This window comes from Marinobacter lutaoensis, assembly GCF_001981305.1.
Lineage (GTDB): Bacteria > Pseudomonadota > Gammaproteobacteria > Pseudomonadales > Oleiphilaceae > Marinobacter > Marinobacter lutaoensis.
In genome coordinates, this window is sequence record NZ_MSCW01000006.1 from 115,344 (window position 1) to 228,752 (window position 113,409).

The following is a 113,409-nucleotide window of genomic DNA, read 5'->3' on the forward strand; positions in this document are numbered from 1 at the left end:
GCCACAAAGGTGTTTTGTGGCTGGCTGTAGAGCGTTTCCGGGGGACCGTACTGGGCCACTCTGCCCTGGTTCATCAGAATGATACGATCGGCCATGCTCATCGCTTCCACCTGGTCGTGGGTGACATAGAGCACGGTCATTCCCAGCTGCTGCTGCAGGGCTCTGAGTTCGACCCGCATCTCGTTGCGCAGCCGGGCATCCAGGTTGGAGAGGGGTTCGTCCATCAGGCACAGGGGGGCTTCAGCCACTATCGCCCGGGCCAGGGCCACGCGCTGACACTGACCGCCGGAGAGCTGGCCAGGCTTCTTGTGCAGCTGGGGGCCCAGATCAACCAGTTCCGTCACCCGGCGCAGGCGGCGCTGGCGTTCGGCGGGGGGCACCCGACGGGCCTTGAGGCCGAACAGAATGTTCTCCTCCACACTCAGGTGGGGGAAGAGGGCGTAGGACTGAAACACCATCGCCAGCTGGCGCTGGCCCGGCGGCAGCCGGGTGATGTCGCGGCCGTTGAGTTGCAGCCTCCCGCTGTCGGGCTGCTCCAGCCCGGCGATCATTTTCAGGGTGGTGGACTTGCCACAGCCGGAGGGGCCGAGCAGGGCGACAAACTCCCCCTGTTCAATGCGGAAGGTGAGATCGTCGACCGCCTGAACCCCGGCCCAGCCCTTGTTCAGGGATTGCACCTCAAGTTGGCTCATCCGTGTGTTCCTCTGTTGGCATGCTGGTACAGACCAGTTCGGTTTCGGTATGGGCCAGCAGGGCGTGCACTTCCGGCGGCAGGCGGTCGGTGACAAAGATGTTGACCTCCTCCAGCAGCCCGGTGCGCACTGGAGCGTTGCGCAGGTACTTACTGCTGTCCGCCACCAGAATGCTCTGATCGGCGCAGTCGATAATGGCCCTGGACAGATGTGATTCCTCCGGTGAGAAATCCATCAGTTCACCCCGAGCGCTCAGGCCTCCGATACCGAAGATGCCGTAGTTGACCTGGAAGCGGCGCAGAAAACGGGTGGTGTCCTCCCCCATCAGATCCTGGTCCGCAGGGCGGATACGGCCGCCGGCCACCAAGGTTTCGATCCGGGGGTTATGGCATAGGGTGATGGCGGCGTTCAGATTGTTGGTGATCACCTGCAACCCGGGATGATCCAGCAGCGCCTGGGCCACCTGCTGGGGCGTGGTCCCTATGCCCAGAAAAATGGAGGCACCTTCCGGCAGCCGTTTCGCCACCGCCTGGGCGATGGCACGCTTGGCCTCCAGATTGATCACCTGTCGATTGGAAAACGACAGGTTCCGGTTCTGACGTGGCCAGGTGATGCCGCCGTGTACCCGCTGCACCAGTCCCCGGTTGCTGAGTTCATTGAGATCCTTGCGGATGGTCTGTACCGAGACCTGAAAGGCTTCAGTCAGTTCGCTGCTGTCCAGGCGGCCATCCGTCTGGGCGAGCATGGCAAGGATCTGCTGTTGTCGTGTTGACAGGTTCATGAGGTTTCGCATCTTTCCCGTTCTGCAGGCCTCCGGTTTTCGTATGCCTGATCAGAGGTTTCGAGCGAAAATTCTGGTTCCGGCGGATGACAATCCGGAAACAGCCAGGTGACAGGATGTTTAAGATTTTGTGACGTTTCGGCGAGTAGAAAGCAGGAAGGGGAGGCAGGTATGAAGCAGTGTATCATCTGTCCGGGCAGGAAAACGGGGGCAACGCCCCCGTTCCCTCAATTCACACCCGCCTCTGCAGCTCCCGCAGCAGGCTGCGCAGGCCTTCCTCAAGGACCGGATGGTAATAGGGCATGGCCAGCAGGTCTTTTACCGTCAGTCGTTGCTGCATGGACCAGGCCAGCAGGTGGGCCAGATGTTCGGCGTCCGGGCCGAAGATTTCCGCGCCCAGGAGTTTTCCGCTACCGGTTTCCGCCCATATTTTCATCAGGCCGCGGTCCCGGCCCAGTACTTTGGCGCGGGCCTGCTGGGCAAAGTCGAAGGCGGCAACGGCGTAGCGGCCAGCATACTGCTGTTCCACCTGTGCCGGCTGCAGCCCGACGGTCGCAATCTGCGGGTCGGAAAAGACAATGGCCAGGGGCACGGTTCTGGGGCCCGGCGTGACGTCCGGCAGCCGGGCGGCGTTGCGGCCGGCAATTCTGCCTTCATCCGCGGCTTCATGCAGCAGGGGCAGGTAGTTGTTGGCATCCCCGGCAATGAAAATATGGCTGACGGAACACTGCAGGGTGTCGCGATCAAATACGGGGATGCCATGCTCGTCCAGCTCCAGGCTGGTGTTTTCCAGACCCAGCCTGTCCACGTTGGGGCGCCGGCCCGTGGCCGCCAGCAGGTAATCGAACTGCTCGGTGACTTCCCGGCCGTCCTTGTCGGTAAAGGATACCCGGACCCCGGAGGCCGTTTCCCCGATATGGCTGACATGGGCGTCCGGATCCAGCGGGAACTCGTCATTGAAGCAGTGGTAGGCGGCCTTGCGGATGTCCTCGTCACCAATGGGGCCGATCAGGCCGCCCAGTCCGAACAGGCGTACCCTGACTCCCAGCCGGTGCAGGGCCTGTCCCAGTTCCAGCCCGATCACACCGGCCCCGAACACCACCACGGATTCAGGCAGGGTAGTCAGTTCAAACAGGTCATCATTGACCAGCAGCCGGTCGCCGGCAGCCTTCATCATGCCCGGAATATTGGGCCGTGAGCCGGTGGCAATCACAATGCTGTCTGCTTCTATCTGCTCGCCATCCTCCGTTTCCAGCCGGTGATCCGAGACAAAATGCACGGCCTTGTCCAGCCGGTCCGATTCCGGTATGGAGGCCATTCCCCGGAGCACCTTGTTGACAAAACCATCGCGCATCCTGCGTACCCGTTGCATGACCCGCTTGCCATCCACCTGAATCTCTCCGGCGCTGACTCCGAACATGTCGGCCTTGCGCATATGCCAGGCGGTGTCGGCAGCGGCGATCAGAAGCTTGCTGGGCATACAGCCGACCCTGGCGCAGGTCGTGCCCAGCGGGCCCGGATCAATCAGCAGAACACTGTCGGTATGTTCCCGGGCAGAACGGTAGGCAGTAAGGCCGGCACTACCGGCGCCTATAACAGCAACGTTGACCTTGCGCATATGACCTCCTTACGGAAAACTGTTCGGGGCGGGTATTCGGGGACCCGTGTCCGGATGATCACGCAGAGCAGCCCGCCGGCGGCTCCCGTATCCTCCTGATTGTATCTGTGCCCGTGGGGATGTCAGGCACCATGGGCCATTCCCGGACTGCAGTCGTGACGGATACCGGACATCCGGGCAGGATCCCGGAACCATGCTCTATCAATAGCCCCAGTCGGTGTATTTCCACAATGACACAGCTCAGTTTCATACAGACTGCGACAAAACGTCCCGGTTCTGCTGCCGGGGGAGAGTGCCGGTGACATTCCCCTCCCGCGATCACTACACGGCCTGCCTTCTCGGCGGAGCTATCGGGGATGCCCTGGGGGCGCCGGTGGAATTCCTGTCCCGGGCGGAGATTCTGCAAAGGTTCGGGCCGCAGGGGATTACCGACCATGCCGAAGCTTACGGTGGCCGCGGCCGGATCACCGATGATACCCAGATGACGCTGTTTACTGCCGAGGGCCTGTTGCGGGGCCGGTTGCAGCAGTTGCAGCAGGGGCGTGCGGATTACGGGCAGGCAGTTGCAGATGCCTGTCTGCGCTGGCTGGTGACCCAGGGAGGTGAATATCAGGAAATGGAAGCCCGTACCGATGGCTGGCTGTTCCGGCAGAAGAGCCTGCACAGCCGCCGCTCTCCCGGTATGACCTGCCTGACGGCGCTGCAGGATTACCCGGGCGAAACCGGAATTGCCGGTAACGACAGCAAGGGCTGCGGCGGCGTCATGCGGGTGGCACCGGTGGGCCTGTTCCGGTGGGCCCTGCAGGAGGCAGGAGCGGATCAGGCCTTTGCCGATGGCTGCATGTGTGCGGGCCTTACGCACGGGCATCCCACCGGTTATCTGAGCGGCGGCGTCTTTGCAGCGGTGATTTTCAATCTGCTTGATGGTCAGCCCCTGCCGGACGCCATGGCTTCAGCCCGGCAGCGGTTGCTTGCGGAGCCCGGGCATGAGGAAACTGCAGCCGCCCTGGATCTGGCCCTGACCCTGAGCACATCCGGCATGCCCCATGCGGACGCCATTGCGGCCCTAGGAGAAGGCTGGGTTGCGGAAGAGGCTCTGGCCATAGCCCTGTATTGCGCACTGGTGGCGGAAAGTTTTGAACAGGGCATCCTGCTGGCCGTCAATCATGATGGCGACTCGGACTCCACCGGTGCCATGGCCGGCCAGCTGCTGGGGCTGATGTCCGGCACCGCGGCCATCCCCTCATGCTGGCTGGAGCCCCTGGAACTGCGGCCGGTGATTGAAACCGTGGCTGCCGACCTGTGGGAGTGCGGGCGGTGGCAGGCGGGGAAGGTGGAGTTGTCTGTACTTGGCCGGTATCCGGGAGAGTGATCTGCCAATCCCGGGTGTTGTCCGGGATTGGCTGTCTGCGACTCTGCTGAGCTCTCCTAGAACCCCTTGTCAATCTTGTCCGGAACCACATCCCATGTGCACTTGGTAACGAAAGGCTGACAATCGACTTCTATGGCTCTGAGTTCATTTTCAATGTCACAGGTGACGATCAGCGGCTTCCCTCTTGCTTCCGAATTTTCATCCCTTATACGTTTGACGCCATCCCATATTACATAATCGACATCATTTACGGTAACGGTCACAAGCTGGCCAACCGCAAACTCCTGAGGGAGCAGGCTTGAAATGCTTCTTTCAAATCGTGCCGGCATTTCAAAATAGCCGTGCTCGTCAGTTCTGGTCCGGTCGGTTTCCTTTTTCTGGTAAGAAGTGGTTCTTGTAACGGTTGCATTTGAAACCGGAGTTCTGCCTTTGAGGATGACTCCGGAAAAAGCCAAAAATGTGCACACCTTTCCTGTATCAAATATAGACAAGGAATAAGCCTCTGTAGCCAGCAAAAAGAGAAGCAACACCAAAGTTGTTGCGGGGAACATGAAGAAGGGTTCGGACTTTTCCCGTTGGCGGAGCTTCCGGGCAGACATCTGTATTTTCCATGCAGTATTTTCCATGCAGTGAGGTGGCGGTTCCGGCAGCATCCTGTCCGGATGCCCTGGTAATCAGAGTGGCACGCCCGTCAGAACTGCATGGCAGGCCGATCATAGCCATGTCCATTCCTTCCATTTTCTTCATGTAACTGCAGCACCCTTGTGACGGCGCCACTGTTACGAGGAAATACACGCAACCATGTGTGTGCCTACGGGCTGGGGCTGCCTGTACATCACTACCGCCCAGGTATTTGGGTTATTTTATTGCCCGGGAGGTGTCAGGCAAGACCGCGATAGCGTTACCCGGCCCGGGCAGTTTCCGATCCTTGTCCTGGAAATGCTCCACTGGCATACGCCGGGACTGGCTGCATTCGGAAACTGACCGGTGATATTCCGTTTCAGACCCCTGCCGGTCTTATAATGCAGAGCATATCTGTTCGGCCGCTGATGTCGGGCCTGTCAGCGGGTGGAGGCTGAATGATGAGGGCAGAAGCGGGTCAATGAATGTCCGGAGCCTCTGTCAGCTTCGCAAGCTGGCTTTTGTGTACGGATATGGTGAAATGAGCGAGTGGTTCACCCCGGCGGCGAACCCGTAGGGGTGAGCGCAACCAGTCGTCAGCGGATACATGGGAGCGGATGATGAGTGACTTTGTTCAGGTCAGTGATGAGGCCCTGAATCAGGCGGCGGACCATCTGGGGGATCTGTTACAGGAGCAGGGCTGGGTTATGGCGACGGCGGAGAGCTGCACCGGCGGCTGGGTGGCGAAGGTGCTGACGGACCGGCCGGGCTCGTCGGATTATGTCACGGCCGGTTTGGTGACCTACAGCAACGCCGCCAAGCAGGCGGTGCTGGGGGTGTCGGCCCAAACCCTGGCCGAGCATGGCGCGGTCAGCGAGCCGGTGGTGCGGCAGATGGTGGCGGGGGCGCTGGCCGCCACCGGCGCGGATGTGGCGGTGGCGATCAGCGGCATCGCCGGGCCCGGCGGTGGCAGCCCGGACAAGCCGGTGGGTACGGTCTGGTTTGCCTGGGGCTCGGGGCCGGAGCACACCGAAACGGCGGTCCGGCGGTTTCAGGGCGATCGTGACCAGGTACGGCGCCAGTCGGTGCTGTTCGCTCTGGAGTCGGTGAGCCGGTATCTGGCGCCGGCGCTCATGGATTCGTGACCGGTGTCGCGGGGAGGGGTTGGTCTGCTCCCCGGCTTGTGTTTTAATACTGTTCAAATATACAGGATTTGCCCGGATGGGGATCCTGTCCACGATCCGCTGCCGGCCCGCGCGGCATGCCGGCAGCTCAGGCGACGAGGGGATTCGACCGATGGAAGATAACCGCAAGAAAGCACTGAGTGCAGCACTGAGTCAGATTGAGCGCCAGTTCGGCAAGGGCGCGGTCATGAAGATGGGGGATCAGCCCCGGGAGGCCATCCCGGCCGTATCCACCGGCTCACTGGGCCTGGACGTCGCGCTCGGGATCGGCGGCCTGCCGTACGGTCGGATTGTGGAGATTTATGGTCCGGAGAGCTCCGGTAAGACCACGCTGACCCTGCAGGTGATCGCCGAGGCCCAGAAGCAGGGCAAGACTTGCGCCTTCGTGGATGCCGAGCACGCGCTGGACCCGATCTACGCCGAGAAGCTGGGCGTGAACGTGGACGAGCTGCTGGTGTCCCAGCCGGATACTGGCGAGCAGGCTCTGGAAATCGCTGACATGCTGGTGCGCTCCAACGCGGTGGATGTGATCATCGTGGATTCGGTGGCGGCCCTGACTCCGAAGGCGGAAATCGAGGGCGAGATGGGCGACAGCCATGTGGGCCTGCAGGCCCGCCTGATGTCCCAGGCCCTGCGTAAGCTGACCGCCAGCGTCAAGAATGCCAACTGCCTGATGGTGTTCATCAACCAGATCCGGATGAAGATCGGCGTCATGTTCGGCTCGCCGGAAACCACCACGGGCGGTAACGCCCTGAAGTTCTACGCCTCCGTGCGCCTGGACATCCGCCGCATCGGTTCCGTCAAGGACGGCGACGAGGTCATTGGTAACGAGACCCGGGTGAAGGTGGTCAAGAACAAAGTGTCGCCTCCGTTCAAACAGGCCGAGTTCCAGATCCTGTACGGCAAAGGCATCTACCATATGGCCGAGGTGCTGGACATGGGTGTGAAGGAAGGCTTCGTCGAGAAATCCGGGGCTTGGTACTCCTATAACGGCGATAAGATCGGTCAAGGCAAGGCGAATGCCTGCAAGTTCCTGGAGGAGAACCTGGAGATCGCGCACGAGATCGAAGCCCGGATCCGGGAAAAACTCATGCCCAAGCCCGTGAAGAAGGAGGCCGTACCCGAGGCGGCACCGGCCGAGGCGAATGGCGAGCTGCTCTGATCCGTACCGGGCGGGGAGCACTCCGGGGCGGGCCGCATGAAGCGATTGCTGATCGTGGCCCATGCGCCGTCCCCGAATACCCGCCGCCTGCGGGCGGCGGTGGCGTCCGGGGCCCGCAGCGGCGAGGTCGAAGGGGTGGAGGTGGTGGTCAAGGCACCGCTGGACGCCGGCCCCGATGATGTGCTCGCCTGTGACGCTCTTGTGCTCGGGACGCCGGAAAACCTGGGGTATATGAGCGGCGCCCTGAAGGACTTTTTCGACCGCAGCTATTACCCCTGCCTGGATCGGACCCAGGGGCTGCCCTTCGCGTTCTACATCCGCGCCGGCCATGACGGCACCGGCACTCGGCGCGCTATTGAGTCCATCACCACCGGTCTGCGCTGGCGACAGGTTCAGCCGCCCCTGATCTGCCGGGGCGAGTATCGTGATGAGTTCGAGGAACAGTGCCGGGAGCTGGGATTGTACGTGGCGGCCAGCCTGGAGGCAGGGCTGATCTGAGCGGCGTCTAGCCGGCGCAGCCCGTGTTATAGAGCCCTTCCAGCCGAGACAGGGCGTTGTCCGCAGCCCGTGAGTAGCCTTTCTTGTCCCGGCAATAGCTGAACTGTACGCTGACCCGATAGCCAGCCTGGAACGGCTGGCATTCGATCACCCGTGCGCCCACCCGGGACTCGCGAATGTACTTACCTTCAAAATCCATCAGCAGCCGCGCCCCCGGGGCATATGGCCGTGGGCTCAGAACCGCCATGCCGTAGCGGTTCAGGTCCAGGCAGGTGACCGGTATTCCGGATGTGCTCCGGCCGAACAGACCGTGCTCGCGCAACCGGACCCCCAGGCAGGAGGCTCGGTAACGGTCCTTGATCCGGCGATCGGTGAGCGCGTGCGTCATGTGGACATCTCCCTGGCTGTTCTTGTTGTTTTGCCGTGTCTGTCGCATGGGCGCGACAGGGCAGCGTTCAGACTCTACAATGGGCGCCGATGTTTTATCTTTAAGTTGTTGTCCGCCCGGGTGATTGCTCACCGGGCCACGGGATTGCTACAGGAACTGACCTTGAAGCCACTGCCTTTGCACAAGCTGTATAAAGCCTGCGTTCTCAAAGATCTGCCATTTAAGACCACCCGGCAGCTGGAGCCCCTTGAAGAAATTGTAGGCCAGAATCGGGCCCAGGAGGCGGTTCGTTTTGCCCTGGCCATGCCCCATGGTGGTTACAACGTTTACGCCGTGGGTCGCAACGGCCTGGGCAAGCGGACGATGATGCTGCGGTATCTGGAGCATCATGTGGACACCGAGCAGCAGGCCCATGACTGGTGCTACGTCGCCAACTTCGAGGATCCGAGGGAACCCAGGCTGCTGAAGCTGCCCGCCGGCAAGGGCATTCAGCTCAAGCAGGACATGGAAAAGCTGATGGCGCGCCTGGTGAAGGTGATTCCTCAGACCTTTGACAGCGACAGTTTCCTTGAACGCTCGGAACAGCTGAAGGGCGAGTATGCCAAGAAGCAGGAAGAAGAGCTGGAAAAGGTGGCGGCCCAGGCCCGGCGCAAGAAGGTCAGCCTGACCATCTCCACCCCCGGGGGCTACCGTTTGGTGGCCATGAACGGTGACGAACCGCACACCGCCGAGTCGTTCCAGGCCCTGACCGACGAACAGCGCCAGAAGTTCGAGGACGCCATCAACCGTCTGGAAAAGAAACTGCGCCAGGCCCTGCGCCGGATTGCCGACTGGGAGCAGGAATACACCGAGAAGCAGCAGGCGCTGAATCAGGAGACGCTGGAAAGCATCTCCGGGCACCAGATCGACGATCTGGAGGAAAAGTACCGGGATTTGCCGGACGTGGTGGCGTATCTGGAGGCGGTGCGCGCCGATCTGGTGGAGAACCTGGACATCTTCCTGGATGACAGCGAGGAGCAGGCCGCCATTGCCTATGCCTCCCTGGACAAGAAGATGCCCCGGCGCTACCTCGTCAACCTGCTGGTGCAGCAGAAAACCAACGAAGTGCCGGTGGTGGTCGAGGACAATCCCACTTACCACAACCTGTTTGGCTACGTGGAAAACGTTACCTACAAGGGCACGGTGTTCACCGACTTCTCGCTGATCCGCGCCGGCAGCCTGCACCGGGCCAACGGTGGTTACCTGCTGATGGACGCCATCAAGGTGCTGGAACAACCGTTCGTATGGGATGGGCTGAAGCGGGCACTGCGCTCGCGCATGCTCCAGATCAATTCCCTTGAGCGCGAGCTGACTCTGTCCGGCACCATCTCTATCGAGCCTGAACCGGTGCCGCTGGATGTCAAGATCGTGCTGTTCGGTGACCGCGAGACCTGGTTGTTGCTGCAGGAGTACGACCCGGAGTTCTCCGAGCTGTTCCGGGTGACGGCGGACTTCGAGAACGAAATGTACCGCACCGAGCACAGCCAGCTGCTGTACGCCAAGTTTATCGCCAGCCTGGTCAACGAGAAAAAGCTGCTGCACTGCACCAACAAGGCGGTGGCCCGGATTATTGAACACAGCGCCCGCATGGCGGAGCATCAGGAACGGTTGTCGCTGCACGCCGCGGACATCGCCAACCTGCTGCGGGAGTCCGATTTCTGGGCGCGCCAGGCCAACGCCCGGCTGATCACCGAGGTGCATGTGGAACGGGCGCTGGAGAGCGCGCGATACCGCAGCAGTCGCATCCGGGATCAGTTGTATGATTCGATTCGTGATGGCTCGACGCTGGTGTCCACCACCGGCGTGCGGGTGGGGCAGGTCAACGCCCTGTCCGTATTGTCCACCGGCGGTTTCGAGTTTGGCCTGCCCAACAGGGTGACCGCCACCTGCTATTATGGCGATGGAGGGGTGATGGACATCGAGCGCGATGTGAAGCTCGGCGGCAACATCCACTCCAAGGGCGTGCTGATTCTGACCTCCTGGCTGTCGTCCCATTTTTCCGTCGAGGACCCGATGCACCTGTCGGCCAGTCTGACCTTCGAACAGAACTATGGCGAGGTCGACGGCGACAGTGCCTCGCTGGCGGAACTGTGTGCGCTGGTTTCGGCCCTGTCCGAGGTGCCGGTACGTCAGGACTTGGCGATCACCGGTTCGGTCAACCAGTTCGGAGAGGTGCAGCCGATTGGCGGTGTCAACGAGAAGGTCGAGGGCTTCTTCGCCACCTGCCAGCTCAAGGGCGGCCTGACCGGAACCCAGGGCGTGATCGTTCCGGCCACCAACGTGCAGAACCTGATGCTGGACAGCGAGGTGCTGGCGGCGGTTCGGGAAGGGAAATTCTCCATTTACGCGGTTTCGACCGTGGAAGAAGCTGTGACCCTGCTGCTTGGGCGCCCGGCGGGCGAGGCCAACGACAAAGGCAGGTACCCGAAACAGAGCGTTTTTGGCATTATCCAGCAACGGCTTGAAAAACTTCGGGAACACGATCGGCAGGAGCACGCCAGGAGCGAGCAGAAGGACCCGTCGATTCACTGACCGGCGCAGACAAGAAAACGGACAGGAGAGAAAAGACCCATGACCGATATCCAGCAAACCGTATACGTAGTTGAGGATGATGAGGCGGTACGCGACTCCCTGGAGCTGCTGCTGAAGTCCGATGGCAAGCAGGTCAAGACTTATGAGAGCGCCAACGCGTTCCTCCGGGACTACTCCGACAAGATGGCGGGGTGCATTGTGCTGGATATTCGCATGCCGGGCATGGATGGCATGGAGCTGCAGAAAAAACTGAACGAAAAACACTCCATCTTGCCGATCATCTTCGTGACCGGTCACGGCGATGTGCCCATGGCGGTGGATGCCATGAAGGAAGGGGCGGTGGATTTCATCCAGAAGCCCTACCGGGAAGAGGCTCTGCTGGAGAAAATCGAGGCGGCGTTGAAGCAGGACCTGGAACAGCGCAAGTCCCTGGAGGAAAAGCAGGAGATCATTCGCCGGGTCAAGAGCCTGACGCCGAGGGAGCGGGAAATCATGGACCGGATGATCGCAGGCCAGGCCAACAAGGTGATTGCCATCGAGCTGGAGATCAGCCAGCGCACGGTGGAGATCCACCGCTCCCGGGTGATGCACAAAATGGGCACCCACTCTCTGGCACACCTGGTCCGCATGGTACTGTCCGTAAAGGACCTTATCGACTAAGTTCCGGGGCTCCGGCACGATACCCTGACGTTTCTAACCGGTCACGTGTCTATGACTGAAGTAGTTAGCGAGAGTCCGGAGGTCACCGTTCTGCTGGTGGATGACAATCCGCAGAACCTGGAGGTCCTCTACGAAACGCTCAAGGACAAGGGCTACCGCCTGCTGATCGCCAACGAGGGGGAGAAGGCCCTGGACTTGGCGCACCGGCATCAGCCGGAAGTGATTCTCCTGGACATCATGATGCCGGAGATGGACGGCTACGAGGTGTGCCGGCGACTGAAGGCCGACCCGGAAACCGCGGACTGCGCCATCGTCTTCCTGTCCGCCCTCGACGATCTCCAGGCCAAGGTAAAGGGCTTTGATCTGGGCGGGGCGGATTACATCGCCAAGCCCTTCCAGTCCCAAGAAGTCATCGCACGGGTCCGGACCCATGCCCGGGTGATCCGTCTGGAGCGGGAGCTTCAAGCCCGCAACCGCGAGCTCCAGGGGGACCAGACCCGCATTCTCAATTCCATCAGCGAAGGCATCTACGGGCTCGACGAACAGGGCGTGATCGAGTTTGCCAATCCGGCGGCGGCGATGATCGTCGGCGCGCCGGTGGAGGAACTGGTGGGCCGGAATTTCTTCGAACTGCACTTCGCCACCGGCGCCGAGAACCCGGACAGCCTGCCGGTGCAGGCCACCTGTCGCCAGGGCATTCCCGAGAACCAGCGCAACATCCGCCTGCTGCGGGCCGATGGCCAGGGATTCCCCGCGGAGTATCGGTCAACCCCGAAACAGGAAGACGGCGAGCTGCGTGGAGCTGTGGTGTTGTTCCGTGACATCACCGCCGAGCTGGCAAAGGAGCAGGCCCTGCAGGAGGCCCAGGCCCTGGTGCAGGAACAGCGTGACCAGCTGGCTCACACCTCGCGCCTGACCACCATGGGAGAGATGGCCGCGGGCTTCGCCCACGAGGTGAACCAGCCACTGACAGCCATCACCAACTATGCCCGTGTGGCCAAGCGCATGATGGCGCGGGACGAGCCGGATCTGGACCTGCTGCGCCAGACCCTCGACAAGATGGAGGCGCAGTCCCACCGGGCCAGCGAAATCATTCGCCGCATTCGCCGGTTCATGAAAAAACCGGCGGCCGGCAAGGAAATCCTGGCAGTGCCGGTCCTGCTGGAAGACACCCGGCAGTTCGCCGAGGTGGACATGCGCAACAACGACGGGGGCATCGAAGTGGTCATCGAGGACGGGCTTCCCGATGTCCTGGCGGACCCGATTCAGGTCCAGCAGGTGGCCCTGAACCTGATCCGGAACGCACTGGAAGCGACCCGCTCCGCGGGCTCCTCGGTGCCGGTCCGGGTCAGCGCCGGGCGTGCCGGGGAAGGGTTTGTGAAGATCGAGGTGCGGGACCACGGTGTCGGGCTCCCCGAGGACGCCGAGGAAAAGCTGTTCCATCCCTTCTACACCACCAAGGACGAAGGCATGGGGATTGGCCTGGCCACCTGCCGCTCCCTGATCCAGGCCCAGGGGGGGGAGATCGGTTTCGAGCGCCCCGAGGATGGCGGCGCCTGTTTCTACTTCACGCTGCCGGTGGCTGGCCGCGAAGTCGAGTCTCCGGCGTCACCGGAAGCCTAGAGCCAGTCGATGCGCCCGCTCAGGTGGGGCGCATCGCCTTGCCGGTTCAACAGCTGAAACGCCCACCCGGACGTGTCCGTTTTCCAGTTCAGTTGCGCCGTTCCCGGCAGCAGCAGTGGTTTCTTGAACTGGCACGCCACCGCGAAAGGGCTGCCTCGCCACTCCGGCTGCTGCTGCAACAGCGCCAGGCAATGCGCCTGACTCCACATACCATGGGCAATGGCCCGGGGAAATCCAAACAGCCGGGCCGTGACCGGATGCAGGTGGATGGGGTTTCGATCCCCGGACACGGCACCGTAGCGGCGTCCCAGGGCCGCGTCCGCCCGTACTTCCAGGCTGTTGGGATAGCGGGGTAAGTCACCCGGTTGAGTCTGCCCCCGAGATTCCGTGGCCTCGGGTTTGGCCTGCCGGTACAGGTTGGTGCTCGTTTCTTGCCAGACGGTCCGGCCGGCGACCATCACGTCGGTGACCAGATCAAACTCGATGCCCCGGTGGCTGCGAACCCAGTTGCCGAGGTATACCCGGATATCCAGGGCCTCCCCCTCGGCAATGGCCCGGTGCTGAACGATGCGGTTGCGCAGATGCACCAGCCCCAGTAGCGGAAGCGGGAAAGTGGTATCGGTGAGCAGCCGCAGGTGTAGGGGAAACGCGAGGATGTGGGGCCAGGTCGCTGGCAGTTGACTCCCGCCTGGAAAGCCGCACAGGGACCGGTAGTTCGCCAGTGCCGGCGTGACGGAGGCCGTGCCCAGCAAACGGGCCTCCAGGGCCGGCAGGGTCAGGGTGTCGGGATCGACCTTGGGGCGGCGCCGGAACGCGCGGGCAAACAACGGCAGCAAGGGTGGCGGAGCGTGACGAAAAATCAATGAAGCGGGCATGGTGCTGGTGTCCTTGTGGCCTGATATGCTCTACTGTTTAATATGAGACGATAGTCTAAGAGTTTGGCGGAACGGGCCAGCTCGGGCATTGACTTGGCGTGCCTTGCCGTTTGTCCGGCGGGTCAAAGATCGTACCAATAAAAATTAAAAGCGGGATCATATGCAGGAATTACGTGACGCGGGCGTGATGTTGCGCCTGATCTACGAGGCCATGAAGAAAAAGGGAATTGACACCGACGCCATCTTCAACCGCCTCGGAGTGGACGAGAGCTACGTTTTCGCGGACCAGTTGCGCACGCCTCACAGTGCCCAGCTGTATTTCTGGCAGGTGGTGGAAGACGTGTCGGGAGATCCGGACATCGGGCTGCACCTCGGCCAGCTGTTGCCCGCCTACAAGGGCCAGGTGCTCGAATACCTGTTCCTGAGCAGCCCCACCTTCGGTGAGGGGCTGCGCCGGGCCCAGAACTACCAGCGGCTGCTCAGCGATGCTGCCAACACCGACTTCTTCATCGATGGCGACGAGGCCTGCATGGTACTCGACACCGCCTCGGACGAGGTCCGCCGTCTCAAGCACTTCAACGAATGCTTTGTGCAGGGCCTGATCACCTTCTTCCGCTCCATTACCGACGGCACCTTCCATGCCTCCCGCATCGAGTTTGAGCATACCCGGGAGGAGGGGCAGGCGCATGTCCGTGACATTCTCGGCTGCGAGGTGGTGTTCGGTGCCGACGAGAACCGACTGTATTTCCCCGCCCACCTGTTGGATCACCCCTCGCCCCACGCCGAACCCGAACTGCTGGCGCTGCATGAACGGTTTGCCAGCGAGCAGGTGGCACGCCTGGAGAAGAAGGATATCGTCGGCCAGGTGGAGCGGATCGTCGCGGAGTTGCTGGACAGTGGCGAGGTGACCCTGGATGCCGTGGCCGAGCGGTTGGGCATCAAGCCCCGGACCCTGCGAACCCGACTGGCCGAAGCGGAAACCAGCTTCAATCAAGTATTGGCGGATTTCCGCTACCGCCTGGCCCGGCAGCTGCTGGCAACCACCGACGAATCCATCGACGAAATCGTCTACCTGACCGGTTTTTCGGAGCCCAGCACCTTTTACCGGGCGTTCAAACGCTGGTCCGGCATGACGCCGATCGAGTACCGCAAGACCGCCCAGGGCAAGGACGCCCTGGTGGATGTCATGTGAGATCCTCCGGGAAAATTTTTTCATGAAAAACGTTGACATGGGCGGGGGCCGCTATATAATGCGCCCTCGTTGTCACCGAGCAGTCACACCCCTGACTGCAGCCGTATGACCGGCATCGGTGAGCCCCATGCGGAGCGGTAGTTCAGCTGGTTAGAATACCGGCCTGTCACGCCGGGGGTCGCGGGTTCGAGTCCCGTCCGCTCCGCCATTTTTCCCTCCTGTTGTTCTGTCTGTTTCCCGATTCGGCCGTTGCCGCTTTCAAACACCTCGTCATATCGTTGTCACGTTTCGTGCGTACTCTGGGAGTCTGTGTCCTTTCGGGTATCCATCATGTCTGAGTACGAAGAAGAGCTTCTGGAAACCACCCTGGACGAGTTCGAGGACGACCCTCGGGTCGACGATGCATTCGAGCTGTAACACGCCCGCGTTTTCTATTCAGCGTTGGGGTGAGTGGCGCAGCGTCCTGCGATGCTCTCCGGGGCTGATGCCGAACCAGCGCCGGTACGCCTTGTGAAAGGCCGGCGGGTTGGCAAAACCCAATAGCCAGGCAATTTCCGACAGGGAGCTGTCGGTTTCCCTCAGGTAGTCCAGGGCCAGTTGCTGACGGGTTTCGTCCAGCAGTTGGCGGAACCCGGTGCCTTCGTCGGCCAGGTGCCGCTGCAGGGTCCAGGGCGACAGTCCCAGGCGCATGGCGACCGCCTCCAGGCTTGGGGTTTCGCCCCGCAATAAGGGGGGGATCAGGTGCCGGACCCGGTCCGCCATCGTCCAACCCCGCTCGATTTTTTCCAGTTCCTGATCACACAGATGGCACAGGTGCTCGTGCATGGCCGGATGCGCCTGGGAGCCCGGTTGCCGCCAGACCGCTGGCTTGAAGCGGACATGATTGCTGTCGGCACCGAATTCCACCGGGCACAGGAACCAGCGTTCGAACAGTTCATCCTGGCCGGTGGACGGGTATTCGATCGCCACCCGTTCCAGTACGTCGTAGCGGCCGGTCAGGGTCCGGGCCAGCTGGGTCCAGGCCGCCAGGACCGAGTCCACCACGAAATAGTTGAATGGGTTGTAGGGGCGGATGGAATGGAAATGCACTTCCCGTTGCTCCGGTCGCAGGTGGGGCTGGCCGCGGCTGTTGTGGCTGGTCAGCCGGGAGTAGCGCACCAGCACCGCCATTGCTTGGGCCACATGGGCGGCGGTTTCGGCGGCCAGGCCCGCAAGGCCCGCGTCCACCGGGCGGGTCAGGGCGCCCATGCGCAGCCCCAGAGCCCGGTTGCCGGTCTCGGAGATGGCGGCATGCCCCAGGCGCATAAAACGGGGGATGCTGATGCGGGCCTGGGGGGAGGCCAGAGCCGCCGAGTCCAGGTTGAAGCGACGGGCCAGTTGCGGGCCGTCGGCGCCTTCCTCCGCTGCGGCCCGCAGCAGCACGGACACATAGAGCATGCTGATGTCGCCGAGGGCGTGGTGGCGGTTTCCGTTGGCTGGCATGTGGTTTTCCTGGCAAGTGTGATCCAGGGATATTATAAAGTTGTTTTTGGATATTGTTCGATGCGCTCCAGCTCGGTAACGTGTCGCCTATAACGAAGACGCCGCCAACCGGCGCCACGAATGAGGAGAGCAAGATGACCGCACCCGGCATGGCCAAATACCCCCACCTGCTGGCCCCCCTCGATCTGGGGTTCACTCAGCTGCGTAACCGGACTCTGATGGGGTCCATGCACACCGGCCTGGAAGAGGCTAAGAATGGTTTCGAGCGCCTGGCCGTGTTCTATGCCGAACGGGCCCGGGGCGGTGTCGGCTTGATCGTGACCGGCGGCATTGGCCCGAACGAAGAGGGCGCGGTGTATCAGCACGCCGCCAAGATGAGCACCGAGGAGGAGTCCGACCGGCACAAGGTGATCACCCAGGCGGTGCATGAGGCCGGAGGCACGATCTGCATGCAGATTCTGCATGCCGGCCGCTATGCCTATTCTCCCAAGCTGGTGGCGCCGTCGCCGATCCAGGCGCCGATCAACCCGTTCAAACCGCGCGAGCTGGACGAGGAAGGAATCCAGAAACAGATCGACGACTACGTCAACTGCGCCGCCTTGGCCCAGCGCGCCGGGTACGACGGGGTCGAGATCATGGGCTCGGAAGGCTACTTTATTAACCAGTTCATCGTCTCCCACACCAACCATCGGACCGACCGCTGGGGTGGCAGCTACGAGAACCGCATCCGTCTGCCCATTGAGATCGTCCGCCGCGTGCGCGAGCGGGTAGGGGAGCGCTTCATCATCATCTATCGCCTGTCCATGCTGGACCTGATCGAGGATGGCAGCACCTGGGACGAGGTGGTGCATCTGGCCAAGGAAATCGAGAAAGCCGGCGCCACCATCATCAACACCGGCATCGGCTGGCACGAGGCCCGAGTCCCCACCATCGCCACCTCGGTGCCGCGCGCGGCCTTCACCAAGGTTACGGCCCGCCTGAAGGGGGAGGTCGGCATTCCGCTGGTCACCACCAACCGGATCAACACCCCGGACGTGGCCGAGAAGGTGCTGGCGGACGGGGATGCGGATATGGTGTCCATGGCCCGCCCATTCCTGGCCGACGGCGAATTCGTGCTCAAGGCCGCGGAGGACCGAGCCGAGGAAATCAACACCTGCATCGGCTGCAACCAAGCCTGTCTGGATCACACCTTTAGTGGCAAGCTCACCTCCTGTCTGGTGAATCCCAGGGCCTGCCACGAGACCGAGCTGGCCTATGTCCGGACCGCCACGCCCAAGGCCATCGCCGTGGTGGGGGCGGGGCCCGCCGGCCTGTCCTTCGCCACCGTCGCTGCCCAGCGGGGGCACCGCGTGACCCTGTTCGAGGCGTCCGGTGAAATCGGTGGCCAGTTCAACGTGGCCAAACGGATTCCGGGTAAGGAAGAGTTTTATGAAACCCTGCGCTACTTCCGGGTCATGCTGGAAAAGACCGGCGTGGACCTGCGTCTGAATACCCGGGTCAGCGCCGAGGATCTGAAGGCCGGCGGCTTTGACGAAGTGGTGCTGGCCACCGGTGTGACGCCGCGAGTGCCGGACATCGAGGGTATCGATCACCCGAAAGTGATCGGCTATCTCGACGCCCTCTTGGAACGCAAGCCGGTGGGTCGACGGGTGGCGGTGATCGGCGCCGGCGGAATCGGTTTCGACGTGTCGGAGTTCCTGGTGCACCAGGGCCAGTCGCCGTCGCTGGACATACAGGCGTTTATGAAGGAATGGGGTGTGGACCTGAGCGTTCGGCACCGGGGCGGTATCCAGGGTGTTCAGCCGGAAGTGCCGGCGCCGGCCCGCGAGATTTACCTGCTCCAGCGCAAGCCGTCGAAGGTGGGCAAGAACCTAGGCAAGACCACCGGCTGGATTCACCGTACTTCACTGAAAAACCGCAACGTGACCATGATCCCGGGGGTCACCTACCGCCGTATCGACGATGAGGGACTGCATATCACCATCACGCCCAAGGGCGCGGAACATGGCGAGGACAAGGTGCTGCCGGTGGATACGGTGGTCATCTGTGCCGGCCAGGAGCCGTTGCGTGAGTTGCAGGCCGGCCTGGAAGCCGCCGGTCTGCCGGTGCACCTGATCGGCGGGGCTGATGTGGCGGCCGAGCTGGACGCCAAGCGGGCCATCAACCAGGGCGCGCGCCTCGCCGCCGAGCTCTGACGGCCTTCGGTTCACAAAAGGTTGCAGTTTTTCGCTGCGTTTCAGGATCAGTCTGGCTAGACTGTTGAAAAGCCTCCGCTGGGTCGGGGGCTTTTCGTTCATGGCCAGCCCGGTCGCGTGCGTGTGATGGCATGGAACCGTCCCTGCAGGCGGTGCGTGTGGCTGTCGTAGACGGTTTCCTGGAGAGCGAGAATGGTTCCTGCCGACCCCGCCACCGACGGCTACGCGGCGGTTTTTTTCATGGAGGACGGGCGCGTGGCGCGTCAGATGCGCGCCTCGGAGTTCGATGCCTTCCTGGATGGCTACGTGGGCCTGTCCGATTTGGCCGAGACCGATGTTCGGGCGGTGTGGGTAGAGCTGGGCAGCGATCTGTTGGTGCGCGCCTTGGTATTTTTCCGCATCTGGTTCGACGAGGAAGGGCGGGCCGATACCCACTGGAACATTCCGGTGGAGGACTTGGCCCGACGCGGTGCCAAGGGGCCGGACCTGGGGGCCGGCGCCATTCGCTTGGTATGCCGCAGCTTGTGCCCGGATCCGGCTTACGCCGACGAACTCTGGGACCCGGACATGACCCCGGGCAACAACCATTTCCAGGCCATCCGCAAGGCCGTTGAAAGCAATACCCTGAAATTCCGCAAGATCGAGGCCGTGGACGAGGCCCGTATTCCCGTGCTCCACGCGGAGGTGCCCGCCGGCGTCCGTCCGGGCGGTGACCCGGACCGTGCTCGGCTGGCCCAGCTGATCCGTGAGCAACGCCTTCGGATCAAAACGCTTCAGAGTGTGCACCGGGACTCCCTGGCCGAACTCCAGCGCCAGCACCGACTGGAGCTGCAGGCGCTGCGCAACGAACTGGCGGAACTGGAGCAGAAATACGAGCGCCAGAGGGTGAGCAACGAGCAGCTCAAGCAGCGCCTGTCCGAGCGCAACGCCCAGTACCTGTCGATGCAGGAGCAGATCGGTACCGCCGCCGAGGCGAGACAGCGGGAAGACGCCAACGCCGGTGCGGAGGTGGTGCTGCTGCGCGAGCAGTTGGAGCGTCGCCAGCGCGAACTGGAAGCCCGGGATGAGAAGATCGTGGCGCTGGAGCAGGACATCCGCGAGTTGAAAGAACGGCAGCCCCCGGAAAACTCCCTGATGGAACAGCTGCGCCAGCAGTCGGTGTTCCTGGTGGCCTATCACCCTGGGGTCGGCCACATTACCCTGCCATACGACGACATCGAGACCTATTTCCGCAATCCGGCCGCCTATGCCGCCGAGCGTTGCGGCCTGAACGAGCCCGCCTATCTGGACTGGCTGGACCATTACGAGAATCCCGTGTGCCGCCACCAGGAAGAGGACGGCCGCTGCTGTGGCGAGCCGATCCTGCGGGTCAGCCAGCCGGCGGAGTTCCGCCGGGGCATCGATGACCGCTGCGAGCGGCACCGCGACTGAGCCGACGCATCTTTTTTCAGAAACGGACGGAGTTTCGATACACTGTAGCCCAGTGTTAGGCGGGAGAGGCCGGCAGGCCCCGTTGCACCCCGGACAACAGGAAACTTCATGGACCATTTCAGGAATATCGGTGTTATTGGCCGCATGGGCAGCGTCAAGGTGGTGGAGACGCTGCGCCAGCTCAAACAGTACCTTCTGTCACAGAATTATCAGGTCATCCTGGAGGAAGACACCGCGGCCATGATTCCCGGCCACGGCCTACAGGTGGCCAGCAAGAAACTGCTGGGGGAAATCTGCGATCTGGTGATCGTGGTGGGCGGCGACGGCAGCCTGCTGGGTGCGGCCCGGGAACTGGCCAAGTCGAAGATTCCGCTGCTGGGGGTCAACCGGGGGCGGCTCGGGTTCCTGACCGACATTTCGCCGTCCGATCTGGAGGAGCGCCTGGGCAAGGTACTGGAAGGGGAGTACATCGAGGAAACCCGCTTTCTTCTGGACGGTCACGTCGAGCGCAACGGCCAGCCGGTTGGCTTCGGCAGTGCCCTGAACGATGTGGTGCTGCACCCGGGCAAATCCACCCGCATGATCGGGTTTGATCTGTTCATTGACGGTCACTTTGTCTATAGCCAGCGTTCCGACGGCCTGATCGTCTCCACGCCGACCGGTTCCACCGCTTATTCCCTGTCCGCCGGCGGTCCGATCATGCACCCGAAGCTGGATGCCATCGTTCTGGTGCCCATGTTCCCGCACACCCTGAGCAGCCGGCCCATCGTGGTGGACGGCAAGAGTGAGATCAAACTGGTGATTGGCGAAACCAACGAGACCTATCCGCAGGTCAGTTTCGACGGCCAGATGAACATTGCCTGCGCGCCGGGCGACATCATCCGAATCACCAAGAAACCCTTCAAGATCCGTCTGATCCACCCCACGGACCATAACTTCTACGCCACCTGCCGGGACAAGCTGGGGTGGGCGAGCGAAATAGCAGCGAGTTGACCATGGCCGGCAAGACCACCACCGCGAATCGCGGATTTGACATCATCGGCGACATTCATGGCTGCGCCCTGACTTTGGAGAAACTCCTGGACCTGCTGGGTTACCGTAAGGTCAACGGTGTCTACCGCCACCCCCGGCGCCAAGCGGTGTTCCTGGGTGACATCATCGACCGCGGCCCCCGCATCCGCGAGGCCCTGCATCTGGTGCGGGACATGGTGGAGCATGGCGCCGCCCGCATCGTCATGGGCAACCACGAATACAACGCCCTGGGTTACTGCACCCGGGCCCGTCCTGGCAGCGGCAAGACCTGGCTGCGTGAACACAACGCCCGGCACGACCGGCTGATCCGGGAAACCCTGGAACAGTTCGACCATTACCCCCGCGAGTGGAACGAATTCCTGGAATGGTTCTACACCATTCCCCTGTTCATCGAGGACGAGGATTTTCGAGTGGTGCATGCGTGCTGGGATGGCGACCTGATTGAGAAGTTCAAGCAGGTGCAGGGGGGAGCCTGCATTGACGAGGATTTCCTGCACGCGTCTGCGGCCCTCGAATCCTTTGCCGGTCAGGTCATGGATACCCTGCTGCGGGGCACGGACCTGCGGTTGCCGGAGGGCGTGACCATCACCGGCCGGGACGGTTACGTGCGCGAGTTTTTCCGCACCAAGTTCTGGGCCGACAACCCGCGAACCTACGCGGACGTGGTGTTTCAGCCCGACCCTCTGCCGCCGGAGGTGGCCAGCCGAGAGCTGACCGAGGCGGAGCGGCGCCAGCTGATCACCTATCCGAAGGACGCCCCGCCGGTGTTCGTGGGGCACTACTGGATGGAAGGCCTGCCGGCCCCGCTGAAGCCGAACGTGGCGTGCCTGGACTTCAGCGCCGTCAAGTACGGCAAACTGGTGGCCTACCGGTTCGATGGTGAGCGGGTCCTGTCACCGGACAAGTTCGTCTGGGTCAAGGTCGAGCGGCCGGAAGAAGTCGAGTATCCCACCAGTGAGGACAGCGTGGCCCGGTGAGCCCGGCCCGGTTGTCGGTCCGCAACGCAACGTATCAAGAGGTGGCCCTTGTATCGGGTAAAACAGTTGGATACCTCGGTTGACCTGTCCGAGTTCAGCCGCTGGCTGCGGGACCGGGGTGTGCCGCACCGGATCACCGAGGAAGGCGGCAGTCAGGTGCTGTGGCTGGAGTCTCCGGAGCTGGCCGAGCCGGTGTTGTCGGCTCTGGACCGGTTCCTGTCGGAGCCGGAACTTCGGGCCCAGCTGACCCGGCAGAACCAGTCGCCGGCGTTCGTGGCTGGGCGCTGGCAGCCTTCGCCCCGGCACGCTCCCCTGGTGGTGGGGATCATCGCGGTGGCGTTCCTGATGGTGTGGCTGACTGGCATGGGCAACGGCCCGCTGACCACCGCGCTGATGCTGGTCGACCCCCGCTACCACGATTGGGGAACCCTGGCGCAGCGGCTGCAAGCCCTGACGGATACCCTCGCCTCGGGGCAGGTTTGGCGCCTGCTGAGCCCGGATTTCCTGCATTTCAGTTGGCCCCACATCATCTTCAATTCGGTGATGATCTGGTTTTTGGGCAGTCAGGTAGAATGGTTCGATGGCCGCCGCCGGCTGCTGCTGCTGTTCGTGGTGGCCAGCCTGCTGTCCAATGGCCTGCAATATCTGGTATCGGGCCCCCTGTTCGGCGGCCTGTCCGGGGTCGTGTATGGCATCCTGGGATACTGCTGGCTCAGCCATCGGCGGTACCCAAGGTTCCAGATCCCTCCGGCGCTGGTCACCTTCGCCGTGGCCTGGATGGTGTTTGGCTATACCCCGTTGCCGGAGTTTCTTGGGCTGGGCCGGATGGCCAACGAGGCTCATCTGGGCGGCTTCCTGGCCGGGCTGCTATGTGCGCTTCTGCCACCGGCGGCACGTCGGGCATAAAAAAGCCCCACCGAAGGGTGGGGCGTAAAAGAGCTATAAGCTCCTGATGAGAGAGACCAAATGATACGACCGCTGTCATTTGGTGAGTTAATGATAATTATTATCGTTTGCGTCTGTCAAACGGTTCTTGCATTTTTTTATGACAATTTGTTCAGGAGAGCGGGATGACTTATGAAGAGCTGATCAAGCACCTGGACCCGACGGTGTACCAGAACCTGCGTCGGGCCATCGAACTGGGCAAATGGCCGGATGGCCGCACGATGACCGCGGAGCAGAAGGCCATCAGCCTGGAAGCGGTGATCTACTACGAAAACCTGCACAACATTCCCGAGCAGGAGCGGGTAGGCTACCTGGATCGTGGCGAAAAGGCGGGGACTGCCTGTGATCCGTCCGTCAAGGCCGCCGGCGGTATGCCCGACATCGACCCGGATCTGTTCGTCGAGGTCAAATCTTGATCGATACCGTCGACGTGACCGGGCGTCTGCGGAAAATGCCGGTGCAGGCGACGGAGCCGGTCGAGTACCACCTTGCCATTGGCGATACCCGGGTGCCTCTCAACGGTCTGCTGGGGCAGCAGGTACGAATCGAGTTTGGTGGCGTCATCCGCTGTATTCATTGCGACCGCACCACCCGGAAAAGCTTCAACCAAGGCTATTGCTATCCCTGTTTCCGTCGGCTGGCGGCCTGCGACAGCTGCATCGTCAGCCCGGAAAAATGTCACTTTCACCTGGGAACCTGCCGGGAGCCGGCGTGGGGCGAGGCCCATTGCATGGTGGAGCATGTCGTCTACCTGGCCAACTCCTCGGGGCTGAAGGTGGGGATCACCCGAGCCTCCCAAGTGCCGACGCGCTGGATTGACCAGGGCGCGATCGAAGCAATTCCCATGCTGCGTGTGGCCAGCCGCTACCTGGCGGGGCTGGTGGAAGTCGCCTGCAAGTCACACGTGGCCGACCGCACCAACTGGCGCGCCATGCTCAAGGGAGCGGTTCCGGAGCTGGATTTGCCGACCGAGCGAACGCGGCTGCTGTCGCTGATCGCCGATGACCTGGACGCACTGCGCCGGAGTCATGGCGAGGACGCCATCCGTCCGGTGTCGGAGGACGGGCGGGCTCTGCGCTATCCCGTGCAGGTCTGGCCAGACAGGATCAAAACCCATAATCTGGACAAAACCCTGGAAGTGGAAGGTGTCCTGGAAGGCATCAAGGGTCAGTACCTGATTCTGGACACCGGCGTGCTCAATGTCCGCAAGTTTACCGGCTATGAAGTCCGTTTCCGCGCCGGGCCCCGTTGAAACGAATGCCGTGGAGAATGCCATGCGAAGCAACCAGCCACAAACCATCTATCTGAGCGATTACAAGGTGCCCGCCTACCTGGTGGACCACGTGGATCTGCGGTTCGAACTGTTCGAGCACGGCGCACGGGTACACAGCATCCTGACCGTGCGCCGCAACCCCCAGTCCGACGACGTCGGCGCGCCGCTGGTGCTGGACGGCGACCGTCTGGTGCTGGAGTCGCTGGCCCTGAACGGAACCCCCCTGGACGGGGACCAGTACGAGGACCGGGGCGACCAGCTGGTCGTCGCCGATGTGCCGGAGCAGTTCCAGCTGTCCGTGGTGACCTGGATCGAGCCCCAGAACAACACCCGCCTGGAGGGACTGTACAAATCGTCGGGCATGTTCTGCACCCAGTGTGAAGCCGAAGGCTTCCGCTGCATCACCTTCTTCCCAGATCGTCCGGACGTGATGGCCCGTTTCCGGACCCGTATCGAGGCGGACCGGAGCGCCTATCCGGTGCTGCTGTCCAACGGCAACGACATCGACCGGGGTGACCTGCCGGACGGGCGTCACTTTGTCACCTGGGAAGACCCGTTCCCGAAACCCTGTTACCTGTTTGCCCTGGTGGCCGGGGACCTGGTGGAAAAACGGGACAGCTTCCGTACCCGCTCCGGGCGCGACATTGATCTGCGCATGTACGTTGAGCCCAGGAACGCCGACAAGTGCGCGCATGCCCTGGACTCCCTCAAGCGGGCCATGCGCTGGGATGAGGAAGTTTACGGTCGCGAGTACGATCTGGACATCTTCATGATCGTGGCCGTGGATGACTTCAACATGGGGGCCATGGAGAACAAGGGGCTCAACATCTTCAACTCGTCCTGCGTGCTGGCCAGCCAGGATACCGCCACCGATGCCGCCTACCAGCGCATCGAAGCGATCGTCGCGCACGAGTACTTCCATAACTGGTCCGGCAACCGGGTCACCTGCCGTGACTGGTTCCAGCTGAGCCTGAAGGAAGGCTTTACCGTGTTCCGGGACTCCCAGTTCTCCGCCGACATGGGCTCGGCGACCGTGAAGCGGATTGAGGATGTAACCCTGCTGCGGACCGCCCAGTTCGCCGAAGATGCGGGCCCCATGGCGCACCCGGTGCGGCCGTCGTCCTACATTGAAATATCCAACTTCTACACGCTGACCATCTATGAGAAAGGCGCGGAAGTGGTGCGTATGCTCCACAACCTGCTGGGGCCGGAGCTGTTCCGCAAGGGCAGTGACCTTTACTTCGAGCGCCATGACGGCCAGGCGGTGACCACGGATGACTTTGTCCGGGCGATGGAGGACGCGTCCGGCCGTGACCTGTCCCAGTTCCGGCTGTGGTACGAGCAGGCGGGGACCCCGGTTCTGACCGTCCGTGACGAGTTCGACGCCGATCGCGGGGTGTACCGCCTCACCGTTGAGCAGACCCTTCCGGACACCCCGGGCCAGACCGACAAGAAGCCCCATCACATTCCATTTGCCCTGGGGCTGCTGGATCGCCGGGGCCAGCCTCTGCCACTGCGCCTGGCCGACGACGACACAGAGGCCCCCACCGAGCGGATGCTGGAGTTGACCGAGCGTGCCCATACGTTCGAGTTTCATGGTCTGGCAGAGTGTCCGGTGCCGTCCCTGCTGCGCAACTTCTCCGCTCCGGTACGCCTGAACTATCCCTGGACCCGGGAACAGCTGCTGTTCCTCATGAGCCACGATCCGGACGGATTCAACCGCTGGGATGCCGGCCAACGGCTCGCGGTGGACGTGATCCAGTCCCTGGTGGGCGCCCCGCGCGACACGCAGGTCGAGCCGCGGCTGGTGACCGCTTACCGACACCTGATCTGCGATGCGTCCCTGGATCAGGCACTGGTGGCCAAGATGCTGCAGCTGCCCTCTGAGGCCTACCTGATCGAGCTGGCGGACGAGGCCGACGTACCGGCCATCCATCAGGCCCGGGAGCGCGTGCTCAAGCACTTGGCCATTTCCCTGCGCGATGAACTGGTGGCCTGCTATCGCCGCAACGCCCAGGACAGCGCCTACGACCTCAGCCCGCTGGCCATCGCCCGGCGCAGCCTGCGCAACACCGCACTGGCCTGGCTGCTGGCCATCAACGACGAGGAAGGTCGGGCGCTGGCGGTGCGCCAGTTCCGGGATGCCGACAATATGACCGACCGGATCGGTGCCCTGCGGGCCCTGGTCAACTCCGACTACGAGGACGATCGCAACCAGGCGCTGGCCAGCTTCTACCAACGCTACCAGGACGACCCCCAGGTAGTGGAGCAGTGGTTCTCGGTCCAGGCGGCCAGCGACCGGGCCGGCCAGCTGCCGCAGATCCGGGCGCTGCTGACACACCCGGCGTTCGACTGGAAGAACCCGAACAAGGTGCGGGCGGTGGTGGGTGCTTTCGCCGGCCAAAACCTGGCCGCCTTCCACCAAGTCGACGGCTCCGGCTACGACTTCCTGGCCGAGCAGGTGTGCCGTCTGGACGACAGCAACCCGCAGATTGCCGCGCGCCTGGTCACGCCGCTGACCCGCTGGCGCAAGTTCGCCCCGGCCTATCGGGAACGGATGCGGGCAGCGCTGGAGCGCATCCGGGACAAGCCGAGTTTGTCCCGCGATGTCTACGAAGTGGTGCACAAGAGCCTGGCGGGCTGAGCCGGCGCTGGCCACGGCGGCTGCCGACGCCGTGGCCGGATACAAAATCGCACTTTCGGTCGATAGACATCAGTGCCCGATCGGCTAATCTGTTGGACAGTCTGTCGTTTTTGAAGACCACAATAATAAGCCCCACAAGAGGCTTCCAGACGGATTAAGGTAACCCATGAGATATAACAAGAACGTGCTGTTTGGTGGCATCTTGGCGTTGTCTGTCGTTGCCACGCCCTGCCTGGCGGCGGTCTCTTCCTCGGAGGCGGCCCATCTCGGCAAAGACCTGACGCCCTTCGGCTCGCCCAGGGCCGGCAATGATGCCGGTACCATCCCTGCCTGGGACGGGGGGCTGACCGAGCCGCCGCCGGGCTATGAAGGCTCCGGCCAACACCACATCGACCCGTTCCCGGACGACCAGGTGCTGTTTACCATCACCGCCGCGAACATGGACCAGTACGCCGATTTCCTGACCGATGGCGTCAAGGCCATGTTCGAGACCTATCCCACCACCTTCCGTGTGCCGGTTTACCAGAGCCGCCGTACCCATGCGGTACCCGACTGGGTGGCTGAGAACACCCGGAAAAACGCCACCAAGGCGGAAATCGTGGGGCAGGGCGAAGGGATCAAGGGCGCCTACGGCGGCTACCCGTTCCCGATTCTTCAGGGTAACGACGAGGAAAAGGCATGGCAGGTGATCTGGAATCACCTGACCCGCTGGCGGGGCATCTACGTCACCCGCCGCTCCAGCGAGGTGGCGGTGCAGCAGAATGGCGACTACTCGTTGGTCACCTCCCAGCAGGAGGCGTTCTTCAACTACTACAACCCCGAGGGCGATGAAAGCACCCTCGACAACGTCATCTTCTACTACCTGTCGTTCACCCTGTCGCCGCCTCGCCTGGCCGGCGGCGCTATCCTGATTCACGAAACCCTGAACCAAATCATCAACCCGCGCAACGGCTGGGGCTACAACGCCGGCCAGCGTCGCGTGCGCCGGGCGCCCAATCTTGGCTACGACTCACCGATCGCCGCCTCGGACAACCTGCGCACGGCCGATGACACCGACATCTTCAACGGGGCCCTGGACCGCTACAACTGGAAGTACCTGGGCAAGCGGGAGATTTACATTCCCTACAACAACTACCGGATTGGGCAGAAGGGCCTGCCGTATTCGGAAATCCTGGGCATCTCCCACCTGAATCCGGACCTGATGCGCTGGGAACTGCACCGGGTGCACGTGGTGGAAGCCACCCTGAAGGAAGGCGCACGCCACATCTACGCCAAACGCCGTTTCTACGTGGACGAGGACAGCTGGAACACCGTGCTGCTCGATCAATACGATGGCCGTGGCGAGCTTTGGCGGGTCACCATGGCGGTGCTCAAGAACTACTACGAGCTGCCGGGCGTCTGGAGCGTTCTGGATGTCTATCACGACCTTCAGGCCCGCCGCTACCACGTGCTCGGTCTGGATACCGAGGAGCCCAACACCCGGGTGTTCTCGGATGACATCCCCAACAAGCGGTATTTCTCGCCGGCGTCTCTGCGCCGCCGGAGCGTCCGCTGAGTTGCCCTGACCGGAGTCCGTCCGCGCCACAGGGAATCGGGTGGCTATTCACATGCCGGCAGTCCACGTATTGCCGGCATGTTTACCGTTAAGACCCGGTGTTTTGCCGGCCAGAGACACACAGTAAAACAACCAATAGGCACTTCGAATGGTTACAAGCTTGATGCGTAAAACCCTGGGTGTGACCTGCCTGGGGCTTTCCATGGCCTGCGCGGCCCCAGCGGCGATGGCCGTCGGGGATCTGCTCGAGACGCCTGCCCGCCCCACGGAACTGGCGCCCCACCGGTTGCTGAACGACGTCGCCGTCGCCGGCGACCGTATCGTGGCCGTCGGCGAGCGGGGGCACATCATCTATTCCGATGACCAGGGTCAGAGCTGGACCCAGGCCCAGGTGCCAGTGTCGGTTACCCTCACGGGCGTGGACTTCGGGACCGAGCGTGAGGGGTGGGCCGTGGGCCACAGTGGCGCGGTGCTGCACTCGAGCGACGCGGGAGCGACCTGGGAGCTGCAACTGGACGGTATTCAGGCCGCGAGGCTGGCCATCGCCAGCCAGGAAGCGGAAATCGCCGACATGGAGCGGCGCATCGAGGACGCGCCGGACGCGCAGAAGGAAGACCTGGAGTGGGCTCTGGACGACCTCACCTTCGCCCTGGAAAACATGGAGGCGGATCTGGACATCGGGCCGGTCAACCCGTTTCTGGATGTCTGGTTCCGGGACGCCGAGCATGGCTTCGTGGTGGGCGCCTACGGCATGATGTTCCACACCAAGGATGGCGGCCGGACCTGGCAGGATTGGGCACCGCGCCTGGATAACCCCCAGAACTTCCACCTCAACGCCATCACCGAGGTGGCCGGTGGCGCGCTCGTGGTTGTGGGCGAGGCTGGGCAGATCCACGTCTCGGTGGACGGTGGCGAAACCTGGGAGCGCCGGGAAAGCCCTTACCCGGGGTCCCTGTTCGGCGTGCTGGGCACCGGGCGGGTCAACGAGATTCTGGCTTTCGGGCTGCGTGGCACGTTGTTGGAGTCGACCGATCTGGGGCGCTCCTGGACCATCGTCAATACCGGCTCCACCGCCACCCTTAACGATGGCTTCGCCGATGGCGACCGGATTGTCCTCGGTGGCAACGGGGGCGCGGTCCTGACCAGTGGCAACGGAGGCGCCACCTTCCGTGAGTATCTGCGCGAGGATCGCCAGGGTGTGATGGGCGTGGTCCCGGTGGCGAGCACCCGTCTGCTGCTGGTGGGCGAGGGCGGCGTCAAGCACGCCGATGCCCAAGGCAAGAACCTTCAATAACGCCCTGATGTGGCAACAATCGATAGACAGTAGAGGGGCTTTGAATGTCAAACCCGATGCATGACAAGGGCGAACACTACCTGACCACGCCGAAGGCCGAGCCGTTCCTGGAGCGGCTGATCTTCAACAACCGGGCGGTCATTCTGGTTTTGCTGACCCTGCTGACCCTGTTCTTGGGCTACAACGCGGTCAAGATCCAGCCGGATGCCAGCTTCGAGCGAATGATTCCGCTGGAGCATCCGTACATCATCAACATGATGGAGCGTCGGCACGACCTGGAAAACCTGGGCAACTTCGTCCGGATTGCGGTCGAAGTCAAAGAAGGGGACATCTTCACTCAGGAGTACATGGAAACCCTGCGCCAGCTGACTGACGAAGTGTTCTACCTCAACGGTGTCGACCGCTCCGGGCTGAAGTCACTGTGGACGTCCAACGTGCGTTGGGTGGAAGTGACCGAACAGGGCTTCCAGGGTGGCACCGTGATTCCGGATAACTACGATGGCTCCCGGCAAAGCTTGGAACAGCTGCGCCAGAATGTGCTGCGCTCGAACGAGGTGGGGCGTCTGGTGTCCGACAACTTCAAATCCACCATCGTGTACGCGCCCTTGTATGAAAAGGATCCGGAAACCGGGGAGCCGCTGGACTACGCCGAGTTTTCCCGGCAGCTGGAAGAGAAAATCCGGAGCAAGTACGAGGCCCAGAATCCGAACATTGAGATCCATATCGTCGGCTTCGCCAAGAAGGTGGGGGACCTGATCGAGGGCATTGGCGCCATTGCCTGGTTCGCGGGGATCACCATCATTCTGACGACCCTGTTGCTGTACTGGTACTCCCGTTGCATCGCCGGCACCCTGGTGCCGGTGTTCACCTCCATCATCGCGGTGTTCTGGCAGCTGGGCACCCTGAAGTTGCTGGGCTACGGCCTGGACCCGTATTCGGTGCTGGTGCCGTTCCTGGTGTTCGCGATCGGCATCAGTCACGGCGTCCAGATCGTCAACGCCATGGCGGTGGAGGCGGCCAAGGGGTTCGATGCCGTCACGGCGGCGCGGCTGGCGTTCCGGGCGCTGTATATTCCCGGCATGCTGGCGCTGATCTCCGATGCCTTCGGTTTCCTGACGCTGTTCTTCATTGAAATCGATGTCATCCGTGACCTGGCCGTGGCGGCCGGTATCGGTGTCGCGTTCGTGATCATCACCAACCTGGTGCTGCACGTGCTGATCATGTCCTATGTGGGCATTTCCAAGGGCGGTGTCCGGCATGTTCAGAACCACGGCGAAAAACAGGATCGCAAGTGGCGGCTGATGTCCTATTTCTCCCATCCCGGGGTGGCGCCGATCTCTCTGCTGATCGCTGTCATCGGTCTCGGGCTCGGTCTTTACTACAAACAGGGGCTCAAGGTGGGCGACCTGGATCAGGGCGCGCCGGAGCTGCGCGAAGACTCCCGCTACAACCAGGACAACGCCTTCATCATCCACAACTATTCCACCAGCGCCGATGTTCTAGTGGTGATGGTGGAAACACCGGAGGAGCAGTGCACCCAATATAATGTGCTGCACGCCATGGATGCCTTGCAATGGGAGCTCCAGAACACCCCGGGCGTCCAGTCCACCGCATCCCTGGCGGACGTTTCCAAGATCGTCACCAAGGCGCTGAACGAGGGCAATTGGAAGTGGTATGCCATTTCCCGGAACCAGACCATCATCAACGCCTCCATTCGTGAGGCTCCGTCTGGCCTGATCAACACCGACTGCAGCCTGACTCCGGTGCTGGTGTTCCTGGAAGATCACAAGGCCGAGACTCTGCGCACGGTGGTCGAGCGCGTTGAGGCGTTTGCGGCCGCCAACAGCAACGAGGAGCACACCTTCCTGCTGGCTGCTGGCAACGCCGGTGTGGAGGCAGCCACCAACGAGGTCATCTCCAAGGCCAAGGACATGATGCTGCTGTTCGTCTACGGCGTGGTGAGCTTGCTGTGCTTCGTCACCTTCCGCTCGGTGCGCGCGGTGCTGTGCATTGTAATCCCGCTGGGCCTGACGTCGGTATTGTGCGAAGCCATCATGGCCGTCTCCGGCATCGGCATCAAGGTGGCAACCCTGCCGGTGATCGCGCTGGGGGTAGGCATCGGCGTGGACTACGGTATCTACATCTACAGCAAGCTGGAGAAGTACCTGCTGGAAGGCAAGACGCTCCAGGAGGCCTATTTCGAAACCCTGAGGTCCACCGGCAAAGCGGTGGTGTTCACCGGCGTGACCCTGGGCATCGGGGTGGTGACCTGGATCTTCTCGCCGATCAAGTTCCAGGCGGACATGGGATTCCTGCTGTTCTTCATGTTCCTCTGGAACATGGTGGGGGCCATCTGGCTGCTGCCGGCCCTGGCCCGGTTCCTGCTCCGGCCGGATCGAATGGTTGCAAAAGCCCGGGCGGCAAAATAAGCTTTCCGGCCCATGCAAAAAAGCCCGCCTTGCGGGCTTTTTTGTTGATCGCTCAATTAGTTAGAGTGCTAACTCTAACTTTATTTATGCCCTGAAGTGGTCTATGTTCTAAAGTGGACGTGAAATCTGCTCGTAGGAAACGCGGGCAGCTACAACCTACAACGACCAGACAAAGGAAGAAATCATATGACACTGAAACTCAAGGTATCCGCCCTTGCCATGGCTGCTGCGGTCAGTCTGGGTACTGCCTCCACCACCGTTTCCGCCCAGGAGCAGCGGTTTGTGACCATCGGCACCGGGGGCGTAACTGGGGTTTACTATCCCGCCGGTGGTGCGATCTGTCGCCTGGTCAACATGGATCGTAAGGAACATGGTATTCGTTGTTCCGTCGAGAGCACCGGTGGTTCCGTCTACAACCTGAATGCCATTCGCCAGGGTGAGCTGGATCTGGCCGTTGCCCAGTCCGACTGGCAGTACCATGCCTACAACGGCACCAGCCAGTTCGAGGAAAAAGGCCCGGACAAGAAACTCCGCGCCGTGTTCTCCCTGCACCCGGAACCGTTCACCGTGGTGGCCAGCAAAGCGTCCGGCGTGAAGAAGTTCGAGGATCTGGAAGGCAAGCGCGTGTCCGTGGGTAACCCCGGTTCCGGCCAGCGGGCTACCGCCGAGGTGCTGATGGATGCCATGGGCTGGACCATGGACAAGTTCTCCTTGGCCGCCGAGCTGAAGGCAGCGGAGCAGTCCCAGGCCCTGTGTGACGGCAACATCGACGCCTTCTTCTACACCGTGGGTCACCCCTCCGGTGCCATCAAGGAAGCGACCACCTCCTGTGACAGCGTGCTGGTGACCGTTGACAATGCCGCCACCAAGAAACTGATCGAGGAGAACCCGTACTACCGGAAGGCGGTGATCCCGGGTGGCATGTACCGTGGCACCGATGAAGACGTGACCACCTTCGGTGTGGCTGCAACCTTCGTCTCCTCCACCGACGTGCCCGAGGACGTAGTGTACGAAGTGGTCAAGGCCGTGTTCGAGAATTTCGACAGCTTCAAGCGCCTGCATCCGGCGTTCGCCAACCTGAAGAAAGAAGAGATGGTTAAGGATGCCCTGAGTGCGCCGCTGCATCCGGGCGCCGCCAAGTACTACAAGGAAGTGGGTCTGATCGACTGATCGGCCACTTTGAAGCCAACGGGTCGCGGACCGCTCGGGTCCGCGACCTTTTTCTGACCTTCCCGATTTCCCTCTGACAGGATCCAGCTATGACGAATAGCGACCCGAGAGCCGGGGATGCCATCGATAAGCAGAAAGTTGAGGAATTCCTCCAGACCGAGTCTGGCGGGCGGGCCGCGACCGGCCCCGCCGCGGTTGTCCTGTTCCTTGTTCCTCTGTTGTGGTCCCTTTTTCAGCTGTGGATAGCGTCACCGCTGCCTTATCTGTTCGACATCGGCCTGTTCAATTCGACCGAGGCCCGATCGATCCATTTGGCATTCGCCTGTTTTCTGGCTTTTGCCGCGTTTCCCATGATCCGGGGAAAACACCAGAACCATGTGCCGATATACGATTGGGTTCTGGCCCTGGCGGCTGCGTTTGCCGCCTCGTACCTGTACTTTTTCTATGAGCAGCTGGCCTCCCGACCTGGGGCGCCGAATACCCAGGACATGATCGTCGCCCTGGGCGGCCTGATCCTGCTGCTGGAAGCCACGCGCCGGGCGCTCGGTCTGCCGCTGACCATCGTCGCGGGCGTGTTCATCATCTATTCCCTGGCCGGCCCCTACATGCCGGATGTGATTTCCCACAAGGGGGCCAGCCTCAGCAAGCTGGCGTCTCACCAGTGGCTTGGTACCGAAGGGGTGTTCGGTGTCGCGCTGGGAGTTTCCACCAGTTTCGTGTTCCTGTTCGTGTTGTTCGGCGCGTTGCTTGAACGTGCCGGTGCTGGCAACTACTTCATTCAGGTGGCCTACGCGCTGCTGGGGCACCTGCGGGGTGGCCCGGCCAAGGCCGCAGTGGTGTCCAGTGGCTTGAGCGGTGTGATTTCCGGCTCTTCCATCGCCAACGTGGTGACCACCGGTACCTTTACCATCCCGCTGATGAAGCGGGTCGGATTCCCGGCCACCAAGGCCGGTGCGGTCGAGGTTGCGGCTTCCACCAATGGCCAGCTGACGCCGCCCATCATGGGCGCGGCGGCCTTCCTGATGGTGGAGTATGTGGGCATTTCCTACATTGAGGTGATCAAGCACGCCATCCTGCCGGCGCTGATTTCCTATGTGGCGCTGATCTACATCGTCCACCTGGAAGCCTGCAAGCTCAACATGAAGGGCATCGAACGGCTGGATCGGCCGACCCTGGCCCAGCGCCTGCTGAATTGGGTGGTGATCCTGATCGGTCTCTGTGTGCTGACTTTCGTGGTCTATTACGGCATCGGCTGGGTAAAGGGCTGGCTCGGCGCCGCCGCCATCTGGGTCCTGGCGCCGTTGCTGGTGCTGGTGTACATCGGGTTGGTCGGCTATGCCTGCCGCTTCCCGGACTTGGAGGAGGACGACCCCGAGAAGGCCATGGACTCGCTGCCGCTGGCGGGCCCCACCATCAAGACCGGCCTGTACTATCTGCTGCCGGTGGTAGTACTGGTTTGGTGCCTGACGGTTGAACGTTTCTCGCCGCAGCTGTCCGCGTTCTGGGCGACGGTGTTCATGGTTTTCATCATCATCACCCAGCGCCCCCTGAAAGCATTCTTCCGCAACCAGGGCGAACTGTTCGCCGGCTTCCGCCAGGGCTGGGTCGATCTGGCGCATTCCCTGGTCACCGGTGCCCGTAACATGATCGGTATCGGCGTGGCCACCGCCACGGCGGGCATCGTGGTGGGAACCGTGACCCTCACCGGCATCGGTCTGGTCATGACCCAGTTCGTGGAGTTCATCTCCGGTGGCAATCTGCTGCTGATGTTGATCTTCACGGCGGTGATCAGCCTGATTCTGGGCATGGGGTTGCCGACCACGGCCAACTACATCGTGGTCTCGACGCTGATGGCGCCGGTGATCGTGACCCTGGGGGCTGAAAACGGCCTGCTGGTACCGCTGATCGCGGTACACCTGTTCGTGTTCTATTTCGGCATTCTGGCGGACGACACACCACCGGTGGGGCTGGCGGCCTACGCCGCGGCGGCCATCTCCGGAGGCGACCCGATCCGCACGGGTATCCAGGGTTTTACCTACGATATCCGGACAGCGATCCTGCCGTTCATGTTCATCTTCAATACCCAGCTGCTGCTGATCGGCCTGACCGGCTGGTTCGATCTGCTGGTGACCATCTTCAGCGCAGTCACGGCGATGCTGGTGTTCTCCGCCGCCACCCAGGGATTCTGGTTCACCAAAACCCGCTGGTGGGAGACGGTGCTGCTACTGCTGATCACCTTCACGCTGTTCCGGCCGGGGTTCTGGTGGGACATGGTGTATCCCCCCACCGAGGACCGTCCGGGCTCGGAGTTGTTCCAGCATGTGGATGACATTCCGGCAGGCGAGGCGATCATCATCCGTGCATCCGGCATGGCCCTGGATGGCCGCGATGTCTCCAAGTATCTGCATCTGCCGCTGCCGGCGGGGGAAACGCCCCAGCAGCGTCTGGCCGAGGCGGGTCTGGAAGTATCGCCCCAGGGAGACCAGCTGGTGGTGGATTTCGTGAACTTCGGCAGCCTTGCTGAAAAGGCGGGCATCAGCTTTGGCTGGACCATCGACAAGGTTCAGATCGAGAAGGACCGGCCGCCCAAGGAGCTGATGTTTATCCCCGCGCTGATCCTGCTCGGTCTGGTGGCCTTTGGCCAGCTCAGGCGCAAGGCGCGCGAGGAGGCCGCGGAGGTTCCCGCCTAGCGCGACCCGCGCCTGCGAGTCCGTATAACCCCGGCATTAACCTGCCGGGGTTTTTTCTGTTAGACTCCGGAGCGTTACGGCCCGCGGTTTGTGTCGCGGTGAGCCTGACGCAAGTGATCTTTGGTATAGATCACCGCTGAGTAACCAGAAGGAGTCTTTTTATGCCCGTCATTACCCTGCCGGATGGCAGTCATCGCAGTTTTTCCGAACCCGTAACCGTCCACGACGTGGCGGCCGACATCGGCGCAGGCCTGGCCAAAGCGGCTCTGGCTGGTAAAGTGAACGGCAAGCTGGTGGACACCAGCCATGTCATTGAGGAAGACGCCGAGCTGGCCATTATCACGGACCGGGACGAGGAAGGTGTCGACATCATCCGGCACTCCACCGCGCACTTGCTGGCTATGGCCGTCAAGGAGCTGTTTCCCAGTGCCCAGGTGACTATTGGCCCGGTCATCGAAAACGGTTTCTATTACGACTTCAAGTACGACCGGCCGTTCACCAACGACGATCTCGCACGCATCGAAAAGCGTATGGAAGAGCTGGCGAAGCAGGACATTCCGGTCAGCCGCTCGGTGATGTCCCGGGAAGAGGCCATCAAGCTCTTCGAGGATATGGGCGAGGAGTACAAGGTTCGCATCATTCAGGACATTCCCGGCGATGAAGACCTGTCGTTCTACCGCCAGGGGGACTTCATCGACCTGTGCCGTGGCCCGCATGTGCCGTCCACCGGCAAGCTGAAGGCGTTCAAACTGACCAAGGTGGCGGGTGCCTACTGGCGGGGTGACACTGGCAACGAACAATTGCAGCGGGTGTACGGAACCGCTTGGGGCAACAAGAAGGACCTCAAGGCGTATCTGAACCGCCTGGCGGAGGCTGAGAAGCGCGATCACCGCAAGATTGGCAAGAAGCTGGATCTGTTCCACATGCAGGAAGAGGCGCCGGGCATGGTGTTCTGGCACCCGGCCGGCTGGACCCTGTACCAACAGATTGAGCAGTACATGCGCGACAAGCTGCGCAAGCACGGTTATCAGGAAATCAAGACGCCGCAGGTGGTGTCCCGTACGCTTTGGGAAAAATCCGGGCACTGGGACAAGTTCAAGGACGACATGTTTACCACCGAGTCCGAGAAACACGACTACGCCATCAAGCCCATGAACTGCCCGTGCCATGTGCAAGTGTTCAACCAGGGGCTGAAGAGCTACAAGGACCTGCCGCTGCGTCTGGCCGAGTTCGGCTCCTGCCACCGGAACGAGGCGTCCGGCGCGTTGCATGGCCTGATGCGGGTGCGAGGCTTCACCCAGGATGACGCGCACATCTTCTGCGAGGAAGATGCCATTCAGGAAGAAGTGTCCGCCTTCATCAAGCTGCTGCACGAGGTGTACGCCGATTTCGGTTTCAGCGAGATCCTGTACAAACTGTCCACCCGTCCGGAGAAGCGGGTTGGCTCCGACGAGGTCTGGGACAAGGCCGAAGCCGCACTGGAAGAAGCCCTCAACCGGGCGGGGGTGGACTGGGAGCTGCTGCCGGGTGAGGGTGCGTTCTATGGTCCCAAGATCGAGTTCTCCCTGAAGGACTGCATCGGCCGGGTCTGGCAGTGCGGTACCATTCAGGTGGATTTCTCCATGCCGGGCCGGCTGGGGGCTCAGTACGTGGCCGACAACTCCGAGCGCAAGACGCCGGTTATGCTGCACCGGGCCGTTCTGGGTTCGTTCGAGCGCTTCATCGGTATCCTGATCGAGGAATACGAAGGGGCGTTCCCGACCTGGCTGGCGCCGACCCAGGTGGCGATCCTGAATATCACGGACAACCAGCGTGATTATTGTCAGGAACTGGCACAAAAATGGGATTCTTTGGGCTATCGCGTGCATGCCGACTTGAGAAACGAGAAGATCGGCTTTAAAATCCGCGAGCATACTTTGAACAAGGTTCCTTATTTGGCGGTGGTTGGCGACAAAGAAGTCGAAAACAACGCCGTCGCGATCCGGACCCGAAAGGGGGAGGATCTGGGAACCATGTCGGTCGACGAATTCGAGAAGCTGCTGGCTGACGACGTCGAGCGCAAGGGTAGAATCTAAACGGAGATCTGATTATTAAACAGCGAGCGAATCGGAGTGGGCGTACACCGCGTGCGCCCATCAATGAGAATATTGACGCAACTGAAGTCCGCCTGATTGACGCCGAAGGCAATCAGGTGGGTATTGTTCCCATTGAGGAAGCCCTCAGGCTGGCAGAAGAAGCGTCTCTTGACCTGGTTCAGGTTACGGATTCCGATCCGGTCGTCTGTAAGATAATGGACTACGGCAAGAAGATCTTCGAAGAGAAAAAGGCCCGGGCCGCTGCGAAGAAAAAGCAGAAACAGACCCAGGTCAAAGAGCTGAAGTTCCGACCAGGAACGGAGGAAGGGGATTACCAGGTCAAACTACGCAACCTGGTACGTTTCCTTGAGAACGGGGACCGCGGCAAGATCACGATCCGGTTCCGCGGGCGTGAGATGGCACACCAGGAACTTGGTATGAAGCTCATGCAGCGGATCGAGGAAGACGTGGCCGAGCTGGGCCAGGTCGAACAGCGGCCGAAAATGGAAGGCCGCCAGATGACCATGGTGGTGGCGCCCCGCAAGAAGAAGTGAACCTGATCCAATGACGGGTCCCCCGCGCTGGCGGGGGATTTGTCGTTCAGGGACACATGTGTTTTTTAAAATAGAATGCGGAGTTTTAAAAATGCCGAAGATGAAAAGCAAGAGCGGAGCCACCAAGCGGTTTAAGAAAACCGCCAATGGCTTCAAGCACAAGCAGTCCTTCACCAGCCACATCTTGACCAAGAAGAGCCCGAAGCGTAAGCGTCAGCTCCGTGGTACCAAGCTGATCGCCAAGGCCGACGTGGCATCCATCAAGCGTATGATCGCAAGTTAAGATTCACTGGTTAGGAAGGATTGAACTATGGCTCGTGTAAAACGTGGCGTGGTCGCACGTCGTCGTCACAAGAAGATTCTGAAGCAGGCCAAGGGTTACTACGGTGCCCGCAGCCGTGTGTTCCGGGTTGCCAAACAGGCGGTCATCAAGGCTCAGCAGTATGCCTACCGTGACCGTCGCAACCGCAAACGCGCCTTCCGCGCCCTGTGGATTTCCCGGATCAACGCCGGCGCCCGCGCCAACGGTCTGTCCTACAGCCGTCTGATCGCTGGCCTGAAGAAGGCGAATGTTGAAATCGATCGCAAGGTTCTGGCCGACCTGGCCATGAACGAGCAGCAGGCGTTTGCCGCTGTTGTTGAGAAAGCCAAAGCGGCCCTGTGATCGCTTAAGATCTCTCATCGATTGCTGATCGATCCGGCGTCCCATGGCATCATGGTGGCGCCTCCTGATAGGGGAAGGGCACGCTCTTCCCCTATTTTTGTTTTAACCTACCCCATTTCTGGTTTGGAGCAGGGTCAATGGAAAACCTGGAACAACTGGTTCAGGACGGGCTGAGGGCCGTGGCGGCGGCGGACAGCCTGCAAGCACTTGATCAAATTCGTGTGGAGTATCTCGGCAAGAAAGGCGTTATCACCCAGCAGGCCAAGACCCTGGGCAAGCTGTCTCCCGAAGAACGTCCTGCCGCCGGCCAGAAAATCAATGAAGCCAAGGGGCAGGTGGAACGGGCGATCAACGCCCGCCGGGTGGAGCTGGAAACGGCCGCCATCGAGGCGAAACTGGCCAGTGAGACCATCGATGTGACACTGCCCGGGCGGGGCCAGGACCTGGGGGGGCTGCACCCGGTGACCCGGACCCTGCAGCGGATCGAGGAAATCTTTGCCCAGGCGGGATACACCGTGGAGCAGGGGCCGGAAATCGAGGATGACTACCACAACTTCGAGGCCCTCAATATTCCGGGGCACCACCCGGCCCGGGCCATGCATGATACGTTTTACTTCAACCCGGGTACGCTGCTGCGGACCCACACCTCTCCGGTCCAGATCCGAACCATGGAGGCCGGCAAACCCCCGTTCCGCATGATCTGTCCGGGGCGGGTGTACCGCTGTGATTCCGACATGACCCATACCCCGATGTTCCATCAGGTCGAGGGGCTTCTGGTGGATCGGAATGTCAGCTTCGCCGATCTCAAGAGCACCATCGAAGCGTTCCTGCGGGTGTTTTTCGAGCGGGATCTGAAAGTGCGTTTCCGTCCCTCCTATTTCCCGTTCACCGAGCCCTCCGCCGAGGTGGACATCGAGTGGGGGCGTGAGCCGGACGGCAGCATCCGCTGGCTGGAGATCATGGGGTGCGGCATGGTGCACCCGAAAGTGTTCGAGTATTGCGGTATCGATCCCGAGGAGTACCGGGGATTCGCCTTTGGCCTGGGTGCGGAGCGCCTGGCCATGTTGCGCTACGGCGTTAAGGACCTGCGGATGTTCTTCGAGAACGATTTGCGCTTCTTGAGGCAGTTCCGGTAATTCCGGTACCCGGCGCACGACGAAGCAATCCGATCAACCGCGAATACTGCATCAGGACAAGGCAAACATCATGAAATTCAGTGAACAGTGGCTGCGAGAGTGGGTTAACCCGGGCATTGGTTCCCAGGAACTGATGGACCAGATCACCATGGCCGGTCTGGAAGTGGACGGTTTTGAACCGGTGGCTGGCGAATTCACCGGTGTCGTTGTTGGCGAGGTGCTGTCCGCCGAGCCGCATCCGGACGCCGATAAACTGCGGGTGTGTCAGGTCAGTGATGGCACCCGGACCGTGCAAGTGGTCTGTGGCGCGCCGAACGTTCGGGCCGGCCTGAAGGTGCCGTTCGCGGTGGTAGGGGCGGTGCTGCCCGGGGATTTCAAGATTAAGAAGGCCAAGCTGCGCGGGCAACCATCCGAGGGCATGCTCTGCTCCGAATCCGAACTGGGGCTGTCCGACAACCATGACGGTCTTATGGAGCTGCCGGAGGACGCCCCCGTTGGCCGGGACCTGGTGGACTACCTGAAACTCAACGACATCGCCATCGATGTCGACCTGACCCCCAACCGCGCCGATTGCCTTTCCATCAAGGGCCTGGCCCGGGAAGTGGGCGTGCTCAACAGTCTGCCGGTGGCGGCGCCGGAGATTGAACCGGTGGCGGCGGTGCATTCGGAAGTGCCGGATATCCGGGTTGAAGCCCCGAAAGGCTGCCCCCGCTACCTCGGCCGTATCCTGCGTAACGTGAACCTTCAGGCCGAGACCCCCTTGTGGATGAAGGAGCGGCTGCGGCGCTCCGGGATCCGCTCCATCGATGCCGCGGTCGATGTGACCAACTATGTCATGCTGGAACTGGGCCAACCCATGCATGCGTTCGACCGGGACGAGATCCGTGGTGGTATCGTGGTACGTATGGCCGAAGCCGGCGAGACGCTGGTTCTGCTCGATGGCCAGAACGTTGAGCTGACCGCCGACACGCTGATCATCGCCGATCACGAAAAGCCGATCGCCATCGCCGGCATCATGGGCGGCGAGCACTCCGGAGTCAGTGAAAAGACCCGGGACTTGGTGCTGGAGTCGGCCTACTTCGACCCCATCACCCTGGCCGGCAAGGCACGGCACTATGGCCTGCACACCGATGCGTCCCATCGTTTCGAGCGCGGCGTGGATTACCGGCTGGCGCGGGAGGCAATGGAGCGGGCGACCCAGCTGCTGATGGACATCGTCGGCGGGGAGCCTGGAGAGATCGTCGAGGTGGCCAGCGACGACCATCTGCCCGAGGACAGGACCATCGACCTGCGCGAACAGCGGTTGGCGGATGTTCTGGGTATGGCGATCCACCGCACCAAGGTGGAAGAGATCCTGACCCGCTTGGGGCTGCACATCGAGAAACTGCTGAGGGACGGCTGGCGCGTCAGCGTGCCGAGTTACCGGCCCGACCTTGCCATCGAGGAGGACCTGATCGAGGAAGTCGGGCGCATCTACGGGTACAACAATCTGCCCGTCACCGAACCCTTCGGCTCCCTTGGCTTTCGGCCCCGCGAAGAAGGCCGGCGTCCGGTGTCGGCGATCCGCAATTATTTCGTGAACCGGGGGTACCAGGAAGCCATTACCTACAGCTTCGTGGATCCCAAGGTGCAGGCGCTGGTCGATCCCGGTGAGGAGGGCATTGCCCTGGCGAACCCGATTTCCTCGGACCTGTCGGTCATGCGCACCACCTTGTGGACGGGCCTGCTGAAAACCGTGGCCTACAACCAGAACCGGCAGCAGCCCCGCATCCGCCTGTTCGAGACCGGTCTGCGGTTCCGCCAGCGGGGTGAGCGCATCGAACAGCGGCCCATGCTGGCCGGCGTGGTGGTGGGTAGTCAGTATCCGGAAAACTGGGCCAACGGCCGCCGGGGCGCCGACTTCTTCGACGTCAAGGGAGAGCTGGAGGGACTGTTCCGGTTGCTGGGGATCGAGGTGCGGTTCCTGCCCGGCCACCACCCAGCCCTGCACCCGGGACAGACCGCCGAACTGGTCCGCGACGGGGAGTCGGTGGGGTGGCTAGGCACGCTGCACCCACAAGTGCAGAAAAATCTTGAACTTAATGGCACGATCCTGATGTTTGAGCTATTCTTGGATTCAATCGTTTCTGGATATGTGCCTAATTTCAAAGAAATTTCAAAATTCCCGGAAGTTCGTCGGGATTTGGCTATCATTATCGGGAGCGAGGTGGCATTCGCCGATGTCGAGCGTGTGGCCAGAAAGCACGCCGGCGAATACCTCACGGCGTTGCGTGTGTTCGATGTCTATGAAGGCGAAAGCCTGGGCGAAGGTAACCGAAGCCTGGCACTCAGCCTGTTCTGGCAGCATCCCGAGCGCACGTTGAACGAAGACGAAGTGCATTCGCTCTTCAACGGTGTGATTGACGCCTTGAGAGACGAGTTGGGGGCAACACTGAGGAGTTGACAGATGGCGGCTTTGACGAAAGCGGACATGGCGGAGCGCTTGTATGAGGAGTTGGGGCTGAACAAGCGCGAGGCCAAGGAAATGGTGGAAGCTTTCTTCGATGAGATCAGAGGCGCACTCAGCCACAACGAGCAGGTCAAGTTGTCCGGTTTCGGCAACTTTGACCTGCGGGACAAGAAACAACGGCCGGGACGGAACCCGAAGACCGGTGAAGAGATCCCCATCAGTGCCCGGCGTGTGGTTACGTTTCGACCAGGACAAAAACTGAAACAGAAAGTGGAAGCGTATGCTGGAACCCAGTCATAACAACGAGCTCCCGGCGATTCCCGGGAAGCGCTACTTCACCATCGGTGAGGTGGCGGAGCTGTGCAACGTCAAGGCGCATGTGCTCCGGTACTGGGAGCAGGAGTTCCCGCAGCTTTCCCCCGTCAAGCGCCGGGGCAACCGTCGCTACTATCAGCGGGCGGACGTGATCACCATCCGTCAGATCCGCAGCCTGCTCTATGATCAGGGCTACACCATCGGTGGCGCAAAGCAGAAGCTGAGCAGCCAGGAAGTGAAGGAAGACACCTCCCAGTACAAGCAGCTCATCCGGCAAATGATCACCGAGCTGGAAGAGGTGCTGGACGTGCTCAACACGCCCACCCGGTAAATGGCAGGAACAAAGCCGAAGGGGTACGTGCCCGCTTCGGCTTTTTGGATGACTTATTTCTTCTTGCAGGTCTTGATGCCCAACAGGCTGTAGGCCGGGCAATTGCCCACCAGGGCCGTGGCCAGGGGGATAATCCCGATCCACCCCCAAGGGGTCTGCGGGCCCACGAACACCAGGGCAATCAGTACCACGCCGACGATGGCGCGGATCATGCGGTCGGCGGAACCCATGTTGACGGTCATGGCTCTTCTCCTTAGCTGAGCGGGAACGTTGGGGACACCTTAGCGTGCGCTTCCCGCTGGCGTCGGTGATAAAGTCACAGAGCAAGGCATTTCGTATCGACAAGGCTGTTTTCATGGCTCGTCACAGCATCCTGCAAACCCTGCCTGAGCCCCTTCGGAGCCAGGCCCTCGAGCGTATCCAGTTCATGACCTTCCCGGCTGGCCAGGTGCTGTTTACCGCCGGCGAGCGCTGCCATGGTCTGCCGCTGGTGCTGTCCGGTAGCGTGAAGGTGCAGATGACCGGCGTGTCGGGCCACAGCATCGTGCTGTACCGGATGGGGGCGGACGACATCTGCACCCTGTCCATTGGTTGCCTGATGACTGGACGGGGCTACCGGGCCGAGGCGGTGGTGGAGGAAGAGGCCGAGGCCGCCATGATCCCCCGAGGCCTGTTCGACCGGCTGCTGGAACAGTCCCCGGAGTTCCGTCTGGGGATCATGGAATCCTACGGTCGTCGCCTGGACGACTTGATGCTGCTGGTGGAGGAGGTGGCCTTCCGCCGCATGGATGAGCGGCTGGCGGAATGGCTGGCCGCCAGGGCCGCCCAGGGAACCATCGCCATCACCCATCAGGAGCTGGCGATTGAGTTGGGTACAGCCCGGGAGGTTGTCAGCCGGCTGTTGAAGGAACTGGAGCGGCGGGGGCAGGTTCGTCTGTCCCGGGGGCGGATTGACGTGACCGGCGAGCTGTCCGGCCTGGACTGAGTTCGCCGTTAACCCTTGCCCATGCTGGCCAGCATGTTCTGGACCGCCTCCAGGTGCTCCGGTTCGTTGTGGCTCATACCCTGGAAGCAGGCGCACAGCTCGAGAAAGTCCTTCAGCGCCATCCGCTGGGCCATTTTCATCAGTCGCTTGGTGAGGCGGGTGGCCTTCGGCGGCTGCGCCGCCATGCGCCGGGCCAGGGTGAGGGTCGAGGTCATCAGGTCGTCATCCGGAACCACGTCCAGCACAAGGCCCAATGCTTTGGCCTCTTCCGCTTCCACCAGCCGCCCGGTCAGGGTCAGTTCGAAGGCCTGTTGGTAGCCGATCAGCCGTTGCATGAACCAGGCTCCGCCGTCGCCGGGGATGATGCCCAGATTCAGGAACGTTTCCCCGAACCGGGCCGATTCGGCCGCCAAGCGGATGTCCGCCATGTTCGCCAAGTCGAAGCCGGCGCCGATGGCCGGGCCGTTGACGGCGGCAATCACCGGCACGTCCACGGCTTCCATTGCCAGGGGCATGCGCTGGATGCCCCGGCGGTAACGCTCGGCGCACTCGGCCGGCGTGCCGGCGAAATCGCCGCCGCGCTCCGCCATGTCCCGGATGTTGCCTCCGGCGCTGAAGGCGGAGCCGGCGCCGGTAATGACCAGAACCGAGACGTCCGGGCATCGGTTGACCCACTCCGCCGTGGTCACAATGTCGTCGACCAGGCGGGTACCGGTCAGGGCATTACGCACGTCATGGCGGTTCAGAGTCAATACCGCGACGCGCTCCTCCAGGCTCAGCAGGGCATCCGTCAGCTGGGGCAGGGTGTTCATTCCGTGGTCTCCTTGTGGGTATGGGAGCTCCCGATTGTGTGCCTCTGGCGGTGCCATGCCAAGGGGGATGGCCGGTCACATGCAAGCTCTTCGTTAGTGGGCTAAGCTATTTCTCCCCACATGTGAGGCTGTGCCGGTTGTGGCGGCCGGCCTGAACCATCGGAGGGTTGGTTTATGGCGGAAGACAATCTGGACATGTTGCTGCGGCTGGTCGTGGCACTGGTGGCGGGAGCGATTGTCGGGTATGAGCGTTCATACCGGGGCCGGCCCGCAGGCTTTCGTACCCACGCCCTGGTGTGTACCGCCTCCAGCCTGTTGATGCTGGTGACCGTTTACGAATCCCATTGGATGTCCTCGCTTACCGACGACTCAACCGGTACCTCGCGGCTGGCGGAGACCCTCAATGCCCGCCAGGATGTGCACGAATTCCGGATCGCCCCGGCCGGCGCCTGAACGAAGTCTCACATCGTCCATTCCTTCATGACAATGTGGGTCTTGACCCGCTGCATGCGGGGAAAGGCCTCGATAGCGGCGCGGATCTCGATCAGGCGTTCCATGCTGGCCGCTTCGAGGTAGATCAGCATGTCGGTTTCCCCGCTGATGCCACAGCAGCGCTTGACCTCCGGGAAGGCGCGGATGCGGTCCACATACATGTCGCACCGGCTGTCGTTGTAGAACAGTTCCAGGTAGGCCCGCACGCCGGGCGGGTCCGGGCTGGCGACGGCGGCATGGTAGCCCTGGATGATGCCCTTGTGCTCAAGTAGGCGAATTCGCTCGCTGACGGCGGTGCGTGACAGATTGACCGCCTGGGCGATGCGGGTTACCGGCAACCGGGCATCGCTTCGCAGCAGTGCGAGGATCTGCTGGTCGAATTTGTCCAATGTGGTGTCTCCTTGCGTTCGTGGCGCGAACGGATGCGGTCTTCCGGCGCCGGCGGAATGCCGGCGATTTCCGACGATCCGACGGCGATTGCCGGCGCTTCGACAGCTCCCTCCGGCGCGCCGACCGCATACTATATCAGCCGGTATTCCAAACCCATACGCCGGCGACCCGTTCCGGGGGCGGCCGGGATTTCCTCCGTCTTTTCCATGGATCACGAGCATGAGTCGTCTGAACCAGGACCTGGGCTTGTGGCAGGGAGTTGGCCTGTTGAGCACCTCGCTGCTTGGCACCGGGATTTTCATCGTTCCGGCCACCGCCGCCGGCATCGCCGGTCCGTCGTCGCTGTGGGCCTGGCCGCTGCTGACGCTGCTGGTGCTGCCGGTCGCCCTTACCTTTGCCCAGCTCGGCCGCCGGTTCCCCCATGCCGGGGGGGCACCCAGCCTGGTCGGGCGTGCGTTCGGCGCCCCCATGGAACAGGCCGTGGCGTTCCTGTTCCTGTCGGTCATTGGCGTTGGGTTGCCGGCGGCCCTGAGGATGACCAGCGGCTTCTGGCATGCCCTCTATCCGCTTTCGGACGTCCAGGAGCTGGCGATCCAGCTGGGTACCCTGGGGTTGATGCTGTGGCTCGGGCAGCGTCCGGCGAGGGCGTCCGGGCGGGTGCAGATGGTGATTGCCCTGATGATTCTGCTGACGGTGGCGGCCATCTGGTGGCGCGGTGGCCTGGTGTCCGGGCCCCGCGGGGTACCGGCCCCTGAGGTCGTGGACTGGGGGCTGATTCCGCCCGCCCTGGCGGTAATGTTCTGGTGTTTTGTCGGTCTTGAGGCGTTCACACACCTGGGCGAGGAGTTTCGCCGGCCGGAGCGGGACTTCCCGTTGGCGCTGCTGCTTGGGGTGCTGCTGGCGGGGCTGGTGTACTGGGCGTGCGCAGTGGCGGTGGTGCACTTTGGCGTGTTTGGCGACGAGCGGGCCAACGGCGCCTCCCTGCCGACGCTGGTGGCGAGCCTGTGGGGCGACGGATGGCTTTGGCTCGCGGCTCTGGTCGGCTACCTGGCGTGTTTCGCGTCCATCAACATCTACCTGCAGGGGTTTGCCCGGTTGATCTGGAGCCTCGCGGATGAGGGCAAGCTGCCGTCGGCTTTGGCGGCGCGCAACGGCCAGGGGGTGCCCGCCACGGCACTGACGTGGGTGGTGGCGGCGTGTGCGCTGGCCACTCTGGTGGCCTGGTGGCAGGCCACGTCGATGGCGTCGCTGATACGCTATGCCAACGGTGTGTTTGTCCTGATCTATCTGCTCAGCATGCTGTCCGGCGTGGTCCTGCTCAGAGGCGGCTGGCGGGGAATGGCGCTGCTGGCCACGCTGTTGTGTGCGCTGGTGCTGTGCATGCTGGGTATGGATACGGTGTACGCTCTGTCGATCCTGGCCATCCTGATGGTCCTGGGCTGGCTGCGGCGCGCGCCGGCACCGGGAGATGTCCCGCCGGCGTGAGCCGGTGGCGTCCGTCTGGGTCATCAAACGGTCACCTGGAATCCCTAGGCTTGGGCCTTCATTCCATATGGAGAGTCGTTGTCCATGTCTGGAGATTCTTCCCTTCTGGTCGAAAAGCTGTGGCGTCTCAAGCGCCGGATCGACAAGGGCGCCTGCCCCGGTGTCGAATTCGTTCACCTCAACACCCTTCTACGGGAGCCGAACTACCGGGCCGACGTGCTGCGGCGCGTCGAGAGCGCCGGGACGCCGGAGCTGAAGGCGCTGGCCCGGGAGATCCGGGAGGTCGACAGTGGCGAGCCGCTGATGGCCCGGGAGGTAACCTCCCGGCTGGCGTCGTCGGCGCCGCAGGCGCCTAAGCGCGGAAGCTGGCTCTGGCGCAACCGGGTCATACTGCTGCCGGTGATGGCGGTGTGTGCGCTGGCGGCCGGCTTCACGGCCTTCGAGAATCGGGCGGTACGGGTGGATGCCGATATCACTGCCGATACCACTTGGTCGTCCGGGTCGCGCTATATCCTGGAGAAAACCATCTACGTGGAAAATGCCAGCCTGACCATCGAGCCCGGCGTGGTGGTCGAGGGTGAGAGTGGCTCGGCGCTGGTGGTCACGGCCGATGCCAAGCTGTTTGTCCGGGGGCGGGCGGACAGCCCGGTGGTGTTCACCAGTGCCAAGCCAGAAGGCGCCCGAGCCCGTGGCGACTGGGGTGGGGTGGTATTGCTGGGCCGGGCGCCGGTCAATGAGCCCAATGCGTCGATCGAGGGGTTGCCCGAGGGGGAAACCCGGGGCGGTTTTGGCGGTTCGGATGTCAACGATTCCTGCGGCGTGATCGAATATGCGCGCATCGAGTTTGCCGGTTTCGAGGTGTACAAGGACAACGAACTCAACGGCCTGACGCTGGGGGGCTGCGGCAAGCACACCATCGTTCGCAATGTGCAGGTGCATCGTGCCCTGGACGACGGCATTGAGATTTTCGGTGGCAATGTGGACCTGAAGAACATCGTGGTTTCCGGCGCCGGCGACGACAGCATTGACTGGGACTGGGGCTGGAACGGCAACGTCCAGTTCGCGGTGGTGCAACAGCATCCGGATGCGGGCGACAACGCGTTCGAGGGGGACAACAACGGCCGGGACCACGAGGCCCAGCCCCGCTCCGAGCCCACCTTCTACAACGTGACGCTGGTGGGGGCCGGCAACAGTCCCAAGAAGCACCGGGGCATCGTGGTGCGCGAGGGCTCGGGCGCCCATTTTCACAACATGATCATCGACAGCTATGCGATCGAGGCGCTGGATGTCCGGGATGAAGCCCTGTCGATGGTGAATCGCGGTTATCTCACCTTCAGCAACAATCTGCTGGCCAACCTGGGGCACCTGGGCCGGGTGGCCCGGGAGCAGGGCGAGGACGATGATGATTTTGGCTTCGACGAGCAGGCATGGATGGAGCGGGCGGCCAACAACAACGTATTTCGGGTCGATACGGCACTGTTTCCGGGGGCCCGGGATGTGGTCCGGCCCACCTTCATGCCCCGTTTGCAGTTGAAACAGATGCACGCGAAGCGCCCCCCCCAGAGCGAGTTCTTTGATGAGTCCGCTCACTTTGTTGGCGCTATAAATCCCGTCAGTTCAGTTACTTGGATGGATGGCTGGACGGCATTTCCCGAGTCCTAGCCATCCGATTCAGTGGGCACCAGGGGCGGTGCCGCTTTTCTGTCGCCCCTGGTGTCATATCTTTTGTCTAATGGGGGTGGATCGGGCTCCGTTTCTCTGTCAATCTTGTGGCTGGAGGCCAATTCATTCGAGCACCCTCCGTGGGTTGGCGTAGGTCCCTCGCATAGGATGTACCATGTCACCCCCGCCAATCCCCGACCATGAAGAATTGCGTCTTGCCGCCCTGCATGACCTCTGTATCCTCGATACCCCCCAGGACCCTGCCTTCGACGACCTGACTTGTCTTACCGCCCAGCTTCTGGATGCGCCCATTGCCCTGGTTTCCCTGGTGGACCGTGAGCGTCAGTGGTTCAAGTCGGCGTACGGGCTGCCGGTCCGGGAAACGCCCCGGGACGTGTCGTTCTGCGCGTACGCGGTATACGACCGGGCTCTGCTGGTGGTGGAGGACGCCACCCGCGATGACCGCTTTGCGGACAATGCCCTGGTGACGGGCGAGCCCTTCATCCGTTTTTACGCCGGCGCGCCGCTGTTTTCAGACGACGGTTTTGCCCTGGGAACCCTCTGCGTCATCGACCGGACCCCGCGCGCCCTGGGGCAGCGGGAGCTGAGTGTATTGCAGGGGCTGGCGCGTCAGGCCGAGCTGCTGCTGCGCCTGCACCACCGCAGCCGCAAGTTGTCGTTTCAGGTTGACCAGACCTCCGCCGTCAGCGCGCGCTACCGGGCCATCACCGAGGGCGCGGCGGCGGGGATCGTCCGTATCAATGGCCACGGCTGCATCCTGGAGGTCAACCCGTTTGCCTGCCGGATGCTGGGCTACCGGCAGGACGAACTGCTGGGTCAGAACGTAAAAATGCTGATGCCGTCCCGCTGGGGTGACTCCCATGATCGCTACGTGCAGGCCTACCAGCGCACGGGTGAGGCCAAGGTGATCGGGAAGGGGCGAGAAGTGGAAGCCTTGCACCGGGACGGCCACAGCATTCCTGTGCATCTGGCGGTCAGCGAGGTGGAGCATGGTGCCGGCGCCGACGACCACGAGAGCCGCCAGTTCATCGGTATTCTGTCGGACCTGCGCGATGTCCATGCCGCCCGGGAACGGGAGCAGAAGGAACGGGCGCTGCTGGAGGTACTGCACCGGGGGTTGACGGACTACCACGCGCTGCTTTCCGGCAACACCCTGTGGGCCTTCCTCAAGGAAGCGCTGTGCCGCCTTACCGGCAGCGACTATGCCCTGATCGGAGAGGTGGTGCGGCAGGACGGTCAGCCCGCCCTCAAGGTTCACGCCATTACCGACCTGTCCTGGAGCGACGAATCCCGCTATCTGATGGAGCGGCTGGTACGGGGCGATATGATGCTGAGCAACCCGGAGGGCCTGCTGGGGCGGGTATTTGCCGGCGGCGAGACGGTGCTCAGCAACGACATGCCGGGGGAACACAGCGGCGGCGGACTGCCGTCCGGCCACCCCGAACTGAAACGGTTCCTGGGGGTGCCGATCACCGACCGTGGTGAGGTCATCGGCATGTACGCCATCGCCAATGCGCCCCGGGCCTACGATGAGGGGCTGGTGGACTGGCTCAAGCCCTTCACCTCGACCTGTGCGCTGCTGATCAACCTGTATCGCCAGCTGAGCAAGCAGCAGCGCTTCACCGAGGAGCTGCGGGAAGCGAAGGAACAGGCGGAGGCCGCAAACCAGGCCAAGACCGAGTTCCTGTCCTCCATGAGCCATGAACTGCGTACGCCGCTGAACGCCATCCTCGGTTTTGCCCAGCTGCTGCGCAACAGCCGGCAGCCCTTGCCGACGCGCCAGCACAACCAGGTGGAACAGATCATTCGCAGCGGCCGGCACCTGCTCAGCCTGATCAACGAGGTACTGGATCTCGCCCGCATCGAGTCGGGCAATCTGCAGTTGTCCATGGAAGCCATCCGGGCCCAGGATGTGGTCCAGGACGCCATTGAGATCGTATTGCCCCTGGCGCAGCAACAGGGCATCACGGTGAACCTGCCGATCCGTGCCCAAGGCGAGGTGCACCTGGTGGGTGACTACACCCGGGTCAAGCAGGTGCTGATCAACCTGCTCAGCAACGCCATCAAGTATAACCGCCCGGGCGGCTCGGTGAGCCTGGAGGGCCAAGTGGTGGCGGATGCCTTCCGGATCTGCGTGCGGGACACCGGCATCGGTATTCCCGCCCATCGGCTGGACGAGCTGTTCCAGCCATTCAACCGGCTGGGGGCGGAATCCGGCAGTGTCGAGGGAACCGGAGTGGGCCTGGCCCTGACCCTCAAGCTGGTGACCCTGATGCAAGGGCGCCTGGGCGTCGACAGCCGGGAAGGCGAGGGCAGTGCGTTCTGGTTCGAGCTGCCGCTGAGCCATCAGGCGGTGTCGGACGAGGCCGGGGCGGAAGCCGAGGCCGAGCGGCCCGAGACCGTGTCGCTCGCCACCCGGCATCGGGTGCTGTACATCGAGGACAACCCGGCCAACCAGCGCCTGATGCAGGAGCTGTTCGAGGAGATCGACCATGCCCAGCTGACCTGTGCCAACTCCGCCGCGCTGGGCATCGAGCTGGCCTGTTCCGAGGTCCCGGATCTGATTCTCATGGACATCGACCTGCCGGATATGAACGGTTTCCAGGCCCAGGAGCTGCTGGCCCGCAATCCGCTGACGGCAGGGGTGCCGGTGCTGGCGATTTCGGCCGCGGCGTCGTCCGGCAACATTCGCCGTGCCCGGGAAGCCGGGTTCGTGGACTATCTGACCAAGCCGTTCGACCTGCTGGCGTTCGTCGGCCAGGTCAATCGCATTCTGGAAGAAGGAGCCCACCGATGAGGCGTTCGTCCCCCTGCTTTGTCGAAGCGGATATTCTGGTGGTGGACGACAACGTCGCCAATGTCGAGCTGCTGATCGCCCTGCTGGAAGACGAGGGCTATGCCCGCGTCGATGGCCTGACCGATCCCCGGGACGTCGGCCACCGGGTGCGCCGCCGGCCCCCGGACCTGATTCTGCTGGACGTGCGCATGCCGCACATGAACGGATTCGAAGTGATGGAGCAGCTGCGGCAGCACCATGGCGACTCGCTGCCCGCAGTGATCGTGCTGACGGCGCAGATCGACAACGATACCCGCTACCGGGCACTGACGCTGGGCGCGCGCGACTTCCTGACCAAGCCGTTCGACCATCTGGAGGTGCTGCAGCGGATCAACAACACCCTGCATCTGCAGCGGCTGATGCAGGAACGGGCGGAGCGGGCCCGGTTGCTGGAGACGCTGGTGGCGGAACGTACCCGGGAGCTGGCGTTGCGGGCGCGCCAGGACCCCCTGACCGGGCTGCCAAACCGGCATGCGGTCCTGGACGAAATCCGCGACCGCATCGATCAGGGGCGCAGCGCCGCGGTCCTGTTCGTCGCCCTGGACGGTATCGAGGAGGTGGCCAGGGTGCACGGGTTTGCCACCGCCGATCAGCTGGTCGGTGTGGTGGCCCGCCGGCTGCGGGACCGGGTCCGGGCCTCTGGACAGCTGCTCGGTGTCTGGAACAGCACGGATTGGGTGATGCTCTCCGATTGCGTCGCCGAGGAACAGGCGGTGGCGCCGATCGCCGAGTGTCTGCTGTCGTGTTTCGAGGCGCCATTTGAAGTGGACCAGATGCAGTTGCGCCTGACCGCCCGGGTCGGTGCCAGCGCCACCCTGCCCGGACGGACGGCGGAACAGCTGGTGCGTTTTGCCGCCCTGGCTCTGCCGTCCGGAGCGGGGGCTTGGCAGGGGTATGACGAATCGCTGGAGCACGCCCTGCAGCGTCGCACGGGGCTCCGGGAAGCCTTGTCCGGCGCCGCCGATCGGGGAGAGTTACATCTGGCGTACCAGCCCAAGGTGGCCCTGGCCACCGGGGACATTGTTGGCGCCGAGGCGCTGCTGCGCTGGGAAAGCCCGGCGTACGGCCGGGTTTCCCCGGGGGAGTTCGTGCCCATCGCCGAGGCCAGTGGCGAGATCCTGAGCATCGGCCGCTGGGTGGTCCTTGAAGCGCTCTCGGCCCTGGCTCGCTGGCGCCGGGAGCAAGCGGTTCCCGACGATTTCACCCTGGCGGTCAACGTCGCGCCGGTGCAGCTGATGCAGCCGGATTTCGCCCGCTGGTTGATCGATGTCGTCGGCGCCAGCGGAATTTCCCCCGAACATCTGGAGCTGGAGGTGACCGAAACCGGCCTGATGCAGGACATGGCCCTGGCGATGACCCAGCTGGACACCCTGACCGGTGCCGGTTTCCACATCGCCATCGACGATTTCGGCACGGGCCACTCGTCGCTGGCCTATCTCAAGCAGTTGCCGGTATCCGTGCTGAAGGTGGATCGTGCGTTCATCCGGGAGCTGCACTGCAACCACCAGGACCAGAAACTCACCGGCACGGTCATCGACATGGCCCGTCACTTCGGGTTCGCGACCGTGGCCGAGGGCGTCGAGCAGGCCGAGCAACTGGCCTGTCTGGCCCGGATGGGCTGTGATCTGGTGCAGGGGTTCCTGTTCGCGCCGCCGCTCCGGGAGGGTGCGCTACTGACCTTGGTTCCAGCCGGCTTTGCGGACTCGGAGGCTTTTCTGAGCGGGGTAGGGGACGTCAGGACCGGCACCGCTATGGGCGCGGCCGGAAAGAAACCTGCCGGTCCGAGGACCGGCAGGGCGGGTGCCTGACTCAGAGGCTCTTGGTGCAGAAGTAGAAGTCCTTGCACTCGTAGTCGCCGGAGGCGGCGCGCTCGTTGGCCGCCGCAGCGGTTTTGGCGGGCGGCACGATGACCTTGTCACCGGCTTTCCACCCCTCGGGCGTAGCCACGCCGTGCTCATCGCTGGTCTGCAGCGCTTCCAGCAACCGCAGGAACTCCGGAATGGAGCGGCCGTTGCTCATCGGGTAGTAAACCATGGCCCGCAGAATGCCATTCGGATCAATGATGAACGTGGCGCGAACGGCGGAGGTGTCACCTGCGCCCGGGTGGATCATGCCGTAGGCCTTGGCCACCTCCATTTTCAGATCCTCGATGATCGGGAACGGAATCTCGACGCCCCAGTTTTCCTTGATGTTACGCATCCAGGCGATGTGCGAATGGATGCTGTCAATGGACAGACCCAACAGCTCGCAGTTCCGTTTGGCGAATTCCGGTGCCGCCTTGGCGAAGGCCATGAACTCGGTGGTGCAGACCGGCGTGAAGTCGGCCGGATGGGAAAACAGCACCAGCCATTTGCCCTTGTAGTCACTCAGGGATTTTTCCCCCGCGGTCGTCAGGGCCTTGAAGTCGGGGGCCGGTTCGTTGATACGGGGAAGGCCGGCGATGGGTGCGGTTTGGGTTTCCATGTGGATGTCCTCTTTGCGTGGGTTGTCGGTTGACGTTTCCACAGTAGGCCAGGTCTTAAATAACCTCAAGAGATAAACTTATATCAATATGATATATGATGGCTATGGCATGATTTTCGGGCATAAAAAAACGGGCCCGAAGGCCCGTAAGGGGTTGTGATACCAGGTGTTTTTAATCCCAGGCCGCGCCTTCCAGGGCGTCCAGAGGAATTTTCAGATAGCGTCGGCCATTGTTTTCCGGCTCGGGCAGGCGACCGCCTCGAACGTTAACCTGCAGCGCGTGAAGGATCAGCTTCGGCATGGGGAGCTCGCGGTCACGCCGGTTACGCAGTCGCACGTATGCGTCCTCCTGAATGCCGGCCAGGTGCTTGTTGGCCTGCTTTTGTTCCCGTACCGTGCTTTCCCATTCCGGCTCCCTGCCGCCGGGCATGTAATCATGGCCGGTGAACAGCCGCGTGTCGTCCGGCAGCGACAGGATCTCCTGGATCGAGCGCCACAGCTGGTGCGCGTCGCCGCCGGGGAAGTCGGCCCTGGCGGTACCGAAGTCCGGCTGGAACAGGGTGTCGTGGACGAAGGCCGCGTCGCCGACTACGTAGGTGACGGAAGCCAGGGTATGCCCTGGAGAGTACAACACCCGCACCGGTAGGTTACCGATGGCGAACGCGTCACCGGCCCGGAACAGGTGGTCCCACTGGTGTCCGTCCGCCGGAAACTCCGGCCAGTTGTAGATGCCCTTCCAAAGTTCCTGTACCTGAGTCACGTAGGCACCGATGGCGGTCGGTGCGCCGGTCTTGTCCTTGAGGTACTGGGCCGCCGAGAAATGGTCGGCGTGCGGGTGGGTGTCCAGAATCCACTGGACCTCCAGGCCCTGATCCCGGATATACGCCAGCAGCTCGTCGGCATGACGGGTCGCCGTGGCGCCGGACTTTTCGTCATAGTCCAGGACTGGGTCGATGATGGCGCACTTGCGGGTGGCCGGGTCGGTAACGATGTACTGCACGCTGAATGTGCGTGGATCAAAGAACCCGGCCACGTCCGGAGAGTGGGGGCCTCTGGATTCGGAGAGCCTGAATGTTTTCATGAGACGTACCTCCTGCAACGACGGCTTGCTGCCTTTTGGTAATAACTATATGGCTGCAAGTTATGATAGTTCCAATTGATGAAAAAAATTGGGGTGATAGTCGTTGCCGGGGTGATCCCTTGCCTGTGCTGGCGCCTACTCCCGTTCCGGGTGCCGCAGCAGCCGCTCGGCCAAGCGTTCCGGGCATTCCACCGAAGGCACGTGGCCGACGTGCTCCAGAACCTCCGGGCTCGGAGCTCCGGTGATTCGGGCCAGGGAGGCCAGGGACTCCGGCGGTGTCGCAAGGTCGTCGGCGCCGGCCACCAGGCGAATGGGGACATCCGGTCTGCCCAGGGTGTCGCGGAAGTCCGTGCCGGCCAGCATCTCACACAGCTGCGCGTAACTGTGGGCGTCGCCGCGCGCCATCGCTACCGTCCAGCCGGCCAGCAGGGCCGGTTGCTGCTCCCGGGCGGCGGCGCCAAACCACCGTGGCACGATTTCGTGCGCCATGGCGGCCAGCCCCCGGGCTCGGACATTGCCGGCCCGGAGCTGCCAGGCTTCGGGGGTGCCGATGACGGCGCCGGTGTTGGTCAGGGTGACCGAGTCCAGCCGCTCGGGGGCCTGGCAAAGCAGTTGTTGGCCGATGATGCCGCCGATCGAAGTGCCGACGAAATGGAAGCGTTCGGCGCCCGCCACGGCCGCCAGTGTCAGGGCTTCGGCGGCCAGGTCGGCTGCGGTGACGGCCTGCTCCGGCCAGGCGCTGCTGCTGCCGTGGCCCGGCAGGTCCCAGGTGAGAGTCCGGAAGTGGCCCAGCAGGGCAGGGAGCATCTCGTCCCAGACGGTCTGGTTCATACCCAGCGGATGGGCGAGCAGCATCAGTGGCTTCGCCGGGTCCCCCAGCAGGCGATAACAGAGGGTTCGGCCCTGGTGTTCGAGAAACGACATGGGAACTCCCGGATGTTTTGATGTTGTTGGTTCGTATTACGAATTTATGTTTTTAATACGAACATAGTTAGTCAGATTTGACGAGTGCCGTCAAGACCGTGGGTTATGGGTAGCGTCCGGTCAGCCGGTTTTCCACCAGCTCGGCCAGAATGGTGTTGGCCAGTCGCATGGCGGCGTTGGGGCTTTCGCCTTTGCGTCGGGATGCGATGACCGGGGTGCTGATGTTATCGTCCGCCAGCGGCATGTAGTCGACCCCTTCGCGGCCAAGCCGGCGGACCTGCTCCGGCACCAGGGTGAACCCCATGTCGGAGGCAACCAGGGACAGTGCGGTCTGGAGGTCATTGACCTGCTGGATGACGTTGACCCGCAGCCCCCGCCGGTGGAACAGGCCCTGGGTGATGTCCGCGAAGTTCGGCCCTGGGCCGGAGGGAAAGGCGATCATGGGCCACTCGGACAGGGCCTTCATCGAGGGGGGCTCGTGGGTAAGCTGATGCCCGGCGGGCACGGCGGCGATGATGGGCTCGTCGAACAACAGTTCCTGTTCCACGTCCGGGTCCTCAATGCGAATACGGCCGAAGCCGATGTCGATCTTGCCCACCTTCAGGGCGTCCACCTGTTCCCGCGTTTTCAGTTCGTGCAGCAGGATTTCCAGATTTCTGTTCTGACGCAGGCGGCGCACCATCGAGGGCAGCTGGCCATAGAACACCGAGGGCACAAAGCCGATGGAGAACACGGTTTTCCGGTGCTGGGCGATGCGCCGGGTGTCCTCCAGGGTGGCGGCCACCTTGTCCAGAATCTGGCGGGCCTGTTCCAGAAAGTACTCGCCCCCGGTGGTCAGCTCCAGCCCCCGTGGCTTGCGGATGAACAGCTGCACGCCCACCTTTTCCTCCAGTTGTTTGATGGCCCGGGTCAGCGGGGGCTGGGCAATGAACAGTTTTTCCGCGGCCCGGGTCAGGTTGCGTTCCTCCGCGACGGCCACGAAGTACCGCAGGTGTCTGAGCTCCATCCATACCTCCAGAGTATTGGTTGTTACTTAATCAATATTGGTTCCGGTTTCTGAAACTCCGTAGTGTTCGAGTCAAAGACGTTCAATCATGTGACTCGGAGACCCCATGGCCGTCACCATCCAATCCATCGAAGCGATTCTGGTCGATATTCCCACCATCCGTCCGCACAAGCTTTCCATGACAACCATGGGGGTTCAGACCATGGTGATTGTGCGGATGAAGGATTCCGACGGTTTGGAAGGCCTGGGCGAGGCGACCACCATCGGTGGCCTGTCGTACGGCCCGGAAAGCCCGGAGGGCATCAAGCTTGTCATTGACACCTATTTGTCTCCACAACTGATTGGCCAGCCTGCAGACCATATCAATACCCTGAGGGTAATGCTAGAGCGGACCACTCGAGGCAACCACCTGGCCAAGTCGGCGCTGGAAACCGCGTTGCTGGATCTGCGGGGGAAGCGCCTGGGCTGTTCGGTCTCCGACCTGCTCGGCGGCGCTGTGCACCGGCACCTGCCGGTGCTCTGGACCCTGGCCAGCGGCGACACTGCCCGTGACATCGAGGAGGCGCTGGACCGGATCGAAACCGGACGCCACCGCGACTTCAAGCTCAAGATCGGCGCCCGTCCGCTGATGGAGGATGTGCGTCATGTCGCGGCGGTCAAGCAGGCACTTGGGGCGGAGGCCAGCGTGCGGGTCGACGTGAACCAAGCTTGGGACGAGAGTACCGCCGCCCGGGGAATGGCCGAGCTGCAGGCCGCCGGCGTCGATCTGGTGGAGCAACCGACCCCCATGAAGGACCACGCCGCCCTGGTCCGCCTGTCGCGGCGGTTCCACCTGCCAATCCTGGCCGACGAGTCGGTGGCCGACGCCACGGATCTGTTTCACCTATCGGCCGCCGGTTTCACCGGTGCCGTCGCCATGAAGATCGCCAAGGCTGGAGGCCCGGTCCGGGCCCTGGCCCAGGCGACGGTAGCTTCCGCCGCGGGGCTGGGCCTGTACGGCGGCACGCTGCTCGAAGGCACCATCGGCACCGCGGCGTCGCTGCATGCCTGGTCGACTCTGGAAACCCTGCACTGGGGCACGGAGATGTTTGGTCCGCTGCTGATGAAGGATGACATCGTCGTTCGCCCGCTGACGTTTCGCGATAACGGCGTGGAGCTGCCGGACGGTCCCGGTCTTGGTGTCGAGATCGATGAGGACAAGCTCGCCGCGTATCGCCGCAAGGACCTGTAACCGAGGAGGATCACATGCTGTTCAAGGTTGAGATGACGGTGCGGATTCCGCACGACATGCCCGCCGAGGTGGCTGCCGACATCAAGGCCCGGGAAAAGGCCTACGCGCAGACGCTGCAGGCGCAGGGCAAGTGGCGCCACCTGTGGCGGGTGGCGGGCAGCTACGCCAACGTCAGCATCTTCGACGTGGCGGACAACGGGGAGCTGCAGGCGCTGATTTCGAATCTGCCCCTGTTTCCCTACATGGACATCAGCGTCGTGCCCCTGTGCCGACATCCGTCCTCCATCCACGAGGACGACCGATAGTGCCGCAAGGCCCCGCGACCGGCCGATGACCGGGGCGGGTGAATGACAACAACAAGCACAAGCACCAAGGAGACCAACAATGACCATAAAAACCATGCAAACCGCCGATGTAAAGGACCTGCTGGCCCGGGTTGCCGGCTTTGACCGGGACGGAGGCAATCCCCGGGTGAAGGAGATCGTGCACCGGTTCATGCACGACGTGTTCCAGTTGATCGAGGACTTCGATGTCTCCCCGGAGGAGTTCTGGCAGGCCGTGTACTACGTGAACCGGCTGGGACAGAACGGCGAGGCGGCGCTGTTGGCGCCCGGGCTCGGGATGGATCGTTACCTGGATATCCGGCTGGACGCGCGGGACGCCGAGGCGGGCCTTGCAGGGGGCACGCCCCGGACCATCGAAGGGCCGCTGTACGTGGCCGGCGCGCCGCTGAGCGAGGGGTATGCCCGCATGGATGACGGTACCGACGAGAGCGCGGAGGTCATGATCCTGACCGGCCGGGTCACCGACGCCGACGGCCAGCCGCTGGCCGGTGCCGTGGTTGACATTTGGCATGCCAACACCATGGGCAACTATTCCTACTTCGATCCGTCCCAGAGCGACTACAACCTGCGCCGGCGTATCCGCACCGATGCCTCGGGACGCTACACCGCGCGCTCCATCGTGCCTGCCGGTTACGGCTGTCCGCCCGACGGTTCCACCCAGGCGCTGCTGAACCTGCTGGGCCGGCACGGCAACCGCCCGGCGCACATTCACTTTTTCATCTCCAGTCCGGGTTTCAAGCACCTGACCACCCAGATCAACCTGGCTGGCGACGCTTATACCTACGATGACTTTGCCTTTGCCACCCGGGACGAACTGGTGATCGAGGGGCGCCGCATCGACGACCCTGCCCGGGCGGAGGCGTTCGGCCTGAATGCCCCCTTCACCCTGGTGGAGTTCGACATTGAATTGGTGCCGACCGAGCAGCCGGAGCTGCAGACCCGGCATCAGCGGCCACGCGCCCTGGAGAACGAAACCGCCTGAGTCCCGCCAGCCGGCCCTTCGCAGGGCCGGCCCGGGCCGAGCCGAGCCCTGGCTGCGGCAACGAACAACAACAATGCATTGGGAGTGATGAACATGACTCGTCAACTCGACCGTCTCGAGCACACGATTCGCCACGCGGTGGAGGCCGACGCACAGACCGGCCGCTACCGTTGCGACCGCCGGATTTTCACGGACGAAGCGCTGTTTGAGCTGGAGATGAAACACATCTTCGAAGGCAATTGGGTCTTCCTCGCCCACGAGAGCCAGGTGGAGAATCCGGGGGACTATTACACCACCTACGTCGGACGGCAGCCGGTGATCCTGACCCGCACCAAGGACGGGGAGCTGAAGGCCATCCTCAACACCTGTTCCCACCGGGGCGCGACGCTGTGCCGCAAGAAGCGGGGCAACCGCTCGTCCTTCACCTGTCCGTTTCACGGCTGGACGTTCAGGAACGACGGCAAGCTGCTGAAAGCTCGGGACCAGAAGAAGGGGGGCTATCCGGACAGCTTCAACGTCGACGGCTCCCATGACCTCAAGCTGCTGCCCCGGTTCGGCAACTACCGGGGGTTCCTGTTCGGCAGTCTCAACGCCGACGTGCTGCCGCTGGAAGCGTATCTGGGGGAAACCACCAAGATCATCGACGCCATCGTCGATCAGGCGGAGCATGGGCTGGAAGTGCTGAGGGGGACATCCACCTACACCTATGACGGCAACTGGAAGCTGACGGCCGAGAATGGCGCCGACGGTTACCACGTAGCCACGGTGCACTGGAACTACCTCTCCACCATGGGCCAGCGCAACTACGAGAAGGGCGGAACCCAGGCAGTGGATGCCAAGAGCTGGTCCAACGAGGGCGGCTTCTACTCATTTGAGAACGGCCACATGATGTTGTGGACCCGGCTGACCAACCCGGAAGTCCGGCCGGTGTACAACCACCTGGAGCGTCTGGAAAAGAGCCTGGGCGAGGCCCGCGCCGACTTCATCGTGCGCACCACCAAGAATCTCTGCCTGTACCCGAATGTGTATTTGATGGACCAGTTCTCCACCCAGATCCGGGTGCTCCGCCCGCTGGCCGTGGACAAGACGGAAATCACCATCTACTGCTGGGCGCCGAAGGGAGAGCCCGCCGCCGACCGGGCCAAGCGTATTCGTCAGTACGAGGACTTCTTCAACGTGTCCGGCATGGGCACGCCGGATGACCTGGAAGAGTTCCGGGGGTGCCAGGAGGGCTATCACGCCTCTGCCATGCGCTGGAACGACATGAGCCGGGGCGCCCGCCACTGGATCGAGGGCGCCGATGACTGGGCCCGGCGCATCGACCTCAAGCCCATCCTGAGTGGGGCCAAGCCGGAAGATGAAGGCCTGTACGTGACTCATCACCAGCACTGGGTGCGGGAAATGAGCAAGGCCATCGAGACCGAGCGCGCCCGGTTCATCGCCCTGCAAGAGGAGGCCAGCGCATGACCATGACCTACGAACAGATCCAGGCCTTCATTTACCGCGAAGCCCGGCTGCTGGACGACCGGGAGTGGGACGAATGGCTCAGGTGCTACCACGAGGATGTGACCTACTGGATGCCGGCGTGGGATGACGACGATGAACTCACCGAAGACCCCCAGAGCGAGATATCGCTGATCTACTATCCCAACCGGGAGGGTCTGGAGGACCGGGTCTATCGGATCAAAACCGAGCGTTCCGGGGCCAGCTCCATGCCGGAGCCCCGCACCGTGCACCTGACCAGCAACCTGGAGATTCTGGAGCGGAACGGCGACACCGTGAAGCTGCGCTTCAACTGGCAGACCCACAGCCACCGCTATCACCGCACCCAGTCCTTTTTCGGCACCTCCTTCTACACCCTCGATTGCAGTGGCGAGCGGCCGCTGATCCGGGAAAAGAAGGTGGTTCTCAAGAATGACTACATCAACCAGGTCATCGACATCTACCACCTGTAATGGACGGGAGAGCATCGCCATGAGCTACAACATTGCGCTGAATTTCGAGGACGGCGTCACCCGGGTGATTTCCTGCCAACCCGGGGAAACGGTGCTGGATGCCGCCTACCGGGCCCAGATCAAGCTGCCCATGGACTGCTCCGACGGCGTCTGCGGCACATGTAAGGGTGCGTGCCATCAGGGTCAGTTCGACATGGGCGAGGACTATCTGGACGAGGCGTTGTCGGACGAGGAGGCTGAACGTGGGCTGGTGCTGACCTGTCAGATGGTCCCGGCCAGCGATTGCGTGGTGGAAATCCCCGCACCGTTTTCACTGTGCTGCACGTCCGGCGACGCGTCCGTCTCCGCCGTCGTGGACGAGGTTAACCTGATCTCGCCCACCGCCATCGAACTGAAATTGACCGCGGAGGCGGACATCGGCTTCCTGCCCGGACAGTACGTCAACCTTCGGATTCCGGGGACGGAGGAAACCCGGGCCTACTCGTTCAGTTCCCGGCCGGGCAGTCGCCAGCTGAGTTTCCTGATCCGCAACGTGCCCGGGGGGCTGATGAGTTCCTGGCTGGTTGGCCAGGCCCGGACTGGGGACCGGCTCATCCTGACCGGTCCCATGGGGGTGTTTTACCTGCGGCCGCCCGAGCGGCCGGTGCTGATGCTGGCCGGCGGTACCGGCTTGGCGCCGTTCCTGTCGATGCTGGCCAGCCTCCAGACCACCGGCTGCCAGCACCCCGTCCATTTGGTGTACGGCGTTACCCATGACGACGATCTGGTCGGCCTGGATGCCCTGGAACGGTTTGCGGCGTCGATGCCGTTTTTCTCCTTCAAGACGGTGGTGGCCAGCGACCAGAGCGCGCACCCGCGCAAGGGCTATGTGACGGCCCATCTGGAGGACGCGCCGATCCGGGATGGGGACGTCGATGTCTACCTGTGCGGGCCGCCCCCGATGGTGGAGGCGGTACTGGGCTACTTCCGGGAACAGGGCATTGAGCCCCGTTCGTTCCACTACGAGAAGTTCACGCCGAGCCGGCCTGCTGCCCGGGAGAAAGTCGCATGAAGCCGCGCTTTACCGGCCAGGTGATGGTGGTGACCGGAGCGGCCCAGGGCATTGGCCGGCGCGTTGCCGAACGGGCGGCGGCCGAAGGGGCCCGGTTGGTGCTGGTGGATGTCGCCGATCACGTTCAGGGGGTGGCCGCCGGCCTCCGCGACCAGGGCTCCGAGGTCCTGGCGCTGCAGGCGGACCTGGAAACCTGGAACGGCGCCGAAGCCGTCATGATCGAAGCGCATCGGCGTTACGGGCGCATCGACATCCTGATCAACAACGTCGGCGGCACCATCTGGGCACAGCCGTTCGAGCACTACCGGCCGGAGCAGATCCAGAAGGAAATCCAGCGCTCCCTGTTCCCGACGCTGTGGTGTTGCCGGGCGGTCCTGCCCTACATGGTGACCCAGGGAGGCGGCGCCATCGTCAATGTCTCCTCGGTGGCCACCCGAGGCCTGATGCGGGTGCCCTACGGTGCCGCCAAGGGCGGGGTGAACGCACTGACCGTGAATCTGGCCTTCGAGTACGCCGGGCACGGCATCCGCGTGAACGCCACCGCGCCCGGTGGGACCGAGGCGCCGCCCCGGCTCACGCCGCGCAATAGCGAGCCCCAGGGCGAACGGGAAAAAGCCTGGTACCAGACCCTGGTGGAACAAACCCAGGCCACCAGCTTCATGCACCGCTACGGCACGTTGGACGAACAGGCCGAGCCCATCCTGTTCCTGGCGTCCGATGCCGCCAGCTACATCACCGGCACGGTGCTGCCGGTGGCCGGCGGCGACCAGGGCTGATCAACGCACTCCAAACAAATACAACAAACGGGGTAACAGACCATGAGAAATATCGACGTAAACGAGGTTATCGACCACGCCCGCTTCGGTGGGTTTCACTGGCGGGTGCTGTTCTGGTGCACGCTGATCATCATTTTCGACGGCTATGATCTGGTGATCTACGGCGTGGTGTTGCCGCTGCTTATGGAACAGTGGCAGCTCAGCCCCTACGTGGCCGGCCTGCTGGGCAGCAGTGCGCTGTTCGGCATGATGTTTGGCGCCATGGGCTTTGGCATGTTGTCCGACCGGCTCGGTCGCAAGAAAACCATCCTCCTGTGCGTGACGCTGTTCAGTCTCACCACCTTCATCAACGGTTTTGCCTCGACTCCCTGGCAGTTCGGCGTGCTCCGGTTCATCGCCGGGCTCGGCATCGGCGGGGTGATGCCCAACGTGGTATCGCTGATGAGCGAGTACTCCCCCAGACGAATCCGCAGCACCCTGGTGGCGCTGATGTTCTCCGGATATGCCGTTGGGGGCATGATGTCCGCCGGGCTGGGCATCTGGATCGTCCCCAATTACGGCTGGGAAGTGATGTTCTTCCTGGCCGTGGTGCCCCTGCTGATGCTTCCGCTGATGGTGCGTTTCCTGCCGGAATCGGTGGCGTTCCTGATGGCGCAGAAACGGGAAGGGGAGGCCAGAAGCATCCTGCAGCGGCTGGCGCCGGGGCGGGGGATGGGTGAACTGGACCGGTTGCAGGCACCGGCTGCGGCCGAGGCCCGGGCGCCGGTACTGGAACTGTTCCGAAGCGGTCGGGCCCTCAGCACCCTGATGTTCTGGCTGGCTTTTTTCTGCTGCCTACTGATGGTGTACGCCCTGGGGTCCTGGCTGCCGAAGCTGATGTCCATGGCCGGCTACGCGCTCAGCTCCAGCCTGATGTTCCTGATGGTGCTGAACATCGGCGCGATCATCGGCGCCGTGGGCGGTGGCTGGCTGGCGGACCGTTTCTCCCTGCGTTCGGTGCTGGTGAGCTTCTTCGTGCTGGGCTCGGTGTCCCTGGTGCTGCTGGGGCATGAGCGGCCGATGTGGTTCCTGTACACCCTGATGGGCGTGGCCGGAGCCACCACCATCGGTTCCCAGATTCTGCTGTATGCCTATGTGGCGCAGTACTATCCCGCCGGCATTCGTTCCACTGGCCTGGGCTGGGCTTCCGGCATCGGCCGCAACGGTGCCATCGTCGGCCCCCTGCTGGGTGGCCTGCTGCTGACCCTGGCACTGCCCCACCACATGAACTTCCTGGCGCTGGCGGTGCCGGGGGCCATTGCCACCCTGGCTGTGGCGATGGTCGGCCGCCGCTTCGGGGCGGCGGACGTCCGCCCGGACCGTGAAGCCGGACTGGCCGCCGGCAACTGAGCCCCGGGGTAACGATGTGACCGTGGAGCGGTTCGCCGCTCCCCCTTGCCCCGGCGCGGCTGCGTCCGGGGCCCTTTTCTTTTTCGTGTCCCTCAATGCAACCCCAATCAGACAAGGAATCGTGCATGCCGTCGTTGTTTCGAGACCTTTCCCTATCCGCCATGGCCGCGGGTTTTCTCGCCGTTGTCGTCTCCTATGCGGGGCCGCTGGCGATTTTTTTCCAGGCCGGCGCCGCAGCGGGCGTGTCGTCACAGATGATGACCTCCTGGGTCTGGGCGATCTCCATGGGTGCGGCCTTGTCCGGCATCCTGCTGTCGATCTGGCTGCGGGCCCCGGTGGTCACGGCCTGGTCGGCCCCGGGTACGGCGCTGCTGGTGACCCTGTTCCCCGCGCTGTCCCTCAATGAGGCCGTCGGTGCCTATCTCACCGCCGCGGCGCTGCTGTTCATGATCGGCGTGTCCGGTACCTTTGATGCGCTCGTGCGGGCCATTCCCAGAGGCGTGGCCGCCGGCATGATGGCCGGCATTCTGTTTCGGTTCGGCGTCGATGCCTTTTCCGAGATTGGCGACACACCGGCCCTCGCCCTGGGCATGGTGCTGGCCTACCTGGTGGGTCGGCGCTGGTTGGCCAAGTACACTTTGGTGTTGCTGCTGGTGGTGGGCGTGGTGTTGGCGGTGACGCTGGAGGATGCCTCCCTGGCCGGTGTGCGCTTGAGTCTGGCGGTGCCTCAGCCCATCATGCCGGAGTGGACGGTCGGCGCCACTCTTGGTTTGGCCATTCCCTTGGTGCTGGTCAGTCTGACCGGCCAGTTTCTGCCCGGTATGGCCATCCTGCACGCCGCCGGCTACCCGGTGAAGGCAAGGCCGGTACTGGCGGTGTCGGCCCTGGTGTCGGTTCCCACGGCTCTGTTCGGCGGCATCACCACCGTGGTGGCGGCGATCACCGCGGCCATCTGCACAGGGCGGGATGCCCACGAGGATCGTTCCCGCCGTCACGTTGCCGGCGTCTCCAACGGTGTCTTCTACCTGCTTGGCGGCCTGTTCGCGGGCACCATCGTGTCGCTGTTCACGGCCTTGCCGGGGGCTTTCGTGACGGTGCTGGCAGGGCTGGCCCTGCTGGGCGCCATTGCCAATAACCTGGCCGCCGCCATGGCGGACACAGAGCACCGGGAGGCGGCGCTGGTTGCCTTTATCGTGACCGCGTCGGGGGTGTCGTTCTGTGGCTTGTCCTCGGCCTTCTGGGGCATCGTCGTAGGCTATCTTTTCTATCGGGTCTTGCGACGCGACTGACGGTCGCGGCGCACCGTTCCGGGGAATTCGGGCAATTTTTGCATGGAATCGGTGCAAATGGCCGCCCATGGCCGGATTGGGTTTGCCCGGGTTGTGCAAATTGCACATTATTCAGGGTGGGCCCGGCGAATCGGGGGCCGGTATCGGGTGTATGGCATGAACGTTGCCATTCCTCGGGTGGTTACTCACAAAAGGGAGAGATGGCAATGAGCACCCAAGTTACCCCGCAGGAACAGGATTACCCCCTCAGTCCGGTACCCATGGACCAACGCAAGAGCCTCTGGTCCATGGGGCTGGTCCTGCTTGGCTTTACCTTCTTCACCGCCACCATGTGGGCCGGCGGCAGCGTCGGTGTCGCCTTCGATTTTTCCACCATGCTGCTGGTTCTGGCCACAGGCAATCTGCTGCTGGGCGTGTACGCGGCGGTCCTGGGCTATATCGCCGCCAAGACCGGTCTGAACACCGCGCTGATGAGTCGCTTCACCTTCGGTGAGCTGGGCAGCAAGCTGTCTGACTTTATCCTGGGCTTTACCCAGATCGGCTGGTATGCCTGGGGCACCGCCACCATGGCGATCTTGCTGGTTAAGCTCACCGGCCTGCCGGAAAGCTGGACCACACCGCTGATGGTGGTGTTTGGCTTTGGTTTCTGCGTGACGGCCTTCATCGGTTACCGTGGCCTGGAGTGGCTGTCGCGGTTTGCGGTGCCGGCGATGATCATCCTGGTGGCGGTCAGCATGACCATCGCTACCGACGATGCCGGCGGCCTCTCGGGTCTGCTCGCGATCACGCCGACTGGGGACCTGTCCGTGGCCGCGGCGATCACGCTGGTGTTTGGGACCTTCGTCAGTGGCGGCACCCAGGCCACCAACTGGACCCGGTTCGCCACTTCCGGCAAGGCCGCGGTGGTGGCCACGCTGCTGGCGTTTTTCCTGGGCAATGGCCTGATGACCCTGATCGGCGCGTTTGGCGCGCTGGTGTATCAGCAGGCAGACATCGTCGACATCATGGTGGCCCAGGGCCTGGCGACACTGGGCATTCTGATGCTGTTCCTGAACCTGTGGACGACCCAGGACAACACCGTTTACAACTTCGCGGTGGCCGGCTGCAACCTGCTGCGCACCCGTCGTCGCCGGCTGGTGACGGTGGGCGGCGCGGCGATCGGCACGGTGCTGGCGGTGATGGGCATGTATGAGTGGCTGATTCCGTTCCTGGTGTTGTTGGGCACTTTCATTCCGCCCATCGGCGGCGTCATCATGGCCAGCTATTTCATCGGCTACCGGCGCCAGTATCCGGCCCTGGACCAAGTGACCCTGCCGGCGTTCAACCTGCCGGGGCTGGCGGCTTATGTGATCGGCTCCCTGGCGGCCTACACCTCGCCCTGGATCGCGCCCATTGTCGGCGTGCTGGTGGCGGCCCTGAGCTATGGCCTGTTGCTGCTGGTCACCGGCGCGGTGCGCGAGCGCCGGGCCCAGGTCCTGGGTAGCCTGTAATCCATGGTTCTGCGATGCCGCGACATTCCGGCACTTCCGGGCCTGGACGCGATCCGGCTGCGGGGCGGGGCATCGGGGGCGGACCGACCGGTTCGCTGGCCCTACGTGGCGGAGAACCGGTCGTTCAGGGACTGGGTCAAGGGGGGCGAGCTGGTGTTCGTGACCGGCATCAGTCGCCACCGCAGTCCCCAGAACCTGGCCGAGTGCCTCTACGAAGGCCGGGAATGCGGCATTTCCGGCCTGGTGGTGCTGACCGGGGATGCCTACATCGGCCTGCTGCCGAGCCGGTTGTGCCAGCTGGCGGACGAACTGTCCCTCCCGCTGTTCGAGCAGCCTTACTCCCTGCCGATGGTGGACGTCACCGAGGCAATCGGCCGGGCCATCGTGTCGGCGGAACGCCAGGACGGCGCCGCCCGGACCCTTGCCGACGCGATTGTCGCGGATCTGGGCCGGGAACGGTTGCGGGTGCTGGTCGAACGGTACCTGGGAGAGGACCCGGCCGGAACGGACGGCGAGTTGCTGGACGCCTGGCTGTGTCACCGGGGCAACCAGAGCCTGATGGCGGAAGCCCTGGGCTGCCATCGCAACACCATCCGAAACCGGCTCCATCGGCTCGCCGGGCCCGCGCCCGGCGGCCGCGATGGGCATGAACACTTCAAGACACGGCTGCTGGCCCATCTGCTGCTGGATGCGGAGGGCCTGGCGAGCCGCTTACAGGAGAACATATGAACGATCGAGTGGATGCCATTGTGAACGCCCGGCTGCAGGGCAAGGAAGGGCTGTATCGGCTGGCCATCGCCGGCGACCGGTTTGCCGAGATCACCCCCCAGCCCGGGACGGTTCCCGGCGACGACCGGACGCTGGACGCCGCCGGCAATCTGGTGGCGCCACCGTTCGTGGAGCCCCATATTCATCTGGATGCCGCGCTGACGGCGGGCGAGCCCCGCTGGAACCAGAGTGGGACCTTGTTCGAGGGCATCGAATGCTGGGCCGAGCGTAAGGCGCTGTTGTCCCGGGACGACGTGCTCGCCCGGGCTGAGCAGACCCTGCGACTGTTCGCGGACCACGGCATTCAGTATGTCCGGACCCATGTCGACGTCACCGATCCGAATCTGACGGCGCTGAAAGCCATGCTGGAGGTACGGGAGCGGACGGCGGATCGGGTGGATCTGCAGATTGTCGCCTTTCCCCAGGAGGGCATCTGGTCCTTCCCCGCCGGTCGGGATCTGATGACCGAAGCGCTGCGCCTGGGCGCGGACGTGGTGGGTGGCATTCCCCATTTTGAATTCACCCGTGATGACGGCGTGGCCTCCGTGCGCTGGCTGGTGGAGCTGGCCCACAGGCACGACCGGCTGGTGGATGTTCACTGCGACGAGATCGACGACCCTGCCTCCCGGTTCCTGGAAGTGCTGGCGGCGGAAGCGTTGCGGCTGGACTACGGTTCCCGGGTCACGGCCAGCCACACCTGCGCCATGGGCTCCTACAACGATGCCTACTGCAGTCGGCTGTTCCGGTTGCTGAAGAAGTCGGGCCTGCGCTTTCTGTCGATGCCCACCGAAAGCCTGCACCTGCAGGGGCGCTTTGACAGCTATCCCAAGCGCCGGGGGCTGACGCGGGTCCCGGAGTTGCTGGAGGCGGGGTTGAGCGTTGCGTTCGGCCAGGACTCGATCCGGGACCCCTGGTATCCCCTGGGCAACGGCAACCTGCTGCGGACCCTGGATGTTGGGCTGCATGCCTGCCACATGCTGGGGATGAGCTGGATCGAACGCTGTCTGGAATTGGTCACCGACAACGGCGCCGCAGCCCTGGACCTGGACCAATATGGCATCGCCCCCGGGCTGCCGGCACGCTGCATGGTGCTGCAGGGCCGCTCGCCCTACGAGGTGCTGCTGGGGCAGTATCCGGTGATGGCCTCGGTGCGCGACGGCCGGGTGCTGGTACGCCGGGCGCCGGTGACGACGGCCTCGGCGTACTGAGGCGGCAGTGGGCTATCGGGAGTGGCTGAGCGCGGCGGCGATCGCACTGACGTTCGCCGGCTTCGTGCCCTATATCCGGACGGTCCGGCAGGGCAGGGTCAAACCGCATGTGTTTTCCTGGATGATCTGGGGATCCACCACCTTCGTAGTGTTCCTGGCGCAGCTGAGTGACGGCGGTGGCGCTGGGGCCTGGCCCATCGGGGTCTCCGGTCTGGTGACGCTCTACATTGCGGTGTTGGCCTATGGCCGTCGGTCCGATACCCGCATCACTCGGACCGATTGGGGATGCTTCCTGGTGGCTACGGCGTCACTGCCGCTGTGGTACCTCAGCGCCGATCCATTTTGGGCCGTGCTGGTGCTGACCACGGTGGACCTGGCCGGGTTCGGGCCGACGCTGCGCAAGGCCCTCGCTCATCCTTTCGAAGAAAATCTGACCTTCTTCATCCTGTTCGCGCTGCGCAATCTGGTGGCGATCCTGGCGCTCGAGCGTTACACCGCCACCACGGTGCTGTTCCCTGCGGCGACGGGCCTTGCTTGTGTGGTGCTGATCGCTCTGGTGGGCCTCCGACGCCAGCGGGTGGCGGCCAGCCGTGATGGTGGACCGATGGCCTAGCCGAAGCGGTCCCAATAGGGCGGGTTGCCAAAGTAGCCGTCCAGAAAATCCACGAAGCCACGCACCTTGCTGGGTAGCAGCCGACGGTGGGCGTAGACGGCATAAAGCGCCATCGGCTCGGGTTCGTATTCCGGCAGGATTACCGCCAGTTGCCCGGCCTGGATCGCGGCGCCGCACAGGAACGTCGGTTGCAGGACAATACCGGCACCGGCGATGGCTGCTGCCACCAGGACATCGCCGTTGTTGCTGACCAGTTCGCCATGGCCCGGGGTGCGCGCCTGGAGCCACCGGAACACCGGCTCGCGGCCGCTCGGATCCATGTAGCTGTAGTGTAGGTAGCGATGCGCCTTCAGGTCTTCCGGTCGCCGGGGTGTGCCGTGGCGCGCCAGATAGGCCGGCGCGGCACACATCACCAGACGCACCGGGGCCACGCGCCTGGCGATCAGCGACGAACTTTTCAGTCGGCCGATGCGCAACGCAACATCAAAGCCCTCCTCGACAATGTCGACCTTGCGGTCGTTCAGTTGCAGGTCGATATCCACCGCCGGGTGTGCCTGCTGGAAGTCCCTCAGCAGAGGCGCCAGATGCCGGATCGCGAACGACACCGGAGCACTGATGCGCAACCGGCCGCGGGCCTGGGCCTGGAGATCGCCGAGCTGGCTTTCCATGTCCTCGATTTCACCGAGCACCGCCTGGGCCCGCTGATGGTAGCGGGCGCCGGCCTCGGTGAGGTGGATCTTGCGGGTGGTCCGGTTGAGCAGGCGGGCCCCCAGGTGCTGCTCAAGCTGGGAAACGTATTTGCTGACCAGCTGGGGCGACAGCTCCAGCCGCTGTGCGGCCCGGGTGAAGCTGCCTTCGTTCACCACGGTGACGAAGGCGCGCATGGCATCGATTCGGTCCATGGGGTGTCCTTGGGCGTGTGCAAATCCAGATTATCAACATAATGTTTTTAATTAAGCAACGGAAGTGATCTTAGTCTTCCGTTTTGATGATAGTAAAGTGGTCTCATCCATCACGGCAAACACACATCGAGGTGACGATCATGACAACTTCCTTTACCCGGGCGCTGTTGGATTCCCGGGGCGGCAGCGCCGCCCTGATTCTGCGGGTGCCGGTCGGCCTGATTCTGGCGGCCCACGGTGCCCAGAAACTGTTTGGCTGGTTTGGCGGCTATGGTCTGGAGGCCACCGGCCAGTGGATGGCCAGCATCGGCCTGCAGCCGGGATTCCTGATGGCGCTGCTGGCGGGGGGCGCCGAGTTCCTCGGCGGTCTGGCTCTGGCACTTGGCCTGTTGACCCGTCCTGCGGCGCTGGTCACGGCCTTCACCCTGTTGGTGGCCATCTTCAGTGTGCACATCGGCAACGGCCTGTTCATGGCCAACAACGGCTATGAATACGCTCTGACACTGCTCGCCGCCACCCTGTCGCTGGCGATTCTGGGCGCGGGGCACTTCTCGGTCGATGGCTGGCTCTCCCGGCGTATAGCCGGCGACAACGGAACCCGGCACGACCTTCGCTCCCTGGCCTGACGGCGAGGCATCACACGAACCGGCGGGCCGGACTGGTCCGCCCAATCTGCGAGAGGAGACGGCACACATGCTGGTCAATGGTGTCTGGAAGGAAAACTGGCAGCCGGTTCAGGCCCAGGACGGGGAAGGGCGTTTCCTGCGCCAGAGCTCGGCGTTCCGGCACTGGGTCACGCCGGATGGCGCCCCGGGGCCGACCGGACGTGGTGGCTTCCGGGCCGAGCCCGGGCGATACCATCTGTACGTGGCCTATATCTGCCCCTGGGCCTCCCGGACGTTGATGGTCCGGGAGCTGAAGGGCCTGCGGGAGCTCATCGGTGTGACCGCGGTCAATCCCCGCCTGACCGATCAGGGCTGGCGGTTCGGCGGCTACCCGGGAGCGGATGAAGACCGCCTCAACGGTGCCCGTTACCTGCATGAGCTGTACACCCGGGCCGATCCTTCGTACACCGGTCGTGCCACGGTGCCGGTGCTGTGGGACAACCAGACCGGTACCATCGTCAACAACGAGTCGGCGGACATCGTGCGCATGCTCAACCGGGCATTCTCCGGCTGGGTCGACCAAGGGCCGGACCTGTATCCGCCGGATCTGGCGGATGCCATTGACGCCCTGAACGCCGAGCTGTACGAAAATCTGAACAACGGTGTCTATCAGGCCGGCTTCGCCACCACCCAGCAGGCCTACGAGGAGGCCTATCACAAGGTCTTCACGACGCTGGACCGGCTGGAAGCCCGCCTGGCCGATGGCCGTACCTATCTGTTCGGTGACCGCCTGACCGAGACCGACATCCGCCTGTTCGTGACCCTGGTCCGCTTCGACGCCGCCTACCACGGTTTGTTCAAATGCAACCGCAATACCCTCAAAGCCATGCCGGGCCTGCACGCCTACCTGCACCGGATTCTGGCGCTGGAGGGCGTGGCCCGGACTGTCGACCTGGACCACATCAAGGCCGGTTACTACTCCATCAAGGCACTGAACCCCGGCGGTATCGTTCCGGTGGGGCCCGGTGACCTGTAACCCTCCGGAGATCGACCATGGATATCCTGTATGTGTCCCACGGCGGCGGCCCGATGCCCCTGTTGGGTGATCCGAGCCACCGCGACATGGTGGACCGGCTCCGGGCGTTCGCGGCCGAGCTGCCCAGACCCTCGGCGATCCTGGTGATCAGTGCCCACTGGGAGGCGCCGGTCGCCACCGTCACCGGTGCCGCCCAACCGTCGCTGATCTATGACTATTACGGTTTCCCAGCCGAGGCTTACCGCATCGAATATCCCTGTCCGGGCGAGCCCGGGCTGGCCCGGCAGGTCCGGGATGCGCTGGCCGGGGCTGGCCTGCCGGTCCGGCTGAACGAGCGCCGGGGCCTGGATCACGGCGTCTTCGTGCCCCTCAAACTGATGTATCCGGAGGCGGATATCCCCTGTGTGCAGCTGTCCCTGGTGGACTCCTTGGACGCCGACACGCATCTGGCCATGGGGCAGGCTCTGCGGGCACTGGACCGGGAGCGGCTGCTGGTGATCGGTTCCGGTTTTTCCTTCCATAACATGCGGGCGTTCTTCGGCCCCGACACCGCCGATATCCGGGCCCGCAACGACGCCTTCCACGACTGGCTGGAGCACACCTGTAGCGACCCGGATCTGCCCGAACCGGAACGGAGCCGTCGGCTGGCGCACTGGTCGCAGGCCCCCCATGCCCGGTTTTGCCACCCGCGCGAGGAGCACCTGCTGCCCCTGCATGTCTGCTATGGGCTTGCCGGCGGCCCGTGCGACCGTTCCGTGTCCGCCACGATTCTGGGCAAACGCGCGGCCATGTTCCATTGGGTTCTGCCGTGAGGATGGGGCCTGGCGCTGCCAGGGGGGCGCCGTTGCGCTAGACTACGGCGGATGTCGCGGCCGTACCGGCCGTGTTGATGACCAATCCCCTGGAGGACACTCGGGTATGATCAGCTGGGAAGATTTCGAGAAAGTCGAGTTGCGGGTCGGCACCATCGTGGATGTGCAGGCGTTTCCGGAGGCTCGCAAGCCGGCCTACAAACTGAAAGTGGACTTTGGCCCCGAGCTTGGCGTGCGCAAGTCCAGCGCCCAGATCACCGATTTGTACGACCGTGAGTCGCTGCTGGGCAAGCAGGTGCTGGCGGTCACCAACTTTCCGCCGAAACAGATTGGCCCGTTCCTTTCCGAGTGCCTGGTGACCGGCGTCCAGACCGAGGATGGCGCGGTGACGCTGGTGTCGCCGGACACACCGGTACCCAACGGACGCAAGCTGTTCTGATACGCCTCGGCCGGGCCCGGTAAAAAATCACCGGTGCCACGGCGAACCGGTGTACAGTCCCTGTTATGGGAGGATGCGTGTGTGGCTAAGCTTCTGTCGGGCGCCCATGACCGTCTGATCAGCCCTGTCCTGATCGCCGGTTGCGTCATTATTCTGGTCAGTTTCGCGGTACGGGCGTCGTTCGGGCTCTTTCAGCTTCCGATTGCCCTGGAGTTTGCCTGGCCGAGGGAAGCCTTTTCCCTGGCGATTGCCCTACAGAACCTGTTCTGGGGCATCGGCCAGCCGATGTTCGGTGCCTTCGCGGAGCGGTATGGGGATCGCAAGGCCATTCTCGTCGGCGGTGCCTGCTACATTGTCGGGCTGTTACTGTCGGCCTACGCCACCACCCCCGGCCAGCACCAGTGGCTTGAGATCCTGGTAGGGTTCGGTATTGCCGGCACGGGCTTTGGCGTTGTCCTGGCGGTGGTCGGCCGTGCCACACCGGCCAGGCACCGTTCCATGGCACTGGGGATCGCCACGGCGGCGGGCTCTGCCGGCCAGATCGTGGGGCCGCCGGTTGCCCAGGTACTGATGAGCCAGATGCCCTGGCAGTCGGTGTTCCTCGCGTTCGCCGGTTTCATTCTGGTGTCCATGCTGGCGGTGCTGTTTATCCGGGCCCCCAGGGCTGAGCCCACTGCGGGCGGGGATGAATCCATGGGCACCGTCGTCCGACGGGCACTGAGGGATCCGTCTTTCGCGTGTATCTTCATCGGTTTCTTCTCCTGCGGTTACCAGCTGGCGTTCATCACCGCCCATTTTCCGGCCTTCATCACCGAAATGTGCGGCCCGGTCACGCCGGACAGTCTGGTTTACCTACTGGGGGTGACCTCGGCGTCCGGGCTGGGGGCCGTCTCCATCGCGCTCATCGGGCTGTTCAACATTGGCGGCACGTTGATGGCCGGCTGGCTGGGCAACCGGTACTCCCGGAAATATCTGCTGGCGACGGTCTATCTGCTGCGTACCCTGGTGGCCGGTGCGTTCATTCTGACGCCGATCACGCCGGAGAGCGTGGTGCTGTTTTCCATCGCCATGGGCTCGCTTTGGCTGGCCACGGTGCCCCTGACATCGGGCCTGGTGGCGCACATCTACGGTCTGCGCTACATGGGCACGCTGTACGGGGTGGTGTTCTTTTCGCACCAGCTGGGGGGCTTCCTGGGCGTCTGGCTGGGGGGCGCCCTGTATGACATCTACCGGGACTACACCCTGGTGTGGTGGATCGGTGTGGGCGTGGGAGCCCTGTCGGCGCTCATCCATCTGCCCATCAATGAGCGGCCCTGGGCCCAGAGGGGCATGGCGGTCGCTGTCTGAGGGCACCCCGCGAAACCATCCCGGAAACGGCATGAATTCTTCGTCATCACCCGGAATGGGGGGGACGGCTCCGCCGCCGGTCATGGCGACCCCGGGACTCCGGGAGGGGCAGCCAGCGTTGCAAGCCAGTGAGGATTTTGGCCGATGGCTGTGGTCCGAAAACAACAAGGCCCGGGTCTTTCGACGCCGGGCCTTGTTGTTTGGGAATATGGTCGGGACGGCAGGATTTGAACCTGCGACCACCTGCACCCCATACAGGTGCGCTACCAGACTGCGCTACGCCCCGTTAACACGCAGGCCACCAGGAAAAGGGGTTTATCTCAGTGGCTTAGCGGGAGCGAAGTCTACACCAGCCGATCGTAAAAATAAACAGCCTTTTTCGTTTTCCGGCCTCCGGTCTATCTCAGCTTGGTCTCTCGCAGTTTGCGGATGAATTCGGGGGGCTCGAAGGTGTCTGCCTTCGCCTCTTTCCAGTACTTGTCGAACGCCGGCAGGCCGGTGTCGGCCTCCCCGAGCAGGTCTCCGGGTTCCAGGAACGGGAAAATGTCGAGATAGGAGCGGACCTCGGTTTTGGAGATCCGGCGGATGACGTGTTCCGGTCCGAGTTCGGATGGGTGGTTCAAGCCGGAGGCTTCCAGCAGGTTTTTCAGGGCCTCCAGGGTGTTCCGGTGAAAGTTGTAGACGCGCTGGCTTTTCAGGCCAACGTCCAGCTTGTTGCCGCGCCTCGGGTCCTGGGTGGCCACGCCGCTGGGGCAGCGGCCAGTGTGGCAGTTCAGAGCCTGGATGCAGCCCAGGGCGAACATATAGCCGCGCGCGGCGTTGCACCAGTCGGCTCCCAACGCCAGGGTGCGGGCGATGTCGAAGGCGGAGGTGATCTTACCGGCGGCACCGAGGGCGATGTCTTCCCGGAGCCCGGCGCCCACCAGGGTGTTGTGCACCAGCAGCAGCGCTTCGGTCAGCGGCATGCCGAGGCGGTTGATGAATTCCAGCGGTGCCGCGCCGGTGCCGCCCTCGCCCCCATCGACCACGATGAAGTCGGGTTTACGGCCGGTTTCGAGCATGGCCTTGACGATGGCGAACCACTCCCAGGGGTGACCGATGGCGAGCTTGAAGCCCACGGGTTTGCCGCCGGACAGCTCCCTCAGGTGGTCCAGAAACTCCAGCAGCTCAATCGGGGTGGAAAAGGCGGAATGACTGGAGGGTGACACGCAGTCTTCGCCCACCGGCACCCCCCGGGCTTCGGCGATTTCAGGGGTGACTTTGGCCCCGGGCAGGATGCCGCCGTGGCCGGGTTTGGCGCCCTGGGATAGTTTGACCTCTATCATTTTGACTGGGTCCAGCGTGGCGTTGGCGCGGAAGCGTTCCTCACTGAAGCGGCCATCCGGATGGCGGCAGCCGAAGTAGCCGGAGCCGATCTCCCACACCAGGTCGCCGCCGGGTTCCCGGTGGTAGCGGGAGATCGACCCCTCGCCGGTGTCGTGGTAGAAGCCGCCCATGCGGGCGCCGGTGTTCAGGCTCAGGATGGCGTTGGCGGACAGGGCCCCGAAGCTCATGGCGGAGATGTTGAAGACGCTGGCGCTGTAGGGCTTTTCGCACCGCTTGCCGATGTCGATCCGAAAGTCGCTGTGGTCGAGCCGGGTGGGGGTCAGGGAATGGTTCATCCATTCGAAACCTTCCTCGTACATCGGCAACTGGGAGCCGAACGGGCGCTTGTCGAGGATGTCCTTGGCCCGTTGGTAGACCACGGTGCGCTGCTCCCGGGAGAAGGGGCGCTCCTCGGTGTCCGACTGGATGAAGTATTGGCGGATCTCCGGCCCGATGGATTCAAACAGGTAGCGAAAGTTCGCCATGATCGGATAGTTGCGCCGGACGGTATGGTGCGGCTGGAGCAGGTCGTAGGTGCCCAGGGCGGTCAGGGCACCGAAGGCGACGGGCACCAGGTAGCCGTGCCCCAGCCACAGGGTGACGGGCAGGGAGATGAGCAAGCCGGCAATGCTGAGGGCATAGGCGGAGTAGCGCAGGGGAAAGGGGGTGGTTTTCTCCATGGGGATCCTCGTTGGGGTGATGGCGCGGTGTCCTGTCGGGCAAACAGTATATAGATGGCGGCGGCCGTTCGGGCAAATGGGGCGTTCCGGGTGTTTTTGATGTTTTGAGTTCAAATCATTAACATAACCGGCTTGTAATGACGGAACTCCGTTTCTGACATGAATTTCCAGACCAGGAGGCGCCAAACGTGGGCGAGGTAGTGAAAGACGAGTATCAGACGGATTACGTGGCTGGCCAGGACAACATCAACATACTGGGCCTGGACCTGCATAACTGGGTGTTCCCGGTATCGGCCCTGATTGTGGTCGCGTTTGTCATCGGGACGCTCATGTTTCCCGGCCAGGCCAAGGAACTTCTGGACGGCATGAAGTGGGACATCATCGCCCGCTTTGACTGGTTTTTCCTGATCAGCGCCAACATTTTCGTGGTGGTGTGCCTGGCCCTGATCTTCCTGCCAGTGGGCAAGATCCGGCTGGGGGGGCAGGATGCGACACCGGAGTTTTCCACGTTATCCTGGTTCGCCATGTTGTTCGCCGCCGGCATGGGGATCGGGTTGATGTTCTGGGCGGTGGCGGAACCGACGGCCTATTACACGGGCTGGTACAAAACGCCGTTCAACGTCGAGCCCAACACCCCGGCTGCGGCGGACCTGGCGATGGGGGCCACCATGTACCACTGGGGCCTGCATCCCTGGGCAATTTACGCCATCGTCGCTCTGTCTCTGGCATTCTTCGCCTTCAACAAGAACATGCCGCTGACCATCCGGTCGGCGTTTTTCCCGCTGTTGCGGGATTGGGTCTGGGGCTGGCCGGGCCACATCATTGATGTGCTGGCGGTGGTCGCCACCATTTTCGGGCTGGCGACCTCGCTTGGGTTCGGTGCCCAGCAGGCGGCGTCCGGCCTCGACTATCTGTTTGGCGTGGGGGCCGGCATCAATGTCCAGATGGCGATCATCGTGGCGGTAACGTCGGTGGCGCTGCTTTCCGTGCTGCGGGGGCTGGACGGCGGTGTCAAGGTGCTCAGCAACATCAACATGGGCATGGCGGCGCTGCTGCTGCTCTTCATCATCTTCGCCGGCCCGACCATGAGCATTCTGGAGACCCTGTGGGTGACGTCCTCCAGCTATGTCGCCAATATCCTGCCGCTCAGCAATCCCTTCGGACGCGAGGATGAAGCCTGGTTCCAGGGCTGGACCGTGTTCTATTGGGCCTGGTGGATCTCCTGGTCACCGTTCGTGGGCATGTTCATCGCCCGGGTTTCCAGGGGGCGCACCGTGCGGGAGTTCATCACCGCGGTGCTGCTGATCCCGACCGTGATCACCGCGGTGTGGATGAGCAGCTTCGGTGGCACCGCGCTGGAGCAGATTCAGGATGGGATCGGCGCGCTAGCCAGCGACGGTCTGACCGATGTCTCCCTGGCGATGTTCCAGATGTTCGCCAACCTGCCGCTGACCGGCATCATCTCGTTCGTGGGTATCATCCTGGTGCTGGTGTTCTTTGTGACCTCGTCGGACTCGGGATCACTGGTGATCGACAGCATCACCGCCGGTGGCAAGACCGACGCACCCACCGCTCAGCGGGTGTTCTGGGCGGTGATGGAAGGGGCCATCGCCGCGGCGCTGATCTTCGGTGGTGGGGCCGATGCCCTGGGCGCGATCCAGGCGACCGCCATCAGTGCCGGTCTGCCGTTTACCGCGATTCTGCTGGTCATGACCTGGGGCCTGCTCAAGGGGCTGAGCCACGAGCGTCGGCTGCTGATCGCCCGCGGCGAGCTTTGAGGCGAGTCACGCCAGGAGCCGGAACCGGGGCGTACGCCCCGGTTTTTGTTTGACGATGACTCTAGCCTGGCATTCCTATGGACTGCGCCTAAGTCCGATACCTCAGGTTCAGATGTCCATGCCGTTCGCGCCTCAGCTCGTCGGCTTGGACAGGACCAGCCGCAGGCCAAACCCCATCAGTGCCAGGCCGGTCACCGTATCGAGCGAGCGCATCACCCTGGGCCGGCGCAGCCAGCGGCCCAGGGGACGCGTGGCCAGCACCAGTGCGGCGAACCAGAGCAGTCCCATCACAGCGTGGATGCCAGCCAGCAGCACGCTAAACCCGACCACCGGCACGTCGGCGGGAACGAACTGTGGCAAAAGGCTCACATAGAACACCCCGACCTTGGGATTGAGCAGATTCGTCAGCAGGCCGCGCAGGAACCAGCGCTCGCCACGCACGAGCGGCGGAGCGTCGGCGGGCGGTGTCGGCCGGCTCCTGAGCGCGCCCGAAAACAGCTTCCAGCCGAGCCAGAGCAGATAGGCCGCGCCTACGATCTGCAGCAGGGTGTAGGCGAGTCGGGAGACCGCGAGCACGGCTCCGAGCCCGAGCGCCGCGACCAGCCCCCAGATCAGCACGCCAGTCACGATGCCCACGCCCGCTCCCATCGCCTTGCGCCCCCCTTGCACGGCGGCCGTACGAAGTACCAACGCCGTGTCCAGGCCGGGGGTCAGGGTGAGCAGCAGCGCCGTCAGCGTGAAGCCCAGGATCGCGCTCGATGCATTCATTTGGGGACTCCGTCAGAGCACAGACAAGTCGAGTGTCTTGTTGTACATCGTCGATTCGATGGTCCTGACGATGGCCTGGCCGCAGATCACCGTGCCACGCGCCGGGTCGTAGGTCAGGCTTGGTTCGCCATACAGCGCCCGCCGCTGCTCAGGGCCGCGGTGACGCGGTGGCAGAACGCTGCGTCGTCGATGCCGGCATCTGGAGGCGCAGCCCCGCACCGAACGCCTGCAGCAGATGCCAGCCGGTGTCCCAGGCGCCCACGCCGCTGGCGGCATTGATGTGCCCAAGTGCGCCGACCTCCACGCATCCCGCGGCCCAGCCCATGGCCATGCGCCGGGCGTGCTCCAGCGAGCCATAGGGGTCGTCGCTGCTGGCGACCACCAGTGCAGGGAACGGCAAGGGCCCGGTCGGTGCCGGGCCGAACGCGCGCGCCTCGACCGGAAACACCGGCGCGCCGGGGTCCGGGACGGCAACGAGGAAGGCGCCCCGGACCTGGGCGATCCGATGCGGGAGGTCTTCTCCGATTCCCGGCCGCAATGCCCAGTGCGCGACGAGCAGGCACGAAAGGCTGTGCGCCACCAGGACGACGGGAGCGGCGCACTCGCCGATCGCCTCATCCAGCGCCTGCAGCCAGTCGGCCAGATCCGGCCTGTCCCAGTCGGCAGGCTGGAATCGCCGGCATCCGATTTGGCGAGATGCCCAAAGCGTCTGCCAATGTCCCGGGCCGGAACCCCCTATACCGGGTAGCATCAAGAGGCGAATGATCTGATGGCTTGTCATAGTGGAGTGCTGGATGTCTGGAGTGAGCTTTACTGACCAGGAAGCTTACGAGCGAAGGTTCGGATTGCCGAGCTCTGACAAATTGCCGGGTGCCAGGGCCCAGTGGTCAGGTGGCGCCTTCGCGATTTCACCGGAGCTTCCCGTGCTGCACGCTACTATCTCCACGCTCGAATCCTCTGACACGGCAAATTTTGCCTCGCAATTGCGTCGTTCTCTGATAAACGTCGTAACCACACGACAGAGCATGGCACCTGCCCCATTGCGCGGCCGCTTGCGCACCTGTCCATCGCGCGTTAGGTCGTCTGCAAGTCGGCGACGCGAGCGGGCCAGGGGCGCCGCTCCAACAATCCGGTCTCCCGTTCCCGCAGGGCCCGGCTGATCTTGCTCGCTTCGGTCACGGACGCGCGAAAGTCCCGAATCATTTGCCGAGTCACCGGCCCCACTGGCCATTCGGTGGTCACCGCATCCTCGACCAGCGCAACCACCGGCTGCAGTTCGACCGAGGTGCCCGCGGTGAATACCTCGGAGGCGGCGCGTAGTTCCTCCAGCGTCACTGTCCGCTCCTCGACCCGCAGCCCGCGCTGGCGAGCCAGTCCCATCACGTGCCGCTTGGTGATGCCGTCGAGGAAGCAGGTCGGCAATGGGGTCACCAGCACCCCGTCGCGGACCATCAACAGGTTGGTCGCCGTGGTCTCGGCGACCCGGCCTTCGCTGTCGAGCAGCAGCGCGTCGTCGCAGCCCGCCGCGGCGGCGGCATGGCGCGCGAGAGTGCCGATCATGTACAGCCCCGAGCACTTGGCCGCGGTAGGCGCGGTGTCGGGACGGGGGCGCCGCCAACTCGCCAGGTGCAGCCGGATGCCGTCCTCGGCGCGGCCCTGGGATGCTGCCGTGGGCCAGTCCCAGGCCGCGATGGCCACGTGGATGCGGGCGCGCGGCGAGGCGATGGAAACGCTTTCCGCACCGCGCCATGCCAATGGCCGGATGTAAGCATTGTCGAGCTGGTTGGCCCACAGAACTGCCTCAATGGCCTTTGTTAGTTCGTCTCGCGACCACGGCAGGTGATAGCCCAACATCGTGGCGGACCGCTGCAATCGTTCCAGGTGTTCTATATTTAAAAAGACATGTCCGTCATAGGCGCGCATACCCTCGAAGACGGCACCCCCCATGTGCAGAGAATGTGTAAGTACATGTAGGCGAGCCTGGCGCCAGGGCAGCAGCTCGCCATCGAGCCAGATCAAACCGTCGTTGTCGTCAAGGGAATTGAGCATGGTAGGCACCATCACGTGGATTGCAGTTGGATTCAGTTTGCGGCCTGTTCGCGGTTGTAGCAATTGAGCAAATCTAAGTTGTTGGTGAGATTTGGTCCGCGCGACGATGCATGCAATAGCGATGATTTCATGTTTAATGAACCTGCGAACGTCGAATGATTCCGAGGAGGGTATATCCTCAATGCGCATACCTGTTTCGTTAAACGCTTTGCAAGCCTTTGAGGCCGCCGCGCGCCATCTCTCGATCAAGGACGCGGCCCTGGAGCTGGCGGTCACGCCCTCGGCGGTCAGCCACCAGTTGCGCACGCTGGAGGACATGCTCGGCGTCGAGCTGCTGCGCCGCGTGGGCATGCGGCTGGAACTGACCAGCGCCGGTCGTCGCCTGGCGCCCGGCCTCAACGAGGGTTTCGCCCTGATCGCCGAGAGCGTGGGCAGCTTGCGCGAGGAGCGGCACGGCGGGCCTTTGCGTGTCAATATGTTGCCGACGTTCGCGACCAACTGGCTGTCGCCCCGCCTGAGTCTGTATCCGTTCGAGCGGCGAGGCTTCTCCCTGGAGATTTCCACCACACAGGATGGCGTGGATCTGGCGGCCGGCGTGGCCGATGCCGGCATCTGGTATGGCGACGGCCAGTGGGCCGGCCTGCAGGCCGACCTGTTGTTCGAGGCCACCATCGATCTGTACGCGCGCCCGGGCTTTACCACCGGCTCGCGCCGGGAACGCCTCAAGCAGGTCGCGCGCGCCAACCTGTTCGTGTCGCGGCATTGCCTCAGCTGGCGGCGTTGGATGGACAGCCTGCCCGGCGGGCCGTTCGAGCCGGCTATCGTGACCCGCGTGGATTCGGGCGGCCTGACGATGCAGGCGGCGGCCGACGGCGTCGGTGTGTCGATCGCCGTCTGCGAACTGGCCGAGAGCGCCGTCCGGCTCGGGCGGCTGGTTTCGGTCTTCGATCACCCCGTGAGCGCGGGTGTCGGCTTTTGGCTCGTCTATCCCGAGGCGCTGTCCGAGGACCGACGGCTGGACAACCTGCGGGGCTGGCTGCGTGAACTATGTCCGCCGCAGAACGGTAGCCGGAATTCAGGCGACAGGAGCCTAGCCGCACCGTGAGCATGCTTTACACGCTTGCTTACCCCGTGCTCTCAGATCATGACGGCCATTGGATCGAAGCCTTTCGTCATGAATACGATCCGCAGTTTGCCGTTGTCAACGCTCACTTCACAATGGCGTTTGGTTGTACCGACGTGCGCGAGGACGTGTACATGTCGCATGTCGAGGCGGCGAGCAACCTGGCCCGTCCAATTCGCTTCACCTGTCGATATGCGATGCTCGGCACCGATCACCAGACTGACAGCGCCTACGTGTTCCTGGTTCCAGACGAAGGCTATAGCGATCTGTCGCGGCTTCATGACCATCTGTACAGGGGCGTGCTGGCAGAACACCTGCGTCTTGACGTTCCATTCATCCCGCATATCACCATGGGTGCCTGTAGCGACCACTGGCTTGCCAAGCGCTTGTGTGATGACCTGAACGATCACGGTCTCGAAGTCGGCGGACTCGTCGATACCCTGACCGTTGCCGCCGTCGATGGTGGCAAAGTGAGAGAGCTCGGGGCGTTCGGCTTGGCGGTGGGCTTGCCGATGCGGATGAATCACGATCGAACCGACCCGAAACCCGAGCAACGGGGCCGGCATACGCCTCCATGAAAGCCACACACTCGCGCGATCAGCACACCCTGCCGAATGACGGTGTGACGCTTCGACAGCTCGTTGCCGAGGACGCCGTTGCGCTTGCCGCTCTGCTGGCCGCCTACGGTGACGAAATGCGCCACGGACAAGGTGCCGGAGCAGACGCACGGGCCCGGGCCGATGCCTTGATCGCCGATCCGATCGCGGAAGTGCTGGGCGGCTTTCTCGGCGACGAACTCGTCGCGTTCGCGGTGTTCTTCGACCTGCCCGAGGCGATCTCCGGAGGGCGGTCGGGCCAACTCGACGACCTGTACGTTCTGCCCGCAGAACGGGGGAAACGACTCGCGCAGCGGCTCATCATGGCCATCGCCGATACCGGGCGATCACGCGCCTGGGTCCATCTGCGCTGGCTGGTCCCCGAGGACAACCCCGATGCCATCCGGGCCTACGCGCGCTTCGCCGAACCTGCCGGCTGGAAGAGCTACGTGCTTTGGCTGGCAGGTAACGAGCGGTGGTAAAGCCATGAACAACCTGCAGCAGGTCGATTGGTCGCGTCTTCCGCAGCCGGAGGATGATGGCGGCGCCCGCCACCTGATCGGCCCGATCCATGGACAGCGCTTCGGCAACCCGCCCGGTACCGCAGCCAATATCCAGAACCTCAGGCGGCTTAGCGCGCCTGGTAGCGCCGCCGCCGTCGTCGCCACCAGGCGCGCGGCCATGTCGTGCCTCCTGTTGCTTGCGGATCGTCCGCAGGTCGATGCGTCAGTGCGCCGAGGGGGCGGGTCGGTGGCTCGCCGGTACGCAACCAGTCCAGCGCCAGGGGCCATAGCGCCTCGCGGAAGCGCTCGTGGAAGAAGGCGAAATGGCCAATTTCGGCCTGCCCGATGGCCGCGGGGGCCAAGCGCAGGTGATGGCGCTCGCTGCCGGTGTAGTAGTCTAGCAGGCGGTCCAGCGCCGGGACTGTGCCGAACGGATCGTCCTCGATACCCAGTGCCAGGATCGGTGCGCGCACCTGGCCGAAGCGCCGCGCCAGCATCTCGGCTTCGGGCTCGCCTTCCTGCGTCTCTCGGCCGCGGCGTACCGTGCCCTCGAAGCGGGGACCCATGCGCGCCCAGTCCAGCGCCACGCCCTTGGGCGTGTCCTCCATCCATCCCAGGCGCTTGGCCGGCACGTAGCCAAGCACCCGCGCCAGCAACGGCATGGCCACGTGCCAGCGCAGGAACATGGCGCGGCGCGCGGCAGGCGCATAGTCGCGCCAGTAGGCGTACTGGGCCCCCATGGTGAAGATGCGCCGCACGCGGTGCGCGGACTCGGCCAGCCCGATCACGAAGCCCCCGGCGGAGTGGCCGACCACGTCGATCGGCTGGCCGGGGAATCCCCAGGTAACGTACTGCAGCACACCCTCGAAATCGTGCTGCCCCCAGTCGATCCAGTCGGCCTGGAGCCGACGCAGCCCACAGTGTCGCGATTCGCCGATGCCGCGGTAGTCGTAGGTCACCACGTCCCATCCGTGGCCGTGGAGCCAGTCGGCAAAGCGCGCGTAGTACCGGCAGCGCACCGAGGTGGCCGCGTTGATGACCGCGACCGGATGCGGGCGTCGTGGATCGCAGGGGCGGCGCCAGGCGAATCCACCCAAGGGATAGCCGTCGGCGGCGCGAATGTCGATGGGCTCAGCCATTATTGAAGGGATCCGGTGTCGGGATGCATGCCGGACGGGGGCCAGAAGGGAGACCACGTACCGTCCGTGTCTTGCAATTCTGGGGCGTCTTTCGCCACCGTTCTAGCGAGAAATGTTCAACCTCGCCTGAGATATCCACGCTTGGCAGTAAGCCCCCTCAAAAAGAATCAACCTACGGTCCCATCTACGGTTTCAGGCCCTGCGTGTTTTGCGCGCAAGACTGGATGCCGGCACTTTTTGTGCCCGGCAGGCGGATCAGAGGCTGGCGAAGGAGTCCATGGCGAAGCGGGCGCGTTCGGCCGGCGAGAAGTGAGGACGCTTGAGGCGCTCGATGGTCTGCAGCCGGGGCAGCAGACCTCGGCCGTTGGCAATCTGGATGGCCAGCCCCGGCCGGGCGTTGAGTTCCAGCAGCATGGGGCCTTCCCGGGCATCGACCACCAGGTCCACGCCCATGTAGCCCAAGCCCGTGGCCTCGTAACAGCGGGCCGCCATCTCCAGCATTTCTTCCCAGGCGCCAATCTCGATGTGCTCAAGGGCCAGACCGGTGTCCGGGTGCAGGGTGATGGGGCGGTTGAACTGCACCGCGTTCAGGCTGCGCCCGGTGCCCAGGTCCAGACCCACGCCGACCGCGCCCTGGTGCAGGTTGGCCTTGCCGTCCGAGGCGGTGGTGGCCAGCCGGAGCATGGCCATGACCGGATACCCCTGAAAGACGATGATGCGGATGTCGGGAACACCCTGATGGGAGTAACGGGCGAGCAGGGGATCCGGCTGGACCAGGCTCTCGACAATGGCGACGTCGGGCGTACCGGCCAGGGAGTAGAGGCCGGCCAGGATGTTGGTGAGATGGCGCTGGAGAAAAGCGGCATCCACCCGGGCGCCGGACGCTTTCACGTAGTGGTCGCCGTCGCGCCCGGTGATCACGGTGATGCCTTTGCCGCCGGACCCCTTGGCCGGCTTGATGGCGAAACCGTCGAGCCCTTCGGCCATTTCCCGAAAGTGGGAAATCTCATGCTGCTGGCGTACCACCTGCAGCAGTCGTGGGGTCCTGACGCCATATTCCGCGACCACCAGCTTGGTCTTCAGTTTGTTGTCCACCAGCGGGTAGGCGGAGCGCTCGTTGTACCGGGCAATGTAATCGACGTTGCGCCGGTTCATGTTGAGCATGCCCAGCCGCCTGAGTTGTCGGGGCGAGATCCAGTCCATGTCAGTCGTAGGCCTTCATGGGGGAGAATCGGCGCAGCTCGGTGAGCTTGTAACCGGTGTACTGTCCCATCAGCAGAATCAGCCCGAGCACCACCAGGTGCAGCTCCGGGAAATTGAAGGTGAGGTGCTTGGACAGAGGCGCGCTCATCAGCAGATAGGCGCAGATGGCCACCAGCAGGCTGCCGGAGCCCTGGACCAGGACTTCTCGGACCCCTTCCTCCTCCCAGAGGATGGACATCCGCTCAATGGTCCAGGCAATGATGACCATGGGGAAGAACGTGACCGTCATGCCGGTGTTGAACCCCATCTGGTAGCCGATGATGGACAGTCCGGCGGTAATGAAGATCACCAGGATGATCAGCGCCGAGATTCTCGACACCAGCAGCAGGTTGAGGGACGACAGGTAGCCCCGCATCAGCAGGCCGATGGCGATCACCGCCAGGAAGGCAATGAGGCCGGGAACCAGCGAGGTCTGCACGAAGGCGACGGCGATCAGTACCGGCATGAAAGTACCGGAGGTGCGAATGCCCACCACCATGCGCATGAAGGCGACCACCAACGCCCCCAGCGGCAGCAGCAACAGCATGCGGAACATGCTCTGCTCCTCGATCGGCAGTTCGTAGAGGCTGAGAAAACCGAGCCCGTTGGAGTCCGACTGCATGGCCGCCAGCTGCAGCGCCGGAATGGTCTGCCGCAACATGGAAAAGCTGACCTCGGAATTGTCGCCGCCGACCACGTCGAGCAGCGATTCCGAACCCTGGCGCCACAGCAACAGGTTGTCGGGCACCCCCTGTTCGGCGGTTTTGGGGTCGAACGTCAGCCATTCGGAGCCGTTGTAGATCTGCAGGAACGACATCAGGGGTTGGCGCCGGCGGGCGTCCTCCAGCCGCAGACCGTCGGCGGTGCGGGCCGGAATGCCGGCGTGATTGAGCATGTCCACCAGCAGCTGCAGGTAGTTGTCGTCGGCCACCAGCAGTGTGGTGTTCTGGGTGCGGGTGTCCGGCTGCATCAGGCGAATCAGCTCCCGGGTCAGGCTCTCCGGGGTACTGGAGCGCTCCCGGGCCTGGGACAGAATTTCCCGGACCGCGGTGGCCTCGGGCTCCTGCCAGAACACCTCCCGGGGCTTGGGCGGCTTGCCGGGCCGGGCCGGGGGATTCTGGTCGGTAGGAATGAACTGGGCCTTGAAGTAAAGCGTCTGGGGGCCCCACACTTGGCGCTTGGTCCACTCTGCCCGCCGGCTGCCGGAACTCTCGATAATGGAAAAACCGTAGCCGGGGGACGCGGCCTGCTCGGAAATGATCAGAAAGCCGGGTGGGTCCTCGGGGACATTGAGGCTGGCCTGCACCGGTTCGCCCTTGCCCTCGAAATCGACCCGGGCCTCGATCATCCAGACCGGCCGCTGTTCGCCGGTCAGCCAGGGAATGCCCAGTTCGACGTGACGCCAGATGGCCAGGGCGATGCCGGCGCTGATCAACAGCAGTACGGCGATGTAGAAAGGCAGGCGGGAGCGCGCGGTCAAGAGTCCCCTCCATTACGCTTGATCAGGTTTCTGGGCAGTTCGGTGGCGAACTCCTTGCCGACGTCCACCAGCATGACATCCCGCAGGATGTTACGCCCGATCAGCACTTCATAGGTCAGATTCGACCGGTCGGCCAGGGTGAATTCGGCCACCTGCTTGTGGTCGCCGATGGCGAACTGCAGTTCCACCACCACCCGCCGCTCGGACTCGTCGGCGCTGGCCTGGACGATGCGGACCCGCCGGGAGATTTCCTTCTCCAGGGTAATGAAGCGGTCCGTGCCCGGCACCGGCACGTCGAAGCGGACCCAGTTGTTGCCGTCGCGCTCGAACCGGGTGATGTTGCGGGCATCGATGGATGAGGTCTCCGCGCCACTGTCGATGCGCGCGGTGTACACCAGGCCAGCCTCGGCCAGGTAGAACTTCTCCACCTCACCGACCACCACCTTGCCCTTGAGCCGGTCCGCTCGGCCCCGGTCGTCCGGCGGCGGGCAGGCCCTGGGCACGGTGACCGGCGGTGGACAGACCGGTTTCTCAACTTTTTTCTCAATGGCCTCCAGAATGGTCTGGGTCGAGGCCTGTTGCTGATCCAGCAGCTGTTGATGGCGGACCGAGGCGTTGTTTTCCATGGTGACCAGCGTGGCTCGCTGGCTTTGAAGGGAGGCGTTGAGCCCATGGAGGTCCTGCTTGGGAACCATGAAGTAGCGGTCGGAGGAGCAACCGGCCAGTGCCAGCGCGACACCGGCGACAAGCCATGCGGAAGCGAACGGAAAACCAGCCCGTGAACGTTTGTGATCCATGAAATACCCCTGAGCCGGCAGACGAGAAACACCCGATAAACGCCAGGGTGGTCTGTGCCCCGAAACGGAAAAACAATTGGCACGGGAGTATACCTTAACCGACCTGTGTAGTGACTTTACAGTTGGTTAACGGCGTCTAGCGGGGCAGCAGGGGGCCTTCACCCAGGTCGGTTTCCGCGCGCAGGTACTCCTGGATCACCGGCGAACAGTTGAGGTAGAACAGCAGCAGTTCCCGCTGCACGTCCTGATCCTGGATCCGGGCGGCGAAGCTGATCAGACCGAGTATCGAGTCGTTGCCCGGGGCCGGCGTACTGCCCTCCGGGGGGTAACCGTAGCGTGCCCGAAGAACCTGGGACAGCCGTTCCAGATGAAATTCGCCAGTGTGGGTGATGTGGGGGAGAATCCGGAAGGAATCGGAGTAGGCGTGGTCGTTGGCGCCAAACGAGTCGGCGCGCCCCGTCCGGTTGCCCGGCCACAGCTCCGCTCCCAGTTTCCGCCACAGTTCTTTCAGCATGGCCACCGGCTCCCGCCCGATGTGACTGCGCCCGTTCCGAGGGTTAATGAAAGGTAATGCGTGTTTTCGGAAAGGACTCTTTACCCTTTTAGTGGATATTACGGGGCGCGTCCAGCGGTGGATCGCCAACACGCGCCAAATTGCCAAGCAGTCGAGGGGGTGGCAGTGACCGGGTCGAGTCCGGAGGAACACGGGCAATTGCCCCGGGGCATGCGGTAAACTGGATGTTTGCACATGGTATTGGACGATGGAACGAGCAGGAGTGATTGAGCGTGCCTGAAGCTTTGACCCAATGGGTGCTGGCGCATCCCGACCTCACCGTGACCCTCACGGTACTGCTGACGCTGGCTGCCGTGGCCCTGACGGTCGCCCTGAGCGTCGCCCTACGTGGGCGCGGGGCCTGGCAGACCCGTGCCCACGAGGCGGAGAACCGGGTGGCGGCCCTGACATCCGACCTTGGCGCCAAACAGCAGTGGCTGGACCAGGCGGAAGGCGAGCGGCGACAACTGCAGGCCCGGCTGGACGAGCTGTCGTCGCAGTTGCAGTCGGCGACCCTGGCGTTGCGGGAGCGCGAGGTGGTATTGGAGCGCGAGCGCAAGTCGGCGGCGGAAAAGCTTGAACTGCTGGAACGCAACCGGGATGCCCTGAAGCAGGAATTCGAGAACCTGGCGAACCGGATCTTCGAGCAGAAAAGCGAGCGCTTCAGCCAGCAGACCAAGACCAGTCTCGACAGCTTGCTGACCCCCTTCCGGGACCAGCTCCAGGATTTCCGCAAGCGCGTGGAGGATGTGTACACCACGGAAACCCAGGACCGGCAGGCGTTGCGCAGTGAGATCAAGTCGCTGCAGGAGCTGAACCGGCAGATCACCGAGGAAGCTGCGAACCTGACCCGGGCGCTCAAGGGCGACAAGAAGGTCCAGGGCAACTGGGGCGAGCTGATCCTGGAGCGGGTGCTGGAGCGGTCCGGGTTGCGCAAAGGGGTGGAGTACGAGACCCAGGGCAGCTACCGGGATGCCGACAACCAGCTGCTGCGTCCGGATGTGGTGGTGCACCTGCCCGACAGCCGCAACCTGATCATCGACTCCAAGGTATCCCTGCTGGCCTATCAGGACTGGGTCAACGCCGAGGACGAGGCGACCCGGGAGGAGGCCCTGAAACGGCATGTCGAGGCGGTGCGTAATCACATCCGGACGCTGAGCGAGAAGGACTACAGCCAGCTCAACGGGCTCCGTTCGCCCGATTTTGTGCTGCTGTTTATGCCCATTGAGCCGGCGTTCGTGGCGGCGTTTCAGCAAGACGAGAACCTTTTCGCGGAAGCGTTCGAGCGAAAGATTATCGTAGTAACGCCGACCACCCTCCTGGCCACCTTGCGGACCATTGAGAACATCTGGCGCTATGAGCGTCAGAGCCAGAATGCCCGCCGTATCGCGGACCGGGCCGGCGCGGTTTATGACAAGCTTCGGGTATTCGTGGAGGCCATGGAGCGCCTGGGCAGCCAGCTACAGACCGTCCATGGTACCTACGACGCGGCGATGAACACCCTGACCCGCGGGCGCGGCAACCTGATTTCCCAGGCCAACCGTTTTGTCGAGCTGGGGGTACGGGTCAAGAAGGAGCTGCCGAAGAGCATACTGGAACAGGCGGAGGTGGACGCGGACGACGACCCCGAACCGGCCACCCTCGACACCGACAAACAGCAGGAGTAATCCCATGGCAGTCTTGTCTCATCTGGTGAACCGGTTGGCGCGTGTCGCCTTGCTGCTGGCGGTTGTGTCGGCCATGCCGGCCCGGGCGCTACCACCGGAGCATGAAATGCGCCGCCTGATGCTGGCCGCCGAGGAAGCCGTCAACGCCGGCAACTGGGGAGAGGCGGGGGAGTTCCTGAACCGCCTTCAGCAACTTGAGGGCGACAAACCGGTGGATTACTACTTTTACCGGGGGCAGGTGATGTTCCAGGCCGGGCACCTGAACGAGGCTCAGGCGGCCCTGGAAACCTATGTGACCCGGGCCGGGGCTGAGGGCAGCCATTACCCGAAGGCGCTGGCCCTGATCACCGATGTCGAGCGTGCCCGCAAGGCGGGCGCGGCGAAGGGGGCGGTGGCCGCTGCCGGCCAGCCCGCGAAGATCGCGGTGATTGAACCTGCCGGGGATCAGGAACTGGCCAAGCTGCGTCAGCTGTACCTGACCGACAATGACCGGGAGGCCCTGGTGCTGCACCTCAACAGTCTGCTGGAACTGGCGGGTTGGCGCGTGGATCAGGCGGTGGTCCGGTTGGACCGGCCGGCGGACATCTCGTATCAGGTCAGTGTCTCTGGCGGCGTGTTGCAGATTCAGGAGCTGCGTCGGGACCCGGGCAACCGGCTGGTTCGTCAGTCGGAGCCCCTGGAGGTGTACGGTGTCAACCCGATGGTCGAATGGAGCTGCGAGCCGACTGCTTCCGCGTGCTGGATCTACGACCCGCGGGACGGCACCCGGCTGATGCAGCTGGGCCATGATCGGCGGCGGACCGAGGAAATCGCCCAGACGCTGGGTCAACTGATCCGTAACCTCCAGAGTCCGTCCGGTTCCTGAACAGGTCAGCCCTTGAGCGTGCCCCGGTCACCCTCGCGGTAAGCCCCGGGGGTGACGCCGGTCCATTTCTTGAATGCGCGGTGAAAGGTGGAGGGCTCGGTAAAACCGACCTTCGCCGCGATGTCGTTGATGGCCAGCTCCTGGCGGCTTAGGTAGTAGATCGCCAAGTCCCGCCTCAGCAGATCCTTGATCTCCTGAAACGAGGTGTTTTCCCGTTTCAGCCGGCGGCGCAGTGTTTGCGGGCTGATGTGCAGCTCCGAGGCGATCCACTCGAAGTCCGGCAGTGGCCTGGAAAAATCCCGCCCGATCAGGGCCCGGATCCTGCCGGTCCAGGTGTTGCTTTCGTCCGGACGTGACAGCAGGTCCGCCGGTGAGGTTTTGAGAAACTGGCGCATTTCCGCCTGATCCCGGATCACCGGTGCCGACAGAAAACGCTTGTCAAAGGTCAGGGCGGTCTCCCCGGCCTCGAACGCCAGGGGGCAGTGGAAAATGTGCCGGTACTCATCCCCGTGCGGTGGCCGCGGGTACTGGAACCGGGCCTGTTCCAGCTCCACCGGCTGCCCGATCAGCCAGCTGCCCAGCCGGTGCCAGATCACCAGAATACTTTCCCGCAGGAAATAGCACGGATCTCGGATCTCGCCTTCGATCCGGAGCACCAGGCGTGCCTTCTCGCCCTGGGTCTCCAGTTCCATCGCCACCATGGGCTCGAACAGGCGCGAAAACTGGTAGGCCTGGCGATACACCGCCTCCAAGTTGGGGCAGGCGATGACCAGCGCGCACATGGTGGCGAAGGTGCCGGTCCGGGCCCGACGCGGCCCCATCCCCATGAACTCGTCACCGGTTCGGTTCCACAGCACCTGCATCAGGCGGCTGAATTGGTCACTGCTGACCCGGGCCATGTCGATGCGCAGAAGGTCCGGCGATATACCGGCTGCCCGCAGCATCTCGCGGGTATCGAAACCCAGGGCCTCGGCGCCGGTCAGCGCGGCCTGGACAAAGTGTCGGGAAACCGTGAGGTTGGACATCGGGCTCTAGATTCCATGGCAACGGGTTCATCATAAGAACCCGGCGGGACAATGCAACCGGGTGATCCGGGATGGCCCTGTAAGATTTGGTCAATGCTCTTGATTCCGGCGGTGGTTGGCGTGGCCGGGGAAACACGGCAGCATGGAGGCAGACCCGACCAGGCATAAGGAGACGACCATGCCAAGCCCCCTGCACTCCCTGAAGGTGCTCGACTTCAGCACTCTGTTGCCCGGCCCCTATGCCACCTTGCTGTTGGCGGACCTGGGCGCCGAGGTATTGAGAATCGAAGCGCCGGACCGGGTTGATCTGACCAAAGTCATGCCGCCGTTCGATGGCGCGCACAGCACTGCGTTTTCCTACCTGACCCGGGGCAAGCGGACCCTGACCCTCAACCTGAAAACGCCGGAGGCGGTAGCCGAGGTGAAGGCGCTGGTGCGGGATTACGACATCGTTGTCGAGCAGTTCCGGCCGGGTGTCATGGACCGACTCGGCATCGGCTATAAAACGCTGCGGCAGATCAACCCTCGGCTGATCTACTGCGCCATCACCGGCTATGGCCAGACCGGGCCCTACCGACTCCGGGCCGGCCACGACATCAACTATCTGGCGCTGTCCGGTGTTGCCAGTCATTGCGGGCGGGCCGACAGTGGGCCACCACCGCTGGGAATCCAGGTGGCGGATGTGGCCGGCGGCTCCCACCATGCGGTCATGGGAATCCTGGCGGCGGTGATCCGGCGCCAGCAAACCGGCGAGGGGGCGTTCGTGGATATCAGCATGACCGATGCCGCCTTTGCTCTGAACGCCATGGCCGGTGCGGCGGCCCTGGCGGGGGGCGTTGAGCCGGTACCGGAGGGGGGCTTGCTCAACGGCGGCTCCTTTTACGATTACTACCAGACTCGGGATGGGCGCTGGCTCTCCGTCGGCAGCCTGGAGCCCCAGTTCTCGGCACGGTTGTGCGAGGTTCTGGGGCTGTCGGATCATAAACCGCTGGCCCTGAACCAGGACCCGGCGGCGCAACGTCGGCTCAAAGCGGCGATAGCCGAGCGGGTGGCGACCCAGACCCTGGATGAATGGCGGGCGGTGTTCGCGGATGTGGACGCCTGCGTGGAGCCGGTGCTGACCGTTTCCGAGGCCGCTGAGCACCCCCAGCTGAAGGCCCGGGGCATGGTGATCGAGGTGGACCGGGGGGATGGGACCCGGCAACGCCAGATTGGCGTGCCGATCCGGTTTGCCTGATCCATTGGGTCATAAAAAAGCCCTCGCATGGCGAGGGCTTTGGTTTGCGGGAGATGACCGCTGTCGAGGCTCAGTTCTCGACCACTGATGTGTCGACGACTGAGGTGGCGGTGCCGCTGTTGCCGATCATCAGCGCCGCTTCGGTCACCATTTCGGCGAACACGTCCGGGGTGTCGATGGACACCGGCGTGCCATGGGAGCCCGCGGTGTAGCGGGTGATGGCAGGCAGGTTGCCGTCATCGCCGGTTTTGCTGGCGCCGAGGGTCGCCGCCAGCGGTTCGCTGCCGGCCAGTGGCGCGGCAAAGGCGTTGCCCAGGGTGTTGCCGGCTTCGGCGCTGTTCGGGATCACGGTATCGCCAATCACTTCGGACAGCAGAATGCGTGCCGGTGAGCCGCCGTTCAGGTGGTTATCCGAGAAGTTGATCGGGTCCACCGAGTCCAGGGCCGCCTGGAAGACGTTGAAGTAGGTTTCCAGGTTGGCATCGCCCTGTTCCAGCCCCGCAGCAACCGACAGACCTCCGAGGATTTCCGGCGCGAAGGTGGGCGAGTTTTCCAGCAGTCGCACGATACCGCCACCCGGGGTCAGCAGGTTGGCCGCGACGATGTCATCCGAGGTCTTGGGAGCGCCAGGGATACCCAGATTGATCTGGTTCTGGTTGACGGCGGCCACGAACGGGGAGCCGTTGATGGTACCGAGGGAATGGCCAATGAAGTAGACGTTGCTGGTGTCCAGCGTCAGTCCGCTGCCGTTCAGGTCGAAGTTCCCGAGGCTGGCTCGCAGGTTCATCAAATCCACCGCACCCTGGCGCAGGTTGTCACGGCCGGCCAGGAAGTTGGTCAGGTTGATGAACAAGCTGCCGGACTCGTCCTCTCCAGCGGCCACCGCCGGATCGAAGTCCATCGGCACCGGCTGGTTGGCTTCGTTGGCATAGAAGCCAAAGTGGCGTTCATGCCCAGTCGCGGCAAGGCCCGGAATCGTACTGCCCGCGTTGGCCACGGTATTCTCGATGGAAATAGCACCGCCCAGCTGGACGGCCGCTCCGGGCACTTCGCTTTCGCAGCCGCCGGTCAGAACCGTGTCGATGGCCGCCTGAATGCTGGCGGGGTCGCCGAAATCCACGGTGATGGCTGAGCAGGCCGCGTCGATCTGTTGCAGCGCGCCCAGCGACAGCTGACCGTTGATCACCGCGGCCCGGGTGGTTTCGTCGTTGGTCTGGCCTGCCGCTGTCAGCAGCTGCCCCGCAAGTGCGTCCTGGAATGCGGTGGAGAAGGGGGTGACCCCATGCAGCGGCTGGTCGATGGCGACCACTGCGACATGGGCCGCGTCGGCCAGGGCGCTGCCGAAGGTCAGGGCGGCGCTGCGGTCGGTGGTGATGCCGTGCTGGTAGATCACGGTACCGCCACTGACGTCACCGTCGGACGGGTACAGGACCAGGACCGGGACGTCGACGGTTTCGGTCAGTTCCGGGAACGGGAAAACATAGTTCACTACGTCACTGACGCTTGCGTCCGCCTGGGGAATGCTGAGGCCGAGCGGGCCAAAGGCACTGTTCAGCGCCGAGGCCAGGGTGTTGTCGGCGTTCCAGGAGTTGGTGACCAGCGGAGCCCCGTTGTTGCCACTGGGGACGCCCAGGTAGTAGGGCAGCTCGATGGTGCCCTGGACGATGTTGACGGAACCGGCGGAGACCACTTGGGACGCCACGGCGGAGGTCAGGGCGACATCGTTGGTGGCGGCAAGGTCAAGGTTAACGGCCCAGGGTTTCGGGGTCGGCAACAGGTCGGCGAAGCCGCCGGATGACGACGGTGTATTGGCAAGCGCGAAGCCAACGCAGTCAATGGCCGGCTGCCCGGTCAGACCGTCACAGCCGGAGGGCGGTGCGGCGGCGAAAACCGGTGCGAGGGCGGCCCTGATCTCCGTGCTGGGGAAACTGGCAACCGCCGCATCGGCGGCGACCTTGGTGTCGCCATAGCCGAAGCTGGAATCACCGTCGAGCATGAAGTCTACGGGTGTGACGGCATCGTCGCCGTTGCTGTCGAAGTCGGCTGCGGTCACTGAACCGTCGCCGTTGAGATCCCAGCTGGTGGGCGACAGCGTGGCTCCTGAGTAGAACTGGGCGGCACCGGTCACCTTTTTGGCGGCGGAGGCGCGCAGGAACGTGGTCAGCTGGTCGGAGAACCAGGCGGCCGGCTCGGCGATGTATTGCAGGACCTTCTCGTCGTTGGAGGTGGTGAAGCTGTAGGTCAGGGCAATGTCATCCACGGTCAGCGCGTTCTCGGCCGGCCGGGCGCTGTTGGTCAGCTGGAAGTAGTTGCCGGCGATCGTCTCCCACAGTTTGTTCATGAGCGTGCGTACCGCAGCCAGGCTGTCGCTGCCAAGCGGCAGCTCTTCATCGGTGAGGTTGGCGTAGCTGGGGGACTGGACGATGGGGTCGCCGTTGATGTCCAGGACTTCCTTGGTGACGGCAACAACGTACCGTTTCCGAGGGTCGAGGGGCTTCAGCGGATTGATGCGGATGGCGGACTGGCCATCCAGCTGCACCACTTCGGCCTCGTAGGCCGGCGACATGGCCAGGGCGGCCAGTTCGGCTCCGGCGCTGGTATCGCCTCCGGCCGCGGCGAGGGCGGTCGCGGCCAGCGGAATGGTGGGCGGCTCACCGGCACTGAGTGCCCGTACCGGGTCGCCACTGGCGTACTCCAGCTCGATCAGGAAAACGTTCTGGTTGGGGTTGGGAACCGGTACCCCCTGATTCATGATGAAGGCACGGGCATCGACGCTGTCCGGATCAATCTGACCATTGAAGCGCACCACCGGCGGTGCCACGGTGGAGGCGCCGCTCAGGCCATTCAGGGCGGTGGTAACGGGAGGGGTCGTATCCGTGACCCTGAAGGTTCCGTCTCCAGCCACGGAGTCGAAAATCAGATCGTTCGGGATTGGCAGCTCCCCGGTAACGGGGTTGAACTGCGGCCAGGTCTTGCCCTCGTAGTCGGGGTTGGAGATCGGGTAGTCGGGGTTGGCATTGGCCCCGGTGTCACCGCTGTCAAGACAGCCTGTCAGTCCAAGGGAAGACGCCACGGCAAGACTTATTAGAGTTTTCCTGAACATGGGTGGAACCTTTTCCTGTTGTTGTGTCGTTATGTTCTTCTGAAATTCTGGCCAGCGCTTTGAGCCAATTTCGTAGTTTTGACTATAGCGGCAGTCCGGCAAGTGTTGATCAGCCGAAAGTGTGATTCTGGCGTTTCCAACCGCCTGGCACGGGGGTGTCGGCCTCTGTGAAAAATAGATGGCTGTCCTGGCTTTGTCGAGCCGACAATGGGCCGGAGCCGAGGTTTCCGATAGTTTTTCCCGAGCGGCCTGATAGCCCCTTCGCCTTCCGTCTCATCACTCGCGGTTGCGATTTTCTGGTAAACTCTCGCCACTTTTTGTTCACATTCGTTGAACCCGTTTTGACGTGACGATAACGACACAAGCTGATGAGGCGCCTATGACCACCGTAATCCGCCAGGATGACCTGATTGAAAGCATCGCGGACGCGCTGCAGTTCATTTCCTACTACCACCCCAAGGACTTTATCCAGGCTGTGTACGAGGCCTACCAAAAGGAAGAGTCCCAGGCGGCGAAGGATGCCATGGCCCAGATCCTGATCAACTCGCGTATGTGTGCCCAGGGGCACCGCCCGATCTGTCAGGACACCGGCATTGTGACGGTATTCGTAAACATCGGCATGGACGTGAAGTTCGAGTGTGACATGCCGCTGGACGACGTCATCAACGAAGGGGTTCGCCGGGCCTACACCCATCCGGACAATGTGCTGCGGGCCTCCGTCCTGGCTGATCCAGACGGCAAGCGCCAGAACACCAAGGACAACACCCCCGCGATCATCCACTACAAGATGGTGCCCGGTGATAAGGTGGAAGTGCACGTGGCTGCCAAGGGGGGGGGTTCCGAGGCGAAATCCAAGTTTGCCATGCTCAACCCCTCCGACTCGGTGGTGGACTGGGTGCTGAAGATGGTGCCGCAGATGGGGGCTGGCTGGTGTCCGCCCGGGATGCTCGGCATCGGTATCGGCGGTACCGCCGAGAAGGCGATGGAGCTGGCCAAGGAAGCCTTGCTGGAGCCGATCGACATCCACGAACTGAAGGCGCGCGGGCCTTCCAACCGGGCTGAGGAACTGCGTCTGGAACTGTATGAAAAGGTCAACGAACTGGGCATCGGCGCCCAGGGCCTGGGGGGGCTGACCACGGTGCTGGACGTGAAGGTCAAGGACTATCCGACCCACGCCGCCAACAAGCCGGTGGCGATCATCCCCAACTGTGCCGCCACCCGGCATGCCCACTTCGTGCTGGACGGCTCCGGCCCGGCACTGCAGACGCCGCCGAGCCTGGATGACTGGCCCGAAATCACCTGGGAGGTGGGCGAGAATGTGCGCCGGGTCAATCTGGATACCGTCACGCCGGAAGACGTGAAGGACTGGAAACCCGGAGAAACCATCCTGCTGTCCGGCAAGATGCTGACCGGACGCGACGCCGCCCACAAGAAAATGGTGGACATGATCGCCAATGGCGAGCCGCTGCCGGTGGACCTGAAAGGGCGCTTCATCTACTACGTGGGCCCGGTCGATCCGGTGCGCGACGAGGTGGTGGGTCCGGCTGGCCCCACCACCGCCACCCGGATGGACAAGTTTACCCGGACCATGTTGGAGAAGACCGGCTTGACCGGCATGATCGGCAAGGCCGAACGGGGCCAGGTGGCGATCGACGCCATCAAGGAATTCGGCGCGGTATACCTGATGGCTGTGGGTGGAGCCGCCTATCTGGTGTCCAAGGCCATCAAGGAAGCCAAGGTCGTGGCCTTCCCGGAACTGGGGATGGAAGCCATCTACGAGTTCGAGGTGGAAGACATGCCGGTGACCGTGGCCGTGGATTCCCGCGGCAGTTCCGTGCACCAGACCGGTCCGGTGGAGTGGCACGAGAAAATCATTGCCGCCAAGGCGGTCTGACCGGCGCCCTTGCGGTGTTCTCCGGCGCAGGGCGGAGCCTTCGGGCTCCGCTTTTGTTTGCCTGGATCAGGACGAACAGCTGATGTTCAGGTGCTTGCCCCAATCCGGGGGGGGCGCCGCGTAGGCCTCGAATTCCGGTTGTTCGTCGAACGGCCGGCTCAGGACGCGAAGCAGTGTCTTCATCGGCCCGAAATCGCCGCTCTGGGCTTCGACGATGACCTGCTGGGCCAGATAGTTGCGCAGGATGTATTTCGGATTGACCCGGCGCATGGCGTGCTCCCGCTCGTCGTGGGCGCGGGTTTCCCGGGTCAGGCGTTCCTGATATCGGTTGAGCCACTCGTCGAAGGCACTCCGGTCCACGAACAGGTCCCGGACCGGAGCCACGCCACGGCTGTGCAGGTGGGACAGGCCCCGGAAGAACAGGGTGTAGTCCACACGCTGCTCATGCAGCAGGCTGAAGGTGTCCATGATCAGCCCCAGGTCGCTGTCGTCGGCGTCCGCCAGGCCCAGTTTGTGCCTCATATTCTCTAGGAAACGGCGGTTGTACGCCTGTTCGTAGTCCCGCAGGCCCTGGCGGACGCTGTCCTCGTCCATGATCGGCAGGAGCGCATTGGCCAGATACTGACAGTTGACGAAGCCGATGTGGGGCTGGCGGTTGTAGGCGTAGCGGCCACCCTGGTCGGAATGGTTGCAGATGTAGCCGGCGTCGAAATCGTCCAGGAAGGCGTAGGGGCCGTAGTCGAAGGTGTCGCCGATGATGGACATGTTGTCGCTGTTCATCACCCCGTGGCAGAAACCGACGGCCTGCCAGTCGGCGATCAGGCGGCCGGTCCGGCTCACCACCTCACGGAACCATTCCCGGTGTCGCTCGTGCTCGGGCAGCGGGATCAGGTGCGGGAAGTGCAGGGCAATGACGTGTTCCAGCAACGTCCGGACGGCCTCGGGCCCCTCGTGATGTGCGGCGAATTCGAAATGCCCGAAGCGGATGTGGCTCTGGGCCACCCGCATCAGGGTGGCTGCGGTTTCGATGGACTCCCGGCGCACCGGGTCCCGGGCACTGACCAGGAACAGCGCTCGGGTGGTGGCGATGCCCAGGTGGTGCATGGCTTCGCTGCACAGATACTCGCGGATGCTGGAGCGCAGTACCGCCCGGCCGTCGCCGAAGCGGGAATAAGGGGTGGGGCCGGCGCCTTTGAGGTGCCAGTCCCAGCGGCGCCCGTCCGGTCCGACCGTCTCCCACAGCAACAGGCCGCGGCCATCGCCCAACTCCGGGTTGTAGACGCCGAACTGGTGCCCGGTGTACTTCATGGCCACCGGGTCCATGCCCTCAAGCAGTTCGGTGCCGGCGCCGATGCCGGTCCAGTCATCGGCGGAGCGGGTGTGCACGCCCATCTCCGCCGCCAGCTCGTGGTTGAACACCGCCATGCGGGCTCCGGTCAGCGGGGTTGGCTGGACCCGGGTGTAAAAACTGTCCGGCAGCTCCAGATAGCGGTGTTCGATGCGAACCTCGGCAGTGCTCATATCGGCCTATACTCCCAATTGGTACAGATTCTGCTGCACCCATTTCATCATGCGACGCTTCATGGGAACTTTGCCAGTGTCCGACACCGCCTTGCAAACGCTTGTCGAAACTCTGATCCAGCAGGAAGGGTTGCCGCCGGGCTATCACCGCACGGTGGCGACGACCATCCTGCCCCTGGCCCGATACATCCAGGCCCTGCACGAACGTCTCGGGCGCCCGGTGGTGGTGGGGATCCACGGTGCCCAGGGAACCGGAAAATCGACCCTGACGCTGTTCCTGAAGCAGCTGTTGGACCATCACTTTCATCTAAGGGCCGCCGCATTCTCACTGGATGACCTGTACCTGACCCGGGCCGAGCGGCAAACCCTGGCCGACACCGTCCATCCCCTGTTGCTGACCCGTGGGGTACCGGGCACTCACGATGTGGCCCTGGGGCTGCGCCTGATGGACGCGCTGGTCAGCGCCAAGCCCGGGCAGACCACGTCGATTCCGTCGTTTGACAAGGCCCGGGACGACCGGGCTCCCGATGACCAGTGGCCGGTCTTCGAGGGGCCGGCACAGGTGATTCTGTTCGAGGGCTGGTGTGTCGCCGCCCGACCGGAGCCGGACGCGGACTTGGCCCGGCCGGTGAATGCGCTGGAGGCGGAAGAGGACGCCGACGGCGCTTGGCGCCGCTATGTCAATGACTGCCTCAAGGGCCCGTACCGGGAACTGTTCGAGCGGCTGGACACCCTGGTGATGCTGAAGGCCCCTTCGCTGGCCTGTGTCCGGGAGTGGCGCACCCTTCAGGAGCACAAGTTGGCGGAGAAGGTTGGCTCTGCACCAGAATCGGGCAACGATGCCGCCGGCGCGCCGCCGTCACGCATCATGTCGGATCAGGCGGTGGCGCGTTTCATCATGCACTACCAGCGGACCACCGAACACTGCCTCCGGGACCTGCCGGACCGGGCCGATGTCCTGATCGAGGTGGCGCCGGATCACAGCCTGTCCGAACCCCGCTTCCGCCCGCCTCCGGCCACCGAATAACCTCGCAACGCAAGAAGGCACCATGTCCAGACCCAAGCTGATTCTTTTCACCGACCTCGATGGCACCCTGCTCGATCATCATACCTACACCTGGGAACCCGCCCGACCAGCGCTGGCCCGCATCCGGCAGGCGGGCATCCCCCTGATCCTCAACTCCAGCAAGACTGCAGCAGAGATTCAGGTACTGCGGAACGAGCTGGACAACCGGGATCCGTACATCGTCGAGAATGGGGCAGCGGTGGTGATTCCCGCCAACACTTTTGCGGACAGCCGCGAGCAGGTGATTAATTTTGGGGCATCCCGGACCGTGGTGCTGTCGGTGCTGAACCGGCTGCGCGCCGCTGGTGCACGCTTTCGGGGCTTCGAGGACATGACTGCGGAGGAGCTGGCGGACGAGACCGGGCTGGACATCGCCGCCGCCTCCAGGGCGAAACAGCGGTACGGCACCGAGCCGCTGCTGTGGCTGGGCAGCGACGACGAGCTGGAGCAGTTTCAGGCGCGGCTGGCAGGGGAGAAGCTGCGGCTGGTCAAGGGCGGGCGCTTCTGGCACGCCATGGGCGTGTTCGACAAGGCCGATGGGGCCCGGTTTTTGCTGAGGAAATATCAGGAGCGCTACACGGGCGAGGAACTGGTCGCGATTGCCCTGGGCGACAGTCCCAATGACCAGCGGTTGTTGGAGTCGGCCGATATCGCGGTGGTGATCCGTGGCGTCAACAGCGACGAAGTGCAGCTGCCTTCGTCCAGCCACCCGGTGCGCTCCCTCCGACCCGGTCCCGAGGGCTGGAACGACTGTGTGCTCAACCTGCTGTTTGAGTACGGGTACTGAAGAGGAGAGCCGCCATGGGCGACTTTTACCAGAATGGCATCATCACCACCCTGCACAACCTGGTCCGCCGTCCGGTGGAGGACATCGAGGCCGAGCTGATGCAGTTTCGCAAGGCCCGCCCCATGTCCCTGGTGCTGCCATCCCTGTTTTCGGAGCTGGAAGGCCCCGCACTGAAGAACATCGTGTCCGAGCTGGCCAAGGTGCCCTATCTGGACCAGGTGGTGATTGGCCTGGACCGGGCCAATGAGGCGCAGTACCGCCACGCCATGGCTTATTTCGCCGAGCTGCCACAGGATTTCAAGGTGCTCTGGAACGACGGCCCACGTTTGCGGGCCCTGGACCTCAAGCTGCGTGAACAGGGGCTGGCGCCCACGGAGATGGGCAAGGGGCGCAACGTCTGGTATTGCTTCGGCTATGTACTGGCGTCCGGGATCAGCAAGTCGGTGGCGCTGCACGATTGTGACATCCTGACCTATTCCCGGGATCTTCTGGCCCGGCTGATTTACCCGGTGGCCAACCCCGGGTTCAACTATATGTTCTGCAAGGGCTACTACGCCCGGGTGGCCGACGCCAAGATGAATGGCCGGGTCAGCCGGCTGCTGGTCACCCCACTGATCCGGGCCTTGAAGAAGGTGTGCGGGCCGAACGATTTCCTCGACTACCTCGACAGCTATCGCTACCCCCTGGCCGGCGAGTTTTCATTCCGGACCGATGTGATCAATGACCTGCGCATTCCCAGCGATTGGGGGCTGGAGATCGGTGTGCTGTCGGAAATGAAACGTAACTACGCCACCAACCGCTTGTGCCAGGTGGACATTGCCGACACCTACGACCACAAGCACCAGGAGCTGTCGCCGGAGGACTCCAGCCGTGGTCTGTCCAAGATGAGCATGGACATCGCCAAGGCGCTGTTCCGGAAACTGGCCACCAACGGCGAAATTTTTTCCAACGAGAAGTTTCGGACCATCAAGGCGACCTATTTCCGAATCGCGCTGGATTTTGTGGAAACCTATCAGAACGATGCGGTGATGAACGGCCTGACCTTCGACCGGCACAAGGAGGAGAAAGCCGTCGAACTGTTTGCCCAGAATGTGATGCGGGCCGGCGCCTACTTTCTCGACAACCCCATGGACACCCCGTTCATTCCCAGTTGGAACCGTGTCACCAGCGCCATCCCGGACATCAAGGAACAACTGATGGAGGCGGTGGAGCTGGATAACGAGGAGTATCGCCCGTGACCGCACCCCTGAAGGTGAAGCTGGCGGGTATGCTGGAAGTGGTGTACCCGGCCCTGGATTGCGACTTCCTGGCCGAGCAGTTGCTCAAGACCATGGGACTGGCGCCTAACCAGGCGCCACCGCCGCCGCACCAGAACAACTGGGACGAGTCGGACGTGGTGCTGATCACCTACGCCGACACCCTCCGCCAGGAAGGCGAAAAGCCCCTGGTGACGTTGCACCGCTTTCTCGACGAACACCTGCGGGACGTTATCTCCGCGGTGCACATTCTGCCGTTCTTCCCCTACAGCTCCGACGACGGTTTCGCGGTCATGGACTACCTGGCGGTCAACGAGTCCCACGGCACCTGGGAGGATATCGAACGCATCGCCGGAGACTTCAAACTGATGGCGGACCTGGTGATCAATCATATGTCTGCCCGCAGCCGCTGGTTTGAAAACTTCCGCAAGCGCGTGGACCCGGGCAAGGATTACTTTTTTGAAGCCAGCCCCAAGGATGACCTCAGTGCCGTGGTGCGGCCCCGGACCTCGCCGCTGCTCAATCCGGTGCAGACCGAGGACGGTGAGCGTTATGTCTGGTGTACCTTCAGCGAGGACCAAGTGGACCTCAATTTTGCCAATCCCCAGGTGCTGATCGAATTCGCGGGCATCATCCGGAGCTATCTGGAACACGGCGTCCGGCTGTTTCGGCTGGACGCCGTGGCGTTTCTGTGGAAGGAGCCGGGGACCCCTTGCATCCACCTCCAGCAGACCCATGAGCTGATCAAGATCCTGCGGTTGCTGATCGAGCATCACACCCCGGAGTCGGTGATTATCACCGAGACCAACGTTCCCAACCGGGAGAACCTGACCTATTTCGGCAACGCCAACGAAGCGCACATCATCTATAACTTTTCGTTGCCGCCGCTGTTGATCAACACCCTGGTTACCGGCAACTGCCGTCATCTGAAAACCTGGCTGATGAGCATGCCGCCGGCGCAGATGGGCACCACCTATCTGAACTTCATCGCCTCACACGACGGGGTCGGGCTGCGACCCACGGACGGTCTGCTGGACGATGCCGAAAAGCAGCGGCTGATCAACACCATGGAGTCGTTCGGAGGCAAGGTGTCCTACCGCCGGGCCGCCGATGGCCGGGATCAGCCCTACGAGATCAACATCGCCCTGTACGATGCCCTGAAGGGCACCGCCGAGGGCGGCGCCGACCACTGGCAGCTGTCACGCTTCCTGTGTGCCCACACCATCATGCTGGCGCTGGAGGGCATTCCGGCGTTCTACATCCACAGCCTGCTGGCCACCGAGAACGACTATGAGCGCATGGAAAACACCGGACGGCTGCGCTCCATCAACCGCAGCCAGTGGCAGCTTGATACCCTGAAGGAAACGCTGGCGGACCCTCTCAGCCACCACAGCAAGGCGTTCAGCGAACTCAAGCGGCTGATTGCGATCCGCCGGCGTCAGCCGGCCTTCCACCCCAACGCCACCCAGTTCACCCTGCACCTGGGGTTGCAAATCTTCGGCTTCTGGCGCCAGAGCATGCGCCGCGACCAGTCGATTTTCTGCATTCACAACATCAGCAGCGAATTGCAGGAAATCGCCCTGAGCGACATCAACCTGATCGGCACCGACCACTGGGTCGATCTGATTTCCGGTCTGGCGATCGAGGATCTTGCCGGCTCCATCACCCTCAAGCCCTACCAGTGTGTCTGGTTGTCGAACCGGGCCTAGGGCGCGTCTTTAGCGCCCGGGCAGCTCCGGCCAGCCGTCGGGCACCACGAACAGCCGTTCGACCTCCGTCCAGGCGCCGAGCTCGGGCCGCCACGCCAGCCGTGCGAACAGTTGCGGCCGCTGCCGTTCGCAGCACAGGGCCCGTGCCGCCCGTACCGCCGACGCCTCCGGCGCCTGGGCCTGTCGCCAAGGCCCCATCCAGTGGGGCTTGATCAGGGGGACACAATCCCGAAGCGCCGTCGCTTCGGCCTCCCGGTGGTACAGCCAGAGGCCACGGAGATGATCGCCGGGCACGTAGGGCGGTGGCGTCACCCCCGCTTGCGCTCCCCCTGGATAGAACAGGTAGCCCGGCATGAACAGCCGCGAGGTGAGAGGGCCGGCAATGCCGTGCTGGGCGAGCAGGTCAAGGGTTTCGGGCCGATGGGTCATCAGGCTCTGATGGTTGAGCAAACGCGCCACCTTGAGGTCCAGGCGGTCGCGGGCGTCGGGGCCGTACCACCGGCAGTCGCCGTCCGGTGCCCGGATGCCCAGGTAATACTTGATGGCGATCTCGTGGTGTTCGATTCGGCCCTCCCGAAGATTACGCACCACGAAGTCCAGCTCCCCCAAGGTTCGGCCATGGTCGCGCACGGGCTGGTTGTGCAGCAGTACCGGCCAGCCGAGGAGATCATTCAGCAAAACGCCATACAGCCGCTCCGCGTAGAAGCCCAGCCGCCTGGGGTAGGGTGGTTGCAGGGCCTCGGGCATCCCCGTGAGCTCCGTGTCCCAGTGCCGCAGCCGTTGGCGATAGTCCCCGGGCAGGCTGTCCCGGGGCCGGAAGGTCCGGGAGCTTTCCAGCAACGGTGGCGCGCTGCACAGCCACGCCAGGTGGCGCACGGAGGCGGTGTCCAGTTCCAGAAGGAAGCGGGTATCGTGGTTTGCGTCCATAGACGAAGAATACCGTAAACTGCCACTCTGTATCGGCGCGGTTTTCGCGAAAGTCACGCTTGGAGGAGAGACCATGCAATACCTGCATACCATGATTCGCGTCAGCAATCTGGAGGAGAGCCTGCACTTTTTCTGCGACCTGCTGGGAATGGTCGAAATCAGCCGCAAGAGCAGTGAAACGGGGCGTTTCACCCTGGTGTTCCTGGCGGCGCCGGAGGATGAAGTCCGGGCCCGTGAAGAGAAGGCACCGATGATTGAGCTGACCTACAACTGGGATCCCGAGGAGTACACCGGCGGTCGCAATTTCGGCCATCTGGCGTTCCGGGTGGACGACATCTATGCTCTCTGCGAGAAGCTTCAGGCCAATGGCGTCACCATCAACCGGCCACCCCGGGATGGCCATATGGCCTTCGTGCGAACCCCCGACAACATTTCCATCGAACTGCTGCAAAAAGGTGACCCCCTGCCGCCCCGGGAGCCCTGGGCCAATATGGAGAACACCGGAACCTGGTAAACCCACCCTTAAGGAGATCATGTCATGGACGATTGGCAAGGATGCCTGACACCGGAGTGCCAGACGGCACTGGTGCATGCGCACAGGCAAGTGGAACAGCGCGGCGGCGCCGTGGTAACGATAGAGGATTTTCTCCTGTCGCTGCTGGAGACCGTTGGTACCGTGCCCCGGTTCCTGAAACGGCGGGGAGTCGACCTGGATGAACTGGTACGGACCATCCAGTGCGAGCAGCCGATCATCACCGGCGTTGGGGACGGCGGTGTCCTGTCCTCCCAGCTGACCGACTGGCTGGCTCAGACCCGGGAAATCCACGCACAGCCCTGGCTCGGGGGGCCGGAGCTGCTGGCGGTTCTGGTCCGTGGCGCCGACCGGTTTCAGGCAAAGGCCTACGTGGCGGTGCTGGAACGGGTGACCGACTGGCCCGTCGGCCAGCTGGAACCCCGCGCCGCCAACCTTGGGCTGGATGCCGCCGTACCGGTGGTGATTGCCGACACCCGCTGGGCGGAGCTGGCCGATCAGGTTTCGGTCGCGTTGTCGGCTTCGGCGAACGCCTTGGTCTGGGTCCGGGGCGAGCGCGGCAGCGGCAAGTCCTGCTGGCTCCGGCATCTGCTCCAGGTAATTGGTCTGGATTGCGTTGAGGTGGACCTGCGCCGGGAACAGGAAGTGCTGGCGTCCGAGTCGCCAGCGGTGCCGGCGGGAGCGGAGCGGCCGTGGCCGGTTTTGGTGCTGGACAATCTGCCGCCGCCGGACCTTCTGGCACGGCTGGCGGTTCCGTCGGGCCTGGCCTCGGCGTTGGTGCCCGGCTGGCACGGGCCGATCCTGCTGCTGGGGCCCGACCGGGGCGACGAGCGCGCGGTCGGCAGCCTGGAGTCCTGGCTGGGACGTGAGGTGCGTGTGATGGACATGGTGCCCTGTGGCCGTCGTCAGCGCTTGGCCATTGTCACTGCTCACCAACCGCTGATCGAAAAGGCCTGGAACGTCCAGCTCACGGGCTCGGCTCTGGCTTATGCGGCCGCCTGCCGCGACCCCCGGGTCGCCAGCCCCGGTGGCCTGCTGCAATGGCTGCGTCGAGCCGCGGCCCGGCTGGATTTGCTGGCCCGCCGGGGACCGGCGGGTGCCGTCGCGCTGCGGGGCCAGCAGGACACGCTGGAGCGGCAGGCTCTGGTGGCACTGGCCCGGCGGGAGTGCACACAAGCGCTGGAAACCTCCCGGGTCGAACTGGAGCGGAAGCGGGCGCTCGCGCTGGCCGACTGGCAGGCTCGGGAGCGAGCGGGCAACCTCCGGCGGTTGCTGGCCGAGGACCTGCACCGGGAACTGGAACAATGGCTTGCAGCCGAGGCGCCCCCGGGTCACTATGTGCGCCACCAACATCAACAGCAGGGAGAATCCGCGAGTGCAGGACCTGGAGATCTACATCCGTGATGTGCAACCCGGAGCCGTATCGGCCTGGCTGGGCGCCCATGTGGATGCCCTGGAACTGAACGATCAGGATTTGTCCGGGGTTGTGAAGGGGCAGGCCCGTTACCAGGGGCATCCGCTGAGGATCAGTCTGTATCCCGGTGCCTTCGGCAAGCGTTACGCCTCGCTGGTGCTGGAAGGGGAGCACCTTCCCTGGCGGACAGACCTGGACTGTGCCCGCAGTGCCTGGCGTGCTCTGGAAACCGAAATCCGGTGCAGTCCGGGGGACTGGAAGGAAGGGGACCCGGTGGAGGACGAAACCTGGTGGCGTCTGGACAGCCGGGGGGAAAAGCGGGTGGTCTGGAATTGAAAAAGGCAGCGTGAGCTGCCTTTTTCATACCGGGGGGATGCGCCTCAGTCGCTCAGGATGGACACATTGTCGGCCTGCAGGCCCTTGTCCGCTTCCACCACGTCGAAACGCACCAGCTGGCCCTGGCGCAGTACCCGGCGGCCACGGCCACGAATGGCACGGAAGTGGACGAACACCTCGTCACCGTTCTCGCGCACGATAAAGCCGAACCCTTTCTTGACGTTGAACCATTTGACGGTGCCTTCCTCGTTGCCTTCCGGGGCGTTTTCGTCGTAACCGTCGTCATCGGCATCCTGTTGCGTGGGCGTGCTGCGGCGCCGGTGCGTGCGGCCGGCCGGCTGACGCGCGACCAGGGCAATGGCGAGAAAGCCGGCGAGACCAAACAGAACCAGGGTGATCAGGTAGGCCGCGATGCCACGGTCGCTACCCAGGGCTTCGATAACCTCGCCGGCGGCGATCAGACGCAGGGGCTCGGGGGTGGCGGTGAGCAGAAAACCCAGAACCAGCGGGGCGGGAATGGCGATCAGCAGGGCGACAAGGATCGCTTTCACGGGATTACGCATTGACTCGAACTTCTCCATTTTATTGAGGCTGACGATACAGGGCCGGATATCAGGTAAAATGACGCACCCGGCCGGTGAGTCCGCCAACCCCCGAACGCGGGGGAACCTGGCGGATAAAAGGCGAATACTACCAGATTACCCGGAGCACTGACCAAACCCATGACACAGAATGAGCTTGAAGCACGACTGGCCGAGCTGGAGACCCGGCTGGCCTTTCAGGACGACATGATCAACGCCCTGAGCGAACAGATGGCCAAGCAGGAACTGGATATCCGGGAACTGTGGGAAGCGAAGAGGCTGCTGCACAAGCAACTCAAGGAACTGGCGCCTTCGAACGTGCGCCGGGAGGACGAGGAAACCCCGCCCCCGCACTACTGAACCGGTGACGGCGCGGCCCGGAGGGTGCCCGGGCCGCGCGGGTATCAGGCCAGGAGTTCCACCAGGATCTGCTCGTAGATCCGGGAGAGGGTCTCCAGGTCGTCCACTTTCACGCATTCGTCGATCTTGTGGATGGTGGCGTTGACCGGGCCAAGTTCCACCACCTGTGCCCCCGTCGGGGCGATGAAACGGCCATCCGAGGTGCCGCCGGAGGTAGACAGCTGAGTCTCCCGGCCGGTAACGGTGCGGATGGCGTCCTGGGTCGCCGAGACCAGCGCGCCCCTGTCGGTCAGGAAGGGCCGGCCGCTCAGGTGCCATTGCAGGTCGTACTTGAGGTCGAACCGGTCCAGGATGGCCACGACCCGTTCCTCCAGGCTCTCCGCCGTGTTTTCCGTGCAGTAGCGGAAGTTGAAATGGACCAGGCACTCGCCGGGAATGATGTTGCTGCCGGTGCCGGCCTCGACCCGGGTGATCTGGAAGGTGGTCGGCGGAAAGAAGTCGTTGCCGTTATCCCAGAATTCCCGGGCCAGGGCATCCAGCGCCGGTGCCACCCTGTGCACCGGGTTTTCCGCCAGATGCGGGTAGGCGACGTGACCCTGAACGCCATGCACCGTGAGATAGCCATGCAGGGAGCCGCGCCGGCCGTTCTTGATGACGTCTCCGACTTCGTGGCTGCTGGACGGTTCCCCGATCAGACACCAGTCGATTTTCTCGTTGCGGGCCTCCAGCGTCTCCACCACCTTGACCGTGCCGTCCTGAGCCGGGCCTTCCTCGTCGCTGGTGATCAGCAGCGCGATGGAGCCCCGGTGCCCGGGGTGATTCCGGACAAAACGCTCGCAGGCGGTGACGAAAGCCGCCAGGCTGCCTTTCATGTCCGCGGCGCCCCGGCCGTACAGGTAGCCGTCCCGGACCACCGGATCGAACGGTGGGTGCGTCCAGTTTTGCTCCGGCCCGGGGGGGACTACATCGGTATGGCCGGCAAAGGCGAGCACCGGACCATCCGAGCCCCGGCGAGCCCACAGGTTGTCGGTCTCGCCGAAGCGCAGGGATTCGCCCCGGAAGCCCAGGGGCGCCAGCCGCGACATCATCAGTGCCTGGCAGCCGGCGTCGTCCGGAGTGACGGAGCGCCGGCGGATCAGTTCGATAGCCAGCTCAAGGGTGGCGGAATCAGTTGTTGGCATGGAGTTCTTCGTTCAGTTCGATGGCGGTTTTGTTGGTTTTGCATTCCACGGCGCCGGTCTGGCTGTTGCGGCGGAACAGCAGGTCAGACTTGCCGGCCAGGTCCCGGGCCTTGATCACCTCCACCCGCTGGTTGTTGTCGTCCAGCAGGGCCACCTTGGTGCCGGCGGTGATGTACAGGCCGGCCTCGACCGTGCAACGGTCGCCGAGGGGAATGCCGATGCCGGAGTTGGCGCCCAGCAGACAGTTCTCGCCCACGGAAATGATGATGTTGCCGCCCCCGGACAGGGTCCCCATGGTGGAACAGCCGCCGCCCAGGTCGGATCCGTTGCCGATCACTACGCCGGCCGAGATCCGGCCCTCGACCATGGAGGTTCCCTCGGTGCCGGCGTTGAAGTTGATGAAGCCTTCGTGCATGACGGTGGTGCCTTCACCCACATAGGCACCCAACCGTACCCGGGCGGTATCGGCGATACGCACGCCCTTGGGCACCACGTAGTCGGTCATTTGCGGGAACTTGTCCACAGATTTCACTTCCAGGGTGCGGCCTTCGAGACGGGCCTTGAGCTGGCGTTCCGGCAGCTCGTTGAGGTCAATGGCGCCTTCGCTGGTCCAGGCGACGTTCGGCAGCAGGCCGAAGATGCCGTCCAGCCGGACGCCATGGGGCTTGACCAGCCGGTGCGAGAGCAGGTGCAGCTTGAGATAGACTTCGGGGGTGCTGGAGGCGGCATCATCGCTCGCCAGCACCGTGACCACCACCGGGCGGGCACTGGTGGCGGCCTTTTCCGCCAGGTTGGCCTGGCTGACCTGACCGACCTGGCGCAGGGCGTTGGCCAGAGCCTTCAGCTGTTCCGGCGCGGCGGCGATGGCCTGGTTGCCGCCCTGATAGTCCAGGGTGCTCTCAACCACATCGATCAGCGCCTTGTCGGGTGTCAGGATCGGCTGCTGGTAGTAAACCTCCAGCCACTCGCCCTGATTGTTCTGGGTGCCGATGCCGATGCCGAATGCAAAACTCATCTGGTGGTTGCTCCTGTCTGTTGTCTGTTAACCGTTGGCGTACTGCCGGGCCCAGTCATCCGCGTTGAAACCGACGCGGACGGTGCCGTTGTGCTCGACCACGGGCCGTTTGATGATGGACGGGTTGCCCAGCATGACCTGGTGAGCGGACTGGGCGTCCATGGTATCACGAACCGTCTCGGGGAGTTTGCGCCAGGTGGTGCCCCGGCGGTTGATCAGCGCTTCCCAGCCCAGCTCGGCCTCCCAGCGGGACAGCAGGGCCTCGCTGAGTCCGTCCTTCCGGAAATCGTGGAATTCATGGGCGATGCCCTGATCGTCGAGCCAGCGGCGGGCTTTCTTGACGGTGTCGCAGTTCTTGATGCCGTAGAGTTTCATGCCGTATTTGCCTTTACGAATTCAACGATGCGTCTTGCGGCCTCCACGCACGCCTCCAGAGGCGCGACCAGAGCCATGCGGACGCGGTTCTCGCCGGGATTTTCGCCGTCCACCGTGCGCGACAGGTAACGGCCCGGCAGCACGTGGACATTCTGCTGCGCCGACAGTTCCCGGGCGAAGGTTTCGTCGTCCATCGGCGTCGCTGGCCAGAGG

At 63.4% G+C, this 113,409-nt stretch carries 103 protein-coding genes and 2 tRNA genes (2 of these 105 running past the window's edge); 70 read left to right on the top strand and 35 right to left on the bottom strand.

Annotated elements, in window-relative coordinates; genetic code table 11:
• From BTO32_RS08730 to BTO32_RS08740, 3 genes are all read right to left on the bottom strand, one after another.
• Positions 1-692 carry the 5' portion of an ABC transporter ATP-binding protein gene (locus BTO32_RS08730; RefSeq protein WP_076724253.1) on the bottom strand. 352 nt of this gene lie to the left of the window's left edge, so the window shows 692 of its 1,044 coding nt (coding positions 1-692); it begins with the start codon at positions 690-692; the stop codon falls past the left edge of the window.
• Positions 679-1,473 carry a DeoR/GlpR family DNA-binding transcription regulator gene (locus BTO32_RS08735; protein WP_076724254.1) on the bottom strand — a complete coding sequence of 265 codons (795 nt, stop codon included), beginning with the start codon at positions 1,471-1,473 and terminating at the stop codon, positions 679-681. The genes BTO32_RS08730 and BTO32_RS08735 overlap by 14 nt, the downstream gene beginning before the upstream one ends.
• A gap of 232 nt (positions 1,474-1,705) precedes the next feature.
• Positions 1,706-3,091, bottom strand: a complete 1,386-nt coding sequence (locus tag BTO32_RS08740) for a dihydrolipoyl dehydrogenase (RefSeq protein WP_076724255.1) — start codon at positions 3,089-3,091, stop codon at positions 1,706-1,708.
• A 298-nt stretch (positions 3,092-3,389) separates the two neighbouring features.
• Between BTO32_RS08740 and BTO32_RS08745 the strand changes: the two genes are divergently transcribed.
• Positions 3,390-4,463 (top strand): ADP-ribosylglycohydrolase family protein, encoded by a 1,074-nt coding sequence (locus BTO32_RS08745; RefSeq protein ID WP_076724256.1) that lies wholly within the window; start codon positions 3,390-3,392, stop codon positions 4,461-4,463.
• A gap of 56 nt (positions 4,464-4,519) precedes the next feature.
• Here BTO32_RS08745 and BTO32_RS08750 read toward each other — a convergent pair whose 3' ends face one another.
• Positions 4,520-5,062, bottom strand: coding sequence for a DUF6795 domain-containing protein (locus tag BTO32_RS08750; RefSeq protein ID WP_084206821.1), 543 nt, complete (start codon positions 5,060-5,062; stop codon positions 4,520-4,522).
• Between the two features lie 642 nt (positions 5,063-5,704).
• Here BTO32_RS08750 and BTO32_RS08755 point away from each other — a divergent pair.
• The 3 genes from BTO32_RS08755 (at position 5,705) to BTO32_RS08765 (ending at position 7,928) form a co-directional block, all read left to right on the top strand.
• A complete protein-coding gene (locus BTO32_RS08755; protein WP_425435222.1) occupies positions 5,705-6,229 on the top strand; it encodes a CinA family protein in 525 nt (174 codons plus the stop codon).
• Positions 6,230-6,380: 151 nt separating this feature from the next.
• The gene (gene recA, locus BTO32_RS08760; RefSeq protein WP_076724418.1) at positions 6,381-7,430 is read left to right on the top strand and encodes a recombinase RecA; all 1,050 of its coding nucleotides are present in this window, start codon (positions 6,381-6,383) and stop codon (positions 7,428-7,430) included.
• A 36-nt stretch (positions 7,431-7,466) separates the two neighbouring features.
• Positions 7,467-7,928, top strand: coding sequence for a flavodoxin family protein (locus tag BTO32_RS08765; protein ID WP_076724258.1), 462 nt, complete (start codon positions 7,467-7,469; stop codon positions 7,926-7,928).
• A 7-nt stretch (positions 7,929-7,935) separates the two neighbouring features.
• On the opposite strand, the gene BTO32_RS08770 is transcribed toward BTO32_RS08765, so the two are convergent.
• Entirely contained in the window at positions 7,936-8,316 is a 381-nt protein-coding gene (locus tag BTO32_RS08770; protein ID WP_076724259.1) for a PilZ domain-containing protein, read from the bottom strand.
• Between the two features lie 162 nt (positions 8,317-8,478).
• Between BTO32_RS08770 and BTO32_RS08775 the strand changes: the two genes are divergently transcribed.
• Genes BTO32_RS08775 through BTO32_RS08785 form a run of 3 tightly spaced genes read left to right on the top strand, consistent with a single transcriptional unit; the run spans position 8,479 to position 13,170 of the window.
• Positions 8,479-10,887 (top strand): Lon protease family protein, encoded by a 2,409-nt coding sequence (locus BTO32_RS08775; protein ID WP_076724260.1) that lies wholly within the window; start codon positions 8,479-8,481, stop codon positions 10,885-10,887.
• Between the two features lie 39 nt (positions 10,888-10,926).
• Positions 10,927-11,547 (top strand): response regulator FixJ, encoded by a 621-nt coding sequence (fixJ, locus tag BTO32_RS08780; protein WP_076724261.1) that lies wholly within the window; start codon positions 10,927-10,929, stop codon positions 11,545-11,547.
• A 51-nt stretch (positions 11,548-11,598) separates the two neighbouring features.
• Complete coding sequence (locus BTO32_RS08785; RefSeq protein WP_076724262.1) at positions 11,599-13,170, top strand: ATP-binding response regulator; 1,572 nt, start codon at positions 11,599-11,601, stop codon at positions 13,168-13,170.
• Here the strand turns inward: BTO32_RS08785 and BTO32_RS08790 are convergent.
• Positions 13,167-14,045 carry a MaoC/PaaZ C-terminal domain-containing protein gene (locus tag BTO32_RS08790; protein ID WP_076724263.1) on the bottom strand — a complete coding sequence of 293 codons (879 nt, stop codon included), beginning with the start codon at positions 14,043-14,045 and terminating at the stop codon, positions 13,167-13,169. The two genes, BTO32_RS08785 and BTO32_RS08790, sit on opposite strands and share 4 nt — an antisense overlap.
• A 160-nt stretch (positions 14,046-14,205) precedes the next feature.
• Between BTO32_RS08790 and BTO32_RS08795 the strand changes: the two genes are divergently transcribed.
• Together BTO32_RS08795 and BTO32_RS08800 are read left to right on the top strand one after the other, a co-directional pair.
• The gene (locus tag BTO32_RS08795; RefSeq protein ID WP_076724264.1) at positions 14,206-15,237 is read left to right on the top strand and encodes an AraC family transcriptional regulator; all 1,032 of its coding nucleotides are present in this window, start codon (positions 14,206-14,208) and stop codon (positions 15,235-15,237) included.
• 131 nt (positions 15,238-15,368) lie between these two features.
• A tRNA-Asp gene (locus tag BTO32_RS08800) sits at positions 15,369-15,445 on the top strand.
• Positions 15,446-15,672: 227 nt separating this feature from the next.
• On the opposite strand, the gene BTO32_RS08805 is transcribed toward BTO32_RS08800, so the two are convergent.
• Positions 15,673-16,719: an AraC family transcriptional regulator gene (locus BTO32_RS08805; protein WP_076724265.1), complete on the bottom strand. Its 1,047-nt coding sequence runs from the start codon at positions 16,717-16,719 to the stop codon at positions 15,673-15,675.
• Positions 16,720-16,853: 134 nt separating this feature from the next.
• Between BTO32_RS08805 and BTO32_RS08810 the strand changes: the two genes are divergently transcribed.
• The 21 genes from BTO32_RS08810 to BTO32_RS08910 all read left to right on the top strand — a co-directional run bounded on the left by BTO32_RS08810 (position 16,854) and on the right by BTO32_RS08910 (position 43,878).
• A complete protein-coding gene (locus BTO32_RS08810) occupies positions 16,854-18,914 on the top strand; it encodes an NADPH-dependent 2,4-dienoyl-CoA reductase (protein ID WP_076724266.1) in 2,061 nt (686 codons plus the stop codon).
• Positions 18,915-19,106: 192 nt separating this feature from the next.
• Positions 19,107-20,345 carry a DNA repair protein gene (locus BTO32_RS08815; RefSeq protein WP_076724267.1) on the top strand — a complete coding sequence of 413 codons (1,239 nt, stop codon included), beginning with the start codon at positions 19,107-19,109 and terminating at the stop codon, positions 20,343-20,345.
• A 108-nt stretch (positions 20,346-20,453) separates the two neighbouring features.
• On the top strand, positions 20,454-21,338 hold the full coding sequence (locus BTO32_RS08820) for an NAD(+) kinase (protein WP_076724268.1): 885 nt from the start codon (positions 20,454-20,456) through the stop codon (positions 21,336-21,338).
• 2 nt (positions 21,339-21,340) lie between these two features.
• Positions 21,341-22,354, top strand: coding sequence for a metallophosphoesterase (locus tag BTO32_RS08825; protein ID WP_076724269.1), 1,014 nt, complete (start codon positions 21,341-21,343; stop codon positions 22,352-22,354).
• Positions 22,355-22,402: 48 nt separating this feature from the next.
• Positions 22,403-23,260, top strand: a complete 858-nt coding sequence (locus tag BTO32_RS08830) for a rhomboid family intramembrane serine protease (RefSeq protein ID WP_076724270.1) — start codon at positions 22,403-22,405, stop codon at positions 23,258-23,260.
• Positions 23,261-23,424: 164 nt separating this feature from the next.
• Positions 23,425-23,715, top strand: a complete 291-nt coding sequence (locus BTO32_RS08835) for a YeaC family protein (RefSeq protein ID WP_076724271.1) — start codon at positions 23,425-23,427, stop codon at positions 23,713-23,715.
• 35 nt (positions 23,716-23,750) lie between these two features.
• On the top strand, positions 23,751-24,551 hold the full coding sequence (locus BTO32_RS08840) for a DUF2797 domain-containing protein (protein ID WP_217697019.1): 801 nt from the start codon (positions 23,751-23,753) through the stop codon (positions 24,549-24,551).
• Positions 24,552-24,573: 22 nt separating this feature from the next.
• Positions 24,574-27,216: an aminopeptidase N gene (gene pepN, locus BTO32_RS08845; RefSeq protein WP_076724273.1), complete on the top strand. Its 2,643-nt coding sequence runs from the start codon at positions 24,574-24,576 to the stop codon at positions 27,214-27,216.
• Between the two features lie 166 nt (positions 27,217-27,382).
• Complete coding sequence (locus BTO32_RS08850; RefSeq protein WP_076724274.1) at positions 27,383-28,771, top strand: DUF1329 domain-containing protein; 1,389 nt, start codon at positions 27,383-27,385, stop codon at positions 28,769-28,771.
• 163 nt (positions 28,772-28,934) lie between these two features.
• The gene (locus tag BTO32_RS08855) at positions 28,935-30,065 is read left to right on the top strand and encodes a WD40/YVTN/BNR-like repeat-containing protein (protein ID WP_076724275.1); all 1,131 of its coding nucleotides are present in this window, start codon (positions 28,935-28,937) and stop codon (positions 30,063-30,065) included.
• Positions 30,066-30,109: 44 nt separating this feature from the next.
• Complete coding sequence (locus BTO32_RS08860; RefSeq protein ID WP_076724276.1) at positions 30,110-32,494, top strand: efflux RND transporter permease subunit; 2,385 nt, start codon at positions 30,110-30,112, stop codon at positions 32,492-32,494.
• A 186-nt stretch (positions 32,495-32,680) separates the two neighbouring features.
• Positions 32,681-33,664 (top strand): TAXI family TRAP transporter solute-binding subunit, encoded by a 984-nt coding sequence (locus tag BTO32_RS08865; RefSeq protein WP_076724277.1) that lies wholly within the window; start codon positions 32,681-32,683, stop codon positions 33,662-33,664.
• Positions 33,665-33,753: 89 nt separating this feature from the next.
• Positions 33,754-36,354, top strand: a complete 2,601-nt coding sequence (locus BTO32_RS08870) for a TRAP transporter permease (protein ID WP_076724278.1) — start codon at positions 33,754-33,756, stop codon at positions 36,352-36,354.
• Positions 36,355-36,515: 161 nt separating this feature from the next.
• The gene (gene thrS, locus BTO32_RS08875) at positions 36,516-38,429 is read left to right on the top strand and encodes a threonine--tRNA ligase (protein ID WP_076724279.1); all 1,914 of its coding nucleotides are present in this window, start codon (positions 36,516-36,518) and stop codon (positions 38,427-38,429) included.
• Positions 38,430-38,437: 8 nt separating this feature from the next.
• Complete coding sequence (gene infC, locus BTO32_RS08880; RefSeq protein ID WP_076724280.1) at positions 38,438-38,983, top strand: translation initiation factor IF-3; 546 nt, start codon at positions 38,438-38,440, stop codon at positions 38,981-38,983.
• Positions 38,984-39,074: 91 nt separating this feature from the next.
• Positions 39,075-39,266 (top strand): 50S ribosomal protein L35, encoded by a 192-nt coding sequence (gene rpmI / locus BTO32_RS08885; protein WP_076724281.1) that lies wholly within the window; start codon positions 39,075-39,077, stop codon positions 39,264-39,266.
• Positions 39,267-39,293: 27 nt separating this feature from the next.
• Positions 39,294-39,647: a 50S ribosomal protein L20 gene (gene rplT, locus BTO32_RS08890; RefSeq protein ID WP_076724282.1), complete on the top strand. Its 354-nt coding sequence runs from the start codon at positions 39,294-39,296 to the stop codon at positions 39,645-39,647.
• A gap of 137 nt (positions 39,648-39,784) precedes the next feature.
• Positions 39,785-40,783, top strand: coding sequence for a phenylalanine--tRNA ligase subunit alpha (gene pheS, locus BTO32_RS08895; RefSeq protein WP_076724283.1), 999 nt, complete (start codon positions 39,785-39,787; stop codon positions 40,781-40,783).
• 70 nt (positions 40,784-40,853) lie between these two features.
• On the top strand, positions 40,854-43,226 hold the full coding sequence (gene pheT / locus BTO32_RS08900; RefSeq protein ID WP_076724284.1) for a phenylalanine--tRNA ligase subunit beta: 2,373 nt from the start codon (positions 40,854-40,856) through the stop codon (positions 43,224-43,226).
• Between the two features lie 3 nt (positions 43,227-43,229).
• Entirely contained in the window at positions 43,230-43,532 is a 303-nt protein-coding gene (ihfA, locus tag BTO32_RS08905) for an integration host factor subunit alpha (RefSeq protein ID WP_011785529.1), read from the top strand.
• Entirely contained in the window at positions 43,513-43,878 is a 366-nt protein-coding gene (locus BTO32_RS08910) for a MerR family transcriptional regulator (RefSeq protein ID WP_076724285.1), read from the top strand. The genes ihfA and BTO32_RS08910 overlap by 20 nt, the downstream gene beginning before the upstream one ends.
• 53 nt (positions 43,879-43,931) lie before the next feature.
• On the opposite strand, the gene BTO32_RS08915 is transcribed toward BTO32_RS08910, so the two are convergent.
• Complete coding sequence (locus BTO32_RS08915; protein ID WP_076724286.1) at positions 43,932-44,120, bottom strand: YgaP family membrane protein; 189 nt, start codon at positions 44,118-44,120, stop codon at positions 43,932-43,934.
• Positions 44,121-44,233: 113 nt separating this feature from the next.
• Here BTO32_RS08915 and BTO32_RS08920 point away from each other — a divergent pair, with 113 nt between their 5' ends.
• The gene (locus tag BTO32_RS08920) at positions 44,234-44,863 is read left to right on the top strand and encodes a Crp/Fnr family transcriptional regulator (RefSeq protein ID WP_076724287.1); all 630 of its coding nucleotides are present in this window, start codon (positions 44,234-44,236) and stop codon (positions 44,861-44,863) included.
• An 8-nt stretch (positions 44,864-44,871) separates the two neighbouring features.
• Here BTO32_RS08920 and BTO32_RS08925 read toward each other — a convergent pair whose 3' ends face one another.
• A complete protein-coding gene (locus tag BTO32_RS08925) occupies positions 44,872-45,675 on the bottom strand; it encodes an enoyl-CoA hydratase-related protein (RefSeq protein WP_076724288.1) in 804 nt (267 codons plus the stop codon).
• A 174-nt stretch (positions 45,676-45,849) separates the two neighbouring features.
• Between BTO32_RS08925 and BTO32_RS17580 the strand changes: the two genes are divergently transcribed.
• Positions 45,850-46,128 (top strand): MgtC/SapB family protein, encoded by a 279-nt coding sequence (locus BTO32_RS17580; RefSeq protein WP_084206822.1) that lies wholly within the window; start codon positions 45,850-45,852, stop codon positions 46,126-46,128.
• 8 nt (positions 46,129-46,136) lie between these two features.
• Here the strand turns inward: BTO32_RS17580 and BTO32_RS08935 are convergent, their stop codons facing one another.
• Entirely contained in the window at positions 46,137-46,556 is a 420-nt protein-coding gene (locus BTO32_RS08935; protein WP_076724289.1) for an Lrp/AsnC family transcriptional regulator, read from the bottom strand.
• Positions 46,557-46,776: 220 nt separating this feature from the next.
• Here BTO32_RS08935 and yjeH point away from each other — a divergent pair, with 220 nt between their 5' ends.
• From yjeH to BTO32_RS08955, 4 genes are all read left to right on the top strand, one after another.
• Positions 46,777-48,042 carry an L-methionine/branched-chain amino acid transporter gene (gene yjeH, locus BTO32_RS08940; protein WP_076724290.1) on the top strand — a complete coding sequence of 422 codons (1,266 nt, stop codon included), beginning with the start codon at positions 46,777-46,779 and terminating at the stop codon, positions 48,040-48,042.
• An 84-nt stretch (positions 48,043-48,126) separates the two neighbouring features.
• The gene (locus BTO32_RS08945; RefSeq protein ID WP_076724291.1) at positions 48,127-49,704 is read left to right on the top strand and encodes a hypothetical protein; all 1,578 of its coding nucleotides are present in this window, start codon (positions 48,127-48,129) and stop codon (positions 49,702-49,704) included.
• 175 nt (positions 49,705-49,879) lie between these two features.
• Positions 49,880-52,522 (top strand): GAF domain-containing protein, encoded by a 2,643-nt coding sequence (locus tag BTO32_RS08950; RefSeq protein WP_076724292.1) that lies wholly within the window; start codon positions 49,880-49,882, stop codon positions 52,520-52,522.
• The gene (locus tag BTO32_RS08955; RefSeq protein WP_076724293.1) at positions 52,519-54,369 is read left to right on the top strand and encodes a putative bifunctional diguanylate cyclase/phosphodiesterase; all 1,851 of its coding nucleotides are present in this window, start codon (positions 52,519-52,521) and stop codon (positions 54,367-54,369) included. Before BTO32_RS08950 ends, BTO32_RS08955 begins: the two co-directional genes overlap by 4 nt.
• Before the next feature lies 1 nt (position 54,370).
• On the opposite strand, the gene BTO32_RS08960 is transcribed toward BTO32_RS08955, so the two are convergent.
• The 4 genes from BTO32_RS08960 to BTO32_RS08975 all read right to left on the bottom strand — a co-directional run bounded on the left by BTO32_RS08960 (position 54,371) and on the right by BTO32_RS08975 (position 58,035).
• Positions 54,371-55,024: a peroxiredoxin gene (locus BTO32_RS08960; protein ID WP_076724294.1), complete on the bottom strand. Its 654-nt coding sequence runs from the start codon at positions 55,022-55,024 to the stop codon at positions 54,371-54,373.
• A gap of 172 nt (positions 55,025-55,196) precedes the next feature.
• A complete protein-coding gene (locus BTO32_RS08965) occupies positions 55,197-56,105 on the bottom strand; it encodes an MBL fold metallo-hydrolase (RefSeq protein WP_076724295.1) in 909 nt (302 codons plus the stop codon).
• A 135-nt stretch (positions 56,106-56,240) separates the two neighbouring features.
• Positions 56,241-57,029 carry an alpha/beta fold hydrolase gene (locus BTO32_RS08970; protein WP_076724296.1) on the bottom strand — a complete coding sequence of 263 codons (789 nt, stop codon included), beginning with the start codon at positions 57,027-57,029 and terminating at the stop codon, positions 56,241-56,243.
• A gap of 103 nt (positions 57,030-57,132) precedes the next feature.
• Complete coding sequence (locus BTO32_RS08975) at positions 57,133-58,035, bottom strand: LysR family transcriptional regulator (RefSeq protein ID WP_076724297.1); 903 nt, start codon at positions 58,033-58,035, stop codon at positions 57,133-57,135.
• Between the two features lie 106 nt (positions 58,036-58,141).
• On the opposite strand from BTO32_RS08975, the gene BTO32_RS08980 reads away from it, so the two are divergent.
• The 13 genes from BTO32_RS08980 (at position 58,142) to BTO32_RS09040 (ending at position 71,131) form a co-directional block, all read left to right on the top strand.
• The gene (locus tag BTO32_RS08980) at positions 58,142-59,266 is read left to right on the top strand and encodes a muconate/chloromuconate family cycloisomerase (RefSeq protein WP_076724298.1); all 1,125 of its coding nucleotides are present in this window, start codon (positions 58,142-58,144) and stop codon (positions 59,264-59,266) included.
• A gap of 14 nt (positions 59,267-59,280) precedes the next feature.
• A complete protein-coding gene (gene catC / locus BTO32_RS08985; RefSeq protein WP_076724299.1) occupies positions 59,281-59,571 on the top strand; it encodes a muconolactone Delta-isomerase in 291 nt (96 codons plus the stop codon).
• A 79-nt stretch (positions 59,572-59,650) separates the two neighbouring features.
• Complete coding sequence (gene catA, locus BTO32_RS08990) at positions 59,651-60,592, top strand: catechol 1,2-dioxygenase (RefSeq protein WP_076724300.1); 942 nt, start codon at positions 59,651-59,653, stop codon at positions 60,590-60,592.
• Between the two features lie 93 nt (positions 60,593-60,685).
• Positions 60,686-62,059 carry a Rieske 2Fe-2S domain-containing protein gene (locus BTO32_RS08995; protein ID WP_076724419.1) on the top strand — a complete coding sequence of 458 codons (1,374 nt, stop codon included), beginning with the start codon at positions 60,686-60,688 and terminating at the stop codon, positions 62,057-62,059.
• Positions 62,056-62,547, top strand: a complete 492-nt coding sequence (gene benB, locus BTO32_RS09000) for a benzoate 1,2-dioxygenase small subunit (protein ID WP_076724301.1) — start codon at positions 62,056-62,058, stop codon at positions 62,545-62,547. The genes BTO32_RS08995 and benB overlap by 4 nt, the downstream gene beginning before the upstream one ends.
• Positions 62,548-62,566: 19 nt before the next feature.
• Positions 62,567-63,598, top strand: a complete 1,032-nt coding sequence (gene benC / locus BTO32_RS09005) for a benzoate 1,2-dioxygenase electron transfer component BenC (protein ID WP_076724302.1) — start codon at positions 62,567-62,569, stop codon at positions 63,596-63,598.
• Positions 63,595-64,374: a benzoate diol dehydrogenase BenD gene (benD, locus tag BTO32_RS09010; protein ID WP_076724303.1), complete on the top strand. Its 780-nt coding sequence runs from the start codon at positions 63,595-63,597 to the stop codon at positions 64,372-64,374. Before benC ends, benD begins: the two co-directional genes overlap by 4 nt.
• 42 nt (positions 64,375-64,416) lie before the next feature.
• Positions 64,417-65,763 carry an MFS transporter gene (locus BTO32_RS09015; protein ID WP_076724304.1) on the top strand — a complete coding sequence of 449 codons (1,347 nt, stop codon included), beginning with the start codon at positions 64,417-64,419 and terminating at the stop codon, positions 65,761-65,763.
• A gap of 125 nt (positions 65,764-65,888) precedes the next feature.
• Complete coding sequence (locus tag BTO32_RS09020) at positions 65,889-67,052, top strand: benzoate/H(+) symporter BenE family transporter (RefSeq protein WP_076724305.1); 1,164 nt, start codon at positions 65,889-65,891, stop codon at positions 67,050-67,052.
• Between the two features lie 206 nt (positions 67,053-67,258).
• Positions 67,259-68,542 (top strand): cytosine permease, encoded by a 1,284-nt coding sequence (gene codB / locus BTO32_RS09025; RefSeq protein WP_076724306.1) that lies wholly within the window; start codon positions 67,259-67,261, stop codon positions 68,540-68,542.
• Positions 68,543-68,545: 3 nt separating this feature from the next.
• Positions 68,546-69,271, top strand: coding sequence for a PucR family transcriptional regulator (locus BTO32_RS09030; protein ID WP_076724307.1), 726 nt, complete (start codon positions 68,546-68,548; stop codon positions 69,269-69,271).
• Positions 69,268-70,518, top strand: coding sequence for a cytosine deaminase (codA, locus tag BTO32_RS09035; protein WP_076724308.1), 1,251 nt, complete (start codon positions 69,268-69,270; stop codon positions 70,516-70,518). Before BTO32_RS09030 ends, codA begins: the two co-directional genes overlap by 4 nt.
• A 7-nt stretch (positions 70,519-70,525) precedes the next feature.
• Positions 70,526-71,131: a hypothetical protein gene (locus tag BTO32_RS09040; RefSeq protein ID WP_076724309.1), complete on the top strand. Its 606-nt coding sequence runs from the start codon at positions 70,526-70,528 to the stop codon at positions 71,129-71,131.
• On the opposite strand, the gene BTO32_RS09045 is transcribed toward BTO32_RS09040, so the two are convergent.
• Positions 71,128-72,033, bottom strand: coding sequence for a LysR family transcriptional regulator (locus BTO32_RS09045; protein ID WP_076724310.1), 906 nt, complete (start codon positions 72,031-72,033; stop codon positions 71,128-71,130). The genes BTO32_RS09040 and BTO32_RS09045 overlap by 4 nt on opposite strands.
• A gap of 140 nt (positions 72,034-72,173) precedes the next feature.
• Between BTO32_RS09045 and BTO32_RS09050 the strand changes: the two genes are divergently transcribed.
• From BTO32_RS09050 to BTO32_RS09070, 5 genes are all read left to right on the top strand, one after another.
• The gene (locus BTO32_RS09050) at positions 72,174-72,659 is read left to right on the top strand and encodes a DoxX family protein (RefSeq protein ID WP_076724311.1); all 486 of its coding nucleotides are present in this window, start codon (positions 72,174-72,176) and stop codon (positions 72,657-72,659) included.
• A 67-nt stretch (positions 72,660-72,726) separates the two neighbouring features.
• The gene (locus tag BTO32_RS09055) at positions 72,727-73,674 is read left to right on the top strand and encodes a glutathione S-transferase family protein (protein ID WP_076724312.1); all 948 of its coding nucleotides are present in this window, start codon (positions 72,727-72,729) and stop codon (positions 73,672-73,674) included.
• A gap of 17 nt (positions 73,675-73,691) precedes the next feature.
• Positions 73,692-74,486, top strand: a complete 795-nt coding sequence (locus BTO32_RS09060; RefSeq protein ID WP_076724313.1) for a DODA-type extradiol aromatic ring-opening family dioxygenase — start codon at positions 73,692-73,694, stop codon at positions 74,484-74,486.
• Positions 74,487-74,592: 106 nt separating this feature from the next.
• Positions 74,593-74,925 carry a tRNA-binding protein gene (locus BTO32_RS09065; RefSeq protein ID WP_076724314.1) on the top strand — a complete coding sequence of 111 codons (333 nt, stop codon included), beginning with the start codon at positions 74,593-74,595 and terminating at the stop codon, positions 74,923-74,925.
• Between the two features lie 81 nt (positions 74,926-75,006).
• Entirely contained in the window at positions 75,007-76,272 is a 1,266-nt protein-coding gene (locus BTO32_RS09070) for an MFS transporter (protein ID WP_076724315.1), read from the top strand.
• A gap of 209 nt (positions 76,273-76,481) precedes the next feature.
• On the opposite strand, the gene BTO32_RS09075 is transcribed toward BTO32_RS09070, so the two are convergent.
• Together BTO32_RS09075 and BTO32_RS09080 are read right to left on the bottom strand one after the other, a co-directional pair.
• Positions 76,482-76,558, bottom strand: a tRNA-Pro gene (locus BTO32_RS09075).
• A 112-nt stretch (positions 76,559-76,670) separates the two neighbouring features.
• Positions 76,671-78,317: an FMN-binding glutamate synthase family protein gene (locus BTO32_RS09080; protein WP_076724316.1), complete on the bottom strand. Its 1,647-nt coding sequence runs from the start codon at positions 78,315-78,317 to the stop codon at positions 76,671-76,673.
• A 188-nt stretch (positions 78,318-78,505) separates the two neighbouring features.
• Between BTO32_RS09080 and BTO32_RS09085 the strand changes: the two genes are divergently transcribed.
• Complete coding sequence (locus BTO32_RS09085; RefSeq protein WP_076724317.1) at positions 78,506-80,095, top strand: BCCT family transporter; 1,590 nt, start codon at positions 78,506-78,508, stop codon at positions 80,093-80,095.
• Positions 80,096-80,227: 132 nt separating this feature from the next.
• On the opposite strand, the gene BTO32_RS09090 is transcribed toward BTO32_RS09085, so the two are convergent.
• From BTO32_RS09090 to BTO32_RS09105, 4 genes are all read right to left on the bottom strand, one after another.
• The gene (locus BTO32_RS09090) at positions 80,228-80,863 is read right to left on the bottom strand and encodes a LysE family translocator (RefSeq protein ID WP_076724318.1); all 636 of its coding nucleotides are present in this window, start codon (positions 80,861-80,863) and stop codon (positions 80,228-80,230) included.
• A 12-nt stretch (positions 80,864-80,875) separates the two neighbouring features.
• Positions 80,876-81,082: a DUF1737 domain-containing protein gene (locus BTO32_RS18255; protein ID WP_217697017.1), complete on the bottom strand. Its 207-nt coding sequence runs from the start codon at positions 81,080-81,082 to the stop codon at positions 80,876-80,878.
• Positions 81,012-81,644, bottom strand: a complete 633-nt coding sequence (locus BTO32_RS09100; protein WP_076724319.1) for an RBBP9/YdeN family alpha/beta hydrolase — start codon at positions 81,642-81,644, stop codon at positions 81,012-81,014. The genes BTO32_RS18255 and BTO32_RS09100 overlap by 71 nt, the downstream gene beginning before the upstream one ends.
• Before the next feature lie 293 nt (positions 81,645-81,937).
• Positions 81,938-83,101 carry a branched-chain amino acid transaminase gene (locus BTO32_RS09105; RefSeq protein ID WP_245820309.1) on the bottom strand — a complete coding sequence of 388 codons (1,164 nt, stop codon included), beginning with the start codon at positions 83,099-83,101 and terminating at the stop codon, positions 81,938-81,940.
• On the opposite strand from BTO32_RS09105, the gene BTO32_RS09110 reads away from it, so the two are divergent.
• From BTO32_RS09110 to BTO32_RS09120, 3 genes are read left to right on the top strand one after another with little or no spacing between them, the layout of a single operon-like run.
• On the top strand, positions 83,094-84,017 hold the full coding sequence (locus BTO32_RS09110; protein WP_076724321.1) for a LysR substrate-binding domain-containing protein: 924 nt from the start codon (positions 83,094-83,096) through the stop codon (positions 84,015-84,017). The two genes, BTO32_RS09105 and BTO32_RS09110, sit on opposite strands and share 8 nt — an antisense overlap.
• A 2-nt stretch (positions 84,018-84,019) precedes the next feature.
• Entirely contained in the window at positions 84,020-84,613 is a 594-nt protein-coding gene (locus BTO32_RS09115; RefSeq protein WP_076724322.1) for a 2'-5' RNA ligase family protein, read from the top strand.
• Positions 84,610-85,113, top strand: coding sequence for a GNAT family N-acetyltransferase (locus BTO32_RS09120; protein WP_076724323.1), 504 nt, complete (start codon positions 84,610-84,612; stop codon positions 85,111-85,113). Before BTO32_RS09115 ends, BTO32_RS09120 begins: the two co-directional genes overlap by 4 nt.
• 149 nt (positions 85,114-85,262) lie before the next feature.
• On the opposite strand, the gene BTO32_RS09125 is transcribed toward BTO32_RS09120, so the two are convergent.
• The 5 genes from BTO32_RS09125 to BTO32_RS09145 all read right to left on the bottom strand — a co-directional run bounded on the left by BTO32_RS09125 (position 85,263) and on the right by BTO32_RS09145 (position 90,306).
• Positions 85,263-86,273 carry an alpha/beta hydrolase family protein gene (locus BTO32_RS09125; RefSeq protein ID WP_076724324.1) on the bottom strand — a complete coding sequence of 337 codons (1,011 nt, stop codon included), beginning with the start codon at positions 86,271-86,273 and terminating at the stop codon, positions 85,263-85,265.
• Positions 86,274-86,528: 255 nt separating this feature from the next.
• Entirely contained in the window at positions 86,529-87,476 is a 948-nt protein-coding gene (locus tag BTO32_RS09130) for an alpha-L-glutamate ligase-like protein (protein WP_076724325.1), read from the bottom strand.
• A 1-nt stretch (position 87,477) separates the two neighbouring features.
• Complete coding sequence (locus BTO32_RS09135) at positions 87,478-88,995, bottom strand: inactive transglutaminase family protein (RefSeq protein WP_076724326.1); 1,518 nt, start codon at positions 88,993-88,995, stop codon at positions 87,478-87,480.
• A complete protein-coding gene (locus BTO32_RS09140; RefSeq protein WP_076724327.1) occupies positions 88,992-89,792 on the bottom strand; it encodes an ATP-dependent zinc protease family protein in 801 nt (266 codons plus the stop codon). Before BTO32_RS09140 ends, BTO32_RS09135 begins: the two co-directional genes overlap by 4 nt.
• Positions 89,793-89,928: 136 nt before the next feature.
• Positions 89,929-90,306: a hypothetical protein gene (locus BTO32_RS09145; RefSeq protein WP_076724328.1), complete on the bottom strand. Its 378-nt coding sequence runs from the start codon at positions 90,304-90,306 to the stop codon at positions 89,929-89,931.
• A 272-nt stretch (positions 90,307-90,578) separates the two neighbouring features.
• Between BTO32_RS09145 and BTO32_RS09150 the strand changes: the two genes are divergently transcribed.
• Together BTO32_RS09150 and BTO32_RS09155 are read left to right on the top strand one after the other, a co-directional pair.
• Complete coding sequence (locus BTO32_RS09150; protein WP_076724329.1) at positions 90,579-92,012, top strand: DNA recombination protein RmuC; 1,434 nt, start codon at positions 90,579-90,581, stop codon at positions 92,010-92,012.
• Positions 92,013-92,016: 4 nt separating this feature from the next.
• Positions 92,017-92,877: a hypothetical protein gene (locus tag BTO32_RS09155; RefSeq protein WP_076724330.1), complete on the top strand. Its 861-nt coding sequence runs from the start codon at positions 92,017-92,019 to the stop codon at positions 92,875-92,877.
• Positions 92,878-92,882: 5 nt separating this feature from the next.
• Here BTO32_RS09155 and BTO32_RS09160 read toward each other — a convergent pair whose 3' ends face one another.
• Positions 92,883-93,902, bottom strand: coding sequence for an AraC family transcriptional regulator (locus BTO32_RS09160; RefSeq protein WP_076724331.1), 1,020 nt, complete (start codon positions 93,900-93,902; stop codon positions 92,883-92,885).
• A 178-nt stretch (positions 93,903-94,080) separates the two neighbouring features.
• On the opposite strand from BTO32_RS09160, the gene BTO32_RS09165 reads away from it, so the two are divergent.
• Complete coding sequence (locus tag BTO32_RS09165; RefSeq protein ID WP_076724332.1) at positions 94,081-95,139, top strand: CaiB/BaiF CoA transferase family protein; 1,059 nt, start codon at positions 94,081-94,083, stop codon at positions 95,137-95,139.
• 70 nt (positions 95,140-95,209) lie between these two features.
• Here the strand turns inward: BTO32_RS09165 and BTO32_RS09170 are convergent, their stop codons facing one another.
• Positions 95,210-98,212: a hypothetical protein gene (locus BTO32_RS09170; RefSeq protein WP_076724333.1), complete on the bottom strand. Its 3,003-nt coding sequence runs from the start codon at positions 98,210-98,212 to the stop codon at positions 95,210-95,212.
• A 409-nt stretch (positions 98,213-98,621) separates the two neighbouring features.
• On the opposite strand from BTO32_RS09170, the gene BTO32_RS09175 reads away from it, so the two are divergent.
• Positions 98,622-100,136: a fumarate hydratase gene (locus BTO32_RS09175; protein WP_076724334.1), complete on the top strand. Its 1,515-nt coding sequence runs from the start codon at positions 98,622-98,624 to the stop codon at positions 100,134-100,136.
• Between the two features lie 66 nt (positions 100,137-100,202).
• Here BTO32_RS09175 and BTO32_RS09180 read toward each other — a convergent pair whose 3' ends face one another.
• Entirely contained in the window at positions 100,203-101,657 is a 1,455-nt protein-coding gene (locus BTO32_RS09180) for a protein adenylyltransferase SelO (protein ID WP_076724335.1), read from the bottom strand.
• 76 nt (positions 101,658-101,733) lie between these two features.
• Here BTO32_RS09180 and BTO32_RS09185 point away from each other — a divergent pair, with 76 nt between their 5' ends.
• The 4 genes from BTO32_RS09185 to BTO32_RS09200 are packed head-to-tail and all read left to right on the top strand — an operon-like array spanning position 101,734 to position 106,475.
• A complete protein-coding gene (locus BTO32_RS09185) occupies positions 101,734-102,684 on the top strand; it encodes a hypothetical protein (RefSeq protein ID WP_245820310.1) in 951 nt (316 codons plus the stop codon).
• A gap of 22 nt (positions 102,685-102,706) precedes the next feature.
• Entirely contained in the window at positions 102,707-103,510 is an 804-nt protein-coding gene (locus tag BTO32_RS09190; protein ID WP_076724337.1) for an HAD-IIB family hydrolase, read from the top strand.
• Between the two features lie 14 nt (positions 103,511-103,524).
• Positions 103,525-104,748: a glycosyltransferase family protein gene (locus BTO32_RS09195; RefSeq protein WP_076724338.1), complete on the top strand. Its 1,224-nt coding sequence runs from the start codon at positions 103,525-103,527 to the stop codon at positions 104,746-104,748.
• Positions 104,745-106,475 (top strand): alpha-amylase family glycosyl hydrolase, encoded by a 1,731-nt coding sequence (locus BTO32_RS09200; RefSeq protein ID WP_076724339.1) that lies wholly within the window; start codon positions 104,745-104,747, stop codon positions 106,473-106,475. The genes BTO32_RS09195 and BTO32_RS09200 overlap by 4 nt, the downstream gene beginning before the upstream one ends.
• A 9-nt stretch (positions 106,476-106,484) precedes the next feature.
• Here BTO32_RS09200 and BTO32_RS09205 read toward each other — a convergent pair whose 3' ends face one another.
• Positions 106,485-107,402, bottom strand: a complete 918-nt coding sequence (locus tag BTO32_RS09205; protein WP_076724340.1) for a DUF1853 family protein — start codon at positions 107,400-107,402, stop codon at positions 106,485-106,487.
• 73 nt (positions 107,403-107,475) lie between these two features.
• Here BTO32_RS09205 and BTO32_RS09210 point away from each other — a divergent pair, with 73 nt between their 5' ends.
• From BTO32_RS09210 to BTO32_RS09220, 3 genes are read left to right on the top strand one after another with little or no spacing between them, the layout of a single operon-like run.
• A complete protein-coding gene (locus BTO32_RS09210) occupies positions 107,476-107,916 on the top strand; it encodes a VOC family protein (protein WP_076724341.1) in 441 nt (146 codons plus the stop codon).
• Between the two features lie 24 nt (positions 107,917-107,940).
• On the top strand, positions 107,941-109,338 hold the full coding sequence (locus tag BTO32_RS09215) for a hypothetical protein (RefSeq protein ID WP_076724342.1): 1,398 nt from the start codon (positions 107,941-107,943) through the stop codon (positions 109,336-109,338).
• Positions 109,310-109,684, top strand: a complete 375-nt coding sequence (locus BTO32_RS09220; protein ID WP_076724343.1) for a hypothetical protein — start codon at positions 109,310-109,312, stop codon at positions 109,682-109,684. The genes BTO32_RS09215 and BTO32_RS09220 overlap by 29 nt, the downstream gene beginning before the upstream one ends.
• Positions 109,685-109,728: 44 nt before the next feature.
• On the opposite strand, the gene BTO32_RS18195 is transcribed toward BTO32_RS09220, so the two are convergent.
• Positions 109,729-110,247: a cold-shock protein gene (locus tag BTO32_RS18195; RefSeq protein ID WP_076724344.1), complete on the bottom strand. Its 519-nt coding sequence runs from the start codon at positions 110,245-110,247 to the stop codon at positions 109,729-109,731.
• Positions 110,248-110,406: 159 nt separating this feature from the next.
• On the opposite strand from BTO32_RS18195, the gene BTO32_RS09230 reads away from it, so the two are divergent.
• The gene (locus tag BTO32_RS09230) at positions 110,407-110,625 is read left to right on the top strand and encodes a SlyX family protein (protein WP_076724345.1); all 219 of its coding nucleotides are present in this window, start codon (positions 110,407-110,409) and stop codon (positions 110,623-110,625) included.
• A gap of 44 nt (positions 110,626-110,669) precedes the next feature.
• Here the strand turns inward: BTO32_RS09230 and dapE are convergent, their stop codons facing one another.
• The 4 genes in view from dapE to dapC are tightly spaced (at most 27 nt apart) and all read right to left on the bottom strand, a layout consistent with a single transcriptional unit that may run on beyond the window.
• Positions 110,670-111,806 carry a succinyl-diaminopimelate desuccinylase gene (gene dapE, locus BTO32_RS09235; protein ID WP_076724346.1) on the bottom strand — a complete coding sequence of 379 codons (1,137 nt, stop codon included), beginning with the start codon at positions 111,804-111,806 and terminating at the stop codon, positions 110,670-110,672.
• The gene (dapD, locus tag BTO32_RS09240) at positions 111,793-112,821 is read right to left on the bottom strand and encodes a 2,3,4,5-tetrahydropyridine-2,6-dicarboxylate N-succinyltransferase (protein ID WP_076724347.1); all 1,029 of its coding nucleotides are present in this window, start codon (positions 112,819-112,821) and stop codon (positions 111,793-111,795) included. Before dapD ends, dapE begins: the two co-directional genes overlap by 14 nt.
• Before the next feature lie 27 nt (positions 112,822-112,848).
• Positions 112,849-113,196, bottom strand: coding sequence for an ArsC family reductase (locus BTO32_RS09245; RefSeq protein ID WP_076724348.1), 348 nt, complete (start codon positions 113,194-113,196; stop codon positions 112,849-112,851).
• Positions 113,193-113,409: the final stretch of a succinyldiaminopimelate transaminase gene (gene dapC / locus BTO32_RS09250; RefSeq protein WP_076724349.1), read on the bottom strand. It continues 989 nt past the right edge of the window; 217 of the gene's 1,206 nt are visible here — the last part of the coding sequence; its start codon lies off the right edge, out of view; its stop codon occupies positions 113,193-113,195. Before dapC ends, BTO32_RS09245 begins: the two co-directional genes overlap by 4 nt.

What these genes read in the sequence shown, in the direction of transcription:
- BTO32_RS09160 (WP_076724331.1), bottom strand. Translation starts at nt 93,902, where the DNA reads ATGTCCAACCTCACGGTTTCCCGACACTTTGTCCAGGCCGCGCTGACC.
- BTO32_RS09110 (WP_076724321.1), top strand. Translation starts at nt 83,094, where the DNA reads ATGCGCATACCTGTTTCGTTAAACGCTTTGCAAGCCTTTGAGGCCGCC.
- yjeH (WP_076724290.1), top strand. Translation starts at nt 46,777, where the DNA reads ATGAGTCGTCTGAACCAGGACCTGGGCTTGTGGCAGGGAGTTGGCCTG.
- BTO32_RS09050 (WP_076724311.1), top strand. Translation starts at nt 72,174, where the DNA reads ATGACAACTTCCTTTACCCGGGCGCTGTTGGATTCCCGGGGCGGCAGC.
- BTO32_RS09145 (WP_076724328.1), bottom strand. Translation starts at nt 90,306, where the DNA reads ATGCTGAAAGAACTGTGGCGGAAACTGGGAGCGGAGCTGTGGCCGGGC.
- recA (WP_076724418.1), top strand. Translation starts at nt 6,381, where the DNA reads ATGGAAGATAACCGCAAGAAAGCACTGAGTGCAGCACTGAGTCAGATT.
- BTO32_RS09080 (WP_076724316.1), bottom strand. Translation starts at nt 78,317, where the DNA reads ATGGAGAAAACCACCCCCTTTCCCCTGCGCTACTCCGCCTATGCCCTC.
- BTO32_RS09165 (WP_076724332.1), top strand. Translation starts at nt 94,081, where the DNA reads ATGCCAAGCCCCCTGCACTCCCTGAAGGTGCTCGACTTCAGCACTCTG.
- BTO32_RS08950 (WP_076724292.1), top strand. Translation starts at nt 49,880, where the DNA reads ATGTCACCCCCGCCAATCCCCGACCATGAAGAATTGCGTCTTGCCGCC.
- BTO32_RS09090 (WP_076724318.1), bottom strand. Translation starts at nt 80,863, where the DNA reads ATGAATGCATCGAGCGCGATCCTGGGCTTCACGCTGACGGCGCTGCTG.
- BTO32_RS08810 (WP_076724266.1), top strand. Translation starts at nt 16,854, where the DNA reads ATGACCGCACCCGGCATGGCCAAATACCCCCACCTGCTGGCCCCCCTC.
- BTO32_RS09020 (WP_076724305.1), top strand. Translation starts at nt 65,889, where the DNA reads ATGCCGTCGTTGTTTCGAGACCTTTCCCTATCCGCCATGGCCGCGGGT.
- BTO32_RS09130 (WP_076724325.1), bottom strand. Translation starts at nt 87,476, where the DNA reads ATGGACTGGATCTCGCCCCGACAACTCAGGCGGCTGGGCATGCTCAAC.
- BTO32_RS09230 (WP_076724345.1), top strand. Translation starts at nt 110,407, where the DNA reads ATGACACAGAATGAGCTTGAAGCACGACTGGCCGAGCTGGAGACCCGG.
- codA (WP_076724308.1), top strand. Translation starts at nt 69,268, where the DNA reads ATGAACGATCGAGTGGATGCCATTGTGAACGCCCGGCTGCAGGGCAAG.
- rplT (WP_076724282.1), top strand. Translation starts at nt 39,294, where the DNA reads ATGGCTCGTGTAAAACGTGGCGTGGTCGCACGTCGTCGTCACAAGAAG.
- BTO32_RS09115 (WP_076724322.1), top strand. Translation starts at nt 84,020, where the DNA reads ATGCTTTACACGCTTGCTTACCCCGTGCTCTCAGATCATGACGGCCAT.
- BTO32_RS09140 (WP_076724327.1), bottom strand. Translation starts at nt 89,792, where the DNA reads ATGGATCACAAACGTTCACGGGCTGGTTTTCCGTTCGCTTCCGCATGG.
- BTO32_RS08795 (WP_076724264.1), top strand. Translation starts at nt 14,206, where the DNA reads ATGCAGGAATTACGTGACGCGGGCGTGATGTTGCGCCTGATCTACGAG.
- BTO32_RS08925 (WP_076724288.1), bottom strand. Translation starts at nt 45,675, where the DNA reads ATGAACACCCTGCCCCAGCTGACGGATGCCCTGCTGAGCCTGGAGGAG.
- fixJ (WP_076724261.1), top strand. Translation starts at nt 10,927, where the DNA reads ATGACCGATATCCAGCAAACCGTATACGTAGTTGAGGATGATGAGGCG.
- BTO32_RS09175 (WP_076724334.1), top strand. Translation starts at nt 98,622, where the DNA reads ATGACCACCGTAATCCGCCAGGATGACCTGATTGAAAGCATCGCGGAC.
- rpmI (WP_076724281.1), top strand. Translation starts at nt 39,075, where the DNA reads ATGCCGAAGATGAAAAGCAAGAGCGGAGCCACCAAGCGGTTTAAGAAA.
- BTO32_RS08755 (WP_425435222.1), top strand. Translation starts at nt 5,705, where the DNA reads ATGAGTGACTTTGTTCAGGTCAGTGATGAGGCCCTGAATCAGGCGGCG.
- BTO32_RS08980 (WP_076724298.1), top strand. Translation starts at nt 58,142, where the DNA reads ATGGCCGTCACCATCCAATCCATCGAAGCGATTCTGGTCGATATTCCC.
- BTO32_RS09105 (WP_245820309.1), bottom strand. Translation starts at nt 83,101, where the DNA reads ATGCGCATTGAGGATATACCCTCCTCGGAATCATTCGACGTTCGCAGG.
- ihfA (WP_011785529.1), top strand. Translation starts at nt 43,230, where the DNA reads ATGGCGGCTTTGACGAAAGCGGACATGGCGGAGCGCTTGTATGAGGAG.
- BTO32_RS09045 (WP_076724310.1), bottom strand. Translation starts at nt 72,033, where the DNA reads ATGGACCGAATCGATGCCATGCGCGCCTTCGTCACCGTGGTGAACGAA.
- BTO32_RS09195 (WP_076724338.1), top strand. Translation starts at nt 103,525, where the DNA reads ATGGGCGACTTTTACCAGAATGGCATCATCACCACCCTGCACAACCTG.
- BTO32_RS08870 (WP_076724278.1), top strand. Translation starts at nt 33,754, where the DNA reads ATGACGAATAGCGACCCGAGAGCCGGGGATGCCATCGATAAGCAGAAA.
- BTO32_RS08975 (WP_076724297.1), bottom strand. Translation starts at nt 58,035, where the DNA reads ATGGAGCTCAGACACCTGCGGTACTTCGTGGCCGTCGCGGAGGAACGC.
- BTO32_RS09100 (WP_076724319.1), bottom strand. Translation starts at nt 81,644, where the DNA reads ATGACAAGCCATCAGATCATTCGCCTCTTGATGCTACCCGGTATAGGG.
- pheT (WP_076724284.1), top strand. Translation starts at nt 40,854, where the DNA reads ATGAAATTCAGTGAACAGTGGCTGCGAGAGTGGGTTAACCCGGGCATT.
- BTO32_RS09055 (WP_076724312.1), top strand. Translation starts at nt 72,727, where the DNA reads ATGCTGGTCAATGGTGTCTGGAAGGAAAACTGGCAGCCGGTTCAGGCC.
- BTO32_RS08995 (WP_076724419.1), top strand. Translation starts at nt 60,686, where the DNA reads ATGACTCGTCAACTCGACCGTCTCGAGCACACGATTCGCCACGCGGTG.
- BTO32_RS09180 (WP_076724335.1), bottom strand. Translation starts at nt 101,657, where the DNA reads ATGAGCACTGCCGAGGTTCGCATCGAACACCGCTATCTGGAGCTGCCG.
- BTO32_RS08770 (WP_076724259.1), bottom strand. Translation starts at nt 8,316, where the DNA reads ATGACGCACGCGCTCACCGATCGCCGGATCAAGGACCGTTACCGAGCC.
- dapE (WP_076724346.1), bottom strand. Translation starts at nt 111,806, where the DNA reads ATGCCAACAACTGATTCCGCCACCCTTGAGCTGGCTATCGAACTGATC.
- BTO32_RS08735 (WP_076724254.1), bottom strand. Translation starts at nt 1,473, where the DNA reads ATGAACCTGTCAACACGACAACAGCAGATCCTTGCCATGCTCGCCCAG.
- BTO32_RS08915 (WP_076724286.1), bottom strand. Translation starts at nt 44,120, where the DNA reads ATGACCGTCAACATGGGTTCCGCCGACCGCATGATCCGCGCCATCGTC.
- BTO32_RS08820 (WP_076724268.1), top strand. Translation starts at nt 20,454, where the DNA reads ATGGACCATTTCAGGAATATCGGTGTTATTGGCCGCATGGGCAGCGTC.
- BTO32_RS09215 (WP_076724342.1), top strand. Translation starts at nt 107,941, where the DNA reads ATGGACGATTGGCAAGGATGCCTGACACCGGAGTGCCAGACGGCACTG.
- BTO32_RS08860 (WP_076724276.1), top strand. Translation starts at nt 30,110, where the DNA reads ATGTCAAACCCGATGCATGACAAGGGCGAACACTACCTGACCACGCCG.
- BTO32_RS09155 (WP_076724330.1), top strand. Translation starts at nt 92,017, where the DNA reads ATGGCAGTCTTGTCTCATCTGGTGAACCGGTTGGCGCGTGTCGCCTTG.
- BTO32_RS09120 (WP_076724323.1), top strand. Translation starts at nt 84,610, where the DNA reads ATGAAAGCCACACACTCGCGCGATCAGCACACCCTGCCGAATGACGGT.
- BTO32_RS08855 (WP_076724275.1), top strand. Translation starts at nt 28,935, where the DNA reads ATGCGTAAAACCCTGGGTGTGACCTGCCTGGGGCTTTCCATGGCCTGC.
- BTO32_RS08965 (WP_076724295.1), bottom strand. Translation starts at nt 56,105, where the DNA reads ATGAAAACATTCAGGCTCTCCGAATCCAGAGGCCCCCACTCTCCGGAC.
- BTO32_RS09015 (WP_076724304.1), top strand. Translation starts at nt 64,417, where the DNA reads ATGAGAAATATCGACGTAAACGAGGTTATCGACCACGCCCGCTTCGGT.
- dapD (WP_076724347.1), bottom strand. Translation starts at nt 112,821, where the DNA reads ATGAGTTTTGCATTCGGCATCGGCATCGGCACCCAGAACAATCAGGGC.
- BTO32_RS08955 (WP_076724293.1), top strand. Translation starts at nt 52,519, where the DNA reads ATGAGGCGTTCGTCCCCCTGCTTTGTCGAAGCGGATATTCTGGTGGTG.
- catC (WP_076724299.1), top strand. Translation starts at nt 59,281, where the DNA reads ATGCTGTTCAAGGTTGAGATGACGGTGCGGATTCCGCACGACATGCCC.
- BTO32_RS09245 (WP_076724348.1), bottom strand. Translation starts at nt 113,196, where the DNA reads ATGAAACTCTACGGCATCAAGAACTGCGACACCGTCAAGAAAGCCCGC.
- BTO32_RS08765 (WP_076724258.1), top strand. Translation starts at nt 7,467, where the DNA reads ATGAAGCGATTGCTGATCGTGGCCCATGCGCCGTCCCCGAATACCCGC.
- BTO32_RS08805 (WP_076724265.1), bottom strand. Translation starts at nt 16,719, where the DNA reads ATGCCAGCCAACGGAAACCGCCACCACGCCCTCGGCGACATCAGCATG.
- BTO32_RS08865 (WP_076724277.1), top strand. Translation starts at nt 32,681, where the DNA reads ATGACACTGAAACTCAAGGTATCCGCCCTTGCCATGGCTGCTGCGGTC.
- BTO32_RS08945 (WP_076724291.1), top strand. Translation starts at nt 48,127, where the DNA reads ATGTCTGGAGATTCTTCCCTTCTGGTCGAAAAGCTGTGGCGTCTCAAG.
- codB (WP_076724306.1), top strand. Translation starts at nt 67,259, where the DNA reads ATGAGCACCCAAGTTACCCCGCAGGAACAGGATTACCCCCTCAGTCCG.
- BTO32_RS08920 (WP_076724287.1), top strand. Translation starts at nt 44,234, where the DNA reads ATGGCTCGTCACAGCATCCTGCAAACCCTGCCTGAGCCCCTTCGGAGC.
- BTO32_RS08750 (WP_084206821.1), bottom strand. Translation starts at nt 5,062, where the DNA reads ATGTCTGCCCGGAAGCTCCGCCAACGGGAAAAGTCCGAACCCTTCTTC.
- catA (WP_076724300.1), top strand. Translation starts at nt 59,651, where the DNA reads ATGACCATAAAAACCATGCAAACCGCCGATGTAAAGGACCTGCTGGCC.
- BTO32_RS09030 (WP_076724307.1), top strand. Translation starts at nt 68,546, where the DNA reads ATGGTTCTGCGATGCCGCGACATTCCGGCACTTCCGGGCCTGGACGCG.
- BTO32_RS08910 (WP_076724285.1), top strand. Translation starts at nt 43,513, where the DNA reads ATGCTGGAACCCAGTCATAACAACGAGCTCCCGGCGATTCCCGGGAAG.
- thrS (WP_076724279.1), top strand. Translation starts at nt 36,516, where the DNA reads ATGCCCGTCATTACCCTGCCGGATGGCAGTCATCGCAGTTTTTCCGAA.
- BTO32_RS09125 (WP_076724324.1), bottom strand. Translation starts at nt 86,273, where the DNA reads ATGGCTGAGCCCATCGACATTCGCGCCGCCGACGGCTATCCCTTGGGT.
- BTO32_RS18195 (WP_076724344.1), bottom strand. Translation starts at nt 110,247, where the DNA reads ATGCGTAATCCCGTGAAAGCGATCCTTGTCGCCCTGCTGATCGCCATT.
- BTO32_RS09210 (WP_076724341.1), top strand. Translation starts at nt 107,476, where the DNA reads ATGCAATACCTGCATACCATGATTCGCGTCAGCAATCTGGAGGAGAGC.
- BTO32_RS09060 (WP_076724313.1), top strand. Translation starts at nt 73,692, where the DNA reads ATGGATATCCTGTATGTGTCCCACGGCGGCGGCCCGATGCCCCTGTTG.
- BTO32_RS08825 (WP_076724269.1), top strand. Translation starts at nt 21,341, where the DNA reads ATGGCCGGCAAGACCACCACCGCGAATCGCGGATTTGACATCATCGGC.
- benC (WP_076724302.1), top strand. Translation starts at nt 62,567, where the DNA reads ATGAGCTACAACATTGCGCTGAATTTCGAGGACGGCGTCACCCGGGTG.
- BTO32_RS17580 (WP_084206822.1), top strand. Translation starts at nt 45,850, where the DNA reads ATGGCGGAAGACAATCTGGACATGTTGCTGCGGCTGGTCGTGGCACTG.
- BTO32_RS08850 (WP_076724274.1), top strand. Translation starts at nt 27,383, where the DNA reads ATGAGATATAACAAGAACGTGCTGTTTGGTGGCATCTTGGCGTTGTCT.
- BTO32_RS09205 (WP_076724340.1), bottom strand. Translation starts at nt 107,402, where the DNA reads ATGGACGCAAACCACGATACCCGCTTCCTTCTGGAACTGGACACCGCC.
- benB (WP_076724301.1), top strand. Translation starts at nt 62,056, where the DNA reads ATGACCATGACCTACGAACAGATCCAGGCCTTCATTTACCGCGAAGCC.
- BTO32_RS08740 (WP_076724255.1), bottom strand. Translation starts at nt 3,091, where the DNA reads ATGCGCAAGGTCAACGTTGCTGTTATAGGCGCCGGTAGTGCCGGCCTT.
- BTO32_RS08785 (WP_076724262.1), top strand. Translation starts at nt 11,599, where the DNA reads ATGACTGAAGTAGTTAGCGAGAGTCCGGAGGTCACCGTTCTGCTGGTG.
- BTO32_RS08835 (WP_076724271.1), top strand. Translation starts at nt 23,425, where the DNA reads ATGACTTATGAAGAGCTGATCAAGCACCTGGACCCGACGGTGTACCAG.
- BTO32_RS08840 (WP_217697019.1), top strand. Translation starts at nt 23,751, where the DNA reads ATGCCGGTGCAGGCGACGGAGCCGGTCGAGTACCACCTTGCCATTGGC.
- benD (WP_076724303.1), top strand. Translation starts at nt 63,595, where the DNA reads ATGAAGCCGCGCTTTACCGGCCAGGTGATGGTGGTGACCGGAGCGGCC.
- BTO32_RS08970 (WP_076724296.1), bottom strand. Translation starts at nt 57,029, where the DNA reads ATGTCGTTTCTCGAACACCAGGGCCGAACCCTCTGTTATCGCCTGCTG.
- BTO32_RS08815 (WP_076724267.1), top strand. Translation starts at nt 19,107, where the DNA reads ATGGTTCCTGCCGACCCCGCCACCGACGGCTACGCGGCGGTTTTTTTC.
- pheS (WP_076724283.1), top strand. Translation starts at nt 39,785, where the DNA reads ATGGAAAACCTGGAACAACTGGTTCAGGACGGGCTGAGGGCCGTGGCG.
- BTO32_RS09190 (WP_076724337.1), top strand. Translation starts at nt 102,707, where the DNA reads ATGTCCAGACCCAAGCTGATTCTTTTCACCGACCTCGATGGCACCCTG.
- BTO32_RS08960 (WP_076724294.1), bottom strand. Translation starts at nt 55,024, where the DNA reads ATGGAAACCCAAACCGCACCCATCGCCGGCCTTCCCCGTATCAACGAA.
- BTO32_RS08790 (WP_076724263.1), bottom strand. Translation starts at nt 14,045, where the DNA reads ATGCCCGCTTCATTGATTTTTCGTCACGCTCCGCCACCCTTGCTGCCG.
- BTO32_RS09065 (WP_076724314.1), top strand. Translation starts at nt 74,593, where the DNA reads ATGATCAGCTGGGAAGATTTCGAGAAAGTCGAGTTGCGGGTCGGCACC.
- pepN (WP_076724273.1), top strand. Translation starts at nt 24,574, where the DNA reads ATGCGAAGCAACCAGCCACAAACCATCTATCTGAGCGATTACAAGGTG.